Source organism: Burkholderia sp. BCC1640 (assembly GCF_902833125.1).
Lineage (GTDB): Bacteria > Pseudomonadota > Gammaproteobacteria > Burkholderiales > Burkholderiaceae > Burkholderia > Burkholderia diffusa.
In genome coordinates this window covers 1-115,343 of sequence record NZ_CADFEF010000013.1, presented here as the reverse complement: position 1 = coordinate 115,343, position 115,343 = coordinate 1, and the positions used below count along the sequence as shown (strand labels likewise).

Below are 115,343 nucleotides of genomic sequence, written 5' to 3'. Positions count from 1 at the left end.
GGCAGCAGGTGCTCCGCGAAGCCTTCGATCGCAAACTTGTGTGCCTTCGAGACATCTTCCTGCGCACGGCGGCGGACGTTCTCGGTCTCGGCCTTCGCCCGGAGGAAGCTCTCCTGCAGCTCGGCGACCTTGGCTTGAGCCTCCGCGAGCGCCGCGTCGGCTGCTTCGGCGGCGGGAGCAGCGCCTTGCGCCGCCTGCTTCTCGCTGCCGATGTCTTCGGCCGATTGGGTAGCCGGGTTCTCTTGCGTGTTTTCCATGTCGCTGAAAGTCGATTAGAGGTTGAAGCCAAATCGGCAACCGCCGGACCGTATGCCGGCGGCACCGCACATTGTTGGTGCAAATAAGGGCGAAAACTGCGATTTCAAGAGGGTTATTCGCCGGCATTCGCCAATACCGCGAAACAACCGCGCTGCGCGTCGCCCGATTGCGCGCATTTGTCGCCAGATTGGACGAAACGGCCTGTAACAACGCTTACCAGGCAAGTACTAGCCCGGCACAGGGGGCTGCACTACACTCCACTCAAGCGTCGAGAAAGCGCGTTTACCCTAGCTTACCGCCGCCTGACATCCACCTGGCGCTGCATTCACCGTCCCATCGAGGCGAGTACCGTGAAACTGACCTTTGCCATATCGGTGGTCGCGCTGGTACTGATTGCCGGCACCACCACCATCTGCCTGTCCGGAGCCGTGACCGACCGCACGACCGAATACGGAAGCGCGCGGGCGACGTTCGACCAGATGTTCAGCTCCCACCAGAAAATCTGTCGATGATGCGCCGGTCGCGCTTGGTCGGCCGGCCGTGCAGTTCCGCCGCCGGCTCGCGATACGTGCGGCGCCGCTCCAGTTCGGCGAGCCGCGCGACGCGCCCCGCTTCCGTTTCCTCATAAAGCGTCTGCGCGATGCTCGCGGGCCCGCGCACGTCGCAAATGCCCAGCACGGCAATGTGCCAGACGATACCGTCGATCGCAATCTCGACCTCGTCGCCGACGCGCACGTCCTTCGCCGGCTTGACCGCCGCACCGCCGATCTTCACGTGGCCCTTGTCGACCGCGTCGGACGCGAGCGAGCGCGTCTTGAAGAAGCGCGCTGCCCATAGCCATTTGTCGATGCGCAGCTTCGCGCCGGGTTCCGTCGAAATCTTGTAGTTCATCGCGCTCAACTCACCGTTTCGGGCTGTGCGGCCTTCACCGGCCAGCCCTGCAGATTCTCGGCGACAATCTCGCCCACCGCGCCGATCCACGCGGGCGCGCCGTTCAGGCACGGAATCCGGTGGAAGGCCTGGCCGCCGCCTGCGATGAATTCGTCGCGCACCTCCATCCCGATCTCCTCGATCGTCTCCAGACAATCGGCCGTAAAACCGGGACAGAACACGTCGGCCCGCCGCACGCCGGCCTCACCGAGTTCGCGCAGCGTCGGCGCCGTATACGGCTGCAGCCACTCCGCCTTGCCGAAGCGCGACTGGAACGTCACGCGGCACTCGAGCGTCGACAACCCGAGCGCGGCCATCAGCAGCGCGCCCGTCTGCTGGCACTGTTCATGATAGGGGTCGCCCAGGTCGAGCGTGCGTTTCGGCACCCCGTGAAAGCTCAGCACGAGCTTGTCGCCGGCCGCGAAGTCGGGCCGGCCGTGCTGCGCCCAGTACTGGCGCACCTGCTCGGCGAGCGCATGGATGTAGGCGGGATGGTCGGCATATTGCCGCACCGTGCGCACTTCCGGCTGGTTGCGCATCCGCGCGAGCGCGGCGAATGCGGCATCGAATGCGGTCGCGGTGGTGGACGCCGAGTATTGCGGATACATGGGCATCAGCAGCACGCGCTCGACGCCTGCGCGCTTGAACTGCGCGAGTGCCTGCGCAATGCCCGGGCTGCCGTAGCGCATCGCGTAGTCGACCGTCACCTGGTAGTCGTTCGATGCGAGCAGGTGGCGCACGCCTTCGGTCTGGCGCTCGGTGTACACGCGCAGCGGCGAGCCCTCGGGCATCCAGACGGCCGCGTATTTCTTCGCGGACGCGCGGCCGCGCAGCGGCAGGATCAGCGTGCGCAGCAGCACCTGCCAGACGACCTGCGGGATTTCGACGACGCGGGGATCCGACAGGAATTCGGCCAGATAGCGCCGCACCGCGCGCGGCGTCGGGGCGTCGGGCGTGCCGAGATTGATCAGCAGCACGCCGATGCGATGGGCGGCCGCAACGCTCGAAGGCGGTTCAAGATCGAAACGCATGGGCAGGAACGTGCTCGGGGCACGCAGTCGGACGGCCCTCAATTATAGCGGGCCGCCTCGCTCGGGTCGGCTGGCCGTTCGGCCGACTGGCGGCGCACGCGGCGTCGCGGCACGATGGCGGAACGGTGTCGGTTCGGGTTATTGCTGACTCAGCGTGAGCGACAGCAGCCGAGCGGTGATGTCGACGATCGGGATCACGCGGTTGTACGCCATGCGGGTCGGGCCGATCACGCCGAGCGTGCCGACGATCTGGCCGTTCACCTCGTAGGGCGCGGTCACGACGCTCATTTCCTCGATCGGCACCAGCGTCGATTCGCCGCCGATGAAGATCTGCACGCCCTGGGCGTGGCTCGACACGTCGAGCAATTGCAGGAGGCCCGTTTTTTGGTCGAACACGTCGAACAGCTTGCGCAGCCGCGCCATGTCGGACGACAGATCCGCCACTTCGAGCAGGTTGCGCTCGCCGGAAATGAGCACGGTGTCCTCGGTGTCGGGCACCTCGGTGCTGGCCGTCACGGCCGCGTGCATCAGCGTGGTCATGTCGCCGCGCAGCTGGTCGATCTCGTCGCGCAGGCGGCGGCGCACCTCGTCGAACGACAGCCCGGCGAAATGCGCGTTGATGTAGTTGGACGCCTCGGTGAGCTGCGACGGCGAATAGTCGCGCGGCGTCGCGAGCATCCGGTTCTGCACGTCGCCCTCAGGTGTGACGATGATCAGCAGGATGCGCTTGTCCGACAGCCGCATGAACTCGATCTGCTTGAACACGTGGCTGCGGCGCGGCGTCAGCACGACACCCGCGAACTGCGACAGGTTGGACAGCACGCTCGCCGCTGCGGCCACTACCCGCTGCTGCGGTTCGCCGGCCTGCAGCGTGTTCTGCACCTGGCGCGCAACGGCCTCGGCATCGATCGGCGCCTCGACCGTCAGCATCGTGTCGACGAACAGGCGATAGCCGCGCGGCGTCGGCACGCGGCCGGCCGACGTGTGTGGGCTCGACACGAGGCCGAGCTCCTCCAGGTCGGACATCACGTTGCGGATCGTTGCCGGGCTCAGCTCGAGCCCCGAGTAACGGGACAACGTGCGCGAGCCGACCGGCTGACCGTCGGCGATATACCGTTCGATCAGGGTTTTCAGGAGGGTTCGTGCGCGAGGATCTAGCATGGTGGAAAATTTTAGCGCAACCGCGCGAGCACGGCGAGTGGCCGCGGCCACTGTCGCGCGGGCTGACCGATCCGGCCCCGTCTTCACACAGCCGGTTCTTTTCGTCAACGAGCTATGGTGTAATGCCGGCATGAAAACCGGTAATCAGTTCAATACTGTCGCGCTCGTGGGCCGGAGCAACACGCCCGGCATCGCCGAGCCGCTCGCCACGCTGGCTGGCTGCATCGCGAAGCTCGGCTTCGAGGTCGTGTTCGAAGCCGAAACCGCGCGCGAGATCGGCATCTCCGGCTATCCGGCGCTCACTCCGGCGGAAATCGGCGCGCGCGCGGACGTGGCGGTCGTGCTCGGCGGCGACGGCACGATGCTCGGCATCGGCCGCCAGCTCGCGCCGTACAAGACACCGCTGATCGGGATCAACCACGGGCGGCTCGGCTTCATCACGGACATCGCGGCGGCCGACATGCAGGCGCGCGTCCCGGTGATCCTGTCGGGCAAGTTCGAGCGCGAGGAGCGCTCGCTGCTCGAGGCCCGGATCGTGCGCGACGGCGAACCGATCTACCACGCACTCGCGTTCAACGACGTCGTCGTGAACCGCAGCGGCTTTTCCGGGATGGTCGAATTGCGTGCGTCGGTCGACGGCCGGTATATGTACAACCAGCGTTCGGACGGCCTGATCGTCGCCACGCCGACCGGCTCGACCGCGTACGCGCTGTCGTCGGCCGGGCCGATCCTGCACCCGCAACTCCAGGGCATCGTGCTCGTGCCGATCGCGCCGCATGCGCTGTCGAACCGGCCGATCGTGCTGCCCGACGATTCGAAGATCGCGATCCAGATCGTCGGCGGCCGCGACGTCAACGTGAACTTCGACATGCAGTCGTTTACCGCGCTGGAGCTGAACGACACGATCGAGGTGCGCCGCTCGAAGCACACGGTGCCGTTCCTGCATCCGGTCGGCTACAGCTATTACGCGACGCTGCGCAAGAAGCTGCACTGGAATGAACACGCATCGAACGAAGACGACAAGGCGTCCTGACGCACCTGAGCCCGACACCATGCTTCGCCACCTCTCGATTCGCGACTTCGTCATCGTCGCCGCGCTCGATCTCGAATTCGATAGCGGCTTCACCGTCTTTTCCGGCGAAACCGGCGCCGGCAAATCGATCCTGATCGACGCCCTCGCCCTCGCGCTCGGCGAACGCGCCGACGCGAGCGTCGTGCGCGCCGGCTGCGGCCGCGCCGACATCACCGCCGAATTCACGCCGCACGACCGCGTCGCGCGCTGGCTCGACGAACACGCGTTCGACGCCGAGGACACCGTGATGCTGCGCCGCGTGATCGACGCGAACGGCCGCTCGCGCGCATTCATCAACGGCACCAGCGCGACGCTCGCGCAGCTGCGCGAGCTCGGCGAGATGCTGGTCGACATCCACGGCCAGCACGCGCACCAGTTGCTGATGCGTCCCGATGCGCAGCGCGAGCTGTTCGACACGCACGCGGGGCTCGTCGCCGATGCCGCGAACGTCGCACGCGCGTGGCGCGTCTGGCGCGACGCGACGCAGGCGATCGACGCCGCGAAGGCGCACGAGCGCGAACTGCAGCTCGAACGCGAGAAGCTCGCATGGCAGCTCGCCGAGCTCGACAAGCTCGCACCGCAACCGGGCGAATGGGACGAAGTCGGCAGCGAGCACAAGCGCCTGTCGCATTCGGCGAACCTGATCGCCGGCGTGCAGGGTGCGCTCAACGCGCTGTCCGAGGCCGACGACGCGATGCTCCCGCAGCTCGGCGCAATCGTGTCGAAACTGCGCAGCCTGGCCGACTACGACACGGGGCTCGGCGACGCGCTCGCATCGCTCGAACCGGCCGAGATCCAGCTGCAGGAAGCCGTCTATTCGCTGTCGCACTACGCGCAGCGCCTCGATCTCGACCCGGCCCGGCTCGCGCAGGTCGAGACGCGCCTCGACGCGCTGCACTCGACCGCCCGCAAGTTCCGGCTGCCGCCCGACACGCTGCACGAGGAACATGCGGCACGCCGCGCGCAGCTCGCCGCGCTCGACGCAGCCGCCGATCTCGGCGCGCTCGAAGCCGCGCAGGCCAAGGCATGGGAAGCCTATCTCACCGACGCGAAACACCTGTCGAAGGCGCGCGCGCAGGCCGCGAAGGCGCTCGGCACGGCCGTCACGGCGGGCATGCAGGAACTGTCGATGGCAGGAGGCAGCTTCGAAGTCGCGCTCGTGCCGCTCGCCGATGGCGGCCCGCACGGGCTCGAGCAGGTCGAATTCCGAGTCGCCGGGCACCCTGGCGTACCGCTGCGGCCGCTCGCGAAAGTCGCGTCGGGCGGCGAACTCGCCCGGATCAGCCTTGCGCTCGCGGTGATCGCGAGCGCCGCCAGCCCGACACCGACGCTGATTTTCGACGAAGTCGACACGGGCATCGGCGGCGGCGTCGCCGAGGTGGTCGGCCGCCTGCTGCATCAGCTCGGACGTGACCGACAGGTACTGTGCGTGACGCACCTGCCGCAGGTCGCCGCACGCGGCGACCATCACTTCCAGGTCGCGAAGGGTGCCGACGACCGCGGCAGCACCGTCTCGTCGGTCGTCCCGCTCGACAAGGCGAGCCGGGTCGAGGAAGTCGCCCGGATGCTCGGCGGGCTCGAGATCACCGCGACGACGCGCAAACACGCGAAGGAAATGCTGGCGGCCTGACGCGGGTCCCCCGAAAGCGAAAAGACCGGCGCATGCGCCGGTCTTTTTTCATCGGCAGCAGCGGCCACCCGATCGCGCCCGCCCTGCTCCGATGATTCGAACGCCCGACTCAAACCCCCGTTTCGACCGCGCCGAACACCCGCTCCCACAACGCCGTCACGGCCGCCCGCTCGTCGGCCACCAGCGCCGGATCGACCCGCGCCTTTTCCATCCCGTCGAGCCGCAGCTTGTGCTGCAGCTTCCGGTACTTGCGGTACGCGGCGCCGACGCGTTCGGCTTCGTCCTCGCCCATCAGCCCGAACCGGGCGACCTCGCGCAGCAGTGCGATGTTGCCGGTGTTGCGGATCAGCTCGGCATCGCTCGACGCATGCAGCAGCACCCAGTACTGGACGATGAATTCGATGTCGACCATCCCGCCGCGATCGTGCTTCAGGTCGAACAGGTCCGTCTGGTTCGGGTGGCCGGCGAACACCTTGCCGCGCATGTCGACGATCTCCTTCGCGAGCACCGCCCCGTCGCGCGGCGTCGTCAGCACCTGCTGGCGGATCGCCTCGAAGTCCGCGCCAATCTGCGTGTCGCCCGCGCTGTAGCGGGCACGCGTCAGCGCCTGGTGCTCCCACACCCACGCGGTGTTCGCGGCGTCGCCCTCGCGCAGCTGGTAGCGGCGGAACGCGTCGAGATCGGTCACGAGCAGTCCGGCCTCGCCGTTCGGCCGCAGCCGCAGGTCGATGTCGAACAGCGCGCCCGCGCCGGTCGCGGTCGTGAGCCACGTGATCAGCCGTCGCGTGAAGGTCGTGTAGACGTCCGCCGAGCGCTCGTCGGGGTCGTCGTACAGGAAGATCAGGTCGAGATCCGACGCGTAGCCGAGCTCCTTGCCGCCGAGCTTGCCGTACGCGATCACCGCGAACTTCGGCACGTCGCGGTGGCGCTTCGCGAGCTGCGACCAGACCACCTCGATCGTCACGTCGAGCACCGCGTCGGCGAGCTCCGACAGACGATCGCTCACGTGCTCGACCGACAGCTGGCCCGCCAGATCGATCAGCAGGATGCGGAACACCTCCGCGTGCTGCGCATGCCGCAGCAGATCCATCTGCTGCTCGGGGCCGTCGGCGGCCGCCAGGCGCGCCCGCAATGCGTCCTTGAACGCCGGCCAGTCGAACGGGCTGGCGATTGCTTCGTCGTCGAGCAGTTCGTCGAGCAATTGTGGATGGCGGATCAGGTAGCCGCCACCCCAGCGCGTCGCGCCGAGCACCGACAGCACGCGATCGAGCGCGGCCGGATACTCGGTCAGCAGCGCGAGATAGACGCCGCGCCGGCTGACCGTCTCGAGCAGGTCGAACAGCCGCACGATGGTGTCGTCGCGGCGCGCGGCGTCGATCCGCGGCGCGGCCTCGAGCGCGCGTTGCGCGACGCTGTCGAAGCGTTGCCGGCTCTTTTCCGGCAGGCCCGCGTAGCGCGACGACTGCCAGATCGCGCGCAGCCGCGCGAGCACGGTCGCCGGATCGCTGAAGCCGAGGCCGTCGAGGCGCGCGCGCAGCGTGTCGTCTTCGCCGTCGTCGGCGAGCGCCCCGCTCCAGATCCACGACGCGGTGGTGTCCTCCCCCGCCGCGCAGGGGCCGCCGTTCACCTTGTCGGCAAAGATCTGGTCGAACTGCGCCTCGACGAAGGTGCGGTAGCCGTCGAGCACCGTCATCAGCGCCGCGTAGTCGGCAAAGCCGAGCGACGCGGCCAGCGCCGCGCGCTCGTTCGGATCGACCGGCATCGCGTGCGTCTGCGCGTCGTCGCGGTACTGCAGCCGATGCTCGAGCGTGCGCAGGAAATTGTAGGCGTCGGTCAGGCGCTCGCGCACGTCCTCGCCGATCAGCCCGCGCGCCTGCGCATGGCGCAGCACCGCGAGCGTCGGCCGCACGCGGAATTCCGCATCCTGGCCGCCTCGGATCAGCTGGAACACCTGCGCGCTGAATTCGATCTCGCGGATCCCGCCGCGCCCGAGCTTGATGTCGTCGGCCTTGTCGGGCCGCATCGACGCGCGGCGCGCGGCTTCCTGGCGAATCTGCTGATGCAGCGAACGGATCGCGCCGATCACGCCGAAGTCGAGATAGCGGCGGTACACGAACGGCTTGACGATCGATTCGAGCTGCGACTCGAGCCGCCGCGCCGCGTCGCTGTCGCCTTCCGACACCAGCCGCCCCTTGATCCACGCGTAGCGCTCCCATTCGCGCCCCTGCACGTAGAAATATTCCTCGAGCATCCCGAGGCTGCACACGAGCGGCCCCGAATCGCCGTTCGGGCGCAGCCGCATGTCGACGCGAAACACGTAGCCGTCGGCCGTGACTTCGGACAGCACGCCGATCAAGCGCCGGCCGAGCCGCGTGAAGTATTCTTGCGTGGACAGCGGCGAGCGCGTGCCGCCGGCCGTCTCGCCGTCGTCCTCGTAGACGAAGATCAGGTCGATGTCGGACGACACGTTCAGCTCGCGGCCGCCGAGCTTGCCCATCCCGACCACGCCCAGCACGACGCGCTGGCCGTCGGCGCCGCGCGGCTCGCCGTACATCGCCTCGAGTTCTGCCGACAGCAGCGCGAGCGAGCGCTGCACGGCCACCTCGGCGAGATCTGTCATCGCGGACGTCACCTCGGCGACGTCCGCGACGCCGCGCAGGTCGCGCTCCGCGACCGCGCCGAACACCTCGACACGCAACTGCCGCAGCGCGCGCTTCAGTTGCTCGTCGCCCGGCGCGGCCGCGCCGGCCGGCGATGCGAGCAGTTCGGTCAGGCGCGCGTCGAGCTGCGCGCGGGCGAGCGGCGCGGCGGCCCACGCGGCGATCTGGTCGGACAGCGCGGGACGCGCGGCCACCGCGCGGGCGATATAGCGGGAGTAGGACGGGCTGATCAGGGCGGAAGCGTCGGTCATCGAAAAGCGGGCCTGGCGGTAAGGCCCGCCGCCGCGGGAGAACGCTTGCGCGCCCCGCCGCCGACAGGCCCCGTGGACTCGGCGCGGTGTCGCGACGCGGATGCGCCGCCGCGAAAACCGCGCGCCGGAAAGCCCGTGCCGCGCCGCCGCAACGGCCGCCGGCACGAACCCCTGTGATACATTTCAACGTCAGTCTGCAAAACTACCATATCGCCGCCCTTCCGCCGCATGTCCGACCGTCAGGAATCCGCCTTAGCTGAACCCGAAGCGGGACCTCCGAAGCACGATCATCCAGTCCTGCGTCGCGTGTTCAGGGTGACGCTGGCGGTCGGGATCGGCACGTACTTCGTCGCGGCCGGCGCGTTCCTCGGGCTGCGCTACGTGGTGCTGCCGCGTATCGACGAATTTCGCCCGCGCATCGAGCGCGCGGTGTCCGACAAGCTCCACGCGCAGCTTTCGATCGGCAAACTGTCCCCCCACTGGTCCGGCATGCAGCCGGGCGTCGAAGTCGCCAACCTCACCATTCGCGGCCGTGACGGCCAGATCGCGTTGTCGGTCCCGCACGCGACGGCCGCGTTGTCGTGGATGTCGCTGCTGCGGCTGTCGCCCGCGCTGTCGAGCCTGATCGTCGACCATCCGGACCTCGTCGTCGCGCGCGCGGCCGACGGCTCGCTGAGCATCGCGGGCGTCGGCGTCGCGACCACCCATGGCGGCAACGACACGTTCAGCACGTGGCTGCTGAAGCAGGAAGCGATCGTGCTGCGCAACGGCACGCTGCGCTGGCGTGACGCGCAGCATGACGCACCGGAGCTCGCGCTGTCCGGCATCCGCCTCGCGGTGCTCAACCACGGTCGCGAGCACAAGGCCGCGCTACAGGCGCCTGCGAACGGCACCCTGCTGCTCGGTCCGCTCGATTTCCGCGCGCGTTTCCGGCACAAGCCGCTCGCGCCGATCGGCAAGCCGACGAACTGGACCGGCGACGCGTATCTGTCGACCGGCCCCGTCGACCTGCAGACGCTCGGCCGCTATCTCGACATCCCGCTCACGATCCACGCGGGCCGGATCGACAACGCGATCTGGGCGACCTTCGAGAACGGCCACCTGCGCTCCGCCGGCGGCGACCTGCAGGGCGCCGACGTCGTGCTGCGCGTGCGGCCGACCCAGCCGCGCCTCGACGTGCCGACGGTCGGCTTCGGCTGGGACATGGCGCTCGACACCGGCCGCGACTACACGCTGCACCTGACGCGCTTCAACGCGGAGCTCGGCCAGCCGCCGCTGCCGGACGGCACGCCGCTTGCCCGCTCGCTCGCGCTGTCGACGCTGACCGCCCGCTACCGCGTGCCGGCCGCCGACCAGGGGCAGTTGCTGAGCGTCGTCGGCGACCGCGTCGATCTCGGCATCCTCAGCGAGTTCATCCGCGGGCTGCCGCTGCCGGCGCGGCTGCGCAACGAACTGATCAAGCTCGACCCGCGCGGGATGGTGTCGAATTATCACATCGAGGTCGAACGCGCGAAGCCGGCGCGGGCCGAGCTCGCCGACGAAGAGCGTCGCACCGGCGCCGCGCCGATCGTCCGCTACCGCTTCCTCGGCGACCTGCAGGGCATCAGCTTCGCCGCGCAGGAGCCGCCTCCCGGCCTCTCGCCGCGCGGCCATCCGCGCGCCGGCTGGCCGGGCGTCGAGAACCTGTGGGGCCGCGTCGACGCGAACGAGACGGGCGGCGCCGCGCACTTCGATACCGTCAACGCGGCGGTCACGGTGCCGGGCGAATTCGACGAGCCGCGCCTCACCTTCGACCGGCTGCGCGGCAACGCGAAATGGGTGATCACGCCGGCGCCGGGCGAGAAGCACGCGCGCGTCGACGTGACGTTGCCCGACCTGTTCGTCGCGAACCCGGATGCGGAAATCGCGGTGTCTGGCTCGTACACGAACCCCGGCCACGGCCGCGGCTCGCTCGACCTGCGCGCGGATTTCGCGCGCGCGTCGGTAGCACGCATTCCGCGCTACCTGCCGACCGGGATGTCCGAGCACCTGCGCGACTATCTCGGCCATGCGCTGCAGGACGGCCAGGTGACCAAGGGCGCGTCGATCGTCGCCCGCGGCCCGCTCGAGAAATTCCCGTTCGAACACGAGCCGGACGCCGGCGTGTTCCATATCGTCGCGCCGTTCACCGGCGGGCGCTTCGAGCCGACGCCGTACCCGCCGCGCAAGCTCGCGAACGGCACGCCGAGCGTCTGGCCCGCACTCGACGGGATCGACGGCGTGTTCGAGCTCGCGCAGAACAAGCTGCGTTTCGACATCGCGCGCGCGCACTACAAACGCGTCGCGCTGACGAAGGTTGCCGGCCGGATCGACGATCTCGGCAACCCGTCGAAGTCGCCGCTCATCATCGACGGCCATGCACAAGGCCCGCTCGCGGACCTGATCGACTACGCGGACAACAGCTCGCTCGGCGCGATGAGCGGGCACATCGGCCGGCGAATCGATGCGCAGGGGCCGGCGGCGCTCGCGCTCAAAATCACGATTCCGCAACACGTTCCGCATCCGCATACCCACGTCGAAGGCGCACTCGCGTTCGGCGGCAACACGCTGTCGGCCGACGGCGTACCGCCGCTGTCCGCGCTGCGCGGCAGCGTGCATTTTTCCGAGACTGGCGCGTCGCTGCAGGGCCTGTCGGGGCGCTTCCTCGGTGGCCCGGTCCGCGCGAACGGCAACTTCCAGTCGCACGGCCCGTACGCGGTGGACGTCGACGGCAAGCTCGCGCTCGACGCCGCGCGCGGCCTGAACCTGCGCGGCACGGCCGCGGCGCTGCTCGAGCACGTGGTCGGCGACGCACCGTACCAGCTCGCCGTGCGCGGCGCGCCGGGCCGTCTGCCGGAGGTCACCGCGCGTTCCGACCTGACGGGCGTCGCGCTCAACTTCCCGGCGCCGTTCGCGAAACCGGCCGGCACGCCGATGCCGTTCCGCTTCACGCTGCAGCCGGCCGCCCAGGCGGGCGGCAAGCGCCTCGAGCATGCCGACCTGACGCTCGGCCCCGTGGCCGCGACCTACCTGCTCGACGCGACGCCCGGCCAGCCGCTGCGCGCGGTGCGCGGCGCGATGGGTATCCACCGGATGCCCGACCTGCCGCAGGACGGCGTGAGCGCCGCCGTCGACGTCGACGAACTCGATGCCGACGCCTGGCTCGCGCTGGCCCGCACGCTGCAGCACGACGCGCCGCGCGCGCCGGAACCGCAAGCCGCGCCCCGCATCGACGCCGCGAGCTTCACGCCGAAGCGCTTCGCGCTCCACTTCGGCACGCTGAAGCTGCTCAAGCGCAACTGGGAAAACGTGATCATCGGCGCGTCGCACATCGACGAGCTGTGGCAGGCGAACATCGCGTCGAACCAGGTCTCCGGCTACCTGTCGTGGGCGCCGGGCGGCGGCCACAACGGCGCGGGCGTGCTGAATGCGCGGCTTGCGAAGCTCGTGATTCCGCAGAGCGCCCAGCACGACCTCGTCGGCCGCGCGATGAACCTGCCGACGCCGACCGACCGGCCGATGCCGTCGGTCGACCTGATCGTCGACCAGGTCGTTGCACGCGATCACGACATCGGCCGGCTCGTCGTCAATGCGCGCAACATCGAGGAAGACGGTGCGCCGGTGTGGCAGCTCGACAAGCTCGAGCTGGCGAACCCGGCCGCGAAGCTGACGGCGACCGGCAACTGGCGCACGTCGCGTCGCGCGCTGGCCCGCGGTGTCGACGAGAACGATGCACCGCGCCGCAGCGTGTTCGACTTCAAGCTCGACGTTGGCAACGCGGGCGCGCTGCTCGACCTCGTCGGCCTGCCGCGCACGCTGGCGAACGGCCACGGCACGGTGACCGGCAAGGTCGGTTGGCGCGGCGGCCCGACCGCGGTCGATCTGCCGTCGCTCGGCGGCCAGATCGCGCTCGACCTGGAGCACGGCCAGATCCTGAAGGTCGATCCGGGCGCCGCGAAACTGCTCGGCGTGCTGAGCCTGCAGAGTCTCGCGCGCTTCCTGACGCTGAATTTCCGCGACGTGATCGGCAAGGGACTGCCGTTCGACAAGATCACGGGCACCAGCCGGATCTCGAACGGGATCGCACGCACCGACGACTTCTCGATGACGACGGCGCCGGCCAACGTGACCGTGCGCGGCGCGGTCGACCTCGGCACCGAGACGCAGGACCTGCACGCGCACGTCGCGCCGAAGATCGGCGCCGGCACGGCGGCGATCGCAGCCGCGATCATCAATCCGCTGCTCGGCGTCGGCGTGCTGGCGGCGAACTACGCGCTGTCGGAGACGCTGTCGCACGCGTTCGCGCTCGACTACGCGATCACCGGCTCGTGGGCGCATCCGCACATCGAGCGGGTGCGGGGCGATCAGGGTAAGATGAATCACGGTCCGGCCGATGCGGCGAGCCACTGACGCGCGCAAGGTGCCGGGCCGCACCCCATTTATGATGCAACCGATCCAGCGATGACCGATCACACCCGTTCCGCCACGCCCTTTCGGGTCGCCGCGCTGCAGATGGTGAGCACGCCGGACGTCGCACGCAATCTCGCCGAAGCCGGCCGCCTGATCGCGGAGGCGGCCGGCGACGGCGCGCAGCTCGTGCTGCTGCCCGAGTATTTCTGCTTCATGGGCCATCGCGACACCGACAAGCTCGCGCTCGCCGAACCCTACCGCGACGGTCCGATTCAGCGCTTCCTTTCGGAGGCGGCGCACCGTCATGGCGTCTGGGTGATCGGCGGCACGCTGCCGCTGAAGGCGCCCGAACCCGATCGCGTGCTGAACACGACGCTCGTGTTCGACCCGAGCGGTCACGAAGCGGCCCGCTACGACAAGATCCACCTGTTCAACTTCGAGAAAGGCGACGAATCGTTCGACGAGGCGCGCACGATCCGCGCGGGCGACACGGTCGTCGCGTTCGACGCGCCGTTCGGGCGGGTCGGCCTGTCGGTCTGTTACGATCTGCGCTTTCCGGAGCTGTATCGCAGGATGGGCGACTGCGCGCTGATCGTCGTGCCGTCGGCGTTTACGTATACGACGGGCCGCGCGCACTGGGAAATGCTGCTGCGCGCGCGGGCCGTCGAGAATCAGTGTTACGTGCTCGCGGCCGCGCAAGGCGGCAAGCACGAGAACGGCCGGCGCACCTGGGGCCACAGCATGCTGATCGACCCGTGGGGCGAAATCGTCGCGGTCCGCGACGAAGGCGCGAGCGTCGTGACCGGCGCGCTCGATCCGCAGCGCATCGCCGACGTGCGCCAGAGCCTGCCCGCGTGGCGGCATCGCGTGCTGGCCTGAACATCCGATCCGCCCTGGCGCTTGAAACGCCGCCCGGCCAACCCATCTGCCCAGCACGCACCCGACAACTTTTTGAGAACCCTCGATACCCGCATGAACATCATCGAACCCGGCATCCGCAATCTTGCGCTGGCGAAGGACATCCTCCTCACGCCGTACGGCCTCGACGAGAGCCTGCTCACGCGCACGATCGCCGACATCTTCACGCATCGCGTCGACTACGCGGACCTGTACTTCCAGGCGACCCGCAGCGAAGCGTGGAGCCTCGAGGAAGGCATCGTGAAGTCGGGCAGCTTCAGCATCGACCAGGGCGTCGGCGTGCGCGCGGTCGCGGGCGACCGCACCGCGTTCGCCTACTCGGACGACCTGTCGCCGGAAGCCATCGCCCAGGCGGCCGCGGCCACCAAGGCGATCGCGGCGGCCGGCGGCGGCCGCCAGAAGATCAAGGCGGCGACGTCGCTGAAGGGCATCTCGGGCCGCGACCTGTACCTGCCGTCCGATCCGCTCGCGTCGCTCGACGCGACGGCCAAGGTCAAGCTGCTCGAGCGCATCGAGCAGATGGCGCGCGGTCGCGACCCGCGCGTCACGCAGGTGATGGCGGGGCTTGCCGGCGAATACGACGTCGTGCTGGTCGCGCGCAGCGACGGCGCGCTCGCCGCCGACATCCGCCCGCTCGTGCGCGTGTCGGTCACGGTGATCGCCGAACAGAACGGCCGCCGCGAAATCGGCTCCGGCGGCGGCGGCGGCCGCTTCGACTACGGCTACTTCACCGACGAAGTGCTGTCGCGCTACGTCGACGACGCCGTGCACGCGGCGCTCGTGAACCTCGACGCGCGCCCCGCCCCGGCCGGCGCGATGACGGTCGTGCTCGGGCCGGGCTGGCCGGGCGTGCTGCTGCACGAGGCGATCGGCCACGGCCTCGAGGGCGACTTCAACCGCAAGGGTTCGTCGGCGTTCGCCGGCCGGATCGGCGAGCAGGTCGCCGCGAAGGGCGTGACGGTGGTCGACGACGGCACGCTGCCGAATCGCCGCGGCTCGCTGAACATCGACGACGAAGGCAACCCGACGCAGTGCACGACGCTGATCGAGGACGGCATCCTGAAGGGCTACATCCAGGACACGCTGAACGCGCGCCTGATGAAGATGCCCGTCACCGGCAACGCGCGGCGCGAGTCGTATGCGGCGCTGCCGATGCCGCGCATGACCAACACGTACATGCTGAACGGCGACAAGGATCCGCAGGAAATCATCGCGTCGGTCAAGAACGGCCTGTACGCGGTGAACTTCGGCGGCGGCCAGGTCGACATCACGAACGGCAAGTTCGTGTTTTCGGCGTCCGAGGCGTACATGATCGAGAACGGCAAGATCACCTACCCGGTGAAGGGCGCGACGCTGATCGGCAGCGGCCCGGAATCGCTGAAGTACGTGAGCATGATCGGCAACGACATGTCGCTCGACTCGGGTGTCGGCGTGTGCGGCAAGGAAGGCCAGAGCGTGCCGGTCGGCGTCGGCCAGCCGACCCTGCGGATCGACAAGATGACGGTCGGCGGTACGGCATAACCGCATCGCGGCGCAGACAATCCGCGCATTTCGACGAAAGCGCGCGGATTGTCCGCATTTTCGAGCGTCCCCGGTTGCCAGCGGCCCGGCGACCGGGTATAAATTCCGAATCAACTTTTTTGACGAACCGAATCTCCGTCATGTCCGCCAAGTTTTATTTTTACTTTTTTTGGCATCTCAGACCGCTGGCGGATCGAGAGGGTTGATGGCGCGTAAAGCGCAACCGAAATTCCCGAAAAAACCGCCGGCGAACCCGGCGGTTTTTTTTCGCCCTTCGCCACCCGGTCGCCGCCGCAGCGCATCCCGCGGCCCCGACCGAAATCACTGAATCGCTTGAATTGATGAATCTGCCGCACGCGCACTGACCGAACGGCGCCCGCAAAATTAGGAGAAACAGCATGCCCCCGCACAACACCGACGACGTCCGCATTCGCGAACTCAAGGAACTGACGCCGCCCGCCCATCTGATCCGAGAATTCGCGTGCTCCGAGGCCGCGTCCGAGCTGATCTACAACTCGCGCCAGTCGATGCACCGCATCCTGCACGGGATGGACGACCGGCTGATCGTCGTGATCGGGCCGTGTTCGATCCACGATACGAAGGCGGCGATCGAGTACGCGGGGCGGCTCGTGAAGGAACGCGAGCGCTTCAAGGGCGAGCTGGAAATCGTGATGCGGGTGTACTTCGAGAAGCCGCGCACGACGGTCGGCTGGAAGGGGCTCATCAACGATCCGCACCTCGACAACAGCTTCAAGATCAACGAAGGGCTGCGCACCGCGCGCGAACTGCTGCTGCAGATCAACGAGATGGGGCTGCCGGCCGCGACCGAATACCTCGACATGATCAGCCCGCAGTACATCGCCGACCTGATCTCGTGGGGCGCGATCGGCGCGCGCACGACCGAGTCGCAGGTGCACCGCGAGCTCGCGTCGGGGCTGTCGTGCCCGGTCGGTTTCAAGAACGGCACCGACGGCAACGTGAAGATCGCGGTCGACGCGATCAAGGCCGCATCGCAGCCGCACCATTTCCTGTCGGTGACCAAGGGCGGCCACTCGGCGATCGTGTCGACGGCCGGCAACGAGGACTGCCACGTGATCCTGCGCGGCGGCAAGACGCCGAACTACGACGCGGACAGCGTGAACGCCGCGTGCGCGGACATCGGCAAGGCCGGCCTCGCCGCACGCCTGATGATCGACGCGAGCCACGCGAACAGCTCGAAGAAGCACGAGAACCAGATCCCCGTGTGCGCGGACATCGGCCGCCAGGTGGCGGCCGGCGACGAGCGCATCGTCGGCGTGATGATCGAGTCGCACCTCGTCGAGGGGCGCCAGGACCTGAAGGAAGGCTGCCCGCTGACCTACGGCCAGAGCATCACCGACGCGTGCATTGCGTGGGACGACAGCGTGAAGGTGCTCGAAGGTCTCGCGGAATCGGTGAAGGCACGGCGCGTCGCGCGCGGCAGCGGCAACTGATCGCCGGCAGGCTCGAGGCGGCGCGTGCCGCCCGCGGCCTGCCGCCTGCGCAGCAAGAAAAAGCCCGGCTCGCGCCGGGCTTTTTTCGTTGACGGGCAGCCGCCGTCAGGATTTCACTCGAGCGCGCCCGAGCCGAAGATCTCGGTATTGATGCGCGCCGGCGCGACGCCGAGCGCGACCAGCGCGTCGCGCTGCGCCTTCATGAACGCGATCGGGCCGCAGACGTAGTAGTCGGCATCCGACACCAGCGCGTATTGCTTCACGCGTTCGGGCGTCAGGCGCCCTTCGAGGTCGTGATCGACGCCGCCCCGGTCGTTCGGGCCGACCAGCTCGTACAGCACCGTGCGCTTCACGTTCGCGTGTTCGCGCACCGTATCGTTCAGCCAATCGCGGAACGCATGCACCGCGCCCGACCGGCATGCGTGGACGAACCGCACCTCGCGCGTACTGCCTTCGCCGACCAGTGTCGATGCCATCGACACCATCGGCGTCAGGCCGACGCCGCCGGAGATCAGCACGACCGGCGTATCGACGCCGCGCTTCAGCGAGAATTCGCCCATCGGCGCGGTCACTTCGACGATAGCGCCCTCCTCCACGCCGTCATGCATCAGCGTCGACACCTTGCCGGCCGGGATTGCTTCCGGCTGGCCGGCCTCGCGCTTCACCGAGATGCGCAGCCACTTGCCGTGCGGCGCGTCGGACAGGCTGTACTGGCGCGGCTGGTCGACGCCGAGGTCGCCGACGAAACGCTTCACCGTGACGTACTGGCCCGGCGCGAAGGTCGGCGCCTCGCCGCCGTCGGCGGGCGTCAGGTAGAACGACGTGATCTCGTCGCTTTCACGCACCTTGCGGGCGACCTTGAACGGACGGAAGCCGCTCCACGCGGCGCCCGCGTACAGATCGGCCTCGGCGCCGATCAGGATCTGCGCGAGCTGGCCGTACGCGACACGCCATGCCTCGAGCGTCTGAGCATCGACCGTGTCGCCGAGCACTTCGACGATCGACGCAAGCAGGTTCTCGCCGACGATCGGGTAATGCTCGGGACGGATGTTCAGGCTCGCGTGCTTGTGCGCGATATGCGACACCGCCCCGCCGAGCGCGCCGAGGTTGTCGATGTTCGCCGCATATGCATAGACCGCCTTCGCGAGCGTTTCCGGCTGGCTGCCGGTCTTCTGGTGCGTCTGGTTGAACAGGTTCTTCAGTTCCGGATGGCGCGCGAACATGCGCTGGTAGAAGTGCTTCGTGATCGTCGCGCCGTGCACGGCGAGGACAGGGGCAGTGGCCTTCACACGAGCCATCTGGTCAGCAGTGATGTGGGTCATGTTCGTATTCTCCGTTAAACATGCTCATACGATACATCTTTAAAAATCGACGGCCCCCCGGGCAAATTGTCGCAGTGCGCAAGAACGCGGCCGCGCGTCAGCGGACGCGCCCGCGCTCCCACAGCACGTCCGAACCGCCACCCGCGCGGTTCAGCACGCGCGCCAGCACGAACAGCAGGTCCGACAGCCGGTTCACGTAACGTCGCGGCGCATCATTGAGCGCGTCGTTCCGCCCGAGCGCGACGATCGAGCGCTCCGCGCGGCGGCACACCGTCCGGCATACGTGCGCGAGCGATGCCGCGCGCGAGCCGGCCGGCAGGATGAATTCCTTCAGCGGCGGCAGCGTCGCGTTGTAGTCGGCGAGCCACCGGTCGAGGCGCGCGAGGTGCGTGTCGTCGAGCACCGCATGGCCGGGAATGCACAGCTCGCCGCCGAGATCGAACAGGTCGTGCTGGATCGTGACGAGCGCGGTGCGCACGTCGTCCGGCAGCGGCTCGGCGAGCAGCACGCCGAGGTTCGAGTTCAGTTCGTCGACGTCGCCGATCGCGGCGATCCGCGCGTTGTCCTTGCCGATGCGCCGTCCGTCGCCGAGGCCCGTGGTGCCGTCGTCGCCCGTGCGCGTCGCGATCTTGCTCAAGCGGTTACCCATGCGAATGTCCTCTCGTGCGCGGCCGCGATGCGGCCCGGTTGCCCAGGAACGCGATTATCGCAGCCTGCGGCGGCGGGCGCAGCGGGCGTTACAGCGTAGAATGGGCCGAAAGTTTGACAAGCAGTCGTCAGGAGACATTCGTGAATCACCCTGCCCCGCCGGCCACCGCGCGCCGCCCGCTGCCCTCCGCCATGCTCGATGCGCTGCGCGCCGCCTTCGGCGAGCGCGTGTCGACCGCCGACGCCGTCCGCGCCCATCACGGCCGCGACGAATCGCCGTTCGATCCGCAACTGCCCGACGCCGTCGTATTCGCCCACAACGCCGATGAAGTTCGCGAAGTCGTGTCGCTGTGCGCGCTCTACGGCGTGCCGCTGATCCCGTACGGCGCCGGCTCGTCGCTCGAAGGCCACCTGCTCGCCGTGCGCGGCGGCATCTCGCTCGACCTGTCGGAAATGAACCGCGTGCTGTCGATCAACGCGGAAGACCTGACTGTCACAGTCGAGCCGGGCATCACGCGCAAGGCGCTCAACGAAGCGCTGCGCGACACCGGCCTGTTCTTCCCGATCGATCCGGGCGCCGACGCCAGCATCGGCGGCATGACCGCGACCCGCGCATCGGGCACCAACGCCGTGCGCTACGGAACCATGCGCGAGAACGTGCTCGGCCTCACCGCCGTGCTCGCCGACGGCCGTGTCGTGAAGACGGGCTCGCGCGCGCGCAAGTCGTCGGCCGGCTACGACCTCACGCGGCTGTTCGTCGGCTCCGAAGGCACGCTCGGCGTGATCACCGAGATCACGCTGCGCCTGCATCCGCTGCCCGAAGCCGTGTCGGCCGCGATCTGCACGTTCCCGTCGATGGGCGACGCGGTGCGCACCGTGATCGAGACGATCCAGATCGGCGTTCCGATCGCGCGCGTCGAGTTCGTCGACTCGCTCGCCGTGCGCTCGATCAACCGCCACTCGAACCTGACGCTCGCCGAAGCGCCGACGCTGTTCTTCGAATTCCACGGCACCGAAGCCGGCGTGAAGGAACAGGCCGAGCTCGTGCAGACGCTCGCGGGCCAGAACAACGGCCAGGGCTTCGAATGGGCGACCCGCCCCGAGGATCGCACGCGGCTCTGGGCCGCGCGCCACAACGCGTACTTCGCGATGCTGCAGCTGAAACCCGGCTGCCGCGCGGTGACGACCGACGTGTGCGTGCCGATCTCGCAACTCGCCGCGTGCGTCGAGGAAACCGAAGTCGACCTGCGCGCGTCGTCGCTGCCCTGCCCGATCGTCGGCCACGTCGGCGACGGCAATTTCCACGTCGCGATCCTGATCGATCCCGACAAGCCCGAGGAAATCGACGAAGCCGAACGCATCAACGACCGGATCGTCGAACGCGCGCTGCGCCTCGGCGGCACCTGCACCGGCGAGCATGGCGTCGGCCTGCACAAGATGCGCTTCCTGCCGAAAGAGCACGGCGACAACGCGATCGACGCGATGCGCGCGATCAAGCTCGCGCTCGATCCGCGCAATCTGATGAATCCCGGCAAGATCTTCACGTGCTGACATGGCGGCGCGCCGCCGCGCCGCCCGCAGGAGACCCGATGAACGCTTCCGTCGAACTGTCGAGCGCGACCCGCGCGCAGCGCCAGCGCGAAGTCGTGCAGGCGCTGATGGCCGTGCTGCCGACGCATTGCCTGCTGTTCCGCGACGAAGACACCGCGCCGTACGAATGCGACGGCCTGTCGGCGTACCGCCGGCTGCCGCTCGCGGTCGCGCTGCCCGAAACCGAATCGCAGGTGCAGCGGATCGTGCAGATCTGCCGCCGCATGGAAGTGCCGATCGTGCCGCGCGGCGCGGGCACGAGCCTGTCCGGCGGCGCGCTGCCGATCGCGAACGGCGTCGTGCTGTCGCTCGCGCGCTTCACGCGCATCGTCGAGGTCGATCCGTACGCGCGCACGGCCACGGTGCAGCCCGGCGTGCGCAACCTCGCGATTTCGGAAGCCGCCGCGCCGTACGGGCTGTACTACGCGCCCGATCCTTCGTCGCAGATCGCCTGCACGATCGGCGGCAACGTGGCGGAGAATTCCGGCGGCGTCCACTGCCTGAAATACGGGCTGACGGTGCACAACGTGATGCGCGTGCGCGCGGTCACGATCGACGGCGAGATCGTCGAATTCGGCTCGCTCGGCCTCGACACGCCGGGCCTCGACCTGCTCGCGGTGATGATCGGCAGCGAAGGGATGTTCGCGATCGTCACCGAGATCACGGTGAAGCTGATCCCGAAACCGCAGACCGCGCAGCTCGTGATGGCGAGCTTCGACGATGTCGTGAAGGGCGGCGAGGCGGTCGCCGCGATCATCGCGTCGGGCATCATCCCGGCCGGGCTGGAGATGATGGACAAGCCGGCCACCCAGGCCGTCGAGGCGTTCACGCATGCGGGCTACGACCTCGACGCGAAGGCGATCCTGCTGTGCGAATCGGACGGCACGCCCGAGGAAGTCGCGGAGGAAATCGTCCGCATGACGGCCGTGCTGCGCGAACATGGCGCAACGCGGATCCAGGTATCGCGCAACGAAAGCGAGCGGCTGCGCTTCTGGTCCGGCCGCAAGAACGCGTTTCCGGCCGCCGGGCGCATTTCCGCCGACTATTACTGCATGGACGGCACCGTGCCGCGCCGCGCGATCGGCCCCTTGCTCGCGCGCATCGAGCAACTCGAGACGCGCTACGGGCTGCGCTGCATCAACGTGTTCCACGCCGGCGACGGCAACATGCATCCGCTGATCCTCTACAACGCGAACGATCCGGACGAGCTGCACCGTGCCGAACAGTTCGGCGCGGAAATCCTCGAATGCTGCGTGGAATTCGGCGGCAGCGTGACCGGCGAGCACGGCGTCGGCATCGAAAAGCTCAATTCGATGTGCGTACAGTTCTCGCCGCAGGAGCGCGATGCGTTCTTCGCGGTCAAGCGCGCGTTCGATCCGGCCGGGCTGCTCAATCCCGACAAGGGCATCCCGACCCGCGCGCGTTGCGCCGAGTACGGCCGCCAGCACGTGCGCGGGGGGCTGCTGCCGCACCCCGACCTGCCGCGCTTCTGAGCGCCGCGCAGTCGCGCGGCCCGTGCCGGCCGCGCGCGTGGCGGCGGCATGCCTTCGTCATACGGGGCTTAGGGATAGTCGCGATGTGGATTCGCGCCACCCCGGTACAATCGACCGGACAACAACGAGGCAGCAACAGAACATGGAAGAGGACGACATCGTCGCCGGATGGGCCGAGCGCATCCGTGCCGCCAGTGCCGACGGCCGGCCGCTGCGGATTCGCGGCGGCGGCACCAAGGACTGGTACGGCCAGGCGCTGGACGGCGAAATACTCGACACGCGCTCGTTTCAGGGCATCGTGTCGTACGACCCGGCCGAGCTCGTCGTCACGGTCCGCGCGGGCACGCCGCTCGCGCAGCTTGAAACCGTCCTCGCCGAGCGCGGCCAGATGCTGGCGTTCGAGCCGCCGCATTTCGGCCGCGCGGCCACCGTCGGCGGCTGCATCGCGGCGGGCCTCGCCGGCCCGCGCCGCGCGACCTGCGGCGCGCCGCGCGATTTCGTGCTCGGCGTCACGCTGATGAACGGACGCGGCGAAGTGCTGCGCTTCGGCGGGCAGGTCGTGAAGAACGTCGCCGGCTACGACGTGTCGCGGCTGATGGCCGGCGCGCTCGGCACGCTCGGGCTGATGCTCGACCTGTCGATCAAGGTGCTGCCGGTGCCGGTCGCCGAAGTCACGCTGAAGTTCGAGATGACCGCGACCGACGCGGTGCGCAAGCTCAACGAATGGGGCGGCCATCCGCTGCCGGTCAGCGCGAGCGCCTGGCGCAACGGCACGCTGGTGCTGCGGCTGTCGGGCGCCGAGGCCGCCGTGAAATCGGCGAAGACGCTGCTCGGCGGAGAAGTCGTCGACGCGGTCGAGGCCGAGCGCTTCTGGGCCGGCCTGCGCGAGCATACCGATCCGTTCTTCAACGGCATTCCGCCCGGCTATGCGCTGTGGCGCCTCGCGCTGCCGTCGATCACCGAACCGATGCACCTGCCTGGCACCCAGCTGATGGAATGGGGCGGTGCGCAGCGCTGGTGGATCACCGACGCCGACGCGCAGACGGTGCGCATGAGCGCGAAGCAGGCCGGCGGCCATGCGACGCTGTTCCGCGCGGGCGAATCCTACGACCGCAGCGCGGGCGTGTTCACGCCGCTGCCCGCGCCGCTGATGAAGATTCACCGCGGGCTGAAGACGGCGTTCGATCCCGCGCGCATCTTCAACCGCGGCCGGCTCTACCCCGATCTCTGAGGGCTCGATGCAAACGAACCTCGCCGATTTCATCCGCAATACGCCCGACGGCGACGAGGCCGACGCGATCCTGCGCAAGTGCGTGCATTGCGGCTTCTGCACCGCGACGTGCCCGACCTACCAACTGCTCGGCGACGAACTCGACGGCCCGCGCGGCCGCATCTACCTGATCAAGCAGATGGTCGAAGGCGCGCCCGTCACGCGCAGCACGCAGCAGCACCTCGACCGCTGCCTCACGTGCCGCAGCTGCGAGACGACCTGCCCGTCGGGTGTCCAGTACGGCCGGCTCGTCGAGATCGGCCGCAAGCACGTCGAGGCGCAAGTGCAGCGCCCCGTGCAGCAGCGGCTCGTGCGCCGCGTGCTCGCGAGCCTCGTGCCGAACGAGGCGCTGTTCTCGCCGATCATGCGGCTCGGCCAGCACGTGCGGCCGCTCTTGCCGAAACGGCTGCGCGACAAGGTGCCGCCGCGCACGCGGCTGCTCGAATGGCCGCAGCGCACGCATCCGCGCAAGATGCTGATGCTCGCCGGCTGCGTGCAGCCGTCGATGCTGCCGAACATCAACATCGCGACCGCGCGCGTGCTCGATGCGCTCGGCGTCGAGACGATCGTCGCACCCGACGCGGGGTGCTGCGGCGCGATCCGCCTGCACCTGAACTATCACGACGAAGCGCTCGACGACGCGCGCCGCAACATCGACGCGTGGTGGCCGTACGTCGAGCAAGGCGCAGAGGCGATCGTGATGAACGCATCGGGCTGCGGCGCGACGGTGCTCGAATACGCGCACCTGCTGCGCGACGATCCGGCGTATGCGGAGAAGGCGCAGCGCATCGTCGCGCTGACGCGCGACATCTCCGACGTGCTGCTCGCGTTCGAGGCCGAGCTCTCGACGCTCGCGCGGCGCCGCGCGATCCATACCGTCGCGTATCACCCGCCGTGCACGCTGCAGCACGGCCAGCAGTCGCGCGGCAAGGTCGAGCGCCTGCTCGAGACGCTCGGCATCGACGTGCGGCTGCCGGCCGACAGTCATCTGTGCTGCGGGTCGGCCGGCACCTATTCGCTGACGCAGCCGTCGCTGTCGTACCGGCTGCGCAAGCAGAAGCTGCTGAAGCTGCAGGCACTCGAGCCGCAGATGATCGTGTCCGGCAACGTCGGCTGCATCGCGCACCTGCAAAGCGGCACGCAGATTCCGGTCACGCACTGGATTCAGCTCGTCGAGCATCTGCTGTACGGCTAGCGCGGCACCTGCGGCGGCGTCCGTATAATGAGCGAATCGAAGCGGCGCGTGCCGTGCCGCATTCGTCACCGTACTCGCCGCCGTAATCGCTTCCCCGTGCCTGCTTCCGTGCCCGTCATGTCCGACTTCGCCGCCCGTCTCGATTCCGTTCACCGCCGCATCGCCGACGCCGCCCGCGCGGCCGGCCGCGATCCCGCCACCGTCTCGCTGCTCGCCGTGTCGAAGACGTTTCCCGCCGACGACGTGCGCGCCGCGCATGCGGCCGGACAACGCGCGTTCGGCGAGAACTACGTGCAGGAATCGATCGACAAGATCGACGCGCTCGCCGACCTGCGCGCGGACCTCGAATGGCATTTCATCGGGCCGCTGCAATCGAACAAGACGCGCCCGGTCGCCGAACGGTTCGACTGGGTCCATTCGGTCGACCGGCTGAAGATCGCGCAGCGCCTCGCCGAACAGCGCCCCGCGCACCTGCCGCCGCTCAACGTGTGCGTGCAGGTGAACATCAGCGGCGAGGCGTCGAAGAGCGGCGTCGCGCCGGCCGACGTGGCCGACGTCGCGCGCGCGGTCGCCGCGCTGCCGGCGCTGCGGCTGCGCGGCCTGATGGCGATTCCCGAACCGGCCGGCGATACCGACGCGCAACGCGTGCCACATCGCGCGCTGCGCGCGCTGTTCGATGCATTGCGCGCCGAGGGCCTGCCGCTCGACACGTTGTCGATGGGCATGTCCGCCGATCTCGAAGCCGCGGTGCTCGAAGGCGCGACGATCGTGCGCGTCGGCACCGCGATCTTCGGCGCGCGCGACTATTCGCACTGAGCGCTGCCCTTTTCCGCCTTTCCGTTCACTCATCTGCTCAATCGGACATCATGAAAATCGCATTCATCGGCGGCGGCAACATGGCCGCGGCCCTCATCGGCGGCCTGATCAAGCGCGGCGTCGCCGCTGACGGCCTGTATGCCATCGACGTCAACGAGGACGCCCGCGCGCGCACGGCGCAGCAGTTCGGCATCCGCACCGGCGCGGCCATCGACGCGACGCTCGCGGACTACGACGCGATCGTGCTCGCGGTGAAACCGCAGGTGCTGAAGGACGTCGCGCAGGCGCTCGCGCCGCATTTGAAATCGCAGCTCGTGATCAGCATTGCGGCGGGCATCCGCGGCACCGACCTCGCCCGCTGGCTCGGCGACTACGCGCGCGTCGTGCGCACGATGCCGAACACGCCCGCGCTGGTCGGCATGGGCGTGACGGGTCTCGCCGCGCTGCCGGGCGTCGACGCGGCCGGTCGCGAGCTCGCGTCGAACGTGCTCGGCGCGGTCGGCGAGATCGTGTGGTTCGACGACGAAGCGCAGCTCGATGCGGTCACGGCGATCTCGGGCAGCGGCCCGGCCTACGTGTTCTATTTCATCGAAGCGCTGCAGGAAGCCGCGCGCCGCCTCGGCATGAACGACGAACAGGGCCGCGCGCTTGCGGTCGCAACGTTCGCGGGCGCCGCGCAACTCGCCGCGCAATCGGGCGAGCCGGCAAGCGTGCTGCGCGAGCGCGTGACGTCGAAGGGCGGCACGACGGCCGCCGCGCTCGCGTCGTTCGACGCGCAGGGCGTGAAGGAAGCGATCGTGCGCGGCGCGCTCGCAGCCGAGGCACGCGCGAAGGAAATGGGCGACGAGCTCGGCCGCGCATAAGCGCCGCGACCGCCGCCGGGTTTCCGGCACCGGCAACAAAAAAGCGGCCTCGGCCGCTTTTTTGCTGGCATCGCGCATCGGCGCGCGGTCGCGTCAGTTGCCGGCCGCACCCGCCAGTAGGTAATGCGCGGCGATCCCCGCGAACAGCACGCCGCCGAGCCAGTTGTTGTGCCGGAACGCCGCGAAGCACGGCATCCGCTCGCGCCCCTTGATCAGCGTGTAGTGATACAGCGCGCAGCCGACCGCCGCCGCCCAGCCGGCCCAGTACGCGAGACCGAAGCCGAGCGTCACGCCGATCCATACGTAGATGCCGAGCGTCACCGCATAGCACGCCATCACGGCCGCGACGTCGAAGCGGCCGAACGTCAGCGCGGACGTGCGAATGCCGATCTTGATGTCGTCGTCGCGGTCGACCATCGCGTATTCGGTGTCGTACGCGACCGACCAGAAGATGTTCGCGATCAGCATCACCCATGCGAGCATCGGCACCGTGTCCTGGACGGCCGCGAACGCCATCGGGATGCCGAAGCCGAACGCGATGCCGAGATATGCCTGCGGAATCGCGAAGAATCGCTTCATGAACGGATACGAACCGGCGACGAACAAGGCGACGACCGACAACTCCTTCGTCAGCGTGTTGAGCGGCAGGATCAGCAGGAACGCGATGAACGACAGCACCACCGCGATCGCGACAGCTTCCCATGCGCGGATCTTGCCCGACGTCAGCGGCCGGTCGGCCGTGCGCTTCACGTGACGGTCGAAATCGCGGTCGGCATAGTCGTTCATCGCACAGCCGGCCGAGCGCATCAGCAGCGTGCCGAGCGCGAAGATCACGAGCAGCGACCAGCGCGGATGGCCGTCCGATGCGATCCACAGTGCGTTGAGCGTCGGCCAGAGCAGCAGCAGGCTGCCGATCGGCTTGTCCATCCGGACGAGCCGCAGATACAGGGGAAAGCGGGCAAGCATGGCGAAGCACCGGGAAGATAATCCCGGCATTTTAGAGCCGAGGCACGGTTCGCGTCATGTCGGGATGGCCCGCGCCCGCGTGCCGCGGTACGCGCGTCGGCCACGCCGGCCCGCTGCAAGCGGCCGAAGCAGTCCCGCCCGCAAATCAAGGGACAGATGCGCGGCAAACATGCACCGGCGGCCAAGGCAGGATTCGATCCGATGCAGGCGACCCGGCCCCGATTTGAGGTCGGACTGCCCGCCGATGCCGGCCGCGCGGCGGGCGACCGGTCGCGTCGAACTTACGCGAGCAGCGACCGCAGCATCCACGCGGTCTTTTCATGCGTCTGCAGGCGCTGCGTCAGCAGGTCGGCGGTCGGCTCGTCGCTCGCCGCGTCGGCGATCGGGAAGATTTCGCGCGCCGTGCGCACGACCGTCTCGTGCCCTTCGACGAGCTGACGGATCATCTCTTCGGCCGCCGGCACGCCGTTCGCTTCCGGCACCGACGACAGCTTCGCGAAATCCGCGAAGGTGCCCGGCGCGACGACGCCGAGCGTGCGAATGCGCTCGGCGACCGAGTCGACCGCGAGCCACAGTTCGTTGTACTGCGCTTCGAACATCAGGTGCAGCGTGTTGAACATCGGACCAGTGACGTTCCAGTGGAAATTGTGGGTCTTCAGGTAAAGCGAGAACGTATCGGCAAGCAGGCGCGACAGGCCGTCCGCGATTTTCCTGCGGTCCTTGTCGCTGATGCCGATGTTGATCTGCGTGGCGTTGCCTTTCCTGGCCATCTTCGGAACTCCTCATTCGAAATGTTGAAGCGGAGAAAATGCGTCGAGCAATTCGCATACCGCGTCGCACGGCATCCGTTCACGCCTCGCCGGTCCGGTGCGGCGAGCGATTCGCGCGCTCAGCCGCCGGCGCCCGACACGAGCGGCGCGAGCGCGTGCAGCGCCTGCGCGACCAGCTCGGCCGCACCGCCGACGACGATCGCGAAACCGACGATACGCCGCGCCCACTCGGCCGGCGTGAACGCGGTGCGCATGTTCAGCATCATTTGCGTCATGATCGTCACTCCTTCGACACGATCCTTGAAGAAAAAACGGCCGGTCGTGCGACCGGCCGTTTCACGTTACAGCGAAACTGCGTTACCGCATCGCGACATTCACGCGAGGTCGAAGCGGTCGAGGTTCATCACCTTGTTCCAGGCCGCGACGAAATCCCGCACGAACTTCTCGTTCGCGTCCGCGCTGCCGTACACCTCGGCCAGCGCACGCAACTGCGAGTGCGAACCGAAGATCAGGTCGACCCGCGTACCCGTCCACTTGACCTGGCCCGACGCACGATCGCGCCCTTCGAACACGTCGTTCGCGGCCGACACCGGCTTCCACTCCGTGCCCATGTCGAGCAGGTTCACGAAGAAGTCGTTGGTCAGCGAGCCCGGACGATCGGTGAACACGCCGTGCGTTGAGTCACCGACGTTCGCGCCGAGCACACGCAGGCCGCCGACGAGCACCGTCAGCTCCGGCCCGCTCAGCGTCAGCAGCTGGGCCTTGTCGACCAGCAGTGCCTCGGCCGGCGTCTTGTACGCGCTCTTCAGGTAGTTGCGGAAACCGTCCGCAACCGGCTCGAGCACGGCCATCGCTTCGATATCGGTCTGCTCCTGCGACGCGTCCATCCGGCCCGGTGCGAACGGCACCGTCACCGCGACACCCGCGTTCTTCGCGGCCTGTTCGACGCCGGCCGCACCGGCCAGCACGATCAGGTCGGCGAGCGACACCTTCTTGCCGCCCGTCTGCGCATCGTTGAACGCCTTCTGCACACCTTCCAGCGTCTCGAGCACCGTCGCAAGCGCGGCCGGCTGGTTCACTTCCCAGTCCTTCTGCGGCGCCAGGCGGATGCGCGCACCGTTCGCGCCGCCGCGCTTGTCCGAACCGCGGAACGTCGAGGCCGACGCCCATGCGGTCGACACGAGCTGCGCGACCGACAGGCCCGATGCAAGCACCTTCGCCTTCAGCGCCGCGACGTCGGCGTCATCGATCAGCTTGTGATCGACAGCCGGGATCGGGTCCTGCCACAGCAGTTGCTCGGCCGGCACTTCCGGGCCGAGATAGCGGGCGCGCGGGCCCATGTCGCGGTGCGTGAGCTTGAACCAGGCGCGCGCGAACGCGTCGGCGAACTCGGCCGGGTTCTCGTAGAAGCGGCGCGAGATCTTCTCGTAGGCCGGGTCGAAACGCAGCGACAGGTCGGTCGTCAGCATCGTCGGGCGATGCTTCTTCGCCGGATCGAACGCATCCGGAATCACCGCGTCGGCGCCCTTCGCGACCCACTGATGCGCGCCGGCCGGGCTTTTCGTCAGTTCCCATTCATAGCTGAACAGGTGCTTGAAGAAGTCGTTGCTCCACTTCGTCGGGGTCGACGTCCACGTGACTTCGAGGCCGCTCGTGATCGCGTCGCGGCCCTTGCCCGATGCGTACGTGCTCTTCCAGCCGAGACCCTGCTGCTCGATGCCGGCCGCTTCCGGTTCCGGACCGACGTTCGATGCGGGGCCCGCGCCGTGCGTCTTGCCGAACGTGTGGCCGCCGGCGATCAGCGCGACCGTCTCTTCGTCGTTCATCGCCATCCGCGCGAACGTCTCGCGGATGTCGCGTGCCGCCGCGACCGGGTCGGGGTTGCCGTCCGGGCCTTCCGGGTTCACGTAGATGAGACCCATCTGCACGGCCGCGAGCGGATTCTCGAGGTCACGGTCGCCCGAGTAACGGCTGTTCGGGCCGCCGCTCAGTTCCAGCCAGATCTTTTCCGAACCCCAGTAGACGTCGTCCGGTTCCCACGTGTCGACGCGGCCGCCGGCGAAGCCGAAAGTCTTGAAGCCCATCGACTCGAGCGCGACGTTGCCGGTCAGGATCATCAGGTCGGCCCACGAGATGTTGCGGCCGTATTTCTGCTTGATCGGCCACAGCAGCCGGCGCGCCTTGTCGAGGTTGCCGTTGTCCGGCCAGCTGTTCAGCGGGGCGAAGCGCTGTTGCCCGCCGCCCGCGCCGCCACGGCCGTCGGCGGTCCGGTACGTGCCGGCGCTGTGCCAGGCCATCCGGATGAACAGGCCACCGTAGTGGCCGAAGTCGGCCGGCCACCAGTCCTGCGACGTCGTCATCAGCGCCTGCAGGTCGCGCTTCACCGCCGCGAGGTCGAGCTTCTTGAACGCTTCCGCGTAGTCGAAATCCTTGTCCATCGGATCGGACAGCGCCGAGTGCCGATGCAGGATGTTGAGATTGAGCTGGTTCGGCCACCAGTCCTTGTTCGACGTGCCGCCGGCCGCCGTATGGTTGAACGGACATTTCGATTCGGTCGACATGCTTTTTTCTCCTTTACTTGCTCGTAAGCCCCCACTTGCCTGGCGCGGTTCGTGGAGCATTGCGGGGGGATGAAACGGAACAGGTTGGTCCTGTCGTGCTACGGGGTGGCAGGCGGCGTGGCCTTCGATGCGGGCTGCGGGACTTCGGACATGCAATGCTCCCTCATGGCTGAACGGCAGTGAGTCGGGGAACACGGAACCGGCATGCCGCGGCACTCATCCGCCATACACACGGTCCGCCAGATACGCGAACGCAATCGGGCGCAGGCTCCGGGCCGCGGCCCTCGCGCGATTTACGACCTCGTCGCGCGACGGGATGTTCCGCTGCGCGTGCTGCAATACCGACCGCATCATGACATCCTCCTTTGACACCTGCACTCAACGTGCAAATCGGACCACCGATCCGGTGCAATCCATGGAAAGGATTCTAGGCATTTCTATCGTTTATTTGAATTTGATAAATTTCATCTATTCGATAGGCAAAAATAAACGGGGTCGCGAGACCCCGTTGACTGCCTGCCTCAGATGCACCGCACCCTGCTCAATTCATCGTCGCGGGCATGTCGAGCTTCGCGACGCCCGGCAGATCGCACGCGGCGATCGCCTCGCTGATCGCGTCGATCGCCGGCATCCGCGTGAAGCTCTTGCGCCACACCAGCACGACGCGGCGATCCGGCACCGGCTCGTTGAACGGCACGTACGACAGCAACTCGGCGTCGGGACCGTTCGCGCGCGGGCCGATCTCGGCGACCGACATCCGCGGCAGCACCGTGATGCCGACACCGCTCGCGACCATATGGCGAATCGTTTCGAGCGACGAGCCTTCGAAGGTCTTCTGGATACCGTCGGCCGTCTGCGAGAAGCGCATCAGTTCCGGGCACACGCCGAGCACGTGGTCGCGGAAGCAGTGACCGTTGCCGAGCAGCAGCATGGTTTCCTGCTTCAGATCCTCGGCATCGATCTCGTTGCGCTTCTCCCACGGATGGCCGGCCGGCAGCGCGACGACGAACGGCTCGTCGTACAGCGGCCGCACCATCAGGCCGGTTTCGGGGAACGGCAGCGCCATGATCGCGGCGTCGATTTCGCCCTGCTTCAGCAGTTCGAGCAGCTTCAGCGTGTAATTCTCCTGCAGCATCAGCGGCATCTGCGGCACGCGCTGGATCATCTGCTTGACGAGCGTCGGCAGCAGGTACGGCCCGATCGTGTAGATCACGCCGAGCCGGAACGGGCCGACGAGCGGGTCCTTGCCCTGCTTCGCGATCTCCTTGATCGCGAAGGTCTGCTCGAGCACGCGCTGCGCTTGCGTGACGATCTGGTCGCCGATCGGGGTCACGCTCACTTCGCTCGCGCCGCGCTCGAAAATCTGCACGTTGAGCTCGTCTTCCAGCTTCTTGATCGCCACCGATAGCGTCGGCTGGCTCACGAAGCATGCTTCGGCCGCGCGACCGAAATGCCGCTCGCGCGCGACCGCGACGATGTACTTCAATTCAGTCAGGGTCATTGTGGGTCAATCAGGGATATACAGGCGATAGGTTTAATTTATACACCCGTTGGCACCGATTCGCCAAGTTTCTCTGCATCGCGATGCGCCGAATCGCCGCCGAATGGCGGTTTTAAATCCGTCCCCGAATGCGCGAATCAGGCCTTCAGGTACTGCTCCCGCGCGCCGAGCCAGCGCGCGAGATGCTGCGTGACCACGTCGGGATACGCGGCGATCAGTCGCGCTGCCGCATCGCGGGCCGGGTCGATCAGCCAGCCGTCGGTCTCGAGGTTCGCGAAGCGCAGCATCGCGGCGCCGGACTGGCGCGCGCCGAGGAATTCGCCGGGGCCGCGGATTTCGAGGTCGCGCCGCGCGATCTCGAAGCCGTCGGTCGTCTCACGCATCGTCTTGAGCCGCTCGCGGCCGGTCAGCGACAGCGGGCCCGTATAAAGCAGCACGCAGACCGACGCCGCGGTGCCGCGCCCGACGCGGCCGCGCAACTGATGCAGCTGCGCGAGGCCGAAGCGCTCCGCGTGCTCGATCACCATCAGCGACGCGTTCGGCACGTCGACGCCGACCTCGATCACGGTCGTCGCGACGAGCAACTGCACCTCGTTGCGCGTGAAGGCTTCCATCACGGCCGCCTTGTCGGCCGGCGACAGCCGCCCGTGCACGAGCCCGACCTTCAGCTCGTGCAACGCCTCGGCCAGCGTCTCGTAAGTCTCGACGGCCGTCTGCAGCTGCAGCGTCTCGCTCTCCTCGATCAGCGGACACACCCAGTACACCTGGCGGCCGGTCAGCGCGGCCTCGCGCACGCGGGCAATCACCTCTTCGCGCCGCGCATCGCCGACGAGGCGCGTCAACACCGGCGTGCGGCCCGGCGGCAGCTCGTCGATCGTCGACACCTCGAGATCCGCGTAATACGTCATCGCGAGCGTGCGCGGAATCGGCGTGGCCGACATCATCAGCTGGTGCGGCTGGAAATCGCGCGCGCCGTTGGCCGCGTTCGCGGCCTTCGCGCGCAGCGCGAGACGCTGCTCGACGCCGAAACGGTGCTGCTCGTCGACGATCACGAGGCCGAGCCGCGCGAATTCGACCGTGTCCTGGATGATCGCGTGCGTGCCGATCACGAGCTGCGCGGTGCCGAGCGCCGCGGCTTCGATCGCCGCGCGCTTCTCCTTCGCCTTCAGGCTGCCCGCGAGCCATGCGACCGAGACGCCGAGCGGTTCGAGCCACGCGCGCAGCTTGCGTGCGTGCTGCTCCGCGAGGATTTCGGTCGGCGCCATCAGTGCGGCCTGGTAGCCGGCGTCGATCGCCTGCGTGGCCGCCAGCGCCGCGACGACCGTCTTGCCACTGCCGACGTCACCCTGCAGCAGCCGCTGCATCGGATGCGCAAGCGTGAGGTCGTGCGCGATCTCGTCGACGACGCGCGACTGCGCGCCCGTCAGCGTGAACGGCAGCGCCGCGTAGAGACGCGTCGTCAGCGCGTCGGCATCGGCCGCGGTGCGGCGCGGCATCGCGGGCGCCGCGCGCGTGCGGCGCTCCTCGTGCGCACGCTTGAGCGACAGCTGCTGCGCGAGCAGCTCCTCGAACTTGATACGCGTCCACGCCGGATGCGAGCCGTCCATCAGCGCGGCTTCATCGGAATCGACAGCCGGGTGGTGCAGGATCCGCACGGCCTGCGCGAGCGTCGGCACGCCGAGCGGCTTCAGGTAGTCGCGTTCGATCTCCGGCGGCAGCAGCTCGGGCAGCGGCGTGCGCTCGACCGCGTTCTCGATCGCCTTGCGCAGATACGCCTGCGACACGCCGGCCGTGCTCGGATAGACGGGCGTGAGCACCTGCGGCAGCGGCGCGTCGGCTTCGACGACGCGCACGGCCGGATGCACCATCTCCATTCCGAAGAAGCCGCCGCGCACGTCGCCACGCACGCGCAGCCGCTGGCCGACGGCCATCTGCTTGACCTGTGAGCCGTAGAAATTGAGGAAGCGCAGCACGAGCTGCTCGCCGTCGTCGTCCTGGATCTTCACGACGAGCTGGCGCCGCGGCCGGTATGCGACTTCGTTGTCGAACACCACGCCCTCGGTCTGCGCGATGCCGCCCGGCAGCAGTTCGCCGATCGGCGTGAGCGTGGTTTCGTCCTCGTAGCGCATCGGCAGATGCAGCACGAGATCGATCGAGCGCGTGAGGCCGAGCTTCGCGAGCTTGTCGGCGGTCTTCACGGCGGCGGTCTTCACGGGTTTGTCGGCGGCCGGCTTCTTCTTGCGCTTCGCCCCGGACGTGCCGGCTGCCCCCGCCTCGTCGCCGTCCGCGCCCGGATCGACGTCGGGCGCGGCGGCGGCCGGCTGCGCGAGCCGCCCGTCGGCGCCGCGCTTCGGGCCCGCGCGGCGCGGCGCGCCGCCGCGCGGCTCCGCGCTTTGCGCGGGTAACGCGGCATCGTCCGCGTCGAACGGATCGGCGGAATCGGCAACGGCGGCGGAGGAACGGCGTGGTGACACTGGCATCGGATCGTCTGGGTGCTTCGCAAGGCAAGTACAATAGCGGCTTTCACGTCGTCCGAACGAACGACGCCGGCCAGGCCGCGCATCCCGCCATCATAGCGGCTCGCGCGCCCCATTCATGCGTTTCCGCCCTGTCGGCGGCGCCCGCCGGCCGTTTCGAACCAGCCCGCATGTTCACGCTTTCCGATTTCGATTTCAATCTGCCCCCTGAGCTGATTGCGCAGACCGCACTGCCCGACCGCACCGCGAGCCGCCTGCTCGAGGTCGATGGCACCGTCGAGCCCGCGCGCCTCGTCGACCGCCGCTTCGCCGAGCTGCCGTCGTGTATCGCGCCCGGCGACCTGCTCGTGTTCAACGATACCAAGGTGCTGAAGGCGCGTTTCTTCGGCCAGAAGGCCAGCGGCGGCAAGATCGAGGTGCTGATCGAGCGCGTGACCGGCACGCACACCGCGCTCGCGCAGATCCGCGCGAGCAAGTCGCCGGGCGCCGGCACGACGCTGCGTCTCGCCGACGCGTTCGACGTGACGGTCGGCGAGCGCGTCGAGCCGTTCTTCACGCTGCATTTCCCGGAGCCGTGCCTCACGCTGATCGAGCAGCACGGCCGCCTGCCGCTGCCGCCGTACATCGAGCACGACGCCGACGCGAATGACGAGACGCGCTACCAGACCGTCTATGCGAGCAACCCGGGCGCGGTCGCGGCGCCCACGGCCGGGCTCCATTTCGACCAGCCGCTGCTCGAGAAGCTCGACGCGATGGGCGTCGAGCGCGCGACGCTGACGCTGCACGTGGGCGCCGGCACGTTCCAGCCGGTGCGCGTCGAGAACATCGCCGAGCACCGGATGCACAGCGAGTGGTACGACCTGCCGCAATCGCTCGTCGACAAGATCGCCGCGACCCGCGCGCGCGGCGGCAACGTGATCGCGGTCGGCACGACGTCGATGCGCGCGCTCGAAGCCGCGGCGCGCAGCGCCGACGAAGCGGGCCGCCCGCTCGCGGCGACGCAGGCCGAGACCGACATCTTCATCACGCCGGGCTACCGTTTCCGCGTCGTCGACCGGCTCGTGACGAACTTCCACCTGCCGAAGTCGACGCTGCTGATGCTGGTGTCGGCGTTCGCGGGCGTCGAGACGATCCGCGCCGCGTACCGGCACGCGATCGACGAACGCTACCGCTTCTTCAGCTACGGCGATGCGATGCTGCTCACGCGGCGCGACACGCCGGAGACGCCGCGCGCGTGAGCGCGGCAGGTGCGAAGACGCACCGGCCCGCGACCGCGCAGCCGCCGTTGCACCCGTTGTCCCGCTGCGCGCGCTCCGATGGCGCGCGCCCCGCTTTTCCCAGCCGCCGGCTTGCCGGCGGCGTTTCCAACATGCGCCGGACTTGCGATCCGGAGTCAGCGCTTCAGCGCATACTCCGGTCCCATGCAAGGCTTCTTCGGTGGCAAGGAGAATGACGCGATGACCGAAGGTTCATCCCACGATACGCACGCTCCCGTGCAGGACCGCCCGGCCAACGGGCTCGAATTCGAACTGCTGACGACCGACGGCCATGCGCGCCGCGGCCGCGTGAAGCTCAACCACGGCGTGGTCGAGACGCCGATCTTCATGCCGGTCGGCACGTACGGCACCGTGAAGGCGATCCAGCCGCGCGAGCTGCACGAGATCAAGGCGCAGATCATCCTCGGCAACACGTTCCACCTGTGGCTGCGCCCCGGCCTCGAGACGATCGACGCGCACGGCGGCCTGCACGGCTTCATGGGCTGGAACAAGCCGATCCTGACCGACTCGGGCGGCTTCCAGGTGTTCTCGCTCGGCGACCTGCGCAAGATCACCGAGGACGGCGTGACGTTCGCATCGCCGATCAACGGCGACAAGCTGTTCCTGTCGCCGGAAGTGTCGATGCAGATCCAGAAGGTGCTGAACTCCGACATCGTGATGCAGTTCGACGAATGCACGCCGTACGCAACCAACGGCGTGCCGACCACGCACAAGGAAGCGGCCGACTCGATGCGCATGTCCCTGCGCTGGGCGAAACGCTCGCTCGACGAGTTCGACCGGCTCGGCAACCCGAACGCGCTGTTCGGGATCGTCCAGGGCGGGATGTTCGAGGACCTGCGCGACGAGTCGCTCGCGGGCCTGTCGGAGCTCGGCTTCCACGGCCTCGCGATCGGCGGGCTGTCGGTCGGCGAGCCGAAGGAAGACATGATGCGCGTGCTGCGGCACGTCGGCCCGAAGCTGCCGGCCAACAAGCCGCACTACCTGATGGGCGTCGGCACGCCGGAGGATCTGGTCGAGGGCGTCGCGAACGGCGTCGACATGTTCGACTGCGTGATGCCGACCCGCAACGCACGCAACGGCTGGCTCTTCACGCGCTTCGGCGACGTGAAGATCCGCAACGCGACGCACAAGAATTCGCTGAAGCCGCTCGACCCGAGCTGCACGTGCTACACGTGCCAGAACTTTTCGCGCGGCTACCTGCACCACCTGCACCGCGTCGGCGAAATCCTCGGCGCGCAGCTCAACACGATCCACAACCTGCACTACTACCTGCAGCTGATGAGCGAGATCCGCGACGCGATCGAGACCCATACGTTCGACGCGTTCCGCCAGCGCTTCGCGGAGGATCGCGCGAGAGGGGTCGACTGACCGGGCGGCGGCCCGCACCGCTGCCCGCACCGCGCCACGTCACATAAGACATGTACTAAATATCGCGTCCCGACCGCCGGTCGCGGCCGCCGAATATTACAATTACCTTTCCAAACGAGCCGCAACGGTGCCGTTTCATGCTTTAACAGCTTGATCCGAAAGCGCATTTGCTGCGCCGTTTGCACATGGGGCCGGTGGTAGAATAACCGGCTTAATTTTCGATCTTCCCCTACGGAGAGACCAACGTGCCGTTCATTTCCAATGCCTTCGCGCAAGGTGCCGGTGGCGCCGAATCGAGCCTGATGAGCTTCCTGCCGCTCATCCTGATGTTCGCGGTGCTGTACTTCATCATGATCCGTCCGCAGATGAAGCGCCAGAAGGAACACCGCAACATGCTCGCGGCCATGGCGAAGGGCGACGAAGTCGTCACGAGCGGCGGCCTCGTCGGCAAGGTGACGAAGGTCACCGAAGGCTACATCGGCGTCGAAATCGCCGAAGGCACCGAAATCACCGTGCAGAAGGCTGCCGTCACGACCATTCTGCCGAAGGGCACGATCAAGTCGCTGTAAGGCTTTTACCGAGCGTCCGGCTCCCCGCGTCGTGCCCGCCTGAGAGAGCGGGCCGCCGCGGCGCCGGACGCGACGCTTTCACGCCAACCACCCGTTCGGCCCCCTCATGAATCGTTATCCACTCTGGAAATATGTCGTGATGGTCGTGGCGCTCGCCATCGGCCTTCTGTACACATTGCCCAACTTCTTCGGCGAAGCGCCGGCGGTGCAGGTGTCGAGCGGCAAGGCCACGGTCAAGCTCGACTCGACCACGCTGACCCAGGTCGAATCCGCGCTTGCCTCCGCGCAGATCACGCCGGACGACGTCACCTTCGAGAACACGGCGTCCAACGCGAACATCCGCGTGCGCCTGAAGGACACCGATACGCAGCTGCGCGTCAAGGACCTGCTGCAGAAGTCGCTGAACGCCGATCCGAACGATCCGCAGTACGTCGTCGCACTGAACCTGCAAAGCGCGTCTCCGCGCTGGCTGACCGCGCTGCACGCACTGCCGATGTATCTCGGCCTCGACCTGCGCGGCGGTGTCCACTTCCTGCTCCAGGTCGACATGACGGGCGCGCTCACGAAGAAGCTCGACTCCGACGCGTCCGACGCGCGCACGCTGCTGCGCGACAAGAACATCCGCGACGGCGGCGTGAGTCGCGTCGACCAGTCCGTCGTCGTCAACTTCAGCGACGCGCAGACGGCGGAAGACGCCCGCAAGGTGCTCGCCGCGTCGGTCACCGAACTGCAATGGGCGACCCAGCCCGGCGGCGGCGGCACGCAAGTCGTCGGCACGTTCACGCCGGCCGTGCAGAAAGCCGTCGAGGACGCCGCGCTCAAGCAGAACCTGACGACGCTCCACAACCGCGTGAACGAACTCGGCGTGTCCGAGCCGATCCTGCAGCAGCAAGGCAGCGACCGCATCGTCGTCGAACTGCCGGGCGTGCAGGACACCGCGAAGGCCAAGGACATCATCGGCCGCACCGCGACGCTCGAGGCGCGCCTCGCCGATCCGATCAACACGCACCCGAACCCGAACGACCCCGTGCCGCCGGGCGAGGAGCTGTTCACGCAGGGCAACCAGGCGCCCGTGCTGCTGAAGAAGGACGTGATCTTCACCGGCGACCGCATCATCGATGCGTCGGCCGGCTTCGACGAACACCAGCGTCCGTCGGTCAACATCCGCCTCGACTCGGCGGGCGGCCGCTCGGTGCGCGCGGTGTCGCGCGAGAACATCGGCAAGCCGATGGCGATGGTGCTGTTCGAGAAGGGCAAGGGCGAGGTGCTGACGGTCGCGACGATCCAGTCCGAACTCGGCGACCGCTTCCAGATCACGGGCCAGCCGACGCCGCAGGCCGCGGCCGACCTCGCGCTGCTGCTGCGCGCCGGTTCGCTCGCCGCACCGATGGACATCATCGAGGAACGCACGATTGGCCCGAGCCTCGGCGCGGACAACATCAAGATGGGCGTCCACTCGGTGATCTGGGGCTTCTGCGCGATCGCCGTGTTCATGATCGCGTACTACATGCTGTTCGGCGTGATCTCGGTGATCGGCCTGTCGGTGAACCTGCTGCTGCTCGTCGCGGTGCTGTCGCTGATGCAGGCGACGCTGACGCTGCCCGGTATCGCGGCAATCGCGCTCGCGCTCGGCATGGCGATCGACTCGAACGTGCTGATCAACGAGCGCGTGCGTGAAGAACTGCGCGCCGGCCAGCCGCCGCAGACCGCGATCCAGGCCGGCTACGCGCACGCATGGGCGACGATTCTCGACTCGAACGTCACGACGCTGATCGCCGGCCTCGCGCTGCTCGCATTCGGCTCGGGCCCGGTTCGCGCGTTCGCGATCGTGCACTGCCTCGGCATCCTGACGTCGATGTTCTCCGCGGTGTTCTTCTCGCGCGGGATCGTCAACCTCTGGTACGGCGGCCGCAAGAAGCTGAAGTCGCTCGCGATCGGCCAGGTCTGGAAGCCGGAAGGCGCCACGGCCGGCGCCTCGTTCGCCGCGGCCGACGAATCGACCGACACCGCGCGCGCCGCGAAGCTCGCCGCACCCGCGAAGGGCAACGCACCGCGTGCCGGCAAGCCGCAGTTGCGCAACCGCGCGCAGCAAGGCGTGTCGCCGAAGAAACCGGGCTCGACCCAATAAGGCCCCGGAGACGAAGCCATGGAATTTTTCCGCATCCGTAAAGACATTCCGTTCATGCGGCACGCGCTGGTGTTCAACGTGATCTCGCTGGTCACGTTCCTCGCCGCCGTGTTCTTCCTGTTCCACCGCGGGCTGCACCTGTCCGTCGAATTCACCGGCGGCACGGTGATCGAGGTGCAGTACCAGCAGGCCGCACAGCTCGAACCCGTGCGCGACACGCTCGGCAAGCTCGGCTACGCCGACGCGCAGGTGCAGAACTTCGGCACGTCGCGCAACGTGCTGATCCGCCTGCAGTTGAAGGAAGGCCTCACGTCCGCGCAGCAGAGCGACCAGGTGATGACTGCGCTGAAGGCGCAGAGCCCCGACGTGACGCTGCAGCGCGTCGAGTTCGTCGGCCCGCAGGTCGGCCGCGAGCTCGCGACCGACGGTCTCCTCGCGCTCGCGTGCGTGGTGATCGGCATCGTGATCTACCTGTCGATCCGCTTCGAATGGAAGTACGCGGTCGCCGGCATCATCGCGAACCTGCACGACGTCGTGATCATTCTCGGCTTCTTCGCGTTCTTCCAGTGGGAGTTCTCGCTGGCGGTGCTCGCGGCGATCCTCGCGGTGCTCGGCTACTCGGTCAACGAGTCGGTCGTCATCTTCGACCGGATCCGCGAAACGTTCCGCCGCGAACGCAAGATGAGCGTGTCGGAAGTGATCAACCACGCGATCACGACCACGATGTCGCGGACGATCATCACGCACACGTCGACGGAAATGATGGTGTTGTCGATGTTCTTCTTCGGCGGCCCGACGCTGCACTACTTCGCGCTCGCGCTGACGGTCGGCATCATGTTCGGCATCTACTCGTCGGTGTTCGTCGCGGGCTCGCTCGCGATGTGGCTCGGCATCAAGCGCGAAGACCTGATCAAGGAAAAGAAGACGGCGCACGATCCGGACGATCCGAACGCGGGCGCGCAGGTTTAAGCGCCGCGTCGTTTCGGCGGATACCAGAAGGCCGGTCCTGTTGGACCGGCCTTTTTTCATGCGCGAGCCGCGTCCGCGTCATCCGGCGCGGCCGCACGGACCGTCGGCTACAATCGCTTCACCATCCCGCCCCGCCACCCGTCCTCATGATGCCTGCCTCGCGTGTCCTTCATCGCATCGTCGCCTGGAGCACCGGTGCCGCCGCCGCGGCTGCGTTCGTTGCATGCGCATCGGCCGCTCGCGCGCAATCCGCGTCCGCCCAGCACGCTGCTGCTGCTGCGGCGGCGTCACAACCGTCACCCTGCCCGCCCGACTGGGAACCGCAGCTCTGCGAACTGAAGGCTGCGGTCGAAGTGCTGAAGAAGCAGCACCTGACCGACGTCGACATCGGCGCGTTGCTCGACGCCACCGTGCACGACGGAATCAAGACGCTGCCGTATGCGCGCTTCTTCAACGCAAAGGAAGAGCAGGAACGGCGCGACGACGAGCGCCGCGCACGCGACGGCACGCCGGGCATCGGCATCGTGTTCGAGACGCGGCCCGACGGGCTGCACATCATCGACGTGATCCCGGACGCGCCCGCCGAACAGGCCGGTGTGCGGCCCGACGATCTCGTCGTCGCGATGAACGACCGGAGCGTCGTCAGCATCGACAGCGGCGAGGTCGTGAAACTCGCGAAGGGCGACGCGGGCGTGCCGCTGAAGCTCACGGTCCGGCGTGGTCCGAACCCTGCAACGCTGACCTTCGCGCCGGTCCGCGCGATCGTCCGGCCACACCCGGCGACCGCGAAGCGGCTCGCCGGCGACATCCTGTACACGCGGCTGTCGAGCTTCCCGGAGCCGGCGGTCGGCAACTATATCGACGCGGTGCAGGCCGCGCGCCGCGCGGGGCCGCCGGTGAAAGGCGTGATCCTCGATCTGCGCATCAACGGCGGCGGCGCGCTGAATGCGGCGATCGGCATCACCGCGCTGTTCGCCGGGCGCGACCGCACCGCGATGATGACGCTCGAGCGCGACGGCACGAAGCGCCGCCGCTTCACGACCAACTGGCCCGACTACGAACTGCCGGTCATGCACGGCCAGGATCCGCTCGCGCCGCTGCAGGCGGACGACTGGTGGCGCACCGTGCCGCTCGTCGTGCTCGTCGACGGACAGAGCGCGTCAGCCGCCGAAGCGACCGCGGCGGCACTGAAGGATCTCGGCCGCGCGCGGCTGCTCGGGATGCCGACCTACGGAAAGGGGCTCGCGCAGACCGGCGTCGACCTGATCGACGGCACGCGCGTCAATTTCACGTTCGCGCGCAACCTGCGGCCGAACGGCTGCCCGATGGACGGCTATGGCGTCGTGCCGGACTGGCTCGTGCCGCCGCGCCGCGACTCGGACGTCGACGGCGTGCTGCTCTGGTACCGCGAAGTCGATCTCGCCCGCGCGCCGTATGCGGACCGGCTGGCGCCCGATCCGTTCGCGCAGGTCCGCAAGGCACGGCAAACGCTGCGCGAAGCGCGCGTGCGCGAAAAAATCGATACGTCGAAGAGCGCGGCGCTGCCGCAGCGGGAATTCGGCACGGATGCCGACTGGCAGCTCCGGCAGGCGCTTGACGCGCTCGCCGGCCGGTCGGTGCGGACCGTCGCCGCGCCCGCGCAACTGATGCCGGCACAGCCGGTATGCGAGCGCGTCAGCGACTGACGCGCCGCCGCGCGCCCCGCGTCACCGGAACCCGAACCGCCGGCGCAGCACGACCAGCGCCACGAGGCTCAGCACGGCCGCGAACATCAGGTAGAAGCTCGGCGCGGTCTTCATCCCGGTCGCGCGGATCAGCCACGCGATGATGAACGGCCCGAAGCCGCCGAAGATCGTCACCGCGACGTTATACGCAAGCGACATCCCGGTCGTGCGCGTCTGCACCGGAAACACTTCGGACAGCAGGCCCGGCAGCGCCGCGAAATAACCGGTCATCAGGAACGCGAGCAGCACCTGCAGCGCGATCAGCGTGCCGAAGCCCGGATGCGAGACGAGGTACGCGAACGCCGGATAGATCAGCACGAGGATGCCGACGGCCGGCGCGAGCATCACGCGCACGCGTCCGTACCGATCCGACCAGTGGCCGACGAGCGGCGCGAACGCCATCTGGATCACGCCGACGACGAGAATCGCGGCGAACGCGGCCGACGGCGCAAGGCCGAGCTGCTTCACGCCGTAGGTCGGCATGAACAGCACGAGATAGGTCGCGACGGTGCCGAGCACCACCACGCCCATCGCGGCGACGAGCCGTGCCTTGTGCGACGCGAACGTGTCGCGCAGCGGGCTCGCGGTGCTTTCGGCGGCGAGGAATTCGGGCGTCTCGTCGACCTTCGAGCGGATGTAGTACGCGACGGGCCCGAGCAGCAGCCCGAAGAAGAACGGGATGCGCCAGCCCCACGCGGCCATCTGGTCGGCCGTGAGCTGTGCGTTCAGCACGGTGCCGAAGCCGGCGGCGAGCAGCGTCGTGAGCCCCTGGCTCGCGACCTGCCAGCTTGCGAAGAAGCCGCGCCGGCCCGGCACGTGCTCGGCCAGGAACGCGGTCGCGCTGCCGAATTCGCCGCCGGCCGAGAAACCCTGCATCAGCCGCGCGGCGACGAGGATCAGCGGCGCGGCAACGCCGATCGTCTGGTAGGTCGGCAGCACCGCGATCACCAGCGTGCCGGCCATCATCAACAGGATCGACAGCGTGAGCGCGGCCTTGCGGCCCGCGCGGTCGGCATACGCGCCGAGCACGATCGCGCCGAGCGGGCGCATGAAGAACGACACGCCGAACGTGCCGAGCGTGAGCAGCAGCGACACGGTGTCGTTGCCGGCCGGGAAGAACAGCTTCGAGATCGTCACCGCGAAGAAGCCGTAGACGACGAGGTCGAACCACTCGAGCGCGTTGCCGATCGACGCGGCGACCACCGCGCGCCACACGCGCGGCGACGAGGCAATGGAGCTGGACTGCGTGACGGCGTGCATCGGCGATCTCCTTGTCGTTGTACGTTGTATCCGGCGCGCCGGTTCTCGCGCCGCGAGCTGCGCCGACGATTATAGGCGCGCAAAAAAAACCGCCGCGCCCCCTGAAAACGGGAGCGCGGCGGCTGGCTCGCGACGGGCCGGCGGCGTGACGCGGCGGCCGGCCCGGTCGGGCGCGTTACTGCTGCTTGACGGCTTCGGCCGTGATCAGCAGCTTCGTCTTCATCTTGAAGCCGTACTGCTTGCCGTAGTCGAGGCCGAAATCGTCGCGGCTGAATTCGCCGACCGCGTCGACGCCGCACACTTCGCGCTTGAGCATCGGATGCGGCATGCACTTGAACGAATCGATCTTCAGCGTGACCGGCTTCGTGACGCCGTGCAGCGTCAGGTTACCGACCACCGACACCGGCTTGTCGCCGTCGAACTTGATGGCGCCCTTGTAGTTCGCCTGCGGGAACTTGGAGACGTCGAAGAACTCGGCCGTCTGCAGGTGCTCGTCGAGCTTCGCGCTGCCCGTGTGGATCGACGCGATGTCGGTCGTCACGTCGACCGTACCGGTCTTCGCCGCGCGGTCGAGCGTCACGGTGCCGCTCGACTTGTCGAACTTGCCGCGCCAGACCGACAGGCCGCCGAAGTGGTCGGCCTCGAAGCTCGGGTACGTATGGCTCGAGTCGAACTGGTACGTCGCGCTGTCGGCGAATGCCGAGAACGACAGCGAAGCGGCCAGCGCGCCCGCGGCGATGATCAGATGCTTTTTCAAACGCTTTCTCCTTGGAACAGCGCCGCGCCCTCGCGCGGCATTCGGGGTGATGCGACAGCCCGCCGCTTACTTCGTGGCGACGAGATGGAACTTGATCTGCACTTCATCGGCGACGATCGACGTGTCCTTCCACTCGCCGGTGCCGACGTTGAACGCCGAACGCTTGATCGGCAGCACGCCGTCGAAGGTCTGCGTCGCGCCGCTCTGCGTGACCGTGACGGGCACCGTGATGGTCTCGGACTTGCCCTTGATCGTCAGCTTGCCGGTCACGTTGTACTTGTTGCCGCCCGCCGGCGCGATCGCCGACGACGCGAAGGTCGCCTGCGGATACGCCTTCGCGTCGAACCAGTCCTTGCCCGCGACCTGGTCGTTGTACATCTTGTCGCCGAGGTCGAAGCTCGCGATGTCGATCGTCATTTGCGCGCTGCCCTGCGCGGCCTTGGCCGGGTCGAACTTCACCTGCGCGGAGAACTTCTTGAATGCGCCTTCTGTCGGCACGTTCATCTGCTTCGACACGGCGGACACCTTGCTCTTCGCGAGATCGACGTCGGCGTGCGCCGCGGCCGACGCGACAAGTGACACCGCGGCGAACGCGGTCAGCATGGAGCGGGAGAAAGACACTTTCATGGGATCCTTCATTTGGCGGAGGGAAGCATCCGCGACAGCAGGCCGTCGCGGTCCAACAACTGGTGCTTGAACGCCGCGAGCACGTGCATGGCGACGAGCGCAAGCAGAATGTAATTCAAAGACACGTGCAGCGTCTTGAAGGTTTCCTTCAGCGCAGGATCGGGATCGATCAGGCGCGGCAGCGGCACGATGCCGAGATAGACGACCGGGATGTTCGACGCGGAGCTATACAGGTAGCCCGTCACCGGAATCACGATCATCAGCACGTACAGCAGCATGTGCACGCCGTGCGACACCGCACGCTGCCACGCCGGCGTGCCGCCCGGCAGCGGCGGCGGCACGTGGGTCGCGCGCCACAGCACGCGCACGACGGCCAGCGCGAACACCGTCACGCCGATCCACTTGTGCCACGAGAAGTACTTGAGCTTCGTCGGCGTGAAGCCGGGGATGTCGGTCATCACCCAGCCGAGCGCGAAGCCGCAGACGATCAGCAGCGCGATCAGCCAGTGCAGCGCGATCGCGGTGTGCGCGTACCGTGCCGGCGCGGCCGGCGGCGATTTCGATGCCATCATGGATTCCTCAGTTGAGCGAACGGCTGCGCCGGTAAATTCGTCCGACGCTTGTCAAGGCCGCCATGCTACCGCAACCTTTTGTCACGCGCGGACTCTGAGGACAGGCACGCCAGCCCGCTGTCAGGTTTGCGCCATGTTACCGCCCGGTCACCCGGCAACCGGGCGTTGACACGCCGAAAAAGCCGTTTTGGTAAGATTGGCGCGGGTTCCGGCCCCGTCGACGCGTTCCCCTGCCCGTCGCACTACCGCCTTTTCCATGCAACGACACGACCTGATTGCCTGCCACGAATGCGACGCACTGTTGCATAAACCGCGCCTGAGCGGTCGCGAAATCGCGCGCTGCCCGCGCTGCGACGCGCTGCTCTATCGCAACAGCACCACGCAGATCGAGCGCATCAGCGCGCTTGCGGTCGCGGCGCTCGTCACCTTCGTCATCGCGCAGGCATTCCCGATCCTCGAAATGGACCTCAACGGCACCCGCGTGCAGACGACGCTGATCGGCGCGATCGACGCGCTGTGGCATCAGGGCATGGAGGCCGTCGGCGTGATGGTGTTCTGCTCGACCGTGCTGTTCCCGCTCGTCGAGATGGCCGCGCTGCTTTACGTGCTGCTGCCGATCCGGCGTGGCGTCGTGCCGCCGGGCCTCAACTTCGTGCTGCGCACGATCCAGCTCGTGCGGCCTTGGGGGATGATCGAGGTGTTCATGCTCGGGATCGTCGTGACGATCGTGAAGATGGTGAGCCTCGCGCGCGTCGTGCCCGACGCCGCGCTGTTCGCGTTCGGCGCGCTCACGCTGATGACCGCCGTCGTGCTGATGTTCGATCCACGCACGCTGTGGGACATCGCCGACGACCTGCGCGCCGGGCGCTCGCCTGCCTCGCCCGACGGCACCGCTCCGCCGCCGCAAGCGCCCCGCCAATGACGATGCCGACCGCCGCCCGCGAGGGCTACGCCAGCTGCCACGCATGCGGGCTCGTGCAGACGATCGACCATCCGCACGCGCACTGCGCGCGCTGCGGCAGCACGCTTCACTTCCGCACGCCGAACAGCATCATGCGCACGTGGGCGCTGCTGATCGCGGCCGCGATCCTCTATATTCCGGCGAACCTGCTGCCGATCATGCGCACGTCGTCGATCGTCGGCTCGCAGGAGGACACGATCATGAGCGGCGTCATCTATTTCTGGACGTCCGGCGACTGGCCGCTCGCGGTCGTCGTGTTCGTCGCCAGCATCCTCGTGCCGATGCTCAAGCTCGGCGTGCTGACGCTCCTCGTCGGCACCGCGCAGCGGCGCACCGTGTGGCGGCCGCTGCAGCGCACGCGCCTGTACCGGATCGTCGAGCGGATCGGCCGCTGGTCGATGCTCGACATCTTCGTCGTGACGCTCACCGTCGCGCTCGTCCATTTCCGTTCGCTCGCCGTCATCACGGCCGGACCCGGCGCGCTCGCGTTCGGCTCGGTCGTGATCCTGACGATGCTCGCGTCGATGCAGTTCGATCCCCGCCTGATCTGGGATCCAGTCGAAACCTCAGGGAAACACCATGAATAGTCCGCAAGGCCCGCAGCAAGACGCGTCCCGGCCGCCCGATCCGGCGATCTCGACGAAAAGCGGCTGGCTGCCGTCGCTCGTCTGGCTCGTGCCGCTGATCGCCGCGCTGATCGGTATCGGCCTCGTGATCAAGTCCGTGCGCGAGCGCGGCCCGGAAGTCTCGATCAGCTTCCACAGCGCGGAAGGGCTCGAGCCGGGCAAGACGCAGGTCAAGTACAAGGACGTCGAGATCGGCATGGTCAAGACGATCAAGCTGTCGAAGGACCTGTCGCGCGTGCTCGTCCAGGTGCAGCTGAAGAAGGAAGCCGAGGACTTCGCGGTCAAGGGCTCGCGCTTCTGGATCGTGCGTCCGCGCGTCGGCGCGACCGGCGTGTCGGGGCTCGGCACGCTGCTGTCGGGCGCGTACATCGGCGTCGATGCCGGCCACGGGCAGGACACGCAGACCGACTTCACCGGCCTCGAGACACCGCCGGCCGTGACCGGCGACCAGAAGGGCACGCAGTACGTGCTGCGCGGCGATTCGCTCGGCTCGGTCGACATCGGCTCGCCCGTCTACTACCGCCGCGTGCCGGTCGGCCAGGTGGTCGGCTTCTCGCTCGACAAGGACGGCACGGGCGTCACGTTCAACGTGTTCGTCAACGCGCCGTACGACCAGTACGTCGGCGTGAACTCGCGCTGGTGGCAGGCGAGCGGCGTCGACCTGCGGCTCGATTCGAGCGGCCTGAAGCTGAACACGCAGTCGCTCGCGACGGTGATCCTCGGCGGCATCGCGTTCCAGACGCCGCCGAACCAGGACAGCGGCGCGACGGCGCCGAACAACACGACCTTCCGCCTCGGCTCCGACGAGACGGACGCGATGCGCGATCCGGACGGCCAGCCGCTGCAGGTCGTGATGAACTTCAACCAGTCGCTGCGCGGGCTCGCGGTAGGCGCGCCGGTCGACTTCCGCGGCATCGTGCTCGGCGAAGTGACGAACATCGGCATCGACTTCGATCCGAAGACCAAGAACTTCCTGATGCCGGTGACGATGAACGTGTATCCGGAGCGGCTCGGCCCGCGCTTCCGCGAAACGATCGAGAGCAAGGGCGAAGCGGGCCGCCGCGAGATCGTCGAGCGCCTCGTCAGGCACGGGCTGCGCGGCCAGCTGCGCACCGGCAACCTGCTGACGAGCCAGTTGTACGTCGCGCTCGACTTCTTCCCGAAGGCGCCGGTCGTGAAGATCGACGCGGCGCGCCAGCCGCTCGAGCTGCCGACCGTGCCGAACACGCTCGACGAACTGCAGCTGCAGGTCGCCGACATCGCGAAGAAGCTCGACAAGGTGCCGTTCGACCAGATCGGCGCGAACCTGAACAGCGCGCTGTCGAACGCCGACAAGCTGTTCAAGCAGCTCGACACGCAAGTCGCGCCGGAAGCGCGCGACACGCTGTCGGCCGCGAAGCAGACCTTCTCGACCGCCGAGGCGACGCTGCAGCAGGATTCGCCGTTGCAGTCCGACGTGCGCGGCGCGCTGAAGGAACTCACGCGCACGCTGCAATCGCTGAACGCGCTCGCGGACTATCTGGAGCGCCATCCCGAATCGCTGCTCAAGGGCAAGCCAGGAGATCAATAATGACGACGACACGCGTGAATATCCTCGCGAGCGGCGCGGCGGCAGTCTTCGCCGCGCTCGCGCTCGCCGCGTGCAGTTCGCCGCCCGCGCGGTTCTATACGCTGAGCCCGGCCGACGCCGCCGCGCCCGTGCGCACCGCGCCCGCCAATCCGTCGTTCCTGATCGAGGTGCCGTCCGTCGGCGTGCCCGAGCAGGTCGCGAAGAACCAACTCGTCGTGCAGAAGAACGCCGCGCAGGTCGACGTGCTCGAGCAGGAGCGCTGGGCCGCGCCGCCCGCCGACGAAATCCGCCGCGCGTTGTCCGACGACCTCGCCGCGCAGCTCGGCACGATCGACGTCGCGAATTCCGCGTATCCGGCCGGCGTGCCCGTCTATCGGATCAGCGTGAACGTGCAGCGCTTCGAGTCGTGGCCCGGCAAACGCGCGGCGATCGATGCGGTGTGGAGCGTGCGCGCGCTCGGCACGCAGGCCGTGATGACGTGTCGCACGAGCGTCGCGGAACCGGTCGCCGACGGCTACGACGCGCTCGTCGCGGGCCACCGGCGCGCGCTCGACGTGATCGCATCGCAGGCCGCGTCCGGCGTGCGCGCGATGGCCGCGCGGCGCGGCGCCGCGGCTGCGTCGACCACCTCGACGACCGCATCCGGCAAGACAACGGCCGCTGCACCCGCGGTGCCCTGCCCGGCCGCTCCGACACCCGGCGACGACGCGGGCGCGACCGGCAAGTCCGGCGCGTAAGCGCGACGCGCGGGCCGGCGTCCGATAAACGTCGTCGGCATCGATCCGCGTGCGCGCGCAACCGCGCACGCGAACCTGCCGCCCTCGCCGCTTCGGCCGACACTGCTCGGCATCCATCGGCCGGACGGCGGGTTTGCATTGTTTGTCAAAATCCGCCGGAACCGGCACCACGCAACACGGTCGGCTTGCGTTTTCGCGCCCGATTGACGATCCTACGCACTTTCCGGCTCGCGCCGCTCGTCGTGCGCGCCCGCCGGCGGCGATCCGCCCGTCGTGTCCGGTCCGATCGCCGCGTCTCCCGGGGCGCGCATGCGTGTCCGCGTGCACCGCACCGGGGCAGCCGCATCGCGGGTCGCCGCGCGTCGTCCGGCCACCCGGCCAGCCTCACCGTTCTCCCCGGCGCCGCGCCGTGTTCCGGCCGGCATCCCGAACCCGCCCGTCCAGGGCTTTCGCTATTCCGTTTATGTTTCGTTCCCTGACGACCCTGATCAAGAAGTGGCGCGCGTCGCGCAATGCGGGCCACCAGCTCGATGCGCTGCTCGCGCATGCCGACGCGGACGCGCCGTACGCCGAGCGCAGCGAATGGCTGATCGAGCTCGCGCACTGGCTGCGCCGCAACGGCGCGATGCAGGTCGCGCACGACGCGCCGGCCGAACGCGACGCCGACGCGCGCGCATATCCGGCGCACGCGCGGCTGCGCTACCTGTTCCACGTGCTCGACCGCAATCCGGCATGGAAATCGCACGCCGCACGCATCCTGCGCGGGATCCTGCGCGAATGCGACGGCATCTCGCTGCTGTGCGACGCGGGCATGCCCGTGCATTCCGGCTTCTTCGGCGCGCTGTTCGAGCGCATCGACACGTCGCTGATCCCGCCCGCGCCGAACCGCCGCGAACTGACGGCGCTGTTCACGCTGATGTTTCCGACGCCCGAAGACGTGCAATGGATCGACGCGCTGCCCGACGACCTGCTCGCCCGCCTCGCCGAGCTGATCTCGTTCGACGTCACCGACGAAGAGCGCCACGAGCCCGGCTCGTTCTCGCGCGACCTGCTCGCCGCCCTGCACAACCTGACCTGCCAGATCAGCTCGACCGGCCTGTCGCAGACGGTGCGCAGCCGCCTGTCCGACGACGACGCACGCAAGCCGCTCGAAACGCAGCCGTTCTATCGGCTCACGCGCGCGATGCTCGCGGTCGAGACCGCGCACGCGGCCGTCGAGGACGGCGGCGACCCGAGCAAGCTGCTGCACGAGGTGAACTACCTGCGCGTGCTGCTCGACGAATGCCGGATCGCCGTCGACGACGTGTTCGCGCACCTGTACCGCAACGGCGTGTCGGTCGACATCGTGTTCCAGGTCGAACGGATGCGCATGCGCATCCTGCGCGCGGAAATGCTGCTCAACGCCTGGATGGCACGCGACGATCTGCGCGGGATGGCGCGCCTGACGGCCGAGCTCGTCGACGCGAACCAGAACAGCCAGAGCGTGTCGCACCTCGTGCGCAGCAACTTCTCGCTGTTCGCGCGCAAGCTCGTCGAGACCAACGCGGACACCGGCGAGCACTACATCTCGCGCGGCCGCGCCGAGTATCTGAAGATGCTGCGGATGGCCGCGGGCGGCGGGCTCGTCACCGTCGTGACGGTGTGCGTGAAGTTCGCGATCACCGGCGCGCATCTGCAGTCGATGCTCGAAGGGCTGCTCGCGGGCGTCAATTACGCGGCGAGCTTCATGCTGATGCACTTCCTGCACTTCACGCTCGCGACCAAGCAACCCGCGATGACCGCGCCGACGCTCGCGCGCGAGCTCGACGACACCGGTCACGAGGCAGGCGTGAAGGCGTTCGTGGCATCGGTGATCGCACTGATCCGCACGCAGGCCGCGGCCATTTCCGGCAACGTGCTCGTCGTGCTGCCCGTGTCCCTGCTCGTGCAGCTGTTCGCGGGCAACCTGATGCACGCGAACCTGATCTCGCCGGAGAAGGCACACGCGACGCTCCACTCGTTCTCGCTGCTCGGCCCGACGCCGCTCTACGCGGCGCTGACCGGCGTGCTGCTGTGGGCGTCGAGCCTGCTCGCGGGCTGGGCCGACAACTGGTTCGTGCTGCATCGGGTCGGCGACGCGCTGACGTACAACCGACGGCTGCGGCTCACGCTCGGTGCGTCGGGTGCCGCGAAACTCGCGCACTTCTGTCGCTCGAACGTCGCGGGCGTGGTCGCCAACGTGGGTCTCGGCCTGATGCTCGGCTTGGTTCCGGCGATCGTCACCGTGTTCCTGTTCCCGTTCGAGGTGCGCCACGTGACGCTGTCGGCCGGGTCGATCGGGATCGCGCTCGGCGTGCTCGGCAAGGGCGCGCTCGGCACGCCTGAGCTGTGGTGGGCCTGCGCCGGCGTCCTGAGCATGGCGATCCTCAACGTGCTCGTGAGCTTCGCGCTCGCGTTCACGATGGCCGTGCGTTCGCGCAGCCTGCGCCGCACCAAGGTGCGCGCGCTGGTCGGCGCGATCGTCCGCACGGTGCTGTCGAAGCCGTCCGCGCTGTTCTGGCCGGCCGGCACCCCGGCCGCGCGGGCCAGCCAGCCGGGCTCGCACTGATTCTTCGACGGCGGCGTGCCATCCGGGTGGGCGCCGCCGCACGGGCCCGCCGGCTCGCCGTCGCGGCCGGCGCACCGGCGCCGGCGTCCCGAATCGGATGCAACGCCGGCTCCGGCCGCTCGCGCCGCGTACAATAGTGGACTTTTGCACGTCCTCACCCGCCTTATGTCCTCGCCCACCCTGTACGAATTCTTCGCTCCCTGCCCGCGCGGCCTCGAAGCGGCGCTTGCCGCCGAGCTGGCCGAAATCGCCGGCCGACATCTGGACGGCTCGCCGTTCACCGCGGGCGCGCAGGTGCCGGGCGGCGTTCATTTCCGCGGCGGCTGGGCCGCCGGCATGGCCGCGAACCTCCATTCGCGAATCGCGAGCCGGATCCTGCTGAAGATCGCGCACCGCCCGTACCGCACCGAGCAGGACGTCTACGCGCTCGCGCTCGAGCAGCCATGGGAACGCTGGTTCGCATCGACGCAGACGCTGCGCGTCGACATCACCGCGATCAAGTCGCCGCTGAAGAGCCTCGAATTCGCGACGCTGCGCGTGAAGGATGCGATCTGCGACCGGATGCGCGACAAGACCGGCGCACGCCCGAGCATTGACACCGGCGCGCCGGACGTGCGCGTGTTCGCGTTCCTGACGGCCACCGAGTGCACGCTGTACCTCGATACGTCGGGCGAGCCGCTGTTCAAGCGCGGCTGGCGCCTCGACAAGGGCGCGGCGCCGCTGCGCGAGAACCTCGCGGCCGGCATCCTGCGCCTGACGGGCTGGGCGCCCGGCACGCCGCTGTACGACCCGATGTGCGGCAGCGGCACCTTCCTCGCGGAAGCCGCGCAGATCGCGCTCGGCGTCGCACCGGGCGTCGAGCGCCGGTTCGGCTTCGAAAAGCTCAAGCAATACGACATCACCGCATGGCAGGGCCTGAAGGTCGCGGCGCTCGACGCGAAGCGCGCGGCGCGCGGCAAGCGCGATTCGCTCGGCGTGTACGGCAGCGACATCTCGGGCGACATGCTCGAGAAGGCGCGCGCGAACCTCGAGCGCGCGGGCGTGCCGTCGGTGTGGCTCAAGCAGGTCGACGCGCGCGGGATGACGCCGCCGTGCGACGGCCCGGGCATCATCCTCGCGAACCCGCCGTACGGCGAGCGGATCGAAGTACGAGGCCGCAGCGCGCGCGGCGAGGTGCGCGAGACCGGCCGCAACCGCGGCAACGACGACGCTTTCCGCCGCACGCACACCGACGCGCCGGACAGCGAATTCTTCAACGCGCTGGGCGATGCGCTCAAGCAGCGCTTCACGGGCTGGCAGGCGTTCCTGCTGACGTCGGACCGGTCGCTGCCGGGCCAGCTGCGACTGCGCGAATCGGCGAAGACGCCGCTGTTCAACGGCGCGCTCGAATGCCGGCTGTTCCGCTTCGACCTGATCGCCGGCAGCGTGAAGGCACGCCCGGCCGCGCCGGAAGGCGACGCCTGACACGCGAGACGGCCATCGCGGCCGCCTGCTGACACCCCACGACGCCCGGCCTGTGCCGGGCGTTTTTCTTTCCACCGCCCCCACGCGGGCGGCGCCCCGCGTGCCGCCCCGCCACCCCGCGCGCCGATGCGGTTCCCGCACCGCCCTTACCCGCCCAGGCCGTCAGGTTCGCCCTTTTGTCAGCACCGCCACGACTACTGACAGCACGCTGTCAGCAGCCCCCGATCACACTGCAATCCCGGCGCAATGCAAGGCTGGTTTCCATCAAGAACCCGAACAACAAGGAGCTCGTCATGACGTCCGCAACTGCAACTGCAACCGAAACCGCAACCCTGGAACGCGCGATCGCGTGGTTCGACATCCCGTCCCTCGATTTCGACCGGGCGATCCGTTTCTACGAAACCGTGCTGCAGACGACGCTGCAGCGCGAAGTCATCGGCGGCGTGCCGATGGCCGTGTTCGATCACGAAGCGTCGAGCACGGGCGGCAGCATCGTGTTCGATCCGCAGCAGATGAAGCCGAGCGCGAACGGCGTGCTCGTGTACCTGAACGCCGGGGAATCGGTCGTCGCGGCGCTCGAACGCGCGAAGCGCGCGGGCGGCGTCGTGCAGGGCTCGGTCGTCGAGCTGCCGAACAACTACGGCTACATCGGCTACCTGATCGATACCGAAGGCAACCGCGTCGGCCTGCACGCACCGAAATGCCACTGAGCGCATCCACGATCCGGCCGGCACGGCGCTATCATCGCGAAGTCCCCGTAGCCGTTGGAGTCGAGGTTCAGCCATGACGCGCCGTGCCGACCGCCTGTTCCAGATCGCCGAGCTGCTGCGCGGGCGTCGTCTCACGACCGCGCAGCAGCTCGCCGACTGGCTGTCGGTGTCGCCGCGCACGGTCTATCGCGACGTGCGCGACCTGCAACTGTCAGGGGTGCCGATCGAAGGCGAAGCCGGCATCGGCTACCGGCTGAACCGCAACGCGAGCCTGCCGCCGCTCACGTTCACGGCCGAGGAGCTCGCGGCGCTCGCGGCCGGCGCGCGGATGCTCGAGACCTGGGGCGGCGCGCGCTTCGCGGGCGGCGCGCGTTCGGCGCTCGCGAAGATCGCGTCGGCGATGCCGGCCGACAAGCGCACCGCGCTCGATCGCCTGCCGGTGTTCGCGCCGTCGTTCCACATCGACGAGACGTTCTGCGCGAAGGTCGACGCGATCCACCAGGCGGTCGACACGCACCACATCGTCAGCTTCGACTACCGCGACCGGCTCGGCGCGCACACGAAGCGCCGCGTGTGGCCGCTCGGGCTCGTCTACTGGGGCGGACGCTGGACGATCGGCGCGTGGTGCGAGCTGCGCGACGACTTCCGCACCTTCGACATCGCGCGGATGGGCGACATCACCGTGCACGAGCAGTTTCCGGACATGGAAGGCCGGCGCATCGCCGACTACATGCGAATCGCGGAAGCGCCGATGCGCTGACGCACGCCGCCGCCATTCGCAAGCCGGGGCGTCCGCGCCCCGGCAACGCCCGTCATCCCCCGAACACGACCGACCGCTTCGGCCGCTCGTCGACGTGCAGCGAAAACACGTCGGGGCGCGCATAGTGCCCGACCACGTCGAAGTCGTAACGCGCACGCACGAGCTCGTCCGTATCGATGCGCGCGGTCACGAGCCCGGCCTCGCCGATCAGCGGCTCCGTCAGCAGGTCGCCGAGCGGCCCGACGATCACGCTGCCGCCGCGGATCAGCGGCCGCTCGGGATCCCAGCCCGGCACGTCGATGCCGAGCGCGCGCGGCGACGGCTGCACCTGGCACGCGCTCACGACGAAGCAGCGCCCTTCGTGCGCGATGTGCCGCATCGAGCTTTGCCACAGGTCGCGCTCGTCCACGGTCGGCGCGCACCAGATCTGCACGCCTTTCGCATACATCGCGCAGCGCAGCAGCGGCATGTGGTTCTCCCAGCAGATCGCGGCGCCCGCACGGCCCGCGGCCGTGTCGATCACCGGCAGTGTCGAGCCATCGCCCTGCCCCCAGATCAGCCGCTCGGTGCCGGTCGGCATCAGCTTGCGGTGCTTCGCGACGAGCCCGTCGCGCGGATCGAAGAACAGCGCCGTGCAGTAAAGCGTGCTGCCGCCACGCTCGATCACGCCGATCACGAGGCTCGCGCCCGTGCGCTGCGACAGCGCGGCCAGTTCGTCGGTTTCGGGCCCCGGCACGTCGATCGCCTGCGCGGCGTAGCGCGCATACGCGTCGCGGCCCTCGGGCAGCCGGTAGCCGAGCCGCGTGCCGAAGATCTCGCCCTTCGGATAGCCGCCGAGCACGGCCTCGGGCAGCACGACGAGCGACGCGCCGCTGTCGCTGATCGCGGCTTCGTAGCCGAGGATCGTGTCGAGCGTGGCGCGCGTGCCGGCGGGCGATGCGCCGATCTGCAGCGCGGCGATGACTGAGGTGGACATGAAGGCGTCTCCGGTGAGTGGGTGACGCCATCTTTATCGATATCATTTCATCGATCAAATCGATAAAACGATAACTGACATGAATATGGATGATATCGCCGCACTCGACCTGAATCTGCTGAAGGTGTTCGAGGCGCTGTACGAGGAAGGCGGCGCGAGCCGCGCGGCGCTGCGGCTCGGCCTCACGCAATCGGCGGCGAGCGCGGCGCTCGCGCGGCTGCGCGTGATCTACGCCGATCCGCTGTTCGTGCGCACCGGCCGCGGGCTCGCGCCGACGCCGCGTGCGGACGAACTGAAGCCGATCCTCTCCGATGCGCTCGACCGCTGCCGCGCAAGCCTCGCGATCGCAGCCGACGGCGGCGAGCGGGTCGGCCGTACGATCTCGGTCGGGCTGTCGGACGACTTCGAGATCGCGCTCGGCCGCGCGCTGATCGACGCGGTCGCCCGCGAAGCCGCGGGCATCCGGCTGATCTTCCGGCAGACGCACAGCGGCATCGCGGGCGACGCGCTACTGCGGCACGGCGTCGATCTCGCGATCGCGTCGGGCGGATTCTCGGCGAACGGACTGAGCCGGCGCGCGGTCGCGACGGGCGGCTACGCGTGCCTGATCGATCCGGCCGGCCGCGCGCACGCGCCGCGCACGCTCGCGCTCGCCGATTTCGTGCAGCGCGATCACCTGCTCGTGTCGTCGGGCGGCGTGATCGGGATCGTCGACGAAGCGCTGGCCGCGCTCGGACACAAACGGCGCGTCGCGGCGTCGACCACGCATTTCGCGGCGCTGCCGTACCTGCTCGCCGGCTCCGATGCGGTGGCGACGATTCCGGCGCACGCGGCTCGCGCGATCGCGCAGGCGACGTCGCTGCGCGCGCTCGCGTGCCCGGTCGAGCTGCCGCGCTACCCGGTGGAAATCGGCTGGCGCACGAGCACGCAGCGTGACCCGGCAATCGTGCGCGTGCGGGACACAATCGCCGCCTGCGTCGCGACGATCGTCGCGCCATGAAAAACGGGGCGCGATTCGCGCACGTGGCGGTCCGATCCTCCCGCCCCAGCCGGCCACCGACCGAGGCAGGCCGCGCCGCCGACGTGCTTCGCGGCAATCGGCAAGGCCTGCGGCGCCGCAGGAACGACCGGGGTCGGATTCGTCTAACCTGACGGCCGGCAGCGCCCGGGCGCAACCGGTAAAATGCCGAACCATGAAACCCGAAATCTGGACCCCGCATGTGACCGTCGCGGCGCTTGTCGAGCGCGCCGGTCGCTTTCTCGTGATCGAGGAAGAAACCTCCACGGGCCTGCGCATCAACCAGCCGGCCGGTCATCTCGAAGCCGGCGAGACGCTCGCCGACGCCGTGATCCGCGAGACGCTCGAGGAAACCGCGCATCCGTTCGTGCCCGACGCGCTCGTCGGCGTCTATCTCGCGCACTACGACCGCCCCGGCAGCGCCGGTGCGACCTACCTGCGCTTCACGTTCTGCGGCACGGCCGGCGAACCGCTGCCGGGCCACATGCTCGACGACGGCATCGTACGCACGCTGTGGATGAGCGCCGACGAACTGCGCGCGTGCAGCGAGCGCCACCGCTCGCCGGCGGTGATGCGCTGCGTCGACGACTATCTCGCCGGGCGGCGCATTCCGCTCGATTTCGTGCACACGCATTCGGTCGCGCCGCGCCCGGAAGCATTCGACCGTCAGGCGGTAAACAAATGAGCAAGCGCCGTGTAGTAGTGGGCATGTCGGGCGGCGTCGATTCGTCGGTGACCGCGTGGCTGCTGAAGGAACAGGGGTACGACGTGGTCGGCCTGTTCATGAAGAACTGGGAAGACGACGACGACGGCGAATACTGCTCGACGCGCCAGGACTGGATCGACGTGGTGTCGGTGGCCGACCTGATCGGCATCGACGTGGAAGCCGTGAACTTCGCGGCCGAATACAAGGACCGCGTGTTCGCCGAATTCCTGCGCGAATACTCGGCCGGCCGCACGCCGAACCCGGACGTGCTGTGCAACGCCGAGATCAAGTTCAAGGCGTTCCTCGACCACGCGATGTCGCTCGACGCGGAAATGATCGCAACCGGCCACTACGCGCGCGTGCGCGAGCGCGACGGTCGCTTCGAACTGCTGAAGGCATTCGATCACACGAAGGACCAGTCGTACTTCCTGCACCGGCTGAACCAGGCGCAGCTGTCGAAGACGATGTTCCCGCTCGGCGAGATCCCGAAGACGAAGGTGCGCGAGATCGCCGCGCAGATCGGCCTGCCGAACGCGAAGAAGAAGGACTCGACCGGCATCTGCTTCATCGGCGAACGGCCGTTCCGCGACTTCCTGAACCGCTATCTTCCGACGAAACCCGGCCCGATGAAGACGCCCGACGGCAAGGTGGTCGGCGAGCACATCGGCCTCGCGTTCTACACGTTCGGCCAGCGCAAGGGCATCGGCCTCGGCGGCAGCAAGGACGGCAGCGGCGAACCGTGGTTCGTCGCGGCGAAGGACATCGCGTCGAACACGCTGTACGTCGTGCAGGGCCACGACCACCCGTGGCTGCTATCGCGCGAGCTCGTCGCCGGCAACGTGAGCTGGGTCGCGGGCGAGCCACCGGCCGACGGCTTCTCGTGCGGGGCGAAGACGCGCTACCGGCAGGCCGATGCGGCCTGCACGTTCGGCCGGGCCGACGGCGAGCGCTTCTCGCTCGCGTTCGACGACGCGCAATGGGCGGTCACGCCCGGCCAGTCGGCCGTGCTGTACGACGGCGAGATCTGCCTCGGCGGCGGCATCATCGAGTTCGCGGCCACCGGCCAGCCCGGCCAGACGGCGCCTGCGGCAACGCACGCGGGCGCACTCGCGGAAGCACGCTGACATCCATTCGGTTTAGACTTGCGGCACGCCGCGCCCGGCGGAACACGATTCCGCCGCGGCCGGTGCGCCGCCGCGCAGCGTACGCATGGCGGCATTTCAAGATGCTTACGGAGCCCCCATGCTTTCACGACGCTACCTCGCGATGTGGTGTGCCGTCCTGCTGCTCGTTGCCGCGGCCGCACTCGCGTCGATCCACGTGCTTTCCTGGCTGTGGATCATCCTCCCCGTCGCCCTCGTCGCTCTCGGCCTGTACGACCTGAACCAGGACCGCCACGCGATCCTGCGCAATTACCCGCTCTGGGGCCATTTCCGCTTCCTGTTCGAGTTCATCCGCCCCGAGATCCGCCAGTATTTCGTCGAGGACGACACCGACGAGAAGCCGTTCTCGCGCGCGCAGCGCAGCCTCGTCTACCAGCGCGCGAAGAACGTCGCCGACAATCGCCCGTACGGTACCGAGCTGAACGTGAAGGCCGTCGCGCACGAATGGATCAGCCACTCGCTCGCGCCGACGAAGCTGCCGAACCATGACTTCCGCATCCGGGTCGGCGCAAACCGCGCGCAGCCGTACGACATCTCGATCTTCAACATCTCGGCGATGAGCTTCGGCTCGCTGTCCGCGAACGCGATCCGCTCGCTGAACCTCGGCGCGAAGAAAGGCGGATTTGCGCACGACACCGGCGAAGGCTCGCTGTCGAAGTACCACCGCGAGAACGGCGGCGACATCATCTGGGAAATCGCATCCGGCTACTTCGGCTGCCGCAACGACGACGGCACGTTCAATCCGGACAAGTTCGCGAAGCAGGCCGCCGATCCGCAGGTCAAGATGATCGAGATCAAGCTGTCGCAAGGCGCGAAGCCGGGCCACGGCGGCGTGCTGCCGGCCGCGAAGATCACGCCCGAGATCGCCGAGACACGCGGCGTGCCGATGGGCAAGGACTGCATCTCGCCCGCGACGCACTCGGAATTCTCGACACCGCGCGGGCTGCTCGAATTCGTCGAGCGGTTGCGCACGCTGTCCGGCGGCAAGCCGACCGGCTTCAAGCTGTGCATCGGCCATCCGTGGGAATTCTTCGGGATCGCGAAGGCGATGGTCGAGACGGGCATCGTGCCGGACTTCATCGTCGTCGACGGCGCGGAAGGCGGCACCGGCGCGGCGCCGCTCGAATTCACCGATCACGTCGGCGTGCCGCTGCAGGAAGGGCTGCTGCTGGTGCACAACACGCTCGTCGGCATCGGCGTGCGCGACCGCGTGAAGATCGGCGCGAGCGGCAAGATCATCACCGCGTTCGACATCGCGCGCACGCTCGCGATCGGCGCGGACTGGGTGAATTCGGCGCGCGGCTTCATGTTCGCGGTCGGCTGCATCCAGGCTCAGCACTGCCACACCGACCGCTGCCCGACCGGCGTCGCCACGCAGGACCCGGTGCGCCAGCGCGCCATCGTCGTGCCCGACAAGGCCGAGCGCGTGTACAACTTCCACCGCAATACGCTGCATGCGCTGCAGGAACTCGTGCAGGCGGCCGGCCTCGGCCATCCGTCCGAGCTGCGCGCGCATCACATCGTGCAGCGGGTCGCGCCGCACGAGGTGCGGCTGATGTCGCAGCTGCTGAAGTACCTGAAGCCCGGCGCGCTGCTCGACGGCCAGACCTGCGGCTATACGCTGTACGACAAGTGGTGGCCGATCGCGCGCAGCGATTCGTTCGTGCTCGGCGAAACCGTTTACACGTCGATCGAGTAACGCGATCGCCAGCCGACGGGCGGCTCGCCATAAGAAAAGCGCCCCGCGGGGCGCTTTTCTTTTGTCTGCGCGATCCGCCGTCGGCGGTCGGTCAGCCCTGCGGCAGCGTGTCGACGAACGTCTGCCGCTGCGACAGCTTCACGAAATGCTTGTCGAGGTTCGGATGGCGGTCGCGCCAGTTGAGTTCGGGCATCCGGAAGTCGAGGTAGCCGAGCGCGCAGCCGAGTGCGATGTCGGCGAGCGTGTAATGATTGCCGACGCACCACGTCTTGCCGCCGATGCCCTGCGACATCGCGACGAGCGCGTCGTCGATCTTGCGCTGCTGACGCGAGACCCAGCTCGCGCTGCGCTGCGCTTCGTCGCGCAACGTGTGTTCGAGACGAATCGCCACGGCCGCGTCGAGCACGCCGTCACCCAGCGCTTCCCAGCACCGCACTTCGACACGTTCGCGCCCCGACGGCGGAATCAGCTTGCCGACCGGCGACAGCGTATCGACGTATTCGCAGATCACGCGGGAATCGAACACCGCGGCACCATCCTCCATCACGAGACACGGGACCTTGCCGAGCGGATTCGATGCATGAATGTTCGTATCCGGCGCCCATACGTTCTCGAGCTCCAGCTTGTAGTCGATCTTCTTTTCAGCAAGCACGATCCGCGCCTTTCGGACGTACGGGCTGCTGAGCGAACCGATTAATTTCATCATCTGCCTTTTTAAGGGAACCGCCGAGAGTATACGTTGTCGCCGATCATAACCGGCCGGCGTGGCCGGGCAGAAAATCTGCCCGTCCGGCCTGTGGATGGTTTGCAACAGCCGTCGCCGAGCCCCGTCCGGCGCGGCTTGCAGCCGCGCCTCTCACACACCGCGTCCGGCGGCGCTACAATCGCACGATGAATGCGCCCCTCGATACCGCCATCGCCGTCGACGTCTACCGCCAGCGCCGCGAACGCGTGCTTGCCGCACTGCGCGCCGCGGGCGGCGGCGTCGCCATCGTTCCCACCGCGCCGGAAATGCTGCGCAACCGCGATACGGCCTTCCCGTACCGGCATGACAGCTACTTCCACTACCTGACGGGCTTCACCGAGCCGGATGCCGTGCTCGTGCTGAATGCCGCCGGGTCGCAAGGCACGCCGGAATCGATCCTGTTCTGCCGCGCGAAGAATGCCGATCGCGAGATCTGGGAAGGTTTCCATTACGGACCCGAGGCCGCGCGCGATGCATTCGGCTTCGACGCGGCCTACGCGGTCGACGTGATCGACACCGAAATGCCGCGCCTGCTCGCCGATGCGGGCACCGTGCACTATCGGTTCGGCGCCTCGGCCGAGTTCGACCGCCAGCTCGCCGGCTGGATCGATGCGGTGCGTGCGCAGGCGCGCACAGGTGTCGCCGCGCCGGACGCGCTGCTCGACCTCACGCCGCTCGTCGACGACATGCGGCTCGTGAAGGACGAACACGAACTCGCAATCATGATGCGCGCCGCGCACATCTCCGCGCTCGCGCACCGTCGCGCGATGCAGGTGTGCCGCCCGGGGATCCGCGAATACGAACTCGAGGCCGAGCTGCTGTACACGTTCCGCAAGCATGGCGCGCAGGCGCCCGCGTATGGCTCGATCGTCGCGGCCGGCGCGAACGCGTGCGTGCTGCACTACCCGGCCGGCAACGCGGCCGCGCAGGACGGCGACCTGATCCTGATCGATGCCGCGTGCGAACTCGACGGCTACGCGTCGGACATCACGCGCACGTTCCCGGCCAACGGGCGCTTCTCGCCCGCGCAGCGCACGCTGTACGACATCGTGCTCGCCGCGCAGCAGGCCGCAATCGACGCGACGCGCGCGGGCGTATCGTTCGAGGCACCGCACGACGCGGCCGTGCGTGTGCTGGCGCAAGGGCTGCTCGATACGGGCATCATCCCGAAGACGCGCTTCTCGAACGTCGACGACGTGATCGCCGAGCGCGCATACGCACGCTTCTACATGCACCGCACGGGCCACTGGATCGGCATGGACGTGCACGATTGCGGCGACTACCGCGAGCGGCTCGCCGCGCGCGACGCCGACGGCGCGTTGCCGTGGCGCACGCTGAAACCCGGCATGACGCTTACCGTCGAGCCGGGCCTGTACGTGCGGGCCGCCGACGACGTGCCGTCCGAATACTGGAACATCGGCATCCGCATCGAGGACGACGCGATCGTGCGCGAGCACGGTTGCGAGCTGATCACGCGCGACGTGCCGGTGGCGGCTGCCGAGATCGAGGCGTTGATGCGCGCTGGCGCGGCGCACGGCGCGTGAGCGTGCCGCAGGTTGCCCTCGCCCCGCTGTCGAGCCACCGTCGACTCGCTGTTGACCGCCGTTGACCGTTACCCCGTTTCACGAACATTGATGACGACCGCTTCCTCCCCGGCCACGCCGGACTACGATCTCGCCATCGTCGGCGCCGGCCCCGTCGGGCTCGCGCTCGCCGGCTGGCTCGCCCGCCGCAGCGCGACGCAGCACGCGTCGATCGCGCTGATCGACGCGCGCGAGCCGGCCGCGAGCGCGAACGACCCGCGCGCGATCGCCGTATCGCACGGCAGCCGCGTGCTACTCGACACGCTCGGATGGCCGGGCGACGCGACGCCGATCGAACACATCCACGTGTCGCAGCGCGGCCATTTCGGCCGCACGCTGATCGACCGCGACGAGCACGACCTCGCCGCGCTCGGCTACGTCGTGCGCTACGGTTCGATCGTGCAGGCGCTCGCGCAGGCCGTGCGCGGCACGCGCGTCGACTGGCTCACGTCGACCACCGCACGCACGCCGCAACAGGACGCCGACGGCGTCACGCTGACGCTCGACGGTCCGCAAGGCGAGCGTACGCTGCGCGCGCGCATCGTCATCAACGCCGAAGGCGGGCTGTTCCACGAACAGCAGGCCGATACCGGCAAGCATCGCCGCGACTACGGTCAGACCGCGATCGTCGGCACGGTCACGGTCTCGGCGCCGCGCCCGAACGTCGCATGGGAACGCTTCACGCACGAAGGCCCGCTCGCGCTGCTGCCGCTCGGTGGCCCACGCCAGGCCGAGTATTCGCTCGTATGGTGCTGCACGCCCGACGAAGCTGCCCGCCGCGCCGGCCTTCCCGACGACGCGTTCCTGCGCGAACTCGGCGCTGCCTTTGGCGAGCGGATGGGGCAGTTCGTCGCGATCGCGGGGCGCGCCTCGTTCCCGCTCGGGCTGAACGCGGCACAAACGCTCGTCAACGGGCGCATCGCGATCGTCGGCAACGCCGCGCAAACGCTGCATCCGGTCGCCGGCCAGGGGCTCAATCTCGGGCTGCGCGATGCGCATACGCTCGTCGACGCGCTGTCCACCCAAGGCTTCGAACCGACCGCGCTCGCAACCTTCAACGCGCGGCGTGCACTCGACCGGCGCTTCACGATCGGCGCGACCGACACGCTCGCGCGGTTGTTCACGGTCGACACCGGCCCCCTTCCGCTGTTGCGCGGCGCGGCGCTCACCGCACTCGAATTCGTACCGCCGCTGAAGAAGGCGATCGCGCGCCAGATGATGTTCGGCCAGCGCAACTGACGCGCGGCGCGGCGCGCGTTGCGTGTCGTCGGCGCCGTGCAAACCGGGTCAAATCGGCGGGGCATGGGAATACGGTAAAATGCGCGTTTTCCCTCCGCCCTTTTTTGCCCGCGACGCCCGGCGCTCGCGGGCGGTGCCATTGCGATGCCCGTTATCGGCCCTCACGTATTGCGTAACAACCTGTTCGTCGCCCCGATGGCCGGGGTGACGGATCGCCCGTTCCGCCAGCTGTGCAAGCGGCTGGGGGCCGGATACGCCGTGTCCGAGATGGTCGCGTCCAATGCACAGCTGTGGAAGAGCGCGAAGACGATGCGGCGAGCGAACCACGAAGGCGAAGTCGAGCCGATCGCGGTGCAGATCGCCGGCGCCGATCCGGCGATGATGGCCGAAGCCGCCCGCTACAACGTCGACAACGGCGCGCAGATCATCGACATCAACATGGGCTGCCCGGCGAAGAAGGTCTGCAACGTCGCGGCCGGCTCCGCGCTGCTGCAGAACGAGCCGCTCGTGCAGCGGATCGTCGAGGCCGTCGTCGCGGCGGTCGGCACGGGGCCGGATGCGGTGCCCGTCACGCTGAAGATCCGCACCGGCTGGGATCGCGAGCACAAGAACGCGATCACGGTCGCGCGCCTCGCCGAGGCGGCCGGCATCTCGATGCTGACCGTGCACGGCCGCACGCGCGCCGACCTCTACCGCGGCGACGCGGAATACGACACCATCGCGGCCGTGAAGGCGGCCGTGCACATCCCGGTCGTCGCGAACGGCGACATCACGTCGCCGGCGAAAGCGAAGGCCGTGCTCGACGCAACCGGCGCCGACGCACTGATGATCGGTCGTGCCGCGCAAGGTCGGCCCTGGCTGTTCCGTGAAATCGATCATTTCCTGCAAACCGGCGAGCTGCTGCCCCCGCCGCGGATCGACGAGATCCAGCACGTGATGAACGAACACCTGGAAGACCACTACGCGTTCTATGGTGAATTCACCGGCGTCCGTACTGCGCGCAAGCACATCGGCTGGTACACTCGCGGCCTTTCCGGTGCCAACGGGTTCCGGCACAGGATGAACACGCTCGATTCCACCCGCGAGCAGCTCGCCGCCGTCAATGCATTCTTCGAGGCGCAAAAAGCGCTGTCGGACCACCTCGTCTACGTCGATGACGAAGAGGAAAACGGCCAGGGCGAGTCGGACGACCATAACCAGTTAGCAGCATGAGCAAGCACAACATCGAACAATGTGTCCGCGAGAGCCTGGACGTGTATTTCCGGGATCTAGACGGCTCCAATCCGCACGACGTCTATGAAATGGTGATGTCCTGCGTCGAAAAGCCGATGCTCGAGGTCGTGCTCGTACAGGCCGGCGGCAACCAGTCGCTCGCCGCCGAGTACCTCGGCATCAATCGCAATACGCTGCGCAAGAAGCTGCAGCAGCACGGCCTGCTGTAGGCAGCCGTCCCGTCCCCGTTTCCCTGGCTATTGGTGGTTCCATCATGATCAAGCAAGCGCTCATTTCCGTTTCCGACAAGACCGGCATCGTCGACTTCGCGAAGTCGCTGTCCGACCTCGGCGTCAAGCTACTGTCGACCGGCGGCACCGCGAAACTCCTCGCCGACGCGGGCCTGCCCGTTACCGAAGTGGCCGACTACACGGGCTTTCCGGAAATGCTCGATGGGCGCGTGAAGACGCTCCACCCGAAGGTGCACGGCGGCATCCTCGCCCGCCGCGACCTGCCCGAGCACATGCAGGCGCTGGAGCAGCACGGCATCCCGACGATCGACCTGCTGGTCGTGAACCTGTATCCGTTCGTCGCGACGATCGCGAAGGACGACTGCACGCTCGCCGACGCGATCGAGAACATCGACATCGGCGGCCCGACGATGCTGCGCTCGGCCGCGAAGAACCACCGCGACGTGACGGTCGTCGTCGATCCGGCCGACTACGCGGTCGTGCTCGACGAAATGAAGGCGAACGGCAACGCGCTCGGCTACGCGACCAACTTCCGTCTCGCGACCAAGGTGTTCGCGCACACGGCGCAATACGACGGCGCGATCACGAACTACCTGACGAGCCTGACCGACGAGCTGCAGCACGCATCGCGCAGCGCGTACCCGGCCACGCTGAACATGGCGTTCGACAAGGTTCAGGACCTGCGCTACGGCGAGAACCCGCACCAGAGCGCAGCGTTCTACCGCGACCTCGCGGCACCGGCCGGCGCGCTGGCGAACTACCGCCAGCTGCAGGGCAAGGAGCTGTCGTACAACAACATCGCGGATTCGGACGCGGCGTGGGAATGCGTGAAGACGTTCGACGCGCCGGCCTGCGTGATCATCAAGCATGCGAACCCGTGCGGCGTCGCGGTCGGCAACGACTCGGCCGATGCGTACGCGAAGGCATTCCAGACCGACCCGACGTCGGCATTCGGCGGCATCATCGCGTTCAATCGCGAAGTCGACGAGACGGCCGCGCAGGCGGTGGCGAAGCAGTTCGTCGAAGTGCTGATCGCGCCGTCGTTCTCGGACGCCGCGAAGCAGGTGTTCGCCGCGAAGCAGAACGTGCGCCTGCTCGAAATCGCGCTGGGCGACGGTCATAACGCGTTCGACCTGAAGCGCGTGGGCGGCGGCCTGCTCGTGCAGTCGCTCGATTCGAAGAACGTGCAGCCGAGCGAGCTGCGCGTCGTCACGAAGCGTCAACCGACCGCGAAGGAAATGGACGACCTGCTGTTCGCATGGCGCGTCGCGAAGTACGTGAAGTCGAACGCGATCGTGTTCTGCGCCAACGGCATGACGCTCGGCGTCGGCGCCGGCCAGATGAGCCGCGTCGATTCCGCGCGCATCGCGAGCATCAAGGCACAGAACGCGGGCCTTACGCTGGCCGGCTCTGCCGTCGCGTCGGATGCGTTCTTCCCGTTCCGCGACGGCCTCGACGTCGTCGTGGCGGCTGGCGCGACCTGCGTGATCCAGCCGGGCGGCTCGATGCGCGACGACGAAGTGATCGCGGCGGCCGACGAACACGGCATCGCGATGGTCCTGACGGGCGTGCGTCACTTCCGTCACTGATCGCACGCGGCCCGCGCGGCCGCTGAATGCAAACCCGGCGGCATCACACCCGCCGGGTTTTTTATTGCGCGGCGCCGGCGCACACGACCATGCGGCCGGCACCGCACACCATTCGTTGTAGTATCGCTGCATCAGGTTTTTCTCCTCACTCATGCGAATTCTCGGCATCGACCCCGGCCTGCGCGTCACCGGCTTCGGCATCATCGACGTCAGCGGCCATCGGCTCGCCTATGTCGCGAGCGGCGTGATCCGCACGCCAACGGCCGACCTGGCCACCCGACTCGGCACGATCTTCCAGGGCGTATCGACGCTCGTGCGCGAACACGCGCCCGACCAGGCCGCGATCGAGCAGGTGTTCGTCAACGTGAACCCGCAGTCGACACTGCTGCTCGGTCAGGCGCGCGGCGCCGCGATCTGCGGGCTCGTCGCCGGCGGCTTGCCGGTGGCCGAATACACCGCGCTGCAACTGAAGCAGGCCGTCGTCGGTTACGGCCGCGCGACCAAGTCGCAGATGCAGGAGATGGTCACGCGGCTGCTCAATCTCACGGGCCAGCCCGGCAGCGACGCGGCCGATGCGCTCGGGATGGCGATCTGCCATGCGCACAGCGGTAATACGCTCGGCACGATCAGCGGCCTCGCGCCGGCGCTCGCGAAAAAGGGGCTGCGGGTGCGGCGCGGACGGCTCGTCGGCTGACGCAAACGGCACGCATGTCTACGGCGCGTCGCGCATTGCGCCTGCGACCGCCCTGCCCACCCGATCGCCTCATCGCCCTGCATCACGCACGCGTGTCGCATCGCCCCGACCTGAAGGCCAACCCATCGGCATTGCGCCGCACCTGCGCTACACTCGCGCTTTCTTCCTCGCTTCCCGCCATCCATGATCGGTCGCATCGCCGGCATCCTGCTCGAAAAGAACCCGCCCCACCTGCTCGTCGACTGCAATGGCGTCGGCTACGAGATCGACGTGCCGATGAGCACCTTCTACAACCTGCCGCAGACCGGCGAGCGCGTCGTGCTTCTCACACAGCAGATCGTGCGCGAGGACGCGCACCTGCTGTACGGCTTCCTGACGCCGCAGGAGCGCACGACCTTCCGCGAACTGCTGAAGATCACCGGTATCGGCGCGCGCATGGCGCTGGCCGTGCTGTCCGGCATGAGCGTGCAGGAACTCGCGCAAGCGGTGACGATGCAGGACGCCGCACGTCTCACGCGCCTGCCCGGCATCGGCAAGAAGACCGCCGAGCGCCTGCTGCTCGAGCTGAAGGGCAAGCTCGGCGCGGACCTCGGTGCGCTCGCCGGCGCCGCATCCCAGTCCGATCACGCGACCGACATCCTCAACGCGCTGCTCGCGCTCGGCTACTCAGAAAAGGAAGGCCTCGCCGCGATCAAGAACGTGCCGGCCGGCACCGGCGTGTCCGAGGGCATCAAGCTCGCGCTCAAGGCACTGTCGAAGGCGTAACACCCGCCCGAACCGGCTTTCGGAGCCAGTGTCGCGCCGCCGTGCGGCGCGCACCAGTCGGCCGTTCGGCCAGTTCGACCGCGTGACCGCGCGCGGTACAATGGCCGCATGATTGAAACCGACAAACTCGCCGCCGAGCGGATCATCGCCGCCACGCCCGCCTCGTCGCATGAGGAGGTGTTCGAACGCGCGCTGCGGCCGCGCCAGCTCGACGACTACGTCGGCCAGGAAAAGGTGCGCGGCCAGCTCGAGATCTTCATCGAGGCCGCGAAGCGCCGCTCCGAGCCGCTCGACCACGTGCTGCTGTTCGGACCGCCGGGCCTCGGCAAGACCACTCTCGCGCACATCATCGCGCGCGAGATGGGCGTGAATCTGCGCCAGACCTCGGGCCCCGTGCTCGAGCGCGCGGGCGATCTCGCCGCGCTGCTGACCAACCTCGAAGCGAACGACGTGCTGTTCATCGACGAAATCCACCGGCTGTCGCCGGTCGTCGAGGAAATCCTGTATCCGGCGCTCGAGGATTACCAGATCGACATCATGATCGGCGAAGGGCCGGCCGCGCGCAGCGTGAAGCTCGACCTGCAGCCGTTCACGCTGGTCGGCGCGACCACGCGTGCGGGGATGCTGACCAACCCGCTGCGCGATCGCTTCGGGATCGTCGCGCGCCTCGAGTTCTACGATGCCGACCAGCTGTCGCGCATCGTGCGGCGCTCGGCGTCGCTGCTGAACGCACAGATCGATCCGAACGGCGCACTGGAAATCGCGAAGCGCTCGCGCGGCACGCCACGGATCGCGAACCGGCTGCTGCGCCGCGTGCGCGACTATGCGGAAGTGAAGGCCGACGGCCAGATCACCGCGGCCGTGGCCGACGCCGCGCTCGCGATGCTCGACGTCGATCCGGTCGGCTTCGACCTGATGGACCGCAAGCTGCTCGAGGCGATCCTGCACAAGTTCGACGGCGGCCCGGTCGGTATCGACAACCTCGCGGCGGCGATCGGCGAGGAGCGCGACACGATCGAGGACGTGCTCGAACCATACCTGATCCAGCAGGGCTTCCTGCAGCGCACGCCGCGCGGGCGCGTCGCGACACTGCTCACGTACCGCCACTTCGGGCTCTCCGCGCCCGATGCCGGCAATACCGAACGCGGAATGTGGGATACCGCCGACGGGAAGTAACCCGCCGCCCACGCCACACGTGCCATGACCACGCCACCCAGCCCGCACCCCGCCACGCCCACGCCGGGCCCGCGCTGGGTCGAACCGATCCGCAAGCGGCTCGTGGCCGGCATCACGCACCTGACGACGGGCGGCGGCGGCCCGTCGATCGACCTGTCGTCGCCACCCGGAGACCCGGGGCTGTTCGGCCCCGACGCCATCTGCTGGCGCGTGCATGCCGATTTCACGTCGATGATGACGGGCGGCATCGCCGCGCTGCTGCTGCAGGCGCTCCATCCGCTCGCGCTCGCGGGCGTCTGGGATCACTCGTCGTTTCGCACCGACATCCTCGGCCGCTTGCGGCGCACCGCAACGTTCATCACGGGCACGACGTTCGGCAGCCGCGCGGACGCACTCGCGCTGATCGAGCGCGTAAAAACGATCCACGCGCGCGTATCGGGTACCGCGCCCGGCGGCAGGCCGTACCGAGCCGACGATCCGGCGTTGCTGACCTGGGTGCATGTCGCGGAAGTATCGAGCTTCCTCGCCGCACATTTGCGCTATGTGAATCCGTCGCTGTCGGGCGAGCAGCAGGACGGCTACTACGCCGAGACGGCATTGATCGCCGAGCTGCTCGGCGCCCGGGATGTTCCCCGTTCGCGTGCGGAAGTGGCGGCCTACTTCACGCGCATGCAATCCGAACTCGAAGCAGGGCCACGCACCTTCGACGTTATGGACATCCTGCTGAATGTGCCGATCTCCACGCCCGCGCTGAGGCCGGCCGCGTCACTGATCATGCACGCGGGCATAGACCTGCTGCCGCACTGGGCGCAGCGCATGCTCGGCGTATCGACGTTCGCGCCATTGCGACGCGCGGTGGTCCGGCCCGGTGTCAGGGCGGTCGCGCCCGTGCTGCGCTGGGCGCTCGTCAACGGCGCCTCGAAACGCGCACGCCGACGCGCAACGGCGACGCCGCCCGACGGTACCCCGCCCGCCTGACGATCCGTTTCTTCGGATCATTTCAATTGCCGTGACCGTGATATTCCCGTGACCGCCGCGTCGATGCGATCGATGGCGGCAAGAAGTACCCGAAAGGAGAATTCGACAAGCTGCGCCAGCCGATTACGGCCGACAAGCCCGGCAGGATCGCGTACGCGCTCGGCTACAGGACGCGCCAGGCACTGCCGCACCAAACCTGAAATGGAGGGGGCCACCCCCGCCCGATCACGCCGGCGGCACCGGCATGACCGCATCAAAATCAAAGTACCTTGCGATACCCGTCGTCGTCGCTCGCGGTATCCAGATGCGACACGTCGGCCCATTGCACGACTTGCGCACGGCCATCGACGTAATCGACGACGTTGATGCTGGTGTTGAGCAACTGATAGCTGCGCGGTGCCGAGAGGTCGAGACCGTTTGCGAAGCGATACACGCAATCGAGCACGCCGCCGTGCGCGACGCATGCGATGCGCCCGCCCGGATGCGCGGCGACGATCGGCTCGAGCGCATGCAGCACGCGATGATAGAACTCGCGCTGCGACTCGCCACCGTCCGGCGCGAAACCCGGGTCGCGCGTCTGCCAAGCAGCGTAGGCGTCCGGAAACAGCGTCTCGATCTCGGTGCTGTCATGCCCCTGGAACACGCCGTACGCACGTTCGCGCAGCCCTTCGCGCAACCGCAGCGGCAGCCCGAGCGCATCGGCAAAGGGTTGCGCGGTCTGCTGCGCGCGCATCAGGTCGCTCGAATAGATCGCGTCGATGCGCTGCCCTTCATGCGCGTCCCGCGCGAGCCGGACGGCCAGCCGCTGCGCCTGCGCGAGCCCCGTGTCGGCCAGCGGAATGTCGATATGGCCCTGGATGCGCTTGATGCGGTTCCAGGCCGTCTCGCCATGACGAATGAAGAGAATCTGCGTGGTGGCCATCGCGGCGCGTCTCCGGGAAAGAATCAGGGCCGCACTTGCAGCCAGAACGTCACGGGGCCGTCGTTGACGAGCGACACCTGCATGTCGGCGCCGAATTCGCCCGTCTCGACGACCGGATGACGCTCGCGCGCGGCCGCGACGAAATAGTCGAACAGGCGCGCGCCTTCGTCGGGCGGCGCAGCCGGCGTGAAGCTCGGCCGCAGCCCGCTGTTGGTATCGGCCGCGAGCGTGAACTGCGACACGAGCAGCAGGCCGCCGGCGCCGCCCGCGCCGTCGATGTTCGACACCGGCAGGTTCATCTTGCCGGCCGCGTCGCTGAACACGCGATAGCCGAGCAGCTTCGCGAGCAGCTTGTCGGCCGCGGCCTCGGTGTCGCCGCGCTCCGCGCAGACGAGCGCGAGCAGCCCTGCGCCGATCTCGCCCGTCGTGCGGTCGCCGACGCGCACGTCGGCGCGCTTCACGCGCTGGATCAGCGCGATCATGCGGTCAGCGTGACGCGCGCGAAGCGGCGCTTGCCGACCTGAACGACGAACTCGCCGGCCTCGACCTTCAGGCCCTTGTCGGACACCGTCGCACCGTCGATCTTCACGCCGCCCTGCTCGATGTTGCGCAGCGCTTCGCTCGTCGACGGCACGAGGCCCACCTGCTTCAGCAGCTGGCCGATCGCGAGCGGCGCGCCCGCGAGCGTGACCGATGGGATGTCGTCCGGCACGCCGCCCTTCGCGCGATGATTGAAATCTTCGAGCGCACGCTCGGCGTCGGCCTGCGAGTGGAAGCGCGCGACGATTTCCTGCGCGAGCAGCACCTTGAAGTCGCGCGGATTGCGGCCGCCTTCGGCTTCGCGCTTGAAGCCGGCGATTTCGTCGAGGCCGCGGAACGACAGCAGTTCGAAGTAACGCCACATCAGCGTGTCCGAGATGCTCATCAGCTTGCCGAACATGTCGGTCGGCTTCTCGCTGATGCCGACGTAGTTGCCCTTCGACTTCGACATCTTCTCGACGCCGTCGAGGCCTTCGAGCAGCGGCATCGTCAGAATGCACTGCTGTTCCTGGCCGTACTGCTTCTGCAGTTCGCGGCCGACGAGCAGGTTGAACTTCTGGTCGGTGCCGCCGAGTTCGAGGTCGGCGTTCAGCGCGACCGAGTCGTAACCCTGCATCAGCGGGTACAGGAATTCGTGGATCGAGATCGGCACGCCGCTCTGGAAGCGCTTCGTGAAATCCTCGCGCTCGAGGATCCGCGCGACCGTATAGCGCGACGCGAGCTTGATCATCCCGTCCGCGCCGAGCGGCATCGACCATTCGCTGTTGTAGCGAATTTCGGTCTTTGCGCGGTCGAGCACGAGCGCGGCCTGTTCGAAGTAGGTCTTCGCGTTCGATTCGATCTGTTCGCGCGTGAGCGGCGGACGCGTCGCGTTGCGGCCCGACGGGTCGCCGATCAGCGACGTGAAATCGCCGATCAGGAAGATCACGGTGTGGCCGAGATCCTGCAGCTGACGCATCTTGTTCAACACGACCGTATGGCCGATGTGGATGTCGGGCGCGGTCGGATCGAGGCCGAGCTTGATGCGCAGCGGCGTGCCGGTGGCCGCGCTGCGCGCGAGCTTCTGCGCGAACTCTTCCTCGATCAGCAGTTCGTCGACGCCGCGCTTCGTGACGGCGAGCGCATGGCGGACTTCGTCGGTGATCGGGAAAACAGGCTTGGAACTGGGTTCGGTGCTCATCGGTGCCAGGAAGAATGTCGCAAAGACAGGGATTTTCCCATAACTTGCGCGTGCATCGCTTAACGATGCGTCAGGTTGCGCGGATAATCGGGCGCAAGGCGCGCGGCACCGGCCCGCGCCGCTCGATCCAGGAGAACCCAACGTGCCGCAACGACATCCGCAACCCGCCCATCCGGCCGACGGCATCTACTTCGGGCTGATGTCGGGAACCAGCATGGACGGCGTCGACGGCGTCGCCGTGCGTTTCGAGACCGGCCGCGCGCCGGTCGTGCTCGCGGAAGCCTTCGTCGGCTTCGCGCAATCGCTGCGCGACGCGCTGTTCGCGCTGCAGCAGCCCGGCGACAACGAGATCGACCGCGAATCGCTCGCGGCGAACGCGCTCGTCGCGCGCTACGCGGTGTGCTGTCACGAGTTGCAGCGCACCGCCGGCCTGTCGCGCGACGAGATCCGCGCGATCGGCGTGCACGGCCAGACGGTCCGGCACCGTCCCGAGCGCGGCTACACGCGCCAGCTCAACAATCCGGCACTGCTCGCCGAGCTGGCCCACATCGACGTGATCGCCGATTTCCGCAGCCGCGACGTCGCGGCAGGCGGCCACGGCGCGCCGCTCGCGCCTGCGTTCCATGCGACGATGTTCGGCGCGCCGGGCGAGACGCGGGTCGTCTGCAACCTCGGCGGCATCAGCAACATCACGATCCTGCCCGGTGATGGCGGCGACGTGCGCGGCTTCGACTGCGGGCCCGCGAACGCGCTGCTCGACGCATGGGCGACCCGCCACCTCGGCAAGCCATACGACGACGGCGGCAAGTTCGCCGCGCGCGGCACGGTGCACGCGCCGCTGCTCGACGCGCTGCTCGACGAGCCCTACTTCGCCGCGCTGCCGCCGAAAAGCACCGGCCGCGACTTGTTCAATCCCGCGTGGCTCGACGCGAAGCTCGCCGCGTTCGCGCAGGTCGCGCCGGAACACGTCCAGGCAACGCTGACGGCGCTCACCGCCGTCTCGGTCGCCCGCGAAGTCGCGCAACACGCGACGGATTGCAAGGCCGTGTTCGTCTGCGGCGGCGGCGCCCGCAATCCGGTGCTGCTCGCCGCGCTCGCGGAAGCGCTGCGCGAGGCCGGCGTGCCGGCGACGGTGGAGACGACGGCCGCGCTCGGCGTGCCGCCGCAACAGGTCGAAGCGCTCGCGTTCGCGTGGCTCGCGTATCGCTTCACCGCGCGCCAGCCCGGCAACCTTGCGAGCGTGACGGGTGCCGCGGATGCGCGCGTGCTAGGCGCGCTTTATCCGCGCTGACGGAAGGCCGAAGGAAGCGGTTCGCGCAGCGCATGGGCACAAAAAAACGGGGCATGAAGCCCCGTTTTTCATTCTGGCGAACCGGACAGGATCCGTCGTGCGTTCAGACCGAGAACGACGAGCCGCACCCGCAGGTGGTCGTTGCGTTCGGGTTCTTGATCACGAACTGGGCGCCGTTGAGGTCGTCCTTGTAGTCGATCTCGGCGCCGACCAGATACTGGTAGCTCATCGAGTCGATCAGGAGCTGGACGCCGTTCTTGTTCATCACGGTGTCGTCCTCGTTGACTTCCTCGTCGAACGTGAAGCCATACTGGAAGCCCGAGCAGCCGCCGCCCTGCACGAATACGCGCAGCTTCAGGTCGGGATTGCCCTCTTCGTCGATCAGTTGCTTGACCTTGTCGGCCGCGGCGTCGGTGAAGACGAACGGTACCGGCATTTCGGTGGTCGTTGCTGCGGATTCGGTAACAGCGTTCATGCGAACTCTCCAAAAAGCTTTAGCCGCTATTGTAGGGCCGATCAGAAGATCGTGCTGATGTCCATGAAATCAATAGGTTCTTGTTGATTTCCGTAAAGGAAACGGCCCGCGGGGCCCCGCCGCGCGGGCATAAAAAAACCGCCAGCGCGAAAGCTGGCGGTTTTTCCGGCGGACGCCGCCCGGAAGCGGCGCGGCCATGAAGCGGAATTAACGCTTCGAGAACTGCTTTGCGCGACGTGCCTTGCGCAGACCAACCTTCTTACGCTCGACTTCACGTGCATCGCGCGTGACGAAGCCTGCGTTCGACAGCGACGGCTTGAGCGTCGCATCGTAGTCGATCAGCGCGCGGGTGATGCCGTGGCGCACCGCGCCTGCCTGACCCGTTTCGCCGCCGCCGTTCACGTTCACCTTGATGTCGAACGTCTGGCCGTGGTTCGTGAGTTCCAGCGGTTGACGCACGATCATCAGCGACGTTTCGCGCGAGAAGTAGTCAGCGATGGGCTTGCCGTTGACGATGATGTCGCCCTTGCCAGCCTTGATGAAGACACGTGCGACTGCGCTCTTGCGGCGGCCCGTACCGTAGTTCCAGTTACCGATCATGTGGGCTCCCCTTAGATCTCGAGCGCTTTCGGCTGTTGAGCCGAGTGCGGATGCGTCGCTTCAGCGTAGACCTTCAGCTTCTTGATCATCGCGTAGCCGAGCGGGCCCTTCGGCAGCATGCCCTTGACCGCCTTCTCGAGCGCACGGCCCGGGAAGCGTTCTTGCATCTTGCCGAACGTCGTTTCATAGATACCGCCCGGGTAGCCCGAGTGACGGTAGTACTTCTTGTCCAGAGTCTTGTTGCCCGTGACCTTCAACTTGCTTGCGTTGATGATGATGATGAAATCACCAGTGTCGACGTGCGGGGTGAACTCAGGCTTGTGCTTGCCGCGCAGACGGCGTGCCACTTCGCTGGCAACACGGCCGAGAACCTTATCCGTCGCGTCAATCACGTACCATTCGCGCGTCACCTCATGGGCTTTTGCGGAAAACGTCTTCATGATCGATCCAAAAAAAATGCTTTGCCCGATGTGTTCTTCCTGCTTGTCTGTGTGCGCTTCGAGGCGCGGTGCAGGCTCTCCCTGTTCTTTTTCCGTGGGCATGAATGCGGAAAAGCCCTGAATTATAAAGGAAATACGGGAGCGCGGTCAAAAAGAATCCACGTCCCGTGCCGGCGGCGCCCGAAATGCGCCAAAATCCGGTCGTGCCCCGATATGCCAGGCGAACCGAGCGCCCGGGGAGGCACCCATCGACGCGCGGCACCTGACCTTGCCGCGCCAGACCGGCCGACAACGGAAAAACAACAAACAAGCATGATGAAACAAGGACTTACGCCCCTTCTCGCGGCCACATTGCTGGCCGCCGCGGCGCCCGCCGTCGCCGCCCGGGCCGGCTGCGACGCCAAGCTCGACGCACTCGACGCCCGTATCGCCGACGCCCGCGGCACCCATGCCGAAGATCGCATCGCCCGCCTGCGCGCGGTACGCGAACGCGTGCGCCACTTCTGCGCGCGCGGACATGGCCACGAGTCGGCCGCACAGGTCTCATCCCCTGCGGCCGGCTCGACCGACACGCCAACCGGCGCGGCATCGCAGGCAGCCGGACGACAGCCCACGTAAACGGAGTCAAAGACAGGGAGTCAACGACCGACATCGAAGCGCGCAAACTGCGCGTCGATGCTTGCATGGGACGAAAAAAAGCCCGAACGGCTGGTTCGGGCTTAATCCACCTTAGGAGGAGGGTGGAGGAGACATGCGGAGGTTGCCGCAGCGCGACAACCAATGAGGCTCATTATACGAATGCGCCGGCGACTTCACAAGAAAATTTGCATTGCGAAATTCACAACCATAATGTGGAATATGGATGATTTCGTCGCCAGGTCACGTTTTCTCTTTTGAAATCAATCGATTGGAAAACAAGGATGCAACCGGAAGTCCGCCACATCTAGAGCAAAACCCCTAAAGCAGGCAGGGAAATCGGCGTTCGGCGCGCCGCCAGGCGCCGCGTGCGGCGGCGCGACGTTGCACGTCGTGCAGCGCATCAGCCGACCGTTGCACTGCGGGCTACAATGCATGATCGAATTCGAATCAGGCAACGCTGGAGTGCAAGCATGGAATGCAAAGTAAGCTGGATGGGTCAGGACGGCATGGCGTTTTCCGCTCAGACCGGAAGCGGACACCTCGTCGCGATGGACGGCGCACCGGAAGGCGGTGGCCATAATCTCGCACCGCGCCCGATGGAAATGGTGCTGGTCGGCACCGGCGGCTGCACCGCGTACGACGTCGTGCTGATCCTGAAGAAGAGCCGCCAGGAAGTCACCGGCTGCTCGGTTACGCTGAAGGCCGAACGCGCGAGCGAAGATCCGAAGGTGTTCACGAAGGTCCACTTCCACTTCACCGTCACGGGCCGCAACCTGAACCCGGCCACGGTCGAACGCGCGATCAACCTGTCGCACGACAAGTACTGCTCCGCGTCGATCATGATCGCGAAAACGGCCGAGCTCACGCATTCGTTCGACATCGTCGCGGCCTGAACGCCTAGCAGCCACGGATGAAAAAAAGGGCCGGCGCTCCTGACGGAGCGCCGGCCCTTTCGCATTCGAACGGCAAAGCAGGCCGATAAGCCGGATTCTGTGCACGCTGCACGCCGAAGCGCACGGCGCGTGGCAGCCATTCCTCTAGGCGCGCCATTGCTGACGCGCTCAAGCTTCCTACCCGCAGACGAGACGGGGGCACCGTCCTGCATCCGAAAATGCGCGCCTGCCTACTTGGAATTGCTCCGGGTGGAGGTTACCGTGCCGGCGGACGTCGCCGTCGCCGCGGTGCGCTCTTACCGCACCGTTTCACCCTTACCTGATCCCGGCTTGCGCCGGGCCATCGGCGGTTTGCTTTCTGTTGCCCTGTTCCGCGTGTCGCCACGGATGGCCGTTAGCCATCACCCTGCCCTGTGGAGTCCGGACTTTCCTCGCCCTCGCCTGCCCGAAGGCGACGAGGCCGCGACTGCCTGGCCTGCTTTGCGACGCGCATTCTAGCACTGCGCGCCGCCGCCGGCAGCGCGCGAACGGCGGCCGCTGCGGAAAACCGCCGGATCGTCGTAGAACGCGGGCACGGCATTCGCGTCACACCAGCCCGGCACGCCGAGCACCGGGAGCGGCGCGAAATCGCGGCTCGTCAGGTCACGGGTCGCGAGTTCGCCGGCGATCCGCTCATCGACGTGCGCGGCACGCTGCGCGTCGGGCCACGAGAAATAGTCGTCACTCACTTCGACGATCCACGTGTGCGCGGTGCAGGACTTGTACGGCACGACGAGCTTCTCGAGCAGCGCATGGCCGACGAGCCGCGCCTCGCAGCGCGTGCCCCACGCGTCGCGCGCCGCCACCAGCAGTTGCTGCCAGTTGAAGCCGCGCAGCGCGTCGGCGAGCGCGCGGTCGGCCGTCACGAACAGCGCGGCGTTCTCGTCGAACAGCGTGAGCGCATCGCGCAGCGTGCCGCGCACGGGACCGACGCCGCCCGCGGCGTCGATCGCCGCGGCCTGGCGTGCGTTCAGCGCGGCCTTGGTGCGCGGATACGCGAACCAGACGAGCGCATTGAAGAAGTCGTGAAGATTGTGGCGGGTCGGGACGCCGCCCGTGTCGGCGATATGGGTTTCGTATGCGATGCCTGGCGGCAGCTCCGCCTGCGGCACGAAGCGCAGCGACCGGCCTCGGCCGCTCGCCCGCGTACCGCCGCGCAGCGCGCCGTTCAACGCATCGAGCAACGCGGTCTCGCCCTTGAGCGCCGCCGCCTGCAGCGTACGACCGGGCGCCGCGTAAGGCGCGAGCCACGGCGCCAACCAGTCGATCTGCGCGAATACCGCCGCCCCGCCGCCGGCCGTCAGGCCGGCCCCGCGCGGCGGCGTGCCGGTCACGCGAATTTCCAGCCGATCGTTTCGCCGGCGCGCAGCGGGACGACCGGCGTATCGCCCGCGAAGACCTCGCGCGGCAGTTCCCAGGTCTCGCGGCGCAGCGTGATCGTCTCGGTGCTGCGCGGCAGCCCGTAGAAATCGGCGCCGAAGCGGCTCGCGAAATTCTCCAGCTTGTCGAGCGCGCCGGCCTGGTCGAACGCTTCCGCATACAGCTCGAGCGCGTGCAGCGCCGTGTAGCAGCCCGCGCACCCGCACGCGGTTTCCTTCGCGCCGCGCGCGTGCGGCGCGCTGTCGGTACCGAGGAAGAAGCGCGGGTTGCCCGACGTCGCCGCTTCGACGAGCGCGACGCGGTGCGTTTCGCGCTTCAGCACCGGCAGGCAGTAGTAATGCGGGCGAATCCCGCCGACGAACAGCGCGTTGCGGCTGTACAGCATGTGCTGCGGCGTGATCGTCGCGCCGAGCAGGCCCGGCGCCGCGTCGGCGTCGCGCACGTAGTCGGCCGCGTCCTTCGTCGTGATGTGCTCGAACACGACCTTCAGGCCCGGGAAATCGCGGCGCAGCGGCGTCATCACGCGGTCGATGAACACCTTCTCGCGATCGAACATGTCGATCGCCGGATCGGTCACCTCGCCGTGCACGAGCAGCGGCATGCCGGTTTCCTGCATGACCTCGAGCGTCTTCGCGCACTTCGCGAGATCGCTGACGCCGTGATCGGAGTTCGTCGTCGCGCCGGCCGGATACAGCTTCACGCCGTGCACGAAGCCGCTGTCGCGCGCGCGGCGGATTTCGTCGGGCGCCGTGTTGTCGGTCAGGTACAGCGTCATCAGCGGCTCGAACGCCATGCCAGCCGGCAGCGCGGCCAGGATTCGCTCGCGATAGGCCTGCGCCTGCGCGGTGGTCGTGACGGGCGGCTTCAGGTTCGGCATGACGATCGCGCGGGCGAACTGGCGCGCCGTATGCGGCAGCACTGCGGCCAGCATGTCGCCGTCGCGCAGGTGCAGGTGCAGGTCGTCGGGACGGGCGAGCGTGAGCGTCGCCGGAGAGGAAGCGTTCGAGGCAGTCATAGGAGGCGTCGTGAGGAACGGGCTGGCCATCTGCGGGGCCGGAACGCACGTGCGCGGGCCGACTGACGGCAAACCGCAACACGAGGCCTTCGGCCGGCGGAATCCGCTTTTTACCGCTCAAGGCTCGGTGATATGCTAGAAGCCACATTGTACCGGGGTTCACCCGGTTGGTTACCCCGCTTCCGCCCCCGCCCCAAGTAAAATGTGCCAACTCCTAGGAATGAACTGCGCCGCGCCGACGGACGTCACATTCTCCTTCACAGGTTTCGCGGCCCGGGGCGGCCTCACCGATCACCATGCCGACGGCTGGGGGATTGCGTTCTTCGAAGATAAAGCCTGTCGGCTCTTCATCGACCATCAGGCGTCGGCCACGTCGCCGATCGCCGAAATGGTGAAGCGCTACCCGATCAAGTCCAAGAACACGATCGCGCACATCCGCAAGGCCACGCAGGGCCACATCCTGCTCGAGAACAGCCACCCGTTCATGCGCGAGCTGTGGGGGCGGCACTGGATCTTCGCGCATAACGGCGATCTGCAGGACTACGAACCCGACCTCGACGGCAGCGTCTACCATCCGGTCGGCACGACCGACAGCGAGAAGGCGTTCTGCGTGCTGATGCAGGGGCTGCGCGAAGCGTTCCCCGGCGCGCAGCCGCCGTTGCCGGAGCTGTTCGAGCGCGTCGGCGAGCTGACGCGCGGCATCACCGATCACGGCGTGTTCAACTTCCTGATGTCGAACGGCCAGGCGCTCTTCGCGCACTGCTCGACGCGGCTGCACTACCTCGTGCGGCGCTGGCCGTTCTCGACCGCGCATCTGGTCGACGAAGACCTGTCGATCGACTTCGCGAAATACACGACGCCCGAGGATCGCGTCGCAGTGATCGCCACGCAGCCGTTGACCGACAACGAAATCTGGACCTCGTTCGAACCCGGCGAGCTGATCATGTTCCAGTGCGGCGACGTCGCCGCGCGGATGCAGATCCCGGTGCCCGAACGCGTGCTCGAGAAGCTGCGCAACCCGGCGCTCGACGCATCGGCGTCCGCGCCGTGCGGCGGTGTGCGGCGCGAGGCGCTGGCGGCCGGCGCCGCGGACGACGCCGACGACCCGATCGACTTCTGAGCGCGCCGCGCCGTCGGGCGCCCGCTTTCCCGCCTTCCGCGTGTATACGAACGTCACGACCCAGCGATCACCGGCAGTGAAAGTCTGCGCCCGATGACGTTACACGTTTCATTCAGATCGTCATTAAATGCATGCGATCATCGACATGCAACATTCGCTTTTATTTTATTAATTTTCGAGTAAAAATAATTCATCGGCGAAAAACAAGAAAAGAGCGATCGAAAGCGGATAATCCGGAAACCATAGAATAAAGCACAAACCAAACACCGACCGTGCGCTATCCCACCGACCGGACGATTCCGGCCGGTCTATAGAAAAACCTGCCAAACCCTTCCCCACCAAGGCTTTCAGTTCGATTAACCACACAATTCAGAAATACCACCCCATACCGTTAGCATCCTCACATATCTTAATTTTTCGAAAATCGGCAACCTCCTCGATTAGTAGACTCGCTCCATCTTCGGTGTAACGCATCCTGATTGGCACTCGACGCAGCCCCGGCTGCCGCACGCCCATTCGAAATACACGTCACCGTGGAATGCGCATTCGCCGCATACGGCGAATACCAGTTCAAATAAAGAGAGAGGGGCTTGTCGTGAATCACTCATTTCGATCGATATGGAGCGAAACCGCCGGCTGCTGGGTCGCGGTTGCGGAAACGGCCCGGGCGCGCGGCAAGCGTTCGGGCAGCCAATCGGCCGCAAGCCGCCGTGCGGGCCGCACGGCCATCCGCCGCTCGCCGTTGCGCGTCGCCGCGCTCGGTGCCGCGCTGGCCGCGCTGTCGGCCGGCTCCGCGTACGCATCGACCTGCGGTAACGGTTCGGCGGTCGCAAGCGGCGGCAGTTGCGCGCTCGGCAGCGTGAGCCCGACCGTCAACGACAACCGGGCCGGCGCCACGACCGTGTCGGGCGGCGACACGGTCGGCGTGACGGGTGCATGGACGGGCGCCGCCGGCGACCCCGGCTATACGCTCACGCCGATCGGCAATACGTCCATCGTGTCGGGCAACCCGAACCAGCCGCTGCTGTCGCTCGGCGGCAAGACGCAGAGCGTCAGCACGCCCGACACGATCACGGGCACCCATACGTCGATCGCCACGTACAGCTCGTCCGCGTTCGCCGCGTCGACGGCCGGCTCGACCAACGTGCCCGTCTACCATGACGTAAACGGCAACCAGTACGTGAACCTGCGGATCGGCACCGTCGACAACACCGGCGGCACGCTGAACGTGTCGATCGGCAACGCCGCGAACGCGCCCGACTCGGCCGGCAACGCGATCTCGATCGCGCCGAAGCAGACCGACCTGACCTTCGCGGACGGCACCGGCTCGGCAAAAAGCGTCGTCAACTGGAACTCGCGCAACCAGGTCTGGCTCGGCACCGGCGACTATCTCGCGAGCGGCGGTGCCGTCGGCAATCTCCAGCTCGACGTCCCGGCCTACGCGGGGACCTTCACCGCATTCGACGGCAGCACATGGACCGTCACCGACGCCACGTCGCTCGCCGCGTACAACAACTTCCTGGTGCGCTCGGTCCAGAGCGGCGCGCTCGGCTCGCAGGCCGCCTACGACACGGCGTTCGGCCAGGCCGTCACGTTCTCGAAGGAAACCTTCCAGTATGCGAACAACGTGTCCGCCGGCGACAAGAACACGCTGCCGATCGATCACCTGTCGGCAATGCACGGCACCGGCGCGAACGCGACGCTGCAGATCGGCAAGGACGGCCAGATCGACTTCCGCGGCACCAACACGATCGCGTCGAGTTCGGCCGTCCTCGCGGAAAACGGCGCGCACTTCGTCAACGACGGGCGCCTGTCGGGCGACTTCACGCTGGTGCGCCTGCTGAGCGGCGCAAGCGGCGTCAACAACGGCACGATCTCGTCCGGCTATGCGTCCGGCGACAATTTCGACACGAGCGGCAGCGCGCCGCCCGACAACTTCGGCTTCCACGCGTACACCGAGGGCAACGGCGTGTACGCGAGCGGCACGGGCACCTCGTTCGTCAACAACGGCGTGATGAACGTCGGCGCGTGGACGCTCGACGGCAACCGCCCCGACCTGCAGAACTACGCGGTGGCCGTGACGAGCGGTGCGAACGCGTCGAACGCCGGCACGATCAACGTCGGCGTCAACGCGACGACGCTCGACAGCCAGGTGATCGGCGGCCTCGCGGCCGGCGGCACCTTCACGAACGCGGCCGGCGGCACAATCTATCTCGGCCGCGCGGCCCAGTACGGACCCGGGGCAGCGGCGAACGACGTCGCGCTGTCCGCGCATTCCTACGGGATCCTGCTCGGCGCATCGGGCACCGCCAGCAACTTCGGCTCGATCGTGATCGGCTCGCAGACGCAAAACGGCGCCGGGATGGCGAGCATCGACTCGACGTCCGGCACGCTGCGCAACGCGGGCACGATCGCCGTGAATGGCGCGGCACCCGGCACGCCGTTCGCCAACGTCGGCATGCTCGCGGCCAATACGGCCGCGACCGTGACCAACACGGGCACGATCACGCTGAATGGCGTGAACGGCATTGGCATCATGGTGGTCGGCACCGGTGCGACCGCGACGGCCGCGACGTCGACCGGCACGATCAACGTGGCCGGCGGGCTCGATCCGGCGTCGGACACGCGCAACTACGGCGTGTGGGCCGAAGGGCCGCGCGCGAAGGCCACGGTCGACGGCGCGCTCAACCTGACCGGCAACGGTGCGATCGGCGTCCATGCGCGCTCGGGCGCGACGATCAACGTCGACGCCAACGCCGTGCCGGCCTTCATGTCGGGCACGAACCAGACCGGCTTCTACGCATACGGCGCCGGCTCGAAGATCAATGTCGCCGCGCAGCATCTGAGCGTCGATACCGACGATTCGACGCTGTTCCGCATCGCGGGCGGCGCGGCCTACACGGGCGCGTCGGCGGCCGGCACGCTGACGACCGACGTGAACGGCCAGCGCGCGCGCGGCGTGCTCGCGACGGGCGCCGGCACGACGCTGTCCACCGGCCACGCCACCTACAACGTCAACGGCGCGAACGGCATCGCGGTCGCGGTCGAAGGCGGTGCGAAGGGCACGATCGACTCGGTCGCGACCATCGACCTGAATGCGGCCGGCGCGATCGCGGGCACCGTCGACGGCCAGGCACACGCGCTCAGCGGCGCGAATGCCGGTACGCCGGTGGCGACGACGCTGACCAACAACGCGGCGGTCGCGTCGTCGACGGCCGGCGTGACCGGCTTCGTCGCGCAAAACCTCGGCACGCTCGAGAACCGCAATACGGTGCTGCTGACCGGCGCCGGCTCGACGGGGGTCGTGGCCGGCACGCTCGGCACGGTGAACAACGCATCGGCGATCCGCGTATCGAACGGCACCGGCGCGCTCGTGCAGGGCGCGTCGGCCACGCTCGCCAACGCGGGCACGATCGAGGCGGACGACGGCATCGCCGGCGTGCACCTGACGGGGTCCGGCGCGTCGGTCGCGCTGTCGGGCGCGGGCACCGTCGTCGCGAACGGTAGCGCCGACGGCGTGCTGATCGACTCGACCGTGTCGGGCGGCGGGATCGCGGCCGGCGCGACGTCGATCGCGGTGGGCGGCGCCGGCAAGGGCATCGACAACCTCGGCGCGAACACGACGATCGTGCTGTCGGGTACGCAGATCGGCACGACCGGCAACGGCGCCGACGGACTGTCATCGACGGGCGCCGGCGCGCGCATCGCGACCGATGCGGCGACCGTCGTGCGCACCGCCGGCGACGACGCGCGCGGCCTCTTCGTGACGGGCGCGGATTCGACGCTCGCGGCCGACGGTACGACCGTCGCGACGACGGGTGCCGGCGCGCACGCGATCGTCGCGGGCAGCGGCGCGACCGCCCTGCTGTCGGGCGCGAAGGTGTCCACGGCGGGTACGGCGGCCGACGGCCTCGTCGCACGGAACGGCGGCCGCATCGGCGACACGGGTTCGTCGATCGCGAGCGCGGCCGGCAACGGCGCGACGGTCGACGGCGGCGGCGTGCTCGCGCTGACTGGCACGACGCTGAAGGGCGCGACGGCCGGCGTGCTGAGCACCGACACGCTCGCGACCGGCGCGACCAGCGCCGTGCTCGTCGACGGCGGCAGCGTCGCGTCCATCGCCGGGCCGGCGTTCGCCGCGCGCGGCGGCACGGTCGCCATCGCGGTGCGCAACGGCACCGTCGTGACAGCCGGCAACGGCACGCTGCTGGACCTCGCGAACGGCAGCACCGCGACCTTCAACGCATCGGCCGTGAATCTCGCCGGCGACATCGTGTCGGACGCGTCGAGCACCGGCAACGTGTTCCTGACGAACGGCACGACCCTCACCGGCAAGATCGACCCGGTCGCGCTGACCGTCGACGGCACGAGCACGTGGCACATGACCGGCAGCTCCGTGCTGAGCAGCCTGAACAACGCGGGCCTGGTCGCGTTCGCCGCGCCGTCCGGCGCGCCGACGGCGGCAGGCAGCTACCGGACGCTGACGACGGGCAGTTATGTCGGCAACGGCGGCACGATCGCGCTGAACACCTATCTCGGCGCCGATGCGTCGCCGACCGACCGGCTGATCGTGAACGGCGGCGCCGCGACGGGCACGACGGGGCTGAAGGTCGCGAACACGGCCGGCACCGGCGCGCAGACGACGGGCGACGGTATTCCGGTGGTCGTCACGACCAACGGCGGCACGACCTCCGCATCGGCGTTCCATCTCGCGGGCCCGGTGCAGGCGGGCGCATACGAATACCGGCTCTACCGCGGCGGCCAGAGCGATGCGAACGGCTGGTATCTGCGCTCGCAACTCGACCCGACGGACCCGGGCGATCCGGTCGGCCCGAACGTCATCAACGGCGGCGGCGGCAATCTCGCGTACCGTCCGGGCGTTGCAGGCTATGCGATGACGCCGCTGCTGAACGCGGATTACGGCTTCTCGACGCTCGGCAAGCTGCACGAGCGCGTCGGCGACATCTACAACCTCGAGAAGCAGGCGCCGGGCAACCGCGACGGCGTCTGGGGCCGCGTGGGCGGACAGAGCCTCGATGCGAACGCGGGCCGCTTCGCGGCCGACGAGCGCACGTTCTTCGCGCAGTTCGGCAAGGACTGGACGCTCGACCAGGCGCCGGCCGGCGGCAGCACGCATGCGGGCGTGACGGCGAGCATCGGCGTCGCGAACGCGAGCTTCAGCGACATGGCACGCGCCGGCACGGCAGGCCTGTCGACATCGACGGGCTCGGTCGAGATGCACGCGCAGAGCGTCGGCGGCTACTGGACGCGCTACCTGTCCGACGGCACCTACTTCGACAGCGTCGGCCAGGTCACGCACTACGGCAACCGCTATCGCGACAGCTACGGCAACGAGGCATCGCAGAACGGCTTCGGCATCGCACTGTCGCAGGAGGTCGGCAAGCCGTTCGGGATCGGCGGCACGCCGATCGCGGTCGAACCGCAGGCGCAGCTGATGTACCAGTACCTGAAGCTGAACGGGTTCAACGACAACGTGTCGGCCGTGTCGGGCACGACGACCAGTGCGTTGCGCGGACGCGTCGGCGTGCGCATCTTCCGGCCGAACCTCGATGCGAACGCGGGCGGCGGCGCCGCGACGCCGTACTTCACGGCCGACGTGCTGCACGACTTCCTGTCGCCGGGCCAGACCGTCGTCGGCGGCACGCCGTTCGCGACGCACCTGGGCCGCACATGGTACGAGCTCGGCCTTGGCGTGACCGCGGGCTTCGGCAAGTCGGGCGAGTTGTACGCGAACGTGAAATATGCGCGCAACATCGGCGGCGATTACCGGCGCGGCGTCACCGGGCAGGTCGGTTACCGCTACAGCTGGTGACGCCCGGTGCCGGAATCGGTCCGTCGCCGGCGGCGGCCGACGGGCAACCGACGAAAAAAAACCGCCCGGCATTCGGCCGGGCGGTTTGCGCATGCCGCGCGCACGAAGCGCGCGACGCACGAGCGCTCAGTGCAGGATCTTCGCGAGGAAGTCCTTCGCGCGATCCGACTTCGGATTCGAGAAGAAATCGTCCTTGCGGTCGTCCTCGACGATCGCGCCCTTGTCCATGAAGATCACGCGATGGGCGACCTTCTTCGCGAAGCCCATTTCGTGCGTCACGACCATCATCGTCATCCCTTCCTGCGCGAGCTCGACCATCACGTCGAGCACCTCGTTGATCATTTCCGGATCGAGCGCGGAGGTCGGTTCGTCGAACAGCATCGCGATCGGGTCCATCGACAGCGCGCGCGCGATCGCGACCCGCTGCTGCTGGCCGCCCGACAGCTGGCCCGGAAACTTGTGCGCATGCGCCTTCAGGCCGACGCGATCGAGCAGTTTCATGCCCTTCTCGGTCGCTTCGTCCTTGCCGCGGCCGAGCACCTTGATCTGCGCGAGCGTCAGGTTTTCGGTGATCGACAGATGCGGAAACAGCTCGAAATGCTGGAACACCATCCCGACCTTCGAGCGCAGCTTCGACAGGTTCGTCTTCTTGTCGCCGACCGACTGGCCGTTCACGAGGATCTCGCCCTGCTGGAACGGCTCGAGGCCGTTCACGGTCTTGATCAGCGTCGACTTGCCCGAGCCCGACGGGCCGCACACCACGACCACTTCGCCTTTCTTCACCTCGGTCGTGCAATCGGCGAGGACCTGAAACTGGCCGTACCACTTCGAAACGTTCTTGATGGAAATCATCTTGTGACCTTTTTCTGGAGACCTTTGACGAGGGCAGACGCCACCGAGCAAATCACGAAATAGCATGCACCCGCGAACAGGACCATCTCGACGGTCGTGCCGTCGCGATCGCCGATGTTGGCGGCCGTGCGGAAGAAGTCCGCGAGGCTGATCACGTACACGAGCGACGTGTCCTGGAACAGAACGATCGCCTGCGTGAGCAGCAGCGGCACCATCGCGCGGAACGCCTGCGGCAGGATCACGAGGCGCATGGCCTGCGCGTAGTTCATGCCGAGCGCGAACGCGGCGTTCACCTGCCCGCGCGGCACCGCCTGGATACCGGCGCGGATGATCTCGGAATAATACGCGGCTTCGAACAGCGAGAACGCGACCATCGCCGACGCAAGCCGGATGTCGATCGTCGGCGACAGCCCGAGCACACCCTGCAGCACCTGCGGCACGATCAGGAAGAACCACAGCAGCACCATCACGAGCGGGATGGAGCGGAACACCGTCACGTATGCCTTCGCGAACCACTCGAGCGGCTTCACGCCGGACAGCCGCAGCAGCGCCAGCAGCGTGCCCCAGACGATGCCGATGACGATCGCGATCAGCGTGATCTTGAACGTGACGATCGCCCCCGTCCACAGCGTCGGGATCGCGCCGGGAATACTACTCCAGTCGAACTGATGCATCACTTGCCTCCGATGTAGCCGGGCAGCCGCGTGCGGCCTTCGATCCAGCGCATGAACGCCATCACGACGAGGTTGATGAGCACGTACGCGAGCGTCACCGCGATGAACGACTCGTAGGTCTGCGCGGTGTAGTCGACAAGCTGTCGGGCCTGCGCGGACAGGTCGAGCAGGCCGATCGTCGACGCGACCGCCGAGTTCTTGAAGATGTTCAGGAACTCGGACGTGAGCGGCGGCACGATGATCCGGTATGCAACCGGCAGCAGCACGTAGCGGTACGTCTGCCATTGCGTGAAGCCCATCGCGAGGCCGGCCGCGCGCTGGCCCTTCGGCAGCGCGTTGATCCCCGAGCGTACCTGTTCGCACACGCGCGCGCCCGTGAACAAGCCGAGACAGATGATCGACGCGGTGAAGAACTGCGTGCCGGGCGGCAACTGCTTGATCCAGGTGCCGATCGACGCGGGCAGCAGTTCGGGCACGACGAGGTACCAGACGAAGAACTGCACGATCAGCGGGATGTTCCGGAAGATCGACACGTAGACGGTGCCGATCGCGGACAGCCATTTGTTCGGCACCGTGCGCAGCACGCCGAACAGCGAACCGACGATCAGCGCGACGACCCAGGCGACGAGCGACACCTCGATCGTCACCCAGAATCCGGACATCAGCCATCCGAAGTAAGTCGTCGGCTCGCCGGTCGAGACGGGGCTCAGGAAGATGCCCCAGTTCCAGTGGTAAGACATGGGCAAGACTCCAGCAAAAAGAAACGGAAGAAGCGAGGCCTCTTCCGTTTCAGTAGCGTCATTTCTGCGTCAACGGCTGCGTGGTCAGTCGAGCGCCTTGTCGTTCGGGTTCGCGTACAGCTTCTTCATCGAATCGGACAGCGGGAAGTTCAGGTTCAGCCCCTTCGGCGGGATCGGGTTCTCGAACCACTTCGCGTAGATCTTCGCGGCTTCGCCCGATTTCTCGACTTGCGAGATCGCGTCGTCGACGACCTTCTTGAAGTCAGCATCGCCCTTGCGCATCATGCAGCCGTACGCCTCTTCCGACTGCGGCGTGCCGACGATCACCCACTCGCCCGGCTGCTTCGCCTTCGCGCGTTCGCCCGCGAGCAGCGCGTCGTCCATCATGAACGCGACCGCGCGGCCCGACTCGAGCGTGTTGAACGAGTCGCCGTGGTCCTTCGCGCTGATGATGTTCATGCCCAGCTGCTTGTCGTTGTTCATCTTGCGCAGCAGGCGCTCGGACGTCGTGCCGGCGGTGGTCACGACCGTCTTGCCCTTCAGGTCCGCGAAGTCCTTCACGCCCGAATCCTTCTTCGTCATCAGGCGCGTGCCGATCACGAAGATCGTGTCGGAGAATGCGGCCTGCTGCTGACGCTCCGTGTTGTTGGTCGTCGAGCCGCACTCAATGTCCACCGTGCCGTTCTGCACGAGCGGGATGCGGTTCTGCGACGTCACCGGGATATTCTTGACCTGCAGGTTCGGCAGGTTCAGCTTCTTCTTCACCGCGTCCACGACCTTCATCTGGAATTCGCGCGAATAACCGACGACCTGCTGGTTCTGGTCATAGTAGGAGAACGGAATCGACGATTCGCGGTGGCCCAGCGCGATCACGCCCGTGTCCTTGATCTTCTTCAGCGTGCCGGTCTCCTGTGCATGCGCGCCGCTCGCGAACGCGCACAGCGCCGCGACCATCAGGACTGCCTTCTGGTATTTCATTTTGGTCATCTCCTTGGCTAAAACCCGCGCCAGTGTATCAAAGTAATATTTTTGAAAGTACTGGTTGTTTACCGTACTACGAATCGTCCTGTACGAAGCCGTCCTCCCGGCTTCGCGCGCCTCCTGCAGCGCCTGAATGCACACGCGGGCGGTGCCGGATTCGGCACCGCCCGCGAGGGTTCATGCACACAATCGGGTGGATTGCGTCATGCTTTTGTCATAGTCATCCGATCGACTCGGAAATGACCGATCAGGGATACAGGCCGCGCATTTCGCGCGCCATCAGGATGCGCTTGCACGCAACGATGAACGCCGCCGTACGCACCGACACCTTGTGCTCTTCCGCGACCGCCCACACGCCGGCGAACGCTTCGCGCATCACGCGCTCGAGACGGTGGTTGATCTCGTCTTCCGTCCAGAAGAAGCTCGAGAAGTCCTGCACCCACTCGAAGTACGACACGGTCACGCCGCCCGCGTTCGCGATCACGTCGGGGATCACGAGCACGCCGTTCGCGCTCAGGATGTCGTCGGCCGCCGTCGTCGTCGGGCCGTTCGCGCCTTCGACGATGATCTTCGTGCGGATCTTCGATGCGTTCTTCTCGGTGATCTGGTTTTCCAGTGCCGCCGGGATCAGGATGTCGGTCTCGACCGTCCAGAACTCGTCGTTCGGCATCGGTTCCGCGCCTTCGAAGCCCGCGACGCCGCCCGTGCGTGCGACGTGGTCGAGCAGCTTGTTCGAATCGAGGCCGGCCGGCTGGTAGATCGTGCCCGTGTGATCCTGCACCGCGATCACCTTCGAACCCGCTTCCTGGAACAGCTTCGCCGCGATGCCGCCGACGTTGCCGAAGCCCTGCACCGCGATGCGCGCGCCTTCGATCTCGAGGCCCTTCTTCTTCGCCGCCTCGCAACCGACGACGAACACGCCGCGGCCCGTCGCTTCCTTGCGGCCGAGCGAACCGCCGAGCGAGATCGGCTTGCCGGTCACGACGCCGGTCGACGTCTGGCCCTGGTTCATCGAGAACGTGTCCATCATCCACGCCATCACCTGTTCGTTGGTGTTGACGTCCGGTGCCGGAATGTCGGTGTTCGGGCCGATGATGATGCCGATTTCGCTGGTGTAGCGACGCGTCACGCGTTCGAGCTCACCACGCGACAGCTTGCGCGGGTCGACGCGGATGCCGCCCTTCGCACCGCCGTACGGCACGTTCACGGCCGCGTTCTTCACCGACATCCATGCCGACAGCGCCATCACTTCCGACAGCGTCACGTCCTGGTGGTAGCGCACACCGCCCTTGCCCGGACCGCGCGACACGTTGTGCTGCACGCGATAGCCCTCGAAGTGCGCGACGGTACCGTTGTCGAGCTCGATGGGCACGTCGACGATCAGGATGCGCTTCGGACGCTTCAGCGTTTCCAGCCAGCGCGACAGCGAACCGAGGTACGGTGCGACGCGATCGACCTGCTGAAGGTAGTTGCCCCACGGGCCGAGATCGTCGGCATGAAGGTAGGACGGGATGGACTGCAGTTGCGAAGACATGGACGCTCCAACGTTCAACGGATTGCGCACATTGTCGAAAAACCCGTTTTTTTTATCCAATGCCGTTTGCTTATTCGATTATGCGTTTCTTGCATGATCGCGATTTTTCGCAAATCCGCGGTCGATTTGCGCAAGAACGCCCGCGATCGGTCGTGCATCGCGTCGGCGAAAAATCGGCGGGGAAATACGCGGAACGCCCGCCGGACAAGCGTCCGACGGGTGCGACAAGCGCGTCGGCGGCGGCGCGCGCTCGGCTGGCGCGGTTAACCGCCCACGGTTAACCGGCGGTTTCGCGCAGCTCGTCGCGCACGACTTCCCACAGCGCGCGCACGAGCTTCTGATGCGGGTCGTCGCCCTGCAGCGCGAGCTTGTCGCAGTACAGGCGGATCTCCATCGTCAGCGTGAACGGGTGCGTGCCGCCGCGCGCGGACCGGTCGAGCCGGATCAAGCGGCCGCTGGCCACCGCATCCTCGACGGCGCTGTGCGGCAGGAACGCGACGCCGTGGCCCGCGAGCGCCATCGCCTTCAGTCCTTCGGCCATGTCGGTTTCGTACACGCGATCGAGGAACAGCGACGTCGGTGCGTTCGCAATGATGACTTCGGTCATCCGGCCGAGATACGCGTTCGGCGTATAAGACAAGTACGGCACGCGCGCCTCGGCCGTGCCCGGCAGCGTGTAGCGCGGCCGGCCCGCGCGGCCCGGCGCCGAAAATGCGCTGATCGGCTCGCTGCCGAGGACCAGCATGTCGTAGCGGGCCGGATCGAGCGCGACGGGGTGGCTCGGGTGGTGGTAGCCCATCACGAGATCGCAGCCGCCCTCGACCAGCGACAGCACGGCGTCGTGCACGTTCAGCGCGCGCAGCCGCGTGTGGACCTGCCCCATCTTCGCCTCGATCCGCTGCAGCCAGCGCGGAAAATACGTGAGCGACAGCGTATGCGGCACCGCGAACTCGATGGTCGGCACCGGCGCGCCGACGTGGCCGCGCAGCAGCGTACGCGCCTCGTGCGCCTGCGACAGCATCGTCAGCGCCTGCTCGTAGAAGATCTGGCCGGCCTGCGTGAGCCGCGTCGGATAAACCGAACGATCGATCAGTTCGGTCGCGAGCCACGCCTCGAGCGCCTGGATGCGCCGCGAGAACGCGGGCTGCGACACGTGCCGCAGTTCGGCGGACCGGCTAAAGCTGCGCGTTTCCGCGAGCGAGACGAAGTCTTCGAGCCATTTCAGTTCCATGCAGGCGGGCGCGACGGGCGGCGGTCGGGAGGAAGCCTGCATTCTACCGGCGGGCGGGCCGGCCCGGCGGTGCGGCGGGCAGCCCGGCGAGCCGGCCCGGGCGCCGGCCGGCGGACGGCTTGCGCGCCGCCCGGGCGCCCGCACGCGTGCCGATCGCCCACGGCGGCGGCGGCCGGACCGGTTCGGCCGGAATCGCCCCGCGCCAATGGTAAAATGCCGGATTCTCCTCCCCTCGTTCGCACCGGCCCCAAAGGCCACGCCCGATCATGTCCGACACTCGTCCCGATACGCTTTTCGCCCTCACCGCGCTCTCGCCCATCGACGGCCGCTACGCCAGCAAGACCGAAGCGCTGCGCGACTGGCTCTCCGAAGCCGCCTTCATGCGCCACCGCGTCACCGTCGAGGTGCACTGGCTGATCGCGCTGTCGCGCGCCGGCTTCGCGGAAGTCCCGCGCTTCTCGGACGCCTCCGAACAGTTCCTGCTGCAGCTCGCCGAGCGCTTCACCGCGCACGACGCCGCGCGCATCAAGGAAATCGAGCGCGTGACGAACCACGACGTGAAGGCCGTCGAATACTGGCTGAAGGAATCGGTCAAGGGTCAGGCGGAACTCGAGAAGGCCAGCGAATTCATCCACTTCGCGTGCACGTCCGAAGACATCAACAACACGTCGCACGGGATGATGCTCGCCGGCGCGCGCGAGCACGTGATCGTGCCGGCGCTGCGTACGGTCCACCAGCGCCTCGTTGCGCTGTCGCACGCGCTTGCCGAGCAGCCGATGCTGTCGCGCACGCACGGCCAGCCGGCCAGCCCGACGACGCTCGGCAAGGAACTCGCGAACGTCGCCGCCCGCCTCGCGCGCGCGATCACGCGCATCGAGAAGGTCGAGATCCTCGGCAAGATGAACGGCGCGGTCGGCAACTTCAACGCGCATCTTTCCGCGTATCCGGAATTCGACTGGGAAGCGTTCTCGCGCGATGTGATCGAGAACCGCCTCAAGCTCACCTTCAACCCGTACACGATCCAGATCGAGCCGCACGACTACATGGCCGAGCTGTTCGATGCGGTCGCGCGCGCGAACACGATCCTGCTCGACCTCGACCGCGACGTGTGGGGCTACATCTCGGTCGGCTACTTCAAGCAGAAGACGAAGGCGGGTGAAATCGGTTCGTCGACGATGCCGCACAAGGTCAACCCGATCGACTTCGAGAACTCGGAAGGCAACCTCGGCCTCGCGAACGCGACGCTGCGCCACCTCGCCGACAAGCTGCCGGTGTCGCGCTGGCAGCGCGACCTGACCGACTCGACGGTGCTGCGCAACATGGGCGTCGCACTCGGCTACTCGCTGCTCGCGTACGACTCGCTGATCCGCGGCCTCGACAAGCTCGAAGTGAACCCGCAGCGCCTGAACGAAGACCTCGACAACTGCTGGGAAGTGCTCGCGGAGCCGGTGCAGACGGTGATGCGCCGCTACGGCATCGAGAACCCGTACGAGCAGCTGAAGGAACTGACGCGCGGCAAGGGCATCACGCGCGAAGCGCTGCAGGAATTCGTCGGCACGCTGGCGATCCCGCAGGACGCGAAGGACCGCCTGCTCGCAATGACGCCTGCGTCGTACATCGGCAAGGCCGTCGAACTCGCGAAGCGGATCGCGTAAGCGCCGCCGTCGCCGGACGGAAAAAAGCCCGATGCGAGCAATCGCATCGGGCTTTTTCATTGGCGGCTCGCGCGCGGTCGGAACGCCGGAACGCCGGCGATCAGAACGAAATCATCCGCCCCGGATTGAGCGCGCTCATCACGCTCATCGCCGCCTTCGCGGCAGGAATTGCGATCGGCGACAGTTGCCGGCCGAGCGGAATCTCGCGGTGGTCGATGCCGGTCAGCATCGAGAAATCGTCGTTGCGTCCGACGAAGTCGTCGCAGATCGCCTTGCCGATCCGCACCGTCTGCGCGACGCCATGCCCGCTCCAGCCCTGCACCATGTACATCGGCACACGGCCGTCGGTCTTGCGGCTGTCGGTCGCGCCGTTCAGCGTGAAATCGCTGACGCCGCTCCAGCAGTAGTCGAGCGCGAAGCGGCCGTCGTGCTGCGGAAATACCGTGTTCAGCCGCGTCAGCAGATACGCGTTGACGTCGGGCTGCGCCCAGCACGTACCGGTGCCCTGCCCGCCGAACAGCAGGCGGTTGCCGCGCACAGGCCGGTAATAGTCGATCTGGAACTGCGTGTCGTACACCGGCATGCCGGCCGGCATCAGCGTCGCGACGTCGACGTCGAGCGGCGCCGTCACGCTCACGTACGTGAAGAACGGCACGGTGGTGGCGCCGCCGTCGTCCAGCAGCCGGAACGTCGTGTTGTGCAGCGCGAGCACGACGCCACGGCGCGCCGTAATCGTGCCGCCCGGCGTCGTCGCGACGACGCCCGCCGGCGTCTCGTCGAGCTCCAGCACCTCGGTGCCTTCGTACAGCGCGCCGCCGTTCAGCCGGAAGCCGTGCACGAGGCCGCGCACCAGCGCGAGCGGATGAAGCTGGCCGCCGGTCGTGTCGATCGCCGCGCCGTGATACAGCCCCGAACGCACGTATTCGTCGTGCAGCTGATGGCGGCCGACGAGCGTCACGCCGGCGTCGCCGAGATGGCGGCGGGCGTCCGCGCCGTCGAGCAGCGCGCTCATGTGACCCGGGTGTACCGCCGCCGTGATGTGGCCGCGCTTGCGGTCGAGGTCGAGTGCGTAACGCGCGCCGATCGCGTCGATCAGGTCCATCGATTCGGCCGACGCGAAGCGCCACAGCCGCTTCGCGTCGTCGTGCGACAGATGGTCGATCATGTCGGCCGCTTCCCAGCGCGCGAGGCCCGGCGTGAGCTGGCCGCCGTTGCGGCCCGACGCTGCGGAGCCGACGTGATGCTTGTCGACGAGAATCGTGTCGACGCCCGCTTCCGCGAGGTGCAGCGCGGCCGATGCGCCGAGCAGCCCCGCGCCGATCACCAGCACGTCGCACACCGTGTCGTGCGCGAGCGGCGCGCCGTTTTCATGGCGCGACAACGACGCCTCGTACCAGTTGGCCGGACGCTCACCGTCGTAGCGCGACGGATCGCACCAGTTCCAGTTGTCCTTTTCGATGTTCAGTTGCGTCTGGTCGAAACGCGATTCGCCCTGGATCAGGGGTTTGTGATTGGAAGTCATGATTGCACTTGCATGGTCTTGGGCCGCCTGTCGAAGAGCCGTTCTGGCTTCGCGGGTGGGGCAGCCGGTTCCACTTGGGTGTCAACGAGATAAAGGGCGCGATGGCCCGTGTTGACGGCAGACACGCTCGTGCCTGCCAGGATCCCGGACCGTGCGAAAGCACGCATTGAAAGGTGCCGGGACACCCAATTTCTACACCGCAGAAATAATTCTACAGCGTAGAATACGCTTTCGTCAAGATTACAGTCGTTGTCATCCTGCTTCCATGAAAGACAAACCCGCCCAAGGCCCGCGCGGCCTCGACAAGGATGCGATTGTCGCGGCCGCGCTCGCGCTGCTCGAAGAGGTCGGCGAAGCCGCGTTCAGCGTGCGCAAGCTCGCGCAGTCGGTCGGCTGCGACCCGATGAGCGTGCTCTATCACTTCAAGTCGAAAGAGGGCCTGAGCCGTGCGATCGCGAACGCGCTCTCGCGCTCGCTCGTGCCGGTCGATCCTTCGCTGCCGTGGCGCGAGCGGCTGCGCGATCTCGCACGCCAGTATCGCGCGCTCGCGCTGCGCCACCCCGCCGCGTTCGCGCTGCTGCAGCGTCATATGAGCACAGGGCCAGCCGATCTCGCGCACATCGAGACCGTGCATCGTGCGCTGGCCGATGCCGGCATCCCGCGCGCCGCGCTGCCGTCCGTGTGCGTGGGCTGGTATGCGAGCGTGATCGGACTCGCCGCCGCCGAGGCCGGCGGCCTCACGCGGCCCGCGAACGATGTCGAGCTCGCGGAAATGCATGCGCTGTCCGATACCGCGCACCCGCTCGTCAAATCGGCCGCCCCGCTCTATGCGCAGCTCGATCCGGCCGCCGTGCACGACACGATGCTGGACGTGCTGCTCGACGGCATCGCGCAGCACGCCCGCGCGACCTGAGCGGCGCACGCACCTCGAACGAAAAAAGGCGCCCCGAGGGGCGCCTTTTTCACTGCTGCATGACGATTGCCGCGAACCGCGCTCAGTGCTGCTGCGCGATACCGATCTTCAGCATGACCTGATCGACGATCTGTTCGGGCGTCAGCTCGATGCTGACCACGATCGCTTCATCCGGGCCCGGTTCCTCGAGCGTGTCGAGCTGGCTCTTCAGCAGCGACGGATCGAAGAAATGGCCGGTGCGGGTCTTCAGGCGCTCGTGCAACACCTCGAACGAACCCTTCAGATACACGAACCGCACGTCGGTGTCGGAGCCGCGCAGTACGTCGCGGTACGACCGCTTCAGCGACGAGCAGGTGAACACGGCGGTCTCGCCGGCACGCTGCTTCTCCTCGATGGCCGCGCGGATCGTGCGCAGCCACGGCCAGCGGTCGTCGTCGGTCAGCGGAATGCCGTTGTGCATCTTTTCCTTGTTCGCCGCGCTGTGAAACGCGTCGCCGTCGGTATAGCTGCACGACAGGCGTTCTGCCAGCATTTCGCCGATTCGCGATTTGCCCGCGCCCGACACGCCCATTGCGATCAGAATCATTGACTACCCCTTGTTACAAAACCACGCTCAGCAACAGCGTAAAGCTCAGACCGAGCACCGAGATGATGGTTTCAAGCAGCGACCAGGTCTTGAACGTCTGGCCGACCGTCATCCCGAAATATTCCTTGATCAGCCAGAAGCCGCCGTCGTTCACGTGCGAGAAGATCAGCGAGCCCGAGCCCGTCGCGAGCACGAGCAGCTCCGGACGAACCGCCGCGCCCGACGCTGCGGCGATCGGCGCGACGATGCCGCACGCCGTCGTCATCGCGACCGTCGCCGAACCCGTCGCCAGACGCATCAGCGCCGCGACGAACCAGCCGAGCAGCAGCGGCGACAGGTGCGCGTGCTTCGCGGTCTCGACGATCTGCTGCGAGATCCCGCTGTCGCGCAGGACGCCGCCGAAGCCGCCGCCCGCACCGACGATCAGCGTGATGCCGGCGATCGGCGCCAGGCACTCGCCGCAGAACTTCTGGATCTGGTCGCGGTTGAAGCCCTGCAGCTTGCCGAACGTGAAGAAGCTCACGAGCACGGCGATCAGCAGCGCGACGTCGGAGTTGCCGGCAAAGCGCAGCAGGTTGTTCGGCAGCGACTTCGGTGCGAACACCAGGTCGGCCCAGCTGCCGACGAGCATCAGCACGACGGGCAGCAGGATCGTGAACAGCGTGATGCCGAAACTCGGCAGTTCGCGCTTGCGACCGTCCGTATGCGTATCGACGAACTGCGCCGCGAGCGGGTTGTTTTCCGGCAGCTTCACGAACTTCGAGATCATCAGCGCGAACAGCGGACCGGCGATGATCGCGGTCGGCACGCCGACGATCAGGCCGAACGCGATCGTCTTGCCGATATCGGCGCCGTATTGCTGAACGGCCAGCAGCGCGGCCGGGTGCGGCGGGATCAGCCCGTGCACGACAGACAGGCCGGCCACCATCGGCAGACCGACGACGAGCAGTGACTTGCCGGTGCGCTTCGCGACGTTGAACGCGATCGGGATCAGCAGCACGAAGCCGACTTCGAAGAACACCGGCAAGCCGACGATGATCGCGACGAACATCATCGCCCAATGGATGTTCTTTTCACCGAACCAGTCGATCAGCGTGGTCGCGATCCGTTCGGCGCCGCCCGATTCGGCCATCATCTTGCCGAGCATCGTGCCGAGGCCGACGACGATCGCGATGTGGCCGAGCGTGCCGCCCGTACCCGTTTCGAACGACTTGACGATCTTGTCCATCGGCATGCCGACGACGAGACCCAGGCCCAGCGAAACGATGATCAGCACCAGGAACGGGTAGATCTTGTAGCGCGCGATCATCAGGATCAGCGCGGCAATCGCGATCAGCGTGAATACGAGCAGCATGCTGCCTTGGACAGCCCCCATGTGGCACTCCTCCTTGAATTGTTCGAAACCGGGCGAGCTGTTGCGAGTATGCCCGGCTATGCAGGTCTCCGAAACACGGGGGGTACCCACCCCGTGAGGACGCTGAATTTTACTTATCTTTACGGCCCGCGGATAGAACCGGTTCCATCAGCAAAAACCCTCGGTAAAACAAGCACTAAGCGCTTGCTTGCCGAGGGTCAAACCTTCATTTCGTACAAGTATTAACGGTGAAGCTGGCTTGCGGCTTGCGCAAGACGCGTGACCTCGGCCCAGTCCTGCGCGGCGAGCGCGGCCTTCGGCGTGAGCCACGAACCGCCGACGCACACGACGTTCGGCAGCTTGAGGAAATTCGGCGCGGTGTCGACCGTGATGCCGCCCGTCGGACAAAACTTCAGCGCCGGGAACGGGCCGTGGAACGCCTGCAGCATCGGCACGCCGCCGGCTTGCTGCGCGGGGAAGAACTTGACGATTTCGTAGCCGAATTCGAGCGCCTGAATGATGTCGCTCGGCGTCATCACGCCCGGCAGCAGCGGCAGGCCGGCGTCGAGCGACGCGAGATGCAGATCCTTCGTCAGGCCCGGCGACACGCCGAACTTCGCCCCCGCGCGCTTCGCCTGCTCGCAGTGCTCGGGCTTCGTGATCGTGCCGACGCCGACGACGATGTCGTCCGCGAGCTGGCTCGCGCGCTGGATCGCCTCCAGGCCCGCCGGCGTACGCAGCGTGATCTCGAGCACCTTGACGCCACCCGCGTGCAACGCGCGCGACACGTGTTCACCCTGCTCGACCGAGTCGAATGCGAGCACCGGAATCACCGGGCCCAGCTTCACGATTTCAGCAATCGTCTTCATCAAATTCGCTCCTTGAAATTCATGCAGAGACGCGGACGGCCGCTTCGCCGACCAGCGCCCCGAAAACCGATGCGCCCTGCTCGGCCGGCGCGGCCGCCGCGCGGAACACGCCGAACAGTTCGCGACCGAAACCGACTTCGTTCTCGGCCTGATGCAGCGGCTGCGCGACCGGGCGCGCCTGCCACTCGGCGTCGTCGACCTCGATGTCGAGGATGCCGGCTTCCGCGTCGATCACGAGCGTGTCGCCCGTCTTCACCTTGCCGAGCGGGCCCGCCAGCAGCGCTTCCGGCGACACGTGGATCACGGCCGGCACCTTGCCCGACGCACCGGACATGCGGCCGTCGGTCACGAGCGCGACGTGGAAGCCCTGATCCTGCAGCACGCCGAGCAGCGGCGTCAAACGGTGCAGCTCGGGCATCCCGTTGGCGCGCGCGCCCTGGAAGCGCACGACCGCGACGAAATCGCGCTTCAGCTCGCCGCGATCGAAGGCTTCCTGCACGGCTTCCTGCGAATCGAACACGATCGCGGGCGCGGTCACCTTGCGGTGCTCGGGCGCGACCGCCGAAATCTTGATCACGCCGCGGCCGAGCCGGCCCTGCATCAGGCGCAGGCCGCCGTCCGGCTGGAACGGGTCGCGAATGCCGCGCAGCACCTTCGTGTCGTGGCTCTCGGCCGTGCCGTCGACCCACGTCAGCTTGCCGTCGATCAGCTTCGGCTCCTTCGTGTAGTGCGACAGCCCCTTGCCCGCGACGGTCGTCACGTCCTCGTGCAGCAGCCCGCCTTCGAGCAGGTTGCGCACCAGGAACGCGACGCCGCCGGCCGCGTGGAAATGGTTCACGTCGGCCTTGCCGTTCGGGTAGATCTTCGCGAGCAGCGGCACGACCGCCGACAGCTCGTCGAAATCGTTCCAGTCGATCAGGATGCCGGCCGCGCGCGCGATCGCGACGAGGTGCAGCGTGTGGTTGGTCGAGCCGCCCGTCGCGAGCAGCGCGACGATCCCGTTGACGATCGCCTTCTCGTCGATCACATGGCCGATCGGCGTGTACTGGCCGCGCTCGACCGTCAGGTCGAGCACGCGGCGCGCGGCTTCGGCCGTCAGTGCGGAACGCAGCGGCGTGTGCGGATGAACGAACGCGGAACCCGGCAGGTGCAGGCCCATCAGTTCCATCAGCATCTGGTTGCTGTTCGCGGTGCCGTAGAACGTGCAGGTGCCATGGCCGTGATACGCGGCCGATTCCGCTTCGAGCAGTGCGTCGCGGCCGACCTGGCCGGTCGCGAACTGCTGGCGGATCTTCGCCTTGTCGTCGTTCGACAGGCCGCTCGTCATCGGGCCGGCCGGCACGAAGATGGTCGGCAGGTGGCCGAACTGGAGCGCGCCGATCAGCAGACCCGGCACGATCTTGTCGCAGATGCCGAGGCAGAGCGCCGCGTCGAACATGTTGTGCGTGAGGGCGATCGCCGTGCCCATCGCGATCGCCTCGCGCGAGAACAGCGACAGCTCCATCCCCGGGTTGCCCTGCGTGACGCCGTCGCACATCGCGGGCACGCCGCCCGCGAACTGCGCGACGCCGCCGTTCTCGCGTGCGGCGGCCTTGATGATGTCGGGGAAATCCTTGTACGGCGCGTGCGCGGACAGCATCTCGTTGTACGAGGACACGATGCCGATGTTCGGCTCGCGGATCGCCTTGATCTGGAATTTGTCGCTGCCTTCGAGACCCGCGAAGCCGTGCGCGAGGTTCGCGCACGACAGCGCACCACGCGCCGGGAACTTGCCCTGCGCGCCGTCGATGCGCTGCAGATAGGCGGAACGGGTCGATTGGCTGCGGGCGATCACGCGTTCGGTGACTTTCGCCAGGGTGGGGTGCAGCGACGTCATGCTGGGCGCTCCTGTATGCCGGACGACACCGGCGGTTGGAATCGTGGGGACGGTCGAGTGCGTCGAACGAACGAAGCCAGTCTAGTAGAAAAACTACACGCATGCAATGCGGATTCACATGCACGCAACCCTTATTCCCGCCACCAGCAAGGCTTTACTTAGTGAAAACCCTAATCTTCGGCACTCATCGCCCAGGGAATCTCTGTCGATTGAGCTAGCATTTTCATGTAGATTTTCTACAATTCGATTGCGATACACTCGCTCATCCGAACCCGATTTTCATTCGCCGTCCCATGCTGCCTCGCATTGAAGCGATCCGCGCCGACTTGCGCCCATCCGAGCGCAAGCTCGCCGACTACATTCTCGCCGCGCCGCGCGAGGTGCTCGACCTCGCGATGACCGAGCTGTCGACCCGCGCGGGCGTCAGCCAGCCGACCATCGCGCGCTTTTGCCAGGCGCTCGGCTGCAGCGGCTTTCGCGAATTCAAGATCCGGCTCGCGCAGAGCGTCGCGCCTGGCGTGTCGTCCGTCTATCGCGACGTCGAGCCCGACGAGCCCGCGCCCGGCATCATCGGCAAGGTGTTCGACCGCACGATCGGCGCGCTGATCGAAGTGCGCAACAGCTTGTCGGCCGGCAGCGTCGCCGACGCGATCGCGCTGCTGTCGAACGCGTCGCGCATCGAGTTCTACGGCGCCGGCGGCTCGGGCATCGCCGCGCAGGACATCCAGCACAAATTCTTCCGGCTCGGCGTGCCGAGCGTCGCGTATTCGGACCCGCACACGTTCTCAATGTCGTCGGCGCTGCTCGGGCCGCACGACGTCGTCGTCGCGATCTCGAACACCGGCCGCACGCGCGATATCGTCGATGCCGCGCGCTCGGCGCTCGCGTGCGGCGCGAAAGTCGTCGCGATCACGCAGAGCCACTCGCCGCTCGCGAAGCTCGCGACGGTGAGCCTCGCGTCGAACGTGGCCGAGGAAACCGACGTGTTCTCGCCGATGACGTCGCGGATGTCCCATCTCGCGATCGGCGACATCCTCGCGGTCGGCGTTGCGCTGTCGCGCGGACCCGCGCTGATGGAGCGCGTCGGCCGCGCGAAGGAAGCGATCACGCGCCGCCGGATCGACGACCAGACGAAGGAATGACGCGTACGACGCGCACATGAAAACGGCGCCCCGAGGGACGCCGTTGCGCATCGATCGACTGCCGGCATGCCGCCGGAAAGTTCAGAACGGCTTGATCACGACCAGCGCGACCGCCGCGAGCATGCCGAGCACCGGCAGTTCGTTGAACACGCGATACCACTTGTCGGTGCGCTTGTTCTCTCCGCGCTCGAACACCTTCAGCAGGTGCCCGCAGTACGCGTGATAGATCACGAGCAGCAGCACGACCGTCACCTTCGCGTGGATCCAGCCCTGCCCCTGGCCGATTCCGATCACGAGCCAGAGCCACAGCCCGCATGCGAGCGCCGGCACGGCGATCATCGTCATGAAGCGAAACAGCTTGCGCGCCATCAGCAACAGGCGCCGCACCGCGGCCGGATCGGTTTCCATGGCCAGGTTCACGTAGATGCGCGGCAGGTAGAACAGGCCCGCGAACCACGCGGCGATCAGAACGATATGGAACGTCTTGACCCAGAGCATTGCCATCGGTTGTGCGCCTCGCTTTACTGACGGCCTTCGCCGTGCCCGAGCACGACGTACTTCAGCGACGTGAGCCCTTCCAGGCCGACGGGGCCGCGTGCGTGCAGCTTGTCGTTCGAGATGCCGATTTCCGCGCCGAGGCCGAATTCGAAGCCATCCGCGAAGCGCGTCGACGCATTGACCATCACGCTCGCCGAGTCGACTTCGCGCAGGAAGCGCATCGCACGGTCGTGATCCTCGGTGACGATCGCATCGGTGTGGTGCGATCCGTAGTGGTTGATGTGCTCGATCGCGGCGTCGAGGCCGTCGACGACCTTGATCGCGAGCACCGGTGCGAGATATTCGGTGTGCCAGTCTTCGTCGGTGGCGTCGACGAGCGGCCCGATACCGGCCTCGGCGAGCACCGCGCGCGCGGCAGCATCAACGCGCAGCTCGACCTGCTTGTCGCGATACAGCTTGCCGAGCGGCGGCAACAGCGTCGCCGCGATGCCGCTCGCAACGAGCAGCGTTTCCATCGTGTTGCAGGTGCCGTAGCGGTGCGTCTTCGCGTTGTCGCACACCGTCAGCGCCTTGGCGAGATCGGCACGATCGTCGACGTACACGTGGCAGATGCCGTCGAGGTGCTTGATCATCGGCACGCGCGCCTCGTTGATCAGGCGCTCGATCAGGCTCTTGCCGCCGCGCGGCACGATCACGTCGACGTATTCGGTCATCGTGATCAGCTTGCCGACCGCCGCGCGATCGGCTGTCGCGACGACCTGCACGGCATCCTGCGGCAGGCCGGCCGCCTCGAGCCCTTCGCCGATCAGCTTCGCGAGCGCCGCGTTCGATTCGAGCGCCTCGGAGCCGCCGCGCAGGATCGTCGCGTTGCCCGACTTCAGGCACAGCGCGGCCGCGTCGATCGTCACGTTCGGGCGCGACTCGTAAATGATGCCGATCACGCCGAGCGGCACGCGCATCTGGCCGACCTGGATCCCGCTCGGGCGGTACTTGAGATTGCTGATCTCGCCGATCGGATCGGCCAGCGACGCAACCTGACGCAGGCCTTCGACCATCGTCTTCAGCGCCTTGTCCGACAGCGTCAGGCGGTCGATGAACGCCGCATCGAGCCCCTTTTCACGGGCGCGGGCGACGTCGCGTGCATTCGCATCCTTCAGCGCCTGCGCGTCGCGCTCGATCGCGCGGGCCACGGCGTCGAGCGCGGCGTTCTTCGCGGCCGTGCTGGCGCGCGCCATCGCGCGGGAAGCGTGCCGGGCACGGCGGCCCAGGTCCGTCATGTACTGGTCGATATCCATCGTGTGACTCGAAAAGCGAGCCGCTTGGCGCGGCGTGAATTCGTGGGAAGCGTGGAGCGCGGCGGCAAGCGGGCCGCGCCAGCTATCGAAACATTGTAAGCGGGTTGCGATGCGTGCGCTGAAGGCCCGGACAGGGCTTAACGACGCACGCGACCCGCGGTCGGCGGTCGCTCGCCGCGGGCGCCTGCCACCGTCATCGCGAGCTGGAACAGGCCATCCCACGGATCGGGCGGCGGATCGTCCTGCGTGCGGCGGCCCGGCGTGACGGCCGACAGCCCCTTCACCTGCCGGTCGAGCTTCGCGGCGAACGCGAGCGCCTTCTCGAGAACCGCTTCCGACACGCGGTTCAGCGCGGGGCCGATCAGCCGTTCGCGCGGGCCCCACACGCGGTTCTCGCGCAGCAGCGTGGCGAGCGGCTTGCCGGCCGTCGCGCCGCGCTTGATCCGCAGCAGCGTGCGCAATTCCTCGACGACGGCCCACATCACGAGCACGATCGCCTCGCCCTCGCCCTTCAACCCGTCGATCATCCGCGCGAGCCGCGCTGCGTCGCCCGCGAGCATCGCCTCGTTCAGCTTGAAGACGTCGTAGCGCGCGACGTTCAACACCGCGTCGTGCACCTGCTCGAACGACAGCACGCCCTGCGGATAGAGCAGCCCGAGCTTCTGGATTTCCTGGTGCGCGGCGAGCAGGTTGCCCTCGACGCGCTCCGCGATGAACTGCAGCGCGCGCCGGCCATCGTCGCCCGGCGCGGCGCGCTGGCCCTGCATCGACAGACGCTGGCCGATCCAGTTCGGCAGCTGCGCACGGTCGACCGGGTCGATCTTCAGCGCGACGCCGCCGTTCTGCAGCGCGGTAAACCACGCGGATTTCTGCGTTGCCGCGTCGAGGCGCGGCAACGTGACGAGCAGCAGCGCGTCGGGATTGGGCGTCGCCGCGAGCGTCTTGAGCGCGTCGGCGCCTTCCTTGCCGGGCTTGCCCGACGGAATGCGCAGCTCGATCAGCTGACGCTCGCCGAACAGCGACATCGCTTGGGTCGCGCCGAGCAGCACGCTCCAGTCGAAGCCGCGCTCGACCGTATGCACCGAACGTTCGGTGAAGCCGGCCGCGCGCGCGGCCGCACGAATGCGGTCGCACGCTTCCTGCGCGAGCAGCGGCTCGTCGCCGTAGACGGTGTAGAGCCCGGCCATCCCCTTCGCGAGGTGCGGCTCCAGCGCATCAAGTCGCAATTGCATCGGTGCGTGCGCGGGCGATCAGAGCGGCGGCGGCGGCAGCGGCGCGCGCGGCGCAACGCCCGGCACCACGTCCTCCGGCGCCGGCGTCAGCGAGTGGACGATCGCAAGACGCCGCATCAGCTGGTCGACCGCATCGTTCTGCATGTCGCCGTACAGGATGTCGGCTTCCTGCGCCTTCGCGTTCGTGTACTGATCGCTGTACGTCATCGCGCGGTTCAGCGCGATCGCGCTCGGCGGGATCAGCACGGTGCCGTCCTTGCTCGTCAGCGTGTAATTCAGCGTATAGAACAACGCGTATTCCTGCGCCGAGCCGAACTTGTTGAGCGTCAACGTGTTCTGGCCACGCGACTCCCACATGCTCAGCACGGCGTCGGCGTCGTCCGCCGACTTGACGATCTTCGTGTCGCTGCCGGCCTCGACGAGGCGCGTGAGACGCGCCTCGACGGGCGCCGGCGCACCGGCCACCAGCAGGTGCTTGAACGCGTAGTCCTGCTGGCCGCGCAGCTGGAAGCCGCATGCCGACAGCGCGACCGCGCTGCCGACGGCGAGCATCAAAAACGATCTGCGGATCACCTTCGCTCCTTCTGTGTACGCCCGACGGCCTGCGGCCGTCAGACGACGATGTTCACGAGGCGGCCCGGCACGACGACGATCTTCTTCGCCGGCTTGCCGTCGCTGAACTTCGCGAATGCTTCGTCGGCCACCGCCGCGGCTTCGATCGCCTCACGGCTCGCGTCCTTCGCCACCTTCAGCGCGCCGCGCACCTTGCCGTTCACCTGCAGCACGAGTTCGATCTCGGCCTGCTCAAGCGCGGCCTCGTCGACCTTCGGCCACGGGGCGTCCAGCAGCGGGCCGAATTCGTCCGCGTAGCCGAGCGCCTTCCACAGCTCGAACGTCACGTGCGGCACGACAGGGTACAGCACGCGCAGCAGCACGCCGTACGTCTCGCGCAGCACGCCGGGCGTCGCGCCCTTCGCACCGTCGATCGCATTCAGCATCTTCATCGCGGCCGACACGACCGTGTTGTACTGCAAACGCTGGTAGTCGAAATCAGCCTGCTTCAGCACGCTGTAGATCTCGCGGCGCAGTGCCTTGTCGGCGTCGCCGAGCGCGGCCGCGTCGAAGCCCGCGCGCGCGGCGAGCGCTTCGCGGTTCGTCGCGCCGAAGCTCCACACGCGACGCAGGAAGCGGCTCGCGCCTTCGACGCCCGCGCCCGACCACTCGAGCTGCTGCTCGGGCGGTGCGGCGAACATCGTGAACAGGCGCGCGGTATCGGCGCCGTACTGGTCGATCAGCACCTGCGGATCGACACCGTTGTTCTTCGACTTCGACATCTTCTCGATGCCGCCGAGCACCACCGGCTGGCCGTCGGTGTTCAGCGTCGCGCCGACCGGGCGACCCTTGTCGTCGTGCGTGACCGTCACGTCGGCCGGGTTGTACCAGGTCTTCTTGCCCGATGCATCCTCGCGGTAGAACGTCTCGTTCAGCACCATGCCCTGCGTCAGCAGGTTCTTCGCCGGCTCGCCGAACTTCACGAGGCCGAGGTCACGCATCACCTTGGTCCAGAAGCGCGAATACAGCAGGTGCAGGATCGCGTGCTCGATGCCGCCGATGTACTGATCCATCGGCATCCAGTAATCGGTGCGCGCGTCGACCATCGTCTCGGCGTCCGGTGCCGTGTAGCGCGAGAAGTACCACGACGAATCGACGAACGTGTCCATCGTGTCGGTTTCGCGCTTCGCGGCCGCGCCGCACTTCGGGCACGTGCAGTTCAGGAACGCTTCCGACTTCGCGAGCGGGTTGCCCGAGCCGTCCGGCACGAGGTCTTCCGGCAGCACAACTGGCAGGTCCTGCTCCGGCACCGGCACGTCGCCGCACGACGGGCAGTGGATGATCGGGATCGGCGTGCCCCAGTAGCGCTGGCGCGACACGCCCCAGTCACGCAGGCGCCACGTGACCTGCTTGTCGCCGAAGCCGCCGGCCTTCAGGTCGGCCGCGATCGCATCGACCGCCGCGCCGTATGCCATGCCGTCGTACTTGCCGCTGTTGACGCAGACCGCGACTTCCTTGTCGCCGTACCACTCCTGCCATGCGTCCAGCGAGTACGTCTGGCCTTCGGCCGCGATCACCTGCTTGATCGGCAGGTCGTATTTCTTCGCGAACGCGAAGTCGCGCTCGTCATGCGCCGGCACGCCCATCACCGCGCCTTCGCCATAGCTCATCAGCACGTAGTTGCCGATCCACACCTCGACCGGCTCGCCCGTCAGCGGATGCGATACCGTGAAGCCCGTCGCGACGCCCTTCTTCTCCATCGTCGCGACATCGGCCTCGGCGACGCCGCCGCGCTTGCATTCGTCGATGAACGCCTGCAGTTCCGGCTTGCCCTGCGCAAGGCGCGTGGCGAGCGGGTGCTCGGCCGCGATCGCGCAGAACGTGACGCCCATGATCGTGTCGGCACGCGTCGTGAACACGCGCAGGAGCGCCTTCTCGCCGTCGAGTTCGTACGGGAAGCCGAAGTTCACGCCGAAGCTCTTGCCGATCCAGTTCTGCTGCATGATCTTCACGCGCTCGGGCCAGCCGAGGCCGTCGAGGTCGTTCAGCAGCTCGTCCGCGTACTGCGTGATGCGCAGGTAGTACATCGGGATCTCGCGCTTCTCGACGAGCGCGCCCGAGCGCCAGCCACGGCCGTCGATCACCTGCTCGTTCGCGAGCACGGTCTGGTCGACCGGGTCCCAGTTCACGGTGCCCGTCTTCTTGTACGCGATGCCCTTCTCGAGCATCTTCAGGAACAGCCACTGGTTCCACTTGTAGTAGTCGGGCTTGCACGTCGCGATCTCGCGCGACCAGTCGATCGCGAGGCCCATCGACTGCATCTGGCCCTTCATGTAGTCGATGTTGTCGTAGGTCCACTTCGCGGGCGGCACGCCGTTGGCCATCGCGGCATTCTCGGCCGGCATCCCGAATGCGTCCCAGCCCATCGGCATCAGCGTGTTGTAGCCGTTCATCCGCAGATAGCGGTACATCACGTCGTTGATCGTGTAGTTGCGCACGTGACCCATGTGCAGCTTGCCGGACGGGTACGGCAGCATCGACACGCAGTAGAACTTCGGCTTCTGCGAATCTTCCTTCGTCTTGTAGGCATCGGCTGCGCGCCAGTCGCCCTGAGCGGCGGCTTCGACGTCGGCGGGTACGTATCTCTCGTGCATGGTGTGGTTCGGACTAGGCTTTAAGCGGCGCGCCACGAGGCGGGCACGCGGAAGTGGACGAAATCGGGCAGCCCGGCGGCGGGAGCAGGCTCACGGTTCTCGGGCCTGCCTCATGGTTCCGGATATTCGCCGGGTAACCCGGAGGGTCTCCAGGTTACCCGGCGAAACCCTGCCAACCGGGCGGAAACGACGATTATACCGTCCGTGGCGGGCGGGACGGCCGGTCTCGCGGGCCGGCCATGCATTCTTGCCCGCCCGGGCGCGCGGGCGGCCGGCGCGTCAGCGTGCCGCACCCGCGGCAGCCGGCGCGGCGGCGCCCGCCGGCGGCATGTCGGTGACGAAGCCGATCCGCGTGAGGCCCGCGGCCTGCGCGGCGCCCATCACCTGCGCGATCACGTCGTAGCGGGTCGCGCGCGATGCGCGCAGCCGCAGCTCGGGCGGCGCAGCGCCCGCAGCGGCGGCCCGGAAGCGCGCCGGCAGCGCGTCGAGTGCGACGGGCGCGTCGTCCCAGTAAAGTTTGCCGGCGTCGTCGATCGACAGCGTGACCGACTGCGGCGTGTCGCGCGCGACGCTGGCCGCGACCTTCGGCAGGTCGAGCCGGATCGCGTGCGTCATCAGCGGCGCGGTGATGATGAAGATAACGAGCAGCACGAGCATCACGTCGATCAGCGGCGTCATGTTGATCTCCGCCATCGGCGCGGACGTCTTGTGATGCTCCAGTCCGCCGAATGCCATGATCGTTCCTCCCGGCCGCGCGTCAGGCGCCCTGCGCGCACACGAATACGTGCAGGTCGCGCGCGAAGCCGTCGAGTTCCTCTGCGAGCTGGCGCACGAGCCGCCCGAGGATGTTGTAGGCGAGCACTGCGGGGATCGCGACGACGAGCCCGAACGCGGTCATGATCAGCGCCTCGCCGACCGGCCCCGCGACGTTCTCGATCTGCGCCTGCCCGCTCGCGGCGATGCTGCCGAGCGCGTGGTAGATGCCCCAGACGGTGCCGAGCAGCCCGACGAACGGCGCGGTGCTGCCGATCGATGCGAGCAGCACCTGACCGAACTCGAGACGCCGCTGCGAGCGCAGCATCGCGTGACGCAGCGCGCGCAGCACGCGTTCGCTGCGCTCGACACGCGCGGCGAGCGCGGCCGGATCGTGTTCGTCGGCCGCATCGCGCGCGGCTTCGGCGAGCGGCACGAACACGCGCTCGCGATCGGCATCGGCGAGCGCGGCGATGCCGGCGTCGAGCGACGCCGCCCGCCAGAACGAGGCGAGCGCACGTGGCCCCTGCCGCTTCGCGCGGACCAGCAGCCAGGCTTTCATGAGGAGGAAGCACCAGCTGGCGACGGACATCGCCAGCAGCACATAGGCGACGGCGTGCGTGATCGCATCGCCGCTTTCGAGGTAGTGGACAACGCCGGTGGGAATCGCCATCGGAGTTTCCCCGTGAGGGTCAGCGCAGGCCGAGCACGTCCTGCATGTCGAACAGGCCGGCGCCGCGCGCCGACAGGAAGCGGACCGCACGCAGCGCGCCCTGCGCGTACGACACGCGGCTCGACGACTTGTGCGTGATCTCGATCCGTTCGCCGATCCCGGCGAACAGCACGGTGTGATCGCCGACGATGTCGCCGCCGCGCACGGCCGCAAAGCCGATCGTCGACGGATCGCGTTCGCCCGTCACGCCGTGGCGGCCGTACACCGCGCATTCGTCGAGCGAGCGCCCGAGCGCGCCGGCAACGGCCTCGCCCATCATCAGCGCGGTGCCCGACGGCGCGTCGACCTTGTGACGATGATGCGCCTCGATGATCTCGATGTCGTAGCCGTGCGAGAAATGCTTCGCCGCGAATTCGAGCAGCTTCAGCGTGACGTTCACGCCGACGCTCATGTTCGCCGCGAACACGATGCCGATCTTGCCTGCCGCGGCCTGCAGTTCCGCCTTCTGCTCGGCGGTGAAGCCGGTCGTGCCGATCACGAGCTTCACGTCGTGGCGCAGCGCGGCCGCGACGTGCGCGATCGTGCCTTCCGGCCGCGTGAAGTCGATCAGGTAGTCGGCCTGCGCGAACACGGCGTCGAGGTCGTCGGTCAGCTTGATCCCGGTTTCCTTGCCGAGGAACGCGCCCGCGTCCTGGCCGAGGAACGGCGAATCGGCGCGGTCGAGCGCGCCGACGAGCTGCGCGTCGGAATCGTTGAGAACGGCTTCGATCAGCATCCGGCCCATACGGCCCGATGCACCGGCAATCGCAATCTTCATGGCTTTCTACACGACAGGTCTAAAGGCGGGCGGCGCATGCCGCCCTGTTTCCGCTCGCCGGCCGCTTACTGCGACTGGGCCGGCGCGGTGAGCGGCTGATTCTGCAGGTTGTCCGAACCCCGCGGGCCGACCGGCGGCGACGCCTCGTTCGACACGTTCGGCTGAGGCGGGCGATGGAACTGGAATTGCGGCTGGATCGCCGGCGCGGCGCCCGGCGGCTGGCCGCCCGGCACCGGCGCGCCACCCGAGGCCTGCGCGGACGGCGTGAAGCGGCGAGCGGTCGTGCCCTGCCCCGACACCTGGTTGGTCGCGCGGTTCGCCGCGCGCGCCGCCTGGGCGTTGGCATCCTGATCGACGACCGCGCCGGAAACCGGCTCGGCGGACGGGCTCGCGGCAGCGGCCGCCTGCGCGGCGCTCGCGGCAGCAGCGGCTTCGGACGCCTTCTTCGCCGCGGCTGCGGCCTTCGCCTTCTTGCCGCCGCGATCGCCGTCGATATCGGCCAGCAGGTCGAGTTCGGAAGGCAGGTTCTCGGCGCCCGTCCAGCTCGCGAGGCGATCACCCGCGAACGTCAGCACGAGGTCGCGCTGCTGGACGACGGACGTCGAGCCGCGCTTGAAGTAAAAGAGGTAATCCCAGCGGTCGGCATGGAACATGTCCGACAGCAGCGGCGTGCCGAGCAGCGCGCGGACCTGCTCGCGCGTCATTCCGGCCTGCAACTGCGCGGCCTTCTCCTGCGACACGAAGTTGCCCTGCACGACAGTGATCCGATAGGGCGTGATGCTCTGCGCGATGCGCTGCGTCACGCTGTCGTACGACGAACAACCAGCCAGCGCGGCAACGGCGGCGGCAGCGATGATGGCACTCCGCATGCGACTCCTCTGAAGGTGCGAAAGAGATTCCGGGAACATTTCCGTCACCGTGCAGGCCCGCGTCGCAGGCCGCGCGTGTTTCTGGAACGGCGAAAAGCCGGTAACATTGAAGCCCTGCATTGTACTCTAGGGATGCCTAGCCATGACCAATCCGACGGATCTCAAGAATATCGGGCTAAAGGCCACCCTACCGCGCCTCAAGATTCTCGAGATCTTCCAGCAAAGCCCGGTGCGTCACCTGACGGCCGAAGACGTCTACCGCAACCTGCTCAACGAGCAGCTCGACATCGGGCTCGCCACCGTTTACCGCGTGCTGACGCAGTTCGAGCAGGCCGGCCTGCTCACGCGCAGCAACTTCGAATCCGGCAAGGCCGTGTTCGAACTGAACGAAGGCTCGCACCACGATCACCTCGTCTGCCTCGATTGCGGCCGCGTCGAGGAATTCTTCGATGCCGAGATCGAAAGCCGCCAGCAGGCGATCGCGAAGGAACGCGGCTTCCGGCTCCAGGAACACTCGCTCGCGATGTACGGCTCCTGCACGACCGAGAACTGCCCGCACCGCAAGCACTGATCCGCACGCTTCACGCCTGCGCCACGGCCCGGCCGGCATCTCGCCGTCCGGGCCGTGTCGTTTTCGGGATCGGAATGGAAAAGGCCCGCACATTGCGGGCGGGCCGGTTCGGGAATGTTTCCGATCGTGAGCGGCGAGCCGTGCCGCCGCCGTGTGGCGCGCGGTGCGCGGTGCTCGACGCCTTCGTCGCGCGTCAGGCCGCGCTCGCGCACGCCGGCGCGAACTCGAGCGCCCACGCGTCGTCGAGCGGAATCTCGTCGCAGTTCGGCTGCGGGCCGCCGCGGTCGACGATCACGAAGTCGCTGACCGCGTCGAGCGCGAGCAGCGGATGGTGCCAGACGCCCTTCGCGTAGTTCACGCCCTGCCAGCCTTCGGCGAGAAACGCGCGCATCGCGTCGGGCCGGAACTCGCCGGCCGGCGCGACGACGATCGCGTAACGCGACACGGCCGCGAGCGGAATGAACGCCTGGCTGCCGTGCGGATGGCGCTCCATCAGCGTGATCGCGACCGGCAGCGCGCGCGGCTGCGCGCGAAACACGCTGACGAGCGGCCGGCCGCCGTCCGCGCAGACGTCGATCGTCGCGAGATCGTGGAAGCGCTCGGTCGTGCCGCCGTTGATCGGGAAGTGCCGCGCGCCTTCGAGCGCGATCACGTCGCCGAACGGCGCGAACGCCTCGCGGGTCAGGCGCTCGACGCGCAGGATGTGTGGTCCGCTCATGCCGATTCCTCCTTCAAGCCGGCTCGCCCCACAGACGCAGGCGCGACACGCCGCCGTCCGGGAAGATGTTGAAGCGCACGTGCGTGACGGGGCCGAGCGCCGCGAGCTGGTCGAACGTATGCACGTGGTCCATCTGCAGCTTCTGCTCGCCGAGCAGTTCGGCCCAGAACATCGCCTGCGTGACGAGCGAATCGTCGGTGCCGCCCGCGACCCGCGCGGCCTGCAGCGAACAGCGGTCGGGGAAGTTGCCCTTGAAGAACGCCGTGTCGACCTCGACGCGCCGGATGATGCCCGGCCGCGCCAGCGCGACGATCGCCCAGTCGTTGCCGGGCTCGCGGCGGCGCCGCGTTTCCCAGCCGTCGCCCATGTTCGCGCCGCGCCCCGGCATCAGCATCTGCGAGGCCGGACCGAAGTGCTGGTTGTTCGCGGCCACCAGGTAGCCGCCGTTCTCGATCGCCGCGAGATCGACGAGCTCGCCGGCCGGCACGTGGCGCCAGTCGCGCTGCGGCTGGCCGTATACGCGCAGCCGCGCGAGCCCGCCGTCCGGATACAGGTTCACGCGCAGGTGCGTGACCGGCTGCGCATCGTCGACGCTCACGTAGTGGTGCGAATTGCCCTGCAGCGTCGTCGCGGGCACGATCGTGCGCCATTCGGCGTCGTCCGGCGGCGTGTCGCCGTCCACCGCGCATGCCTCGATCGACGCGGCCGGCGGGAAGTTGCCGGTGAAGTGGCTCGTATCGAGATCGACGCCGTGAATCACGCCCGGCCGCGCGAGCCGGACCACGCAGAAGTCGTGGCCGGTGGTGCGCTTGCGGCGCGTTTCCCAGCCGTCCATCCACTTGCCGTGGTCGTCGTACTTGCCGGGAATGAAGACGGCCGGCTCGGGATTCAGCATGCGCTCCTTCGGCGCGAAGAATTCGTCGCTGGCGAAGAGCGCCTGCGCGCCCAGGCGCGGGTCGGCGAGGTTCATGTAGCGCCGCGTGAAGGCCGGCGCGTTCGGATCGAGGATGGGGGCTGCCATGTCGTCTATATGAACGCGTCCCGTTTGCAACAGTTCTCGTGTGTTCCGACTGACAGGATGGGCTGCAGCTCTATATCCGGCCTTGTTGCAGCCAATACCGCCGCTGCGGGCCCCTATGAAATCTGCTGAC

Annotated in this window: 99 protein-coding genes, 1 other RNA gene and 1 pseudogene (1 of these 101 running past the window's edge); 50 read left to right on the top strand and 51 right to left on the bottom strand. The window is 67.7% G+C overall.

The genetic code is table 11. The features are described from left to right. Positions 1–257, bottom strand: the 5' portion of a protein-coding gene (gene grpE / locus HWX25_RS16315; protein WP_059465453.1) for a nucleotide exchange factor GrpE. 289 nt of this gene lie to the left of the window's left edge; only the first 257 of its 546 coding nucleotides appear in the window; it begins with the start codon at positions 255–257; the stop codon falls past the left edge of the window. A gap of 351 nt (positions 258–608) precedes the next feature. Here grpE and HWX25_RS16310 point away from each other — a divergent pair, with 351 nt between their 5' ends. Next, positions 609–770 (top strand): hypothetical protein, encoded by a 162-nt coding sequence (locus HWX25_RS16310; RefSeq protein WP_006476841.1) that lies wholly within the window; start codon positions 609–611, stop codon positions 768–770. Here the strand turns inward: HWX25_RS16310 and HWX25_RS16305 are convergent. The 3 genes from HWX25_RS16305 to hrcA all read right to left on the bottom strand — a co-directional run bounded on the left by HWX25_RS16305 (position 742) and on the right by hrcA (position 3,380). Beyond that, a complete protein-coding gene (locus HWX25_RS16305; protein ID WP_175909136.1) occupies positions 742–1,149 on the bottom strand; it encodes an RNA-binding S4 domain-containing protein in 408 nt (135 codons plus the stop codon). The two genes, HWX25_RS16310 and HWX25_RS16305, sit on opposite strands and share 29 nt — an antisense overlap. 5 nt (positions 1,150–1,154) lie before the next feature. Next, positions 1,155–2,219, bottom strand: coding sequence for a ferrochelatase (hemH, locus tag HWX25_RS16300; RefSeq protein ID WP_059535410.1), 1,065 nt, complete (start codon positions 2,217–2,219; stop codon positions 1,155–1,157). A gap of 138 nt (positions 2,220–2,357) precedes the next feature. Next, on the bottom strand, positions 2,358–3,380 hold the full coding sequence (hrcA, locus tag HWX25_RS16295) for a heat-inducible transcriptional repressor HrcA (protein WP_011544637.1): 1,023 nt from the start codon (positions 3,378–3,380) through the stop codon (positions 2,358–2,360). A gap of 130 nt (positions 3,381–3,510) precedes the next feature. Between hrcA and HWX25_RS16290 the strand changes: the two genes are divergently transcribed. Next, positions 3,511–4,413 (top strand): NAD kinase, encoded by a 903-nt coding sequence (locus tag HWX25_RS16290; protein WP_059535408.1) that lies wholly within the window; start codon positions 3,511–3,513, stop codon positions 4,411–4,413. 19 nt (positions 4,414–4,432) lie between these two features. After that, complete coding sequence (gene recN, locus HWX25_RS16285) at positions 4,433–6,082, top strand: DNA repair protein RecN (protein WP_059820476.1); 1,650 nt, start codon at positions 4,433–4,435, stop codon at positions 6,080–6,082. A gap of 109 nt (positions 6,083–6,191) precedes the next feature. On the opposite strand, the gene glnE is transcribed toward recN, so the two are convergent. After that, positions 6,192–8,993: a bifunctional [glutamate--ammonia ligase]-adenylyl-L-tyrosine phosphorylase/[glutamate--ammonia-ligase] adenylyltransferase gene (glnE, locus tag HWX25_RS16280; protein WP_175909134.1), complete on the bottom strand. Its 2,802-nt coding sequence runs from the start codon at positions 8,991–8,993 to the stop codon at positions 6,192–6,194. Between the two features lie 228 nt (positions 8,994–9,221). On the opposite strand from glnE, the gene HWX25_RS16275 reads away from it, so the two are divergent. The 3 genes from HWX25_RS16275 (at position 9,222) to tldD (ending at position 15,860) form a co-directional block, all read left to right on the top strand. Continuing rightward, positions 9,222–13,421 carry a YhdP family protein gene (locus HWX25_RS16275; RefSeq protein ID WP_175909132.1) on the top strand — a complete coding sequence of 1,400 codons (4,200 nt, stop codon included), beginning with the start codon at positions 9,222–9,224 and terminating at the stop codon, positions 13,419–13,421. A gap of 51 nt (positions 13,422–13,472) precedes the next feature. Further along, positions 13,473–14,300, top strand: a complete 828-nt coding sequence (locus HWX25_RS16270; RefSeq protein ID WP_059535399.1) for a carbon-nitrogen hydrolase family protein — start codon at positions 13,473–13,475, stop codon at positions 14,298–14,300. A gap of 93 nt (positions 14,301–14,393) precedes the next feature. After that, positions 14,394–15,860 carry a metalloprotease TldD gene (gene tldD, locus HWX25_RS16265; RefSeq protein WP_059451318.1) on the top strand — a complete coding sequence of 489 codons (1,467 nt, stop codon included), beginning with the start codon at positions 14,394–14,396 and terminating at the stop codon, positions 15,858–15,860. Between the two features lie 110 nt (positions 15,861–15,970). On the opposite strand, the gene HWX25_RS16260 is transcribed toward tldD, so the two are convergent. Further along, positions 15,971–16,216: a hypothetical protein gene (locus HWX25_RS16260; protein ID WP_175909131.1), complete on the bottom strand. Its 246-nt coding sequence runs from the start codon at positions 16,214–16,216 to the stop codon at positions 15,971–15,973. A gap of 42 nt (positions 16,217–16,258) precedes the next feature. On the opposite strand from HWX25_RS16260, the gene aroG reads away from it, so the two are divergent. Beyond that, positions 16,259–17,332, top strand: coding sequence for a 3-deoxy-7-phosphoheptulonate synthase AroG (gene aroG / locus HWX25_RS16255; RefSeq protein ID WP_059465445.1), 1,074 nt, complete (start codon positions 16,259–16,261; stop codon positions 17,330–17,332). Positions 17,333–17,445: 113 nt separating this feature from the next. On the opposite strand, the gene hmpA is transcribed toward aroG, so the two are convergent. Both hmpA and HWX25_RS16245 read right to left on the bottom strand, forming a co-directional pair. Next, positions 17,446–18,654: an NO-inducible flavohemoprotein gene (gene hmpA / locus HWX25_RS16250; protein WP_175909129.1), complete on the bottom strand. Its 1,209-nt coding sequence runs from the start codon at positions 18,652–18,654 to the stop codon at positions 17,446–17,448. Positions 18,655–18,751: 97 nt separating this feature from the next. After that, entirely contained in the window at positions 18,752–19,303 is a 552-nt protein-coding gene (locus HWX25_RS16245; protein WP_175909127.1) for a cob(I)yrinic acid a,c-diamide adenosyltransferase, read from the bottom strand. Positions 19,304–19,443: 140 nt separating this feature from the next. On the opposite strand from HWX25_RS16245, the gene HWX25_RS16240 reads away from it, so the two are divergent. From HWX25_RS16240 to proC, 6 genes are all read left to right on the top strand, one after another. After that, positions 19,444–20,853, top strand: a complete 1,410-nt coding sequence (locus HWX25_RS16240; protein WP_175909125.1) for an FAD-linked oxidase C-terminal domain-containing protein — start codon at positions 19,444–19,446, stop codon at positions 20,851–20,853. A gap of 38 nt (positions 20,854–20,891) precedes the next feature. Beyond that, positions 20,892–22,385: an FAD-linked oxidase C-terminal domain-containing protein gene (locus HWX25_RS16235; RefSeq protein ID WP_059535522.1), complete on the top strand. Its 1,494-nt coding sequence runs from the start codon at positions 20,892–20,894 to the stop codon at positions 22,383–22,385. A gap of 142 nt (positions 22,386–22,527) precedes the next feature. Further along, positions 22,528–23,616 carry a glycolate oxidase subunit GlcE gene (gene glcE, locus HWX25_RS16230; RefSeq protein ID WP_059820470.1) on the top strand — a complete coding sequence of 363 codons (1,089 nt, stop codon included), beginning with the start codon at positions 22,528–22,530 and terminating at the stop codon, positions 23,614–23,616. A 7-nt stretch (positions 23,617–23,623) separates the two neighbouring features. After that, entirely contained in the window at positions 23,624–24,850 is a 1,227-nt protein-coding gene (gene glcF, locus HWX25_RS16225) for a glycolate oxidase subunit GlcF (RefSeq protein ID WP_059535389.1), read from the top strand. A 117-nt stretch (positions 24,851–24,967) separates the two neighbouring features. Then, positions 24,968–25,666, top strand: a complete 699-nt coding sequence (locus HWX25_RS16220; RefSeq protein ID WP_059535387.1) for a YggS family pyridoxal phosphate-dependent enzyme — start codon at positions 24,968–24,970, stop codon at positions 25,664–25,666. 50 nt (positions 25,667–25,716) lie between these two features. Beyond that, positions 25,717–26,529: a pyrroline-5-carboxylate reductase gene (gene proC / locus HWX25_RS16215; protein ID WP_175909123.1), complete on the top strand. Its 813-nt coding sequence runs from the start codon at positions 25,717–25,719 to the stop codon at positions 26,527–26,529. Positions 26,530–26,622: 93 nt separating this feature from the next. Here the strand turns inward: proC and ubiA are convergent, their stop codons facing one another. From ubiA to recG, 6 genes are all read right to left on the bottom strand, one after another. Further along, positions 26,623–27,495: a 4-hydroxybenzoate octaprenyltransferase gene (ubiA, locus tag HWX25_RS16210; protein ID WP_175909121.1), complete on the bottom strand. Its 873-nt coding sequence runs from the start codon at positions 27,493–27,495 to the stop codon at positions 26,623–26,625. A gap of 281 nt (positions 27,496–27,776) precedes the next feature. Further along, entirely contained in the window at positions 27,777–28,265 is a 489-nt protein-coding gene (dpsA, locus tag HWX25_RS16205; RefSeq protein WP_175909119.1) for a non-specific DNA-binding protein DpsA, read from the bottom strand. A gap of 119 nt (positions 28,266–28,384) precedes the next feature. Further along, a complete protein-coding gene (locus HWX25_RS16200; RefSeq protein ID WP_175909117.1) occupies positions 28,385–28,540 on the bottom strand; it encodes a hypothetical protein in 156 nt (51 codons plus the stop codon). A gap of 99 nt (positions 28,541–28,639) precedes the next feature. Beyond that, positions 28,640–30,826: a catalase/peroxidase HPI gene (katG, locus tag HWX25_RS16195; protein WP_059820469.1), complete on the bottom strand. Its 2,187-nt coding sequence runs from the start codon at positions 30,824–30,826 to the stop codon at positions 28,640–28,642. A gap of 541 nt (positions 30,827–31,367) precedes the next feature. Next, the gene (locus HWX25_RS16190) at positions 31,368–32,327 is read right to left on the bottom strand and encodes a hydrogen peroxide-inducible genes activator (protein ID WP_059820468.1); all 960 of its coding nucleotides are present in this window, start codon (positions 32,325–32,327) and stop codon (positions 31,368–31,370) included. A 137-nt stretch (positions 32,328–32,464) separates the two neighbouring features. Continuing rightward, the gene (recG, locus tag HWX25_RS16185; RefSeq protein ID WP_175909115.1) at positions 32,465–34,807 is read right to left on the bottom strand and encodes an ATP-dependent DNA helicase RecG; all 2,343 of its coding nucleotides are present in this window, start codon (positions 34,805–34,807) and stop codon (positions 32,465–32,467) included. A 167-nt stretch (positions 34,808–34,974) separates the two neighbouring features. Between recG and queA the strand changes: the two genes are divergently transcribed. The 6 genes from queA (at position 34,975) to HWX25_RS16155 (ending at position 42,800) form a co-directional block, all read left to right on the top strand. After that, entirely contained in the window at positions 34,975–36,042 is a 1,068-nt protein-coding gene (gene queA, locus HWX25_RS16180; protein WP_175909113.1) for a tRNA preQ1(34) S-adenosylmethionine ribosyltransferase-isomerase QueA, read from the top strand. Between the two features lie 219 nt (positions 36,043–36,261). After that, positions 36,262–37,449 carry a tRNA guanosine(34) transglycosylase Tgt gene (tgt, locus tag HWX25_RS16175; RefSeq protein WP_175909111.1) on the top strand — a complete coding sequence of 396 codons (1,188 nt, stop codon included), beginning with the start codon at positions 36,262–36,264 and terminating at the stop codon, positions 37,447–37,449. Positions 37,450–37,694: 245 nt separating this feature from the next. Continuing rightward, positions 37,695–38,018, top strand: coding sequence for a preprotein translocase subunit YajC (gene yajC, locus HWX25_RS16170; RefSeq protein WP_006476868.1), 324 nt, complete (start codon positions 37,695–37,697; stop codon positions 38,016–38,018). Positions 38,019–38,124: 106 nt separating this feature from the next. Next, on the top strand, positions 38,125–40,146 hold the full coding sequence (gene secD / locus HWX25_RS16165) for a protein translocase subunit SecD (RefSeq protein ID WP_059535377.1): 2,022 nt from the start codon (positions 38,125–38,127) through the stop codon (positions 40,144–40,146). An 18-nt stretch (positions 40,147–40,164) separates the two neighbouring features. Next, complete coding sequence (gene secF, locus HWX25_RS16160) at positions 40,165–41,115, top strand: protein translocase subunit SecF (RefSeq protein WP_059465429.1); 951 nt, start codon at positions 40,165–40,167, stop codon at positions 41,113–41,115. Between the two features lie 146 nt (positions 41,116–41,261). Then, complete coding sequence (locus HWX25_RS16155) at positions 41,262–42,800, top strand: S41 family peptidase (protein WP_175909109.1); 1,539 nt, start codon at positions 41,262–41,264, stop codon at positions 42,798–42,800. 21 nt (positions 42,801–42,821) lie between these two features. On the opposite strand, the gene HWX25_RS16150 is transcribed toward HWX25_RS16155, so the two are convergent. From HWX25_RS16150 to HWX25_RS16135, 4 genes are all read right to left on the bottom strand, one after another. Then, entirely contained in the window at positions 42,822–44,099 is a 1,278-nt protein-coding gene (locus HWX25_RS16150) for an MFS transporter (RefSeq protein WP_059820465.1), read from the bottom strand. Between the two features lie 175 nt (positions 44,100–44,274). Beyond that, positions 44,275–44,856, bottom strand: coding sequence for a YceI family protein (locus HWX25_RS16145; RefSeq protein ID WP_059820464.1), 582 nt, complete (start codon positions 44,854–44,856; stop codon positions 44,275–44,277). 66 nt (positions 44,857–44,922) lie between these two features. Further along, positions 44,923–45,483, bottom strand: a complete 561-nt coding sequence (locus HWX25_RS16140; protein WP_059820514.1) for a YceI family protein — start codon at positions 45,481–45,483, stop codon at positions 44,923–44,925. A gap of 8 nt (positions 45,484–45,491) precedes the next feature. Continuing rightward, positions 45,492–46,052, bottom strand: a complete 561-nt coding sequence (locus HWX25_RS16135; protein WP_059820463.1) for a cytochrome b — start codon at positions 46,050–46,052, stop codon at positions 45,492–45,494. A 259-nt stretch (positions 46,053–46,311) separates the two neighbouring features. Between HWX25_RS16135 and HWX25_RS16130 the strand changes: the two genes are divergently transcribed. From HWX25_RS16130 to HWX25_RS16095, 8 genes are all read left to right on the top strand, one after another. Continuing rightward, positions 46,312–46,977 (top strand): paraquat-inducible protein A, encoded by a 666-nt coding sequence (locus HWX25_RS16130; RefSeq protein WP_059820462.1) that lies wholly within the window; start codon positions 46,312–46,314, stop codon positions 46,975–46,977. Further along, positions 46,974–47,603 carry a paraquat-inducible protein A gene (locus HWX25_RS16125; protein ID WP_059820461.1) on the top strand — a complete coding sequence of 210 codons (630 nt, stop codon included), beginning with the start codon at positions 46,974–46,976 and terminating at the stop codon, positions 47,601–47,603. Before HWX25_RS16130 ends, HWX25_RS16125 begins: the two co-directional genes overlap by 4 nt. Then, complete coding sequence (locus HWX25_RS16120) at positions 47,596–49,212, top strand: MlaD family protein (RefSeq protein WP_059535365.1); 1,617 nt, start codon at positions 47,596–47,598, stop codon at positions 49,210–49,212. The genes HWX25_RS16125 and HWX25_RS16120 overlap by 8 nt, the downstream gene beginning before the upstream one ends. Next, positions 49,212–49,949, top strand: a complete 738-nt coding sequence (locus tag HWX25_RS16115; RefSeq protein ID WP_059820460.1) for a PqiC family protein — start codon at positions 49,212–49,214, stop codon at positions 49,947–49,949. The genes HWX25_RS16120 and HWX25_RS16115 overlap by 1 nt, the downstream gene beginning before the upstream one ends. A gap of 463 nt (positions 49,950–50,412) precedes the next feature. Next, on the top strand, positions 50,413–52,536 hold the full coding sequence (locus HWX25_RS16110) for a site-specific recombinase (protein WP_175909107.1): 2,124 nt from the start codon (positions 50,413–50,415) through the stop codon (positions 52,534–52,536). A gap of 165 nt (positions 52,537–52,701) precedes the next feature. Further along, positions 52,702–54,000, top strand: coding sequence for a class I SAM-dependent RNA methyltransferase (locus HWX25_RS16105; RefSeq protein ID WP_175909105.1), 1,299 nt, complete (start codon positions 52,702–52,704; stop codon positions 53,998–54,000). Between the two features lie 293 nt (positions 54,001–54,293). Further along, positions 54,294–54,710: a VOC family protein gene (locus tag HWX25_RS16100; protein WP_059535358.1), complete on the top strand. Its 417-nt coding sequence runs from the start codon at positions 54,294–54,296 to the stop codon at positions 54,708–54,710. Positions 54,711–54,783: 73 nt separating this feature from the next. Beyond that, entirely contained in the window at positions 54,784–55,470 is a 687-nt protein-coding gene (locus tag HWX25_RS16095; protein WP_059535356.1) for a YafY family protein, read from the top strand. 52 nt (positions 55,471–55,522) lie between these two features. Here HWX25_RS16095 and HWX25_RS16090 read toward each other — a convergent pair whose 3' ends face one another. Beyond that, complete coding sequence (locus HWX25_RS16090; RefSeq protein ID WP_175909103.1) at positions 55,523–56,446, bottom strand: carbon-nitrogen hydrolase family protein; 924 nt, start codon at positions 56,444–56,446, stop codon at positions 55,523–55,525. 79 nt (positions 56,447–56,525) lie between these two features. Between HWX25_RS16090 and HWX25_RS16085 the strand changes: the two genes are divergently transcribed. The 4 genes from HWX25_RS16085 (at position 56,526) to HWX25_RS16070 (ending at position 61,032) form a co-directional block, all read left to right on the top strand. Continuing rightward, a complete protein-coding gene (locus HWX25_RS16085; protein WP_175909101.1) occupies positions 56,526–57,446 on the top strand; it encodes a LysR family transcriptional regulator in 921 nt (306 codons plus the stop codon). Between the two features lie 193 nt (positions 57,447–57,639). Beyond that, positions 57,640–58,149, top strand: a complete 510-nt coding sequence (locus tag HWX25_RS16080; protein ID WP_174912778.1) for an NUDIX hydrolase — start codon at positions 57,640–57,642, stop codon at positions 58,147–58,149. Then, a complete protein-coding gene (gene mnmA / locus HWX25_RS16075; RefSeq protein WP_175909099.1) occupies positions 58,146–59,294 on the top strand; it encodes a tRNA 2-thiouridine(34) synthase MnmA in 1,149 nt (382 codons plus the stop codon). The genes HWX25_RS16080 and mnmA overlap by 4 nt, the downstream gene beginning before the upstream one ends. A gap of 118 nt (positions 59,295–59,412) precedes the next feature. Beyond that, positions 59,413–61,032: an FMN-binding glutamate synthase family protein gene (locus HWX25_RS16070; RefSeq protein WP_175909097.1), complete on the top strand. Its 1,620-nt coding sequence runs from the start codon at positions 59,413–59,415 to the stop codon at positions 61,030–61,032. A gap of 91 nt (positions 61,033–61,123) precedes the next feature. Here HWX25_RS16070 and HWX25_RS16065 read toward each other — a convergent pair whose 3' ends face one another. Beyond that, positions 61,124–61,735, bottom strand: a complete 612-nt coding sequence (locus HWX25_RS16065; RefSeq protein WP_059820513.1) for a glutathione S-transferase N-terminal domain-containing protein — start codon at positions 61,733–61,735, stop codon at positions 61,124–61,126. A 188-nt stretch (positions 61,736–61,923) separates the two neighbouring features. On the opposite strand from HWX25_RS16065, the gene HWX25_RS16060 reads away from it, so the two are divergent. The 10 genes and pseudogenes from HWX25_RS16060 to HWX25_RS16015 all read left to right on the top strand — a co-directional run. Next, the gene (locus HWX25_RS16060; RefSeq protein ID WP_059820453.1) at positions 61,924–63,321 is read left to right on the top strand and encodes an aminopeptidase P N-terminal domain-containing protein; all 1,398 of its coding nucleotides are present in this window, start codon (positions 61,924–61,926) and stop codon (positions 63,319–63,321) included. 90 nt (positions 63,322–63,411) lie between these two features. Further along, positions 63,412–64,599 carry a UbiH/UbiF/VisC/COQ6 family ubiquinone biosynthesis hydroxylase gene (locus tag HWX25_RS16055; RefSeq protein WP_175909095.1) on the top strand — a complete coding sequence of 396 codons (1,188 nt, stop codon included), beginning with the start codon at positions 63,412–63,414 and terminating at the stop codon, positions 64,597–64,599. Positions 64,600–64,743: 144 nt separating this feature from the next. Then, entirely contained in the window at positions 64,744–65,811 is a 1,068-nt protein-coding gene (gene dusB, locus HWX25_RS16050) for a tRNA dihydrouridine synthase DusB (protein WP_059689065.1), read from the top strand. After that, complete coding sequence (locus HWX25_RS16045) at positions 65,808–66,041, top strand: Fis family transcriptional regulator (RefSeq protein WP_006476892.1); 234 nt, start codon at positions 65,808–65,810, stop codon at positions 66,039–66,041. The genes dusB and HWX25_RS16045 overlap by 4 nt, the downstream gene beginning before the upstream one ends. 44 nt (positions 66,042–66,085) lie before the next feature. Beyond that, entirely contained in the window at positions 66,086–67,651 is a 1,566-nt protein-coding gene (purH, locus tag HWX25_RS16040; protein ID WP_175909093.1) for a bifunctional phosphoribosylaminoimidazolecarboxamide formyltransferase/IMP cyclohydrolase, read from the top strand. 151 nt (positions 67,652–67,802) lie between these two features. Next, the gene (ruvC, locus tag HWX25_RS16035) at positions 67,803–68,345 is read left to right on the top strand and encodes a crossover junction endodeoxyribonuclease RuvC (protein WP_059465409.1); all 543 of its coding nucleotides are present in this window, start codon (positions 67,803–67,805) and stop codon (positions 68,343–68,345) included. A gap of 183 nt (positions 68,346–68,528) precedes the next feature. Continuing rightward, positions 68,529–69,110, top strand: coding sequence for a Holliday junction branch migration protein RuvA (gene ruvA / locus HWX25_RS16030; protein WP_059451998.1), 582 nt, complete (start codon positions 68,529–68,531; stop codon positions 69,108–69,110). A gap of 108 nt (positions 69,111–69,218) precedes the next feature. Then, positions 69,219–70,286, top strand: a complete 1,068-nt coding sequence (gene ruvB, locus HWX25_RS16025; RefSeq protein ID WP_059465408.1) for a Holliday junction branch migration DNA helicase RuvB — start codon at positions 69,219–69,221, stop codon at positions 70,284–70,286. 24 nt (positions 70,287–70,310) lie between these two features. Then, positions 70,311–71,264 carry an oxygenase MpaB family protein gene (locus tag HWX25_RS16020; RefSeq protein ID WP_175909090.1) on the top strand — a complete coding sequence of 318 codons (954 nt, stop codon included), beginning with the start codon at positions 70,311–70,313 and terminating at the stop codon, positions 71,262–71,264. A gap of 56 nt (positions 71,265–71,320) precedes the next feature. Beyond that, positions 71,321–71,464 (top strand): annotated as a pseudogene (locus HWX25_RS16015) (chromosome partitioning protein ParB); the annotation flags it as partial. 59 nt (positions 71,465–71,523) lie between these two features. Here the strand turns inward: HWX25_RS16015 and HWX25_RS16010 are convergent. From HWX25_RS16010 to tyrS, 3 genes are read right to left on the bottom strand one after another with little or no spacing between them, the layout of a single operon-like run. Then, positions 71,524–72,186 (bottom strand): histidine phosphatase family protein, encoded by a 663-nt coding sequence (locus HWX25_RS16010; RefSeq protein WP_059535333.1) that lies wholly within the window; start codon positions 72,184–72,186, stop codon positions 71,524–71,526. Positions 72,187–72,209: 23 nt separating this feature from the next. Beyond that, a complete protein-coding gene (gene dtd, locus HWX25_RS16005; protein WP_006751891.1) occupies positions 72,210–72,668 on the bottom strand; it encodes a D-aminoacyl-tRNA deacylase in 459 nt (152 codons plus the stop codon). Next, on the bottom strand, positions 72,665–73,906 hold the full coding sequence (gene tyrS / locus HWX25_RS16000) for a tyrosine--tRNA ligase (protein WP_175909089.1): 1,242 nt from the start codon (positions 73,904–73,906) through the stop codon (positions 72,665–72,667). Before tyrS ends, dtd begins: the two co-directional genes overlap by 4 nt. Positions 73,907–74,048: 142 nt before the next feature. On the opposite strand from tyrS, the gene HWX25_RS15995 reads away from it, so the two are divergent. After that, positions 74,049–75,197 carry an anhydro-N-acetylmuramic acid kinase gene (locus HWX25_RS15995; protein ID WP_059535330.1) on the top strand — a complete coding sequence of 383 codons (1,149 nt, stop codon included), beginning with the start codon at positions 74,049–74,051 and terminating at the stop codon, positions 75,195–75,197. Positions 75,198–75,300: 103 nt separating this feature from the next. Here HWX25_RS15995 and erpA read toward each other — a convergent pair whose 3' ends face one another. The 3 genes from erpA to rplM all read right to left on the bottom strand — a co-directional run bounded on the left by erpA (position 75,301) and on the right by rplM (position 76,712). Then, complete coding sequence (erpA, locus tag HWX25_RS15990) at positions 75,301–75,672, bottom strand: iron-sulfur cluster insertion protein ErpA (protein WP_059451991.1); 372 nt, start codon at positions 75,670–75,672, stop codon at positions 75,301–75,303. 207 nt (positions 75,673–75,879) lie between these two features. Continuing rightward, positions 75,880–76,272, bottom strand: a complete 393-nt coding sequence (rpsI, locus tag HWX25_RS15985; protein WP_011883283.1) for a 30S ribosomal protein S9 — start codon at positions 76,270–76,272, stop codon at positions 75,880–75,882. A gap of 11 nt (positions 76,273–76,283) precedes the next feature. After that, on the bottom strand, positions 76,284–76,712 hold the full coding sequence (gene rplM, locus HWX25_RS15980; RefSeq protein WP_009687896.1) for a 50S ribosomal protein L13: 429 nt from the start codon (positions 76,710–76,712) through the stop codon (positions 76,284–76,286). A gap of 312 nt (positions 76,713–77,024) precedes the next feature. Between rplM and HWX25_RS15975 the strand changes: the two genes are divergently transcribed. Together HWX25_RS15975 and HWX25_RS15970 are read left to right on the top strand one after the other, a co-directional pair. Continuing rightward, positions 77,025–77,330, top strand: a complete 306-nt coding sequence (locus HWX25_RS15975) for a DUF1090 family protein (protein WP_175909086.1) — start codon at positions 77,025–77,027, stop codon at positions 77,328–77,330. Positions 77,331–77,779: 449 nt separating this feature from the next. After that, positions 77,780–78,244, top strand: a complete 465-nt coding sequence (locus HWX25_RS15970; protein WP_082721941.1) for an OsmC family protein — start codon at positions 77,780–77,782, stop codon at positions 78,242–78,244. A gap of 70 nt (positions 78,245–78,314) precedes the next feature. On the opposite strand, the gene rnpB is transcribed toward HWX25_RS15970, so the two are convergent. The 3 genes from rnpB to pyrC all read right to left on the bottom strand — a co-directional run bounded on the left by rnpB (position 78,315) and on the right by pyrC (position 80,678). Beyond that, positions 78,315–78,726, bottom strand: an RNA gene (gene rnpB, locus HWX25_RS15965) — RNase P RNA component class A. A gap of 12 nt (positions 78,727–78,738) precedes the next feature. Further along, positions 78,739–79,617, bottom strand: a complete 879-nt coding sequence (locus HWX25_RS15960) for a DUF3025 domain-containing protein (protein ID WP_175909085.1) — start codon at positions 79,615–79,617, stop codon at positions 78,739–78,741. Beyond that, a complete protein-coding gene (pyrC, locus tag HWX25_RS15955) occupies positions 79,614–80,678 on the bottom strand; it encodes a dihydroorotase (protein WP_059689071.1) in 1,065 nt (354 codons plus the stop codon). The genes HWX25_RS15960 and pyrC overlap by 4 nt, the downstream gene beginning before the upstream one ends. A 202-nt stretch (positions 80,679–80,880) precedes the next feature. Between pyrC and HWX25_RS15950 the strand changes: the two genes are divergently transcribed. Both HWX25_RS15950 and HWX25_RS15945 read left to right on the top strand, forming a co-directional pair. After that, complete coding sequence (locus tag HWX25_RS15950; RefSeq protein WP_175909083.1) at positions 80,881–81,798, top strand: class II glutamine amidotransferase; 918 nt, start codon at positions 80,881–80,883, stop codon at positions 81,796–81,798. A 595-nt stretch (positions 81,799–82,393) separates the two neighbouring features. Next, the gene (locus HWX25_RS15945) at positions 82,394–87,631 is read left to right on the top strand and encodes an autotransporter outer membrane beta-barrel domain-containing protein (RefSeq protein WP_175909081.1); all 5,238 of its coding nucleotides are present in this window, start codon (positions 82,394–82,396) and stop codon (positions 87,629–87,631) included. A gap of 126 nt (positions 87,632–87,757) precedes the next feature. Here HWX25_RS15945 and HWX25_RS15940 read toward each other — a convergent pair whose 3' ends face one another. The 6 genes from HWX25_RS15940 to HWX25_RS15915 form a co-directional block, all read right to left on the bottom strand. Continuing rightward, on the bottom strand, positions 87,758–88,483 hold the full coding sequence (locus HWX25_RS15940) for an amino acid ABC transporter ATP-binding protein (protein WP_059465398.1): 726 nt from the start codon (positions 88,481–88,483) through the stop codon (positions 87,758–87,760). Continuing rightward, on the bottom strand, positions 88,480–89,157 hold the full coding sequence (gene gltK / locus HWX25_RS15935; RefSeq protein ID WP_059535318.1) for a glutamate/aspartate ABC transporter permease GltK: 678 nt from the start codon (positions 89,155–89,157) through the stop codon (positions 88,480–88,482). Before gltK ends, HWX25_RS15940 begins: the two co-directional genes overlap by 4 nt. Continuing rightward, complete coding sequence (locus HWX25_RS15930) at positions 89,157–89,897, bottom strand: amino acid ABC transporter permease (RefSeq protein WP_059535316.1); 741 nt, start codon at positions 89,895–89,897, stop codon at positions 89,157–89,159. The genes gltK and HWX25_RS15930 overlap by 1 nt, the downstream gene beginning before the upstream one ends. Positions 89,898–89,981: 84 nt before the next feature. Further along, the gene (locus HWX25_RS15925; protein ID WP_059820512.1) at positions 89,982–90,875 is read right to left on the bottom strand and encodes a glutamate/aspartate ABC transporter substrate-binding protein; all 894 of its coding nucleotides are present in this window, start codon (positions 90,873–90,875) and stop codon (positions 89,982–89,984) included. A gap of 250 nt (positions 90,876–91,125) precedes the next feature. Beyond that, positions 91,126–92,412, bottom strand: a complete 1,287-nt coding sequence (locus HWX25_RS15920; protein WP_059465395.1) for a Glu/Leu/Phe/Val dehydrogenase — start codon at positions 92,410–92,412, stop codon at positions 91,126–91,128. A gap of 277 nt (positions 92,413–92,689) precedes the next feature. Beyond that, entirely contained in the window at positions 92,690–93,643 is a 954-nt protein-coding gene (locus HWX25_RS15915; protein ID WP_063548085.1) for a LysR substrate-binding domain-containing protein, read from the bottom strand. A 266-nt stretch (positions 93,644–93,909) separates the two neighbouring features. Here HWX25_RS15915 and purB point away from each other — a divergent pair, with 266 nt between their 5' ends. Then, positions 93,910–95,298 (top strand): adenylosuccinate lyase, encoded by a 1,389-nt coding sequence (purB, locus tag HWX25_RS15910; RefSeq protein ID WP_059535312.1) that lies wholly within the window; start codon positions 93,910–93,912, stop codon positions 95,296–95,298. 100 nt (positions 95,299–95,398) lie between these two features. On the opposite strand, the gene HWX25_RS15905 is transcribed toward purB, so the two are convergent. After that, positions 95,399–96,820: an FAD-dependent oxidoreductase gene (locus HWX25_RS15905; RefSeq protein WP_175909078.1), complete on the bottom strand. Its 1,422-nt coding sequence runs from the start codon at positions 96,818–96,820 to the stop codon at positions 95,399–95,401. Positions 96,821–97,085: 265 nt separating this feature from the next. Between HWX25_RS15905 and HWX25_RS15900 the strand changes: the two genes are divergently transcribed. Continuing rightward, on the top strand, positions 97,086–97,733 hold the full coding sequence (locus HWX25_RS15900; RefSeq protein WP_175909076.1) for a TetR/AcrR family transcriptional regulator C-terminal domain-containing protein: 648 nt from the start codon (positions 97,086–97,088) through the stop codon (positions 97,731–97,733). Positions 97,734–97,815: 82 nt separating this feature from the next. Here the strand turns inward: HWX25_RS15900 and HWX25_RS15895 are convergent, their stop codons facing one another. From HWX25_RS15895 to edd, 4 genes are all read right to left on the bottom strand, one after another. Next, on the bottom strand, positions 97,816–98,319 hold the full coding sequence (locus tag HWX25_RS15895; protein ID WP_059535306.1) for a gluconokinase: 504 nt from the start codon (positions 98,317–98,319) through the stop codon (positions 97,816–97,818). Positions 98,320–98,332: 13 nt separating this feature from the next. Then, entirely contained in the window at positions 98,333–99,694 is a 1,362-nt protein-coding gene (locus HWX25_RS15890; protein ID WP_059535304.1) for a GntP family permease, read from the bottom strand. 221 nt (positions 99,695–99,915) lie between these two features. Next, entirely contained in the window at positions 99,916–100,542 is a 627-nt protein-coding gene (gene eda, locus HWX25_RS15885) for a bifunctional 4-hydroxy-2-oxoglutarate aldolase/2-dehydro-3-deoxy-phosphogluconate aldolase (protein ID WP_059465387.1), read from the bottom strand. A gap of 19 nt (positions 100,543–100,561) precedes the next feature. Next, entirely contained in the window at positions 100,562–102,418 is a 1,857-nt protein-coding gene (gene edd / locus HWX25_RS15880; RefSeq protein WP_175909074.1) for a phosphogluconate dehydratase, read from the bottom strand. A gap of 293 nt (positions 102,419–102,711) precedes the next feature. Between edd and HWX25_RS15875 the strand changes: the two genes are divergently transcribed. Next, positions 102,712–103,560 (top strand): MurR/RpiR family transcriptional regulator, encoded by an 849-nt coding sequence (locus tag HWX25_RS15875; RefSeq protein WP_059820437.1) that lies wholly within the window; start codon positions 102,712–102,714, stop codon positions 103,558–103,560. Between the two features lie 81 nt (positions 103,561–103,641). On the opposite strand, the gene HWX25_RS15870 is transcribed toward HWX25_RS15875, so the two are convergent. From HWX25_RS15870 to HWX25_RS15830, 9 genes are all read right to left on the bottom strand, one after another. Then, positions 103,642–104,064: a CopD family protein gene (locus HWX25_RS15870; protein ID WP_107938103.1), complete on the bottom strand. Its 423-nt coding sequence runs from the start codon at positions 104,062–104,064 to the stop codon at positions 103,642–103,644. A 17-nt stretch (positions 104,065–104,081) separates the two neighbouring features. After that, positions 104,082–105,353: a glutamate-5-semialdehyde dehydrogenase gene (locus HWX25_RS15865; protein ID WP_175909072.1), complete on the bottom strand. Its 1,272-nt coding sequence runs from the start codon at positions 105,351–105,353 to the stop codon at positions 104,082–104,084. A 137-nt stretch (positions 105,354–105,490) separates the two neighbouring features. Beyond that, a complete protein-coding gene (gene holA, locus HWX25_RS15860) occupies positions 105,491–106,585 on the bottom strand; it encodes a DNA polymerase III subunit delta (protein WP_175909070.1) in 1,095 nt (364 codons plus the stop codon). Between the two features lie 18 nt (positions 106,586–106,603). Further along, positions 106,604–107,158 carry an LPS assembly lipoprotein LptE gene (gene lptE, locus HWX25_RS15855; protein ID WP_059820434.1) on the bottom strand — a complete coding sequence of 185 codons (555 nt, stop codon included), beginning with the start codon at positions 107,156–107,158 and terminating at the stop codon, positions 106,604–106,606. A gap of 38 nt (positions 107,159–107,196) precedes the next feature. Further along, positions 107,197–109,791, bottom strand: a complete 2,595-nt coding sequence (gene leuS / locus HWX25_RS15850) for a leucine--tRNA ligase (protein ID WP_059820433.1) — start codon at positions 109,789–109,791, stop codon at positions 107,197–107,199. A 279-nt stretch (positions 109,792–110,070) separates the two neighbouring features. Beyond that, positions 110,071–110,526: a biopolymer transporter ExbD gene (locus HWX25_RS15845; protein WP_175909068.1), complete on the bottom strand. Its 456-nt coding sequence runs from the start codon at positions 110,524–110,526 to the stop codon at positions 110,071–110,073. Positions 110,527–110,548: 22 nt separating this feature from the next. Then, positions 110,549–111,217 carry a MotA/TolQ/ExbB proton channel family protein gene (locus HWX25_RS15840; RefSeq protein WP_059535286.1) on the bottom strand — a complete coding sequence of 223 codons (669 nt, stop codon included), beginning with the start codon at positions 111,215–111,217 and terminating at the stop codon, positions 110,549–110,551. A 19-nt stretch (positions 111,218–111,236) separates the two neighbouring features. Further along, positions 111,237–112,034, bottom strand: coding sequence for a 4-hydroxy-tetrahydrodipicolinate reductase (gene dapB / locus HWX25_RS15835; protein ID WP_059535284.1), 798 nt, complete (start codon positions 112,032–112,034; stop codon positions 111,237–111,239). A 65-nt stretch (positions 112,035–112,099) separates the two neighbouring features. Continuing rightward, positions 112,100–112,903 (bottom strand): outer membrane protein assembly factor BamE, encoded by an 804-nt coding sequence (locus tag HWX25_RS15830; protein ID WP_059535282.1) that lies wholly within the window; start codon positions 112,901–112,903, stop codon positions 112,100–112,102. A gap of 142 nt (positions 112,904–113,045) precedes the next feature. On the opposite strand from HWX25_RS15830, the gene fur reads away from it, so the two are divergent. Continuing rightward, positions 113,046–113,474 (top strand): ferric iron uptake transcriptional regulator, encoded by a 429-nt coding sequence (fur, locus tag HWX25_RS15825; protein WP_006753314.1) that lies wholly within the window; start codon positions 113,046–113,048, stop codon positions 113,472–113,474. 193 nt (positions 113,475–113,667) lie between these two features. On the opposite strand, the gene HWX25_RS15820 is transcribed toward fur, so the two are convergent. Together HWX25_RS15820 and alc are read right to left on the bottom strand one after the other, a co-directional pair. Further along, complete coding sequence (locus HWX25_RS15820) at positions 113,668–114,192, bottom strand: ureidoglycolate lyase (protein WP_059535280.1); 525 nt, start codon at positions 114,190–114,192, stop codon at positions 113,668–113,670. A 13-nt stretch (positions 114,193–114,205) separates the two neighbouring features. Continuing rightward, complete coding sequence (gene alc, locus HWX25_RS15815) at positions 114,206–115,213, bottom strand: allantoicase (RefSeq protein ID WP_059689080.1); 1,008 nt, start codon at positions 115,211–115,213, stop codon at positions 114,206–114,208. Positions 115,214–115,343 lie beyond the last annotated feature (130 nt).

Bases quoted from the DNA above. Each gene is read 5' to 3' on its own strand.
- leuS (WP_059820433.1), bottom strand. From the start codon at position 109,791: ATGCACGAGAGATACGTACCCGCCGACGTCGAAGCCGCCGCTCAGGGC.
- HWX25_RS16220 (WP_059535387.1), top strand. From the start codon at position 24,968: ATGTCCGACTTCGCCGCCCGTCTCGATTCCGTTCACCGCCGCATCGCC.
- ruvA (WP_059451998.1), top strand. From the start codon at position 68,529: ATGATCGGTCGCATCGCCGGCATCCTGCTCGAAAAGAACCCGCCCCAC.
- HWX25_RS16105 (WP_175909105.1), top strand. From the start codon at position 52,702: ATGTCCTCGCCCACCCTGTACGAATTCTTCGCTCCCTGCCCGCGCGGC.
- HWX25_RS16090 (WP_175909103.1), bottom strand. From the start codon at position 56,446: ATGTCCACCTCAGTCATCGCCGCGCTGCAGATCGGCGCATCGCCCGCC.
- HWX25_RS16190 (WP_059820468.1), bottom strand. From the start codon at position 32,327: ATGACCCTGACTGAATTGAAGTACATCGTCGCGGTCGCGCGCGAGCGG.
- purB (WP_059535312.1), top strand. From the start codon at position 93,910: ATGTCCGACACTCGTCCCGATACGCTTTTCGCCCTCACCGCGCTCTCG.
- HWX25_RS16070 (WP_175909097.1), top strand. From the start codon at position 59,413: ATGCTTTCACGACGCTACCTCGCGATGTGGTGTGCCGTCCTGCTGCTC.
- gltK (WP_059535318.1), bottom strand. From the start codon at position 89,157: ATGCATCAGTTCGACTGGAGTAGTATTCCCGGCGCGATCCCGACGCTG.
- glcE (WP_059820470.1), top strand. From the start codon at position 22,528: ATGGAAGAGGACGACATCGTCGCCGGATGGGCCGAGCGCATCCGTGCC.
- rplM (WP_009687896.1), bottom strand. From the start codon at position 76,712: ATGAAGACGTTTTCCGCAAAAGCCCATGAGGTGACGCGCGAATGGTAC.
- HWX25_RS16270 (WP_059535399.1), top strand. From the start codon at position 13,473: ATGACCGATCACACCCGTTCCGCCACGCCCTTTCGGGTCGCCGCGCTG.
- HWX25_RS15865 (WP_175909072.1), bottom strand. From the start codon at position 105,353: ATGGATATCGACCAGTACATGACGGACCTGGGCCGCCGTGCCCGGCAC.
- dtd (WP_006751891.1), bottom strand. From the start codon at position 72,668: ATGATCGCGCTGATCCAGCGCGTGAAGCGCGCCGACGTGCGCGTCGGC.
- HWX25_RS16155 (WP_175909109.1), top strand. From the start codon at position 41,262: ATGATGCCTGCCTCGCGTGTCCTTCATCGCATCGTCGCCTGGAGCACC.
- HWX25_RS15905 (WP_175909078.1), bottom strand. From the start codon at position 96,820: ATGACTTCCAATCACAAACCCCTGATCCAGGGCGAATCGCGTTTCGAC.
- HWX25_RS15940 (WP_059465398.1), bottom strand. From the start codon at position 88,483: ATGATTTCCATCAAGAACGTTTCGAAGTGGTACGGCCAGTTTCAGGTC.
- dapB (WP_059535284.1), bottom strand. From the start codon at position 112,034: ATGAAGATTGCGATTGCCGGTGCATCGGGCCGTATGGGCCGGATGCTG.
- HWX25_RS16245 (WP_175909127.1), bottom strand. From the start codon at position 19,303: ATGGGTAACCGCTTGAGCAAGATCGCGACGCGCACGGGCGACGACGGC.
- HWX25_RS16020 (WP_175909090.1), top strand. From the start codon at position 70,311: ATGACCACGCCACCCAGCCCGCACCCCGCCACGCCCACGCCGGGCCCG.
- tgt (WP_175909111.1), top strand. From the start codon at position 36,262: ATGACCGAAGGTTCATCCCACGATACGCACGCTCCCGTGCAGGACCGC.
- hemH (WP_059535410.1), bottom strand. From the start codon at position 2,219: ATGCGTTTCGATCTTGAACCGCCTTCGAGCGTTGCGGCCGCCCATCGC.
- HWX25_RS15830 (WP_059535282.1), bottom strand. From the start codon at position 112,903: ATGCGGAGTGCCATCATCGCTGCCGCCGCCGTTGCCGCGCTGGCTGGT.
- HWX25_RS15820 (WP_059535280.1), bottom strand. From the start codon at position 114,192: ATGAGCGGACCACACATCCTGCGCGTCGAGCGCCTGACCCGCGAGGCG.
- HWX25_RS16080 (WP_174912778.1), top strand. From the start codon at position 57,640: ATGAAACCCGAAATCTGGACCCCGCATGTGACCGTCGCGGCGCTTGTC.
- ubiA (WP_175909121.1), bottom strand. From the start codon at position 27,495: ATGCTTGCCCGCTTTCCCCTGTATCTGCGGCTCGTCCGGATGGACAAG.
- edd (WP_175909074.1), bottom strand. From the start codon at position 102,418: ATGACGTCGCTGCACCCCACCCTGGCGAAAGTCACCGAACGCGTGATC.
- pyrC (WP_059689071.1), bottom strand. From the start codon at position 80,678: ATGACTGCCTCGAACGCTTCCTCTCCGGCGACGCTCACGCTCGCCCGT.
- HWX25_RS16045 (WP_006476892.1), top strand. From the start codon at position 65,808: ATGAGCAAGCACAACATCGAACAATGTGTCCGCGAGAGCCTGGACGTG.
- HWX25_RS15925 (WP_059820512.1), bottom strand. From the start codon at position 90,875: ATGAAATACCAGAAGGCAGTCCTGATGGTCGCGGCGCTGTGCGCGTTC.
- tldD (WP_059451318.1), top strand. From the start codon at position 14,394: ATGAACATCATCGAACCCGGCATCCGCAATCTTGCGCTGGCGAAGGAC.
- HWX25_RS15890 (WP_059535304.1), bottom strand. From the start codon at position 99,694: ATGGGGGCTGTCCAAGGCAGCATGCTGCTCGTATTCACGCTGATCGCG.
- recN (WP_059820476.1), top strand. From the start codon at position 4,433: ATGCTTCGCCACCTCTCGATTCGCGACTTCGTCATCGTCGCCGCGCTC.
- hrcA (WP_011544637.1), bottom strand. From the start codon at position 3,380: ATGCTAGATCCTCGCGCACGAACCCTCCTGAAAACCCTGATCGAACGG.
- HWX25_RS16065 (WP_059820513.1), bottom strand. From the start codon at position 61,735: ATGAAATTAATCGGTTCGCTCAGCAGCCCGTACGTCCGAAAGGCGCGG.
- HWX25_RS16150 (WP_059820465.1), bottom strand. From the start codon at position 44,099: ATGCACGCCGTCACGCAGTCCAGCTCCATTGCCTCGTCGCCGCGCGTG.
- HWX25_RS16235 (WP_059535522.1), top strand. From the start codon at position 20,892: ATGAACGCTTCCGTCGAACTGTCGAGCGCGACCCGCGCGCAGCGCCAG.
- HWX25_RS16130 (WP_059820462.1), top strand. From the start codon at position 46,312: ATGCAACGACACGACCTGATTGCCTGCCACGAATGCGACGCACTGTTG.
- dpsA (WP_175909119.1), bottom strand. From the start codon at position 28,265: ATGGCCAGGAAAGGCAACGCCACGCAGATCAACATCGGCATCAGCGAC.
- erpA (WP_059451991.1), bottom strand. From the start codon at position 75,672: ATGAACGCTGTTACCGAATCCGCAGCAACGACCACCGAAATGCCGGTA.
- secF (WP_059465429.1), top strand. From the start codon at position 40,165: ATGGAATTTTTCCGCATCCGTAAAGACATTCCGTTCATGCGGCACGCG.
- HWX25_RS15875 (WP_059820437.1), top strand. From the start codon at position 102,712: ATGCTGCCTCGCATTGAAGCGATCCGCGCCGACTTGCGCCCATCCGAG.
- HWX25_RS16110 (WP_175909107.1), top strand. From the start codon at position 50,413: ATGTTTCGTTCCCTGACGACCCTGATCAAGAAGTGGCGCGCGTCGCGC.
- ruvC (WP_059465409.1), top strand. From the start codon at position 67,803: ATGCGAATTCTCGGCATCGACCCCGGCCTGCGCGTCACCGGCTTCGGC.
- HWX25_RS16290 (WP_059535408.1), top strand. From the start codon at position 3,511: ATGAAAACCGGTAATCAGTTCAATACTGTCGCGCTCGTGGGCCGGAGC.
- dusB (WP_059689065.1), top strand. From the start codon at position 64,744: ATGCCCGTTATCGGCCCTCACGTATTGCGTAACAACCTGTTCGTCGCC.
- HWX25_RS16055 (WP_175909095.1), top strand. From the start codon at position 63,412: ATGACGACCGCTTCCTCCCCGGCCACGCCGGACTACGATCTCGCCATC.
- queA (WP_175909113.1), top strand. From the start codon at position 34,975: ATGTTCACGCTTTCCGATTTCGATTTCAATCTGCCCCCTGAGCTGATT.
- HWX25_RS15970 (WP_082721941.1), top strand. From the start codon at position 77,780: ATGCATGATCGAATTCGAATCAGGCAACGCTGGAGTGCAAGCATGGAA.
- HWX25_RS16010 (WP_059535333.1), bottom strand. From the start codon at position 72,186: ATGGCCACCACGCAGATTCTCTTCATTCGTCATGGCGAGACGGCCTGG.
- aroG (WP_059465445.1), top strand. From the start codon at position 16,259: ATGCCCCCGCACAACACCGACGACGTCCGCATTCGCGAACTCAAGGAA.
- HWX25_RS16120 (WP_059535365.1), top strand. From the start codon at position 47,596: ATGAATAGTCCGCAAGGCCCGCAGCAAGACGCGTCCCGGCCGCCCGAT.
- HWX25_RS15845 (WP_175909068.1), bottom strand. From the start codon at position 110,526: ATGGCATTCGGCGGACTGGAGCATCACAAGACGTCCGCGCCGATGGCG.
- recG (WP_175909115.1), bottom strand. From the start codon at position 34,807: ATGCCAGTGTCACCACGCCGTTCCTCCGCCGCCGTTGCCGATTCCGCC.
- HWX25_RS16135 (WP_059820463.1), bottom strand. From the start codon at position 46,052: ATGGCATCGAAATCGCCGCCGGCCGCGCCGGCACGGTACGCGCACACC.
- HWX25_RS15895 (WP_059535306.1), bottom strand. From the start codon at position 98,319: ATGATTCTGATCGCAATGGGCGTGTCGGGCGCGGGCAAATCGCGAATC.
- alc (WP_059689080.1), bottom strand. From the start codon at position 115,213: ATGGCAGCCCCCATCCTCGATCCGAACGCGCCGGCCTTCACGCGGCGC.
- mnmA (WP_175909099.1), top strand. From the start codon at position 58,146: ATGAGCAAGCGCCGTGTAGTAGTGGGCATGTCGGGCGGCGTCGATTCG.
- HWX25_RS15920 (WP_059465395.1), bottom strand. From the start codon at position 92,412: ATGTCTTCGCAACTGCAGTCCATCCCGTCCTACCTTCATGCCGACGAT.
- HWX25_RS16095 (WP_059535356.1), top strand. From the start codon at position 54,784: ATGACGCGCCGTGCCGACCGCCTGTTCCAGATCGCCGAGCTGCTGCGC.
- rpsI (WP_011883283.1), bottom strand. From the start codon at position 76,272: ATGATCGGTAACTGGAACTACGGTACGGGCCGCCGCAAGAGCGCAGTC.
- HWX25_RS16305 (WP_175909136.1), bottom strand. From the start codon at position 1,149: ATGAACTACAAGATTTCGACGGAACCCGGCGCGAAGCTGCGCATCGAC.
- ruvB (WP_059465408.1), top strand. From the start codon at position 69,219: ATGATTGAAACCGACAAACTCGCCGCCGAGCGGATCATCGCCGCCACG.
- tyrS (WP_175909089.1), bottom strand. From the start codon at position 73,906: ATGAGCACCGAACCCAGTTCCAAGCCTGTTTTCCCGATCACCGACGAA.
- HWX25_RS16275 (WP_175909132.1), top strand. From the start codon at position 9,222: ATGTCCGACCGTCAGGAATCCGCCTTAGCTGAACCCGAAGCGGGACCT.
- glnE (WP_175909134.1), bottom strand. From the start codon at position 8,993: ATGACCGACGCTTCCGCCCTGATCAGCCCGTCCTACTCCCGCTATATC.
- HWX25_RS16115 (WP_059820460.1), top strand. From the start codon at position 49,212: ATGACGACGACACGCGTGAATATCCTCGCGAGCGGCGCGGCGGCAGTC.
- HWX25_RS15915 (WP_063548085.1), bottom strand. From the start codon at position 93,643: ATGGAACTGAAATGGCTCGAAGACTTCGTCTCGCTCGCGGAAACGCGC.
- HWX25_RS16100 (WP_059535358.1), top strand. From the start codon at position 54,294: ATGACGTCCGCAACTGCAACTGCAACCGAAACCGCAACCCTGGAACGC.
- HWX25_RS16125 (WP_059820461.1), top strand. From the start codon at position 46,974: ATGACGATGCCGACCGCCGCCCGCGAGGGCTACGCCAGCTGCCACGCA.
- secD (WP_059535377.1), top strand. From the start codon at position 38,125: ATGAATCGTTATCCACTCTGGAAATATGTCGTGATGGTCGTGGCGCTC.
- HWX25_RS15930 (WP_059535316.1), bottom strand. From the start codon at position 89,897: ATGTCTTACCACTGGAACTGGGGCATCTTCCTGAGCCCCGTCTCGACC.
- purH (WP_175909093.1), top strand. From the start codon at position 66,086: ATGATCAAGCAAGCGCTCATTTCCGTTTCCGACAAGACCGGCATCGTC.
- HWX25_RS15900 (WP_175909076.1), top strand. From the start codon at position 97,086: ATGAAAGACAAACCCGCCCAAGGCCCGCGCGGCCTCGACAAGGATGCG.
- eda (WP_059465387.1), bottom strand. From the start codon at position 100,542: ATGAAGACGATTGCTGAAATCGTGAAGCTGGGCCCGGTGATTCCGGTG.
- HWX25_RS15975 (WP_175909086.1), top strand. From the start codon at position 77,025: ATGATGAAACAAGGACTTACGCCCCTTCTCGCGGCCACATTGCTGGCC.
- HWX25_RS15950 (WP_175909083.1), top strand. From the start codon at position 80,881: ATGTGCCAACTCCTAGGAATGAACTGCGCCGCGCCGACGGACGTCACA.
- HWX25_RS16200 (WP_175909117.1), bottom strand. From the start codon at position 28,540: ATGACGCAAATGATGCTGAACATGCGCACCGCGTTCACGCCGGCCGAG.
- hmpA (WP_175909129.1), bottom strand. From the start codon at position 18,654: ATGACCCACATCACTGCTGACCAGATGGCTCGTGTGAAGGCCACTGCC.
- fur (WP_006753314.1), top strand. From the start codon at position 113,046: ATGACCAATCCGACGGATCTCAAGAATATCGGGCTAAAGGCCACCCTA.
- glcF (WP_059535389.1), top strand. From the start codon at position 23,624: ATGCAAACGAACCTCGCCGATTTCATCCGCAATACGCCCGACGGCGAC.
- holA (WP_175909070.1), bottom strand. From the start codon at position 106,585: ATGCAATTGCGACTTGATGCGCTGGAGCCGCACCTCGCGAAGGGGATG.
- HWX25_RS16140 (WP_059820514.1), bottom strand. From the start codon at position 45,483: ATGAAAGTGTCTTTCTCCCGCTCCATGCTGACCGCGTTCGCCGCGGTG.
- HWX25_RS15870 (WP_107938103.1), bottom strand. From the start codon at position 104,064: ATGGCAATGCTCTGGGTCAAGACGTTCCATATCGTTCTGATCGCCGCG.
- HWX25_RS16060 (WP_059820453.1), top strand. From the start codon at position 61,924: ATGAATGCGCCCCTCGATACCGCCATCGCCGTCGACGTCTACCGCCAG.
- HWX25_RS16085 (WP_175909101.1), top strand. From the start codon at position 56,526: ATGAATATGGATGATATCGCCGCACTCGACCTGAATCTGCTGAAGGTG.
- proC (WP_175909123.1), top strand. From the start codon at position 25,717: ATGAAAATCGCATTCATCGGCGGCGGCAACATGGCCGCGGCCCTCATC.
- katG (WP_059820469.1), bottom strand. From the start codon at position 30,826: ATGTCGACCGAATCGAAATGTCCGTTCAACCATACGGCGGCCGGCGGC.
- HWX25_RS15840 (WP_059535286.1), bottom strand. From the start codon at position 111,217: ATGGCGATTCCCACCGGCGTTGTCCACTACCTCGAAAGCGGCGATGCG.